Genomic DNA, 110,604 nt, shown 5'->3' with positions numbered 1-110,604 from the left:
CGTCTCCCGGTGCGTCTCCTGGCCCCGCCGGGTGCCGCGGGCGAGCTGTCGCATCGCCGACTCGAGGTCGTCGGTCTCCAGGATCGCGGCGAGCGTCTCCTCTGCTCCCGACGTGTGCACGGCCGTGGCCAGCAGCTCGCTGAGGATGTCCGCCTTGGTGCCCGCGCTCGCGTAGACCGTCTTCACCGCGATGTGGGCCCGGCCGGCGATGTCGGCCACGGTGACGCGGGCGTATCCGTGGGCGGCGAACAGCTCACGCGCTGCCACGAGGATGTCGCGACGGGTCGCGGCTGCCTCGGTCTCCCTTCGGACGGAGCGGTAGGGGCGCGTCGGCGGCATGTGCCCACTTTACGGTGAGGCGTACGGTATTCATTGCAGAAGTGTTCACCTCAATGTGGATGCCGCGCGCCGAACCGGGAGGGTTCCTTGATCAACGCGTCGCCTGAGCGTGCCGAAGGCCTGCGGTTGTATGACGAGCTGCTGGCCGTGCACACGATCCTGCGGCGGGGCTCGGCGCTGCTCGTGGAGTCCCTGGGAGCGTTGGCGGCAGGCCGGCCCGTCCACCTGGGCACCCTCGTCGCCGTGGCGCGCTGGCACACCGCCTTCCTGCACCATCACCACCACAGCGAGGACGAGCAGTTCTGGCCGCTGCTCCGGGAGCTGTTCCCCGCGTCCGCCGAGGACCTCAGCCACCTCACCGCCGAGCACGAGGAGCTCGACGCCGAGCTGAAGATCCTCGGCGAGGCCATCGACGCGATCGGCGCCCTCACGGGAAACGCCGCCGCCCGCCAGATCGCCGCCCGTCATGTCGCCGAGCTCACGGGCCACTCGTCCGCTGTGGTCTGTCACGAGGCGCTCGTCGCGCATCTCGACGACGAGGAGCCCGTGTTGCGCACGCTCTTCCCGCAGGTCTCCCCGGACCGGATTCGACGGCTGCGCGCCGCGATCGTGGCGGCCGCGCCCAAGTCGGGTCCTGACCTGGTCCTCGGGCTGCTCGCCGACCCGGAGCCCGCTCCGGGCTACGAGCACATGACCCACAACTTCCCGGCGCCCGTGCGCTGGCTGCGTCCGGTGCTGCTGGCGCGGTACCGCTCACGGCGACGGGCGCTCGGCGTGGGATAGTCCGAAACCGGGGCGGCGCGATCCGATCACTCGGCGTTACAGTGGGTATGTGCCCGATCCGCGAGGTTTGACCGATCCTTCAGCGCCCGAATCCTCTTCCCGTATGACGATCATGCCGTACGCTGAGCGGGTGACTGAAGCGGGAACCGGGCAGGTGGCAAGTCTCGCCGCGCAGATCGGCCGAGTGGCCGCGCCCCTGCGCAGCCAGGTGCTCGATGTCCTCCGTGAGGCCATCCTGACCTTCCGCTTCGCGCCCGGCCAGCGTCTGATCGAGCGCGAGCTGATCGACCTCACCGGGGTCTCCCGCACCACCATCCGGGAAGTGCTGCGCGAGCTGGCCGCCGAGGGGCTGGTCAAGACCATCCCGCAGAAGGGCGCCATCGTCGTCTCCCTCTCGCCGGAGGAGGCCGAGGAGCTCTACGAGCTCCGCGAGGTACTCGAAGGCCACCTCGCGAAGAAGTTCGTCGAACGCGCCACGGACGCCCAGGTGGTGGCCCTACGCCGGGCGTTCACCCAGCTCGAGAACGTGGTCGACCGGCAGGAGGGCACGCTGGCCGTGCTCAAGGCCAAGGACGTGCTCTACGAGCTGCTGCTCGCCGGGGCAGGCAACTCGGCGTTGCGGGCGAGCCTCTCGCAGCTGCACGCGCGGGTGAGCCTGCTGCGGGCCAGCTCGCTCTCGTCGGGTCCCGGCCGGCCGCCGGAGGCGGTGGTCGAGCTGCGCGCGCTGGTCGAGGCTGTCGAGGACAGGGACGCCCAGGCCGCCGCCGATGCCATGGTGTCGCACGTCCGTGCCGCCGCCCGCGCCGGGATAGAGGCCGTGCGCACGTCGTCGCACTCCCTGCTGGCCACCAGTCGCTGACGTCTTCCGTTCCCCCCGTCGCTGTTCGGCTCGAAGGAGAGTAGGCAATGGCACACGTCCACGGGAGCCACCACATCACCCTGTCGGTCGGATCGGCGCAGGAGGACGTCGACTTCCACGTCGGCACGCTGGGGATGCGGTTCATCAAACGCACCGTCCTGTTCGACGGCTCCCTGCCGATCTACCACCTCTACTACAGCAATGCGGCAGGCGACCCGAGCTCCGTGGTCACCACCTTCCCGTTCCGCCAGGCCGGGCTCATGGGCAGGCGGGGCACCAACCAGGCCCGGGAGGTGCACCTGGCGGTGCCGTCGGGTTCGCTCGACTACTGGCAGGAGCGGCTCTCCGGCCGTGGAGTCGAGGTGGCGAACGCCGAGGTGCTCGACCAGCGCCGGCTGCTCTTCCGGCACCCCACGGGCATCGAGTACGCACTGGTGGGTGTCGAGGGCGACAGCCGCGTCGGGTGGACCGAGGGCGGCGTTCCGCAGGAGTACGCGATCCACGGCATCTACGGCGTCGGCGTCCACGTGGCGAACCCCGAGAACATGGTGGAGTTCCTCTCCGACTCCTTCTACGGCAAGTCCCTGGTGGAGGAGGGCGACCGGGTCGTGCACCAGGTCGGGCAGCCGAGCCAGGGTGGCTCCGTCGAGCTGGTGGTCAACCGCACGGACGAGCCGGGTACCTGGCGCTACGGCGAGGGAACCATCCACCACTTCGCGTGGAACGCCCAGACCCTGGAGAACCAGGACGCCCTGAAGTTCGAGATCGAGGGCGTCGGCTACACCGACATCTCCGAACTCAAGGACCGCAAGTACTTCAAGTCCGTCTACGTGCGCACGCCCGGGGGAGCGCTCTTCGAGCTCGCGGTCACCCACGCCGAGGGCGGCTGGACGTGTGACGAGTCGCCCCAGGAGCTGGGGTCGAAGTTCCAGCTTCCCGATCAGTTCGAGGCCCGCCGCACCGAGCTCCTCGACCAGCTCGAGCCGATCCAGGTGGCGGCGAGCGACTGAGCCGGTCGGGCGCTCAGCCGCGGCGTCCGGCCCCTTCCCCGCGTGTCGAGGGACCCCGCGCTGTCGGTGCTCGTCTGATTGTCATACAGTCGGGTGAGCATTCGCGGTGAGGGGTGGGGTATGCCGGAGCAGTCCCTGAGGGGCCGGGTCGCCGTCGTCACGGGCGCTGCCGGCGGGATCGGCAGCGCCACTGCGGCGCGGCTGTCCCGCGCAGGCGCCTCCGTCGTCCTGGTCGATCTCGACGGTGAGGCCGCGGCGAAGTTCGCCGCCGGGCTCGACGGCGACGCGATCGGCGTGCAGGCGGACGTGTCGCGCGAGGAGGACGTCGAGCGCTACATGGACGCCGCGGTGGAGCGGTTCGGGCGGGTCGACCTCCATCACCTCAACGCCGGGATCCCCGGCTCGCCCACGGTGCTGCCCGACCTTGCCGTCGAGGAGTTCGACCGTGTGATCGCGGTGAACATGCGGGGGACGTTCCTCGGGCTGCGGGCAGCGTTCCGCCAGTACGTCCTGCAGGGTGGAGGCGGTGCGATCGCCGTCACGGGCTCCATCGCCAGCCTGCGGGGCAGCTCGGACCTGCTGCCCTACCACGCCTCGAAGCACGGGGTGCTCGGCCTGATGCGCAACGCCGCGGTCTACGGCGGTCCGCTGGGCGTGCGGGTCAACGCCGTGGCGCCCGGCATCGTGCCCACCGCGCTCTTCGGCTCCGGCAGCGGTCCCGGTGGTAGCGCCGACATGGTGCAGCGCGCCTCGACCACCCCGTTGCGCAGGGCGGGCACGCCCGACGAGATCGCGTCCGTGGTCGCGTTCCTGCTGAGCGACGACGCCGCCTACATCACCGGCGAGGTGGTCTCGATCGACGGTGGCGCCTCGATCGTCAACAGCGTGCGTCCTTCCGGGGGCGCAGGGGCGTGGGACACCGCCGAGCTGGACGCGCGAACCGCCCCTCGCGCTTAGTCGGGCACAGATCTTGCTCGGTCCGAGATTGTATGACAGTCTGGCGATCGAACAAGCCGACGGAGTGCTGACGAGGGAGTGTGCGATGGCGCACGGCGTGGGGGACACCGCCTCTGAGATGGACGTCGGCGCTCGCCGCGTCGTCGCCTTGGCCACAGCGGTCGGCAACTTCACGGAGTGGTTCGACTTCGCGATCTACGGATTCCTGGCCGCCATCCTCGGCCGCCTGTTCTTCCCCGGTGCGAGCCCGGCCGCGGCCCTGCTGGCCTCGCTGGCCGTCTTCGGCGTGGCGTTCTTCATGCGGCCGCTCGGCGGGCTCGTGGTCGGGGCCATCGGCGACCGCCACGGCCGCCGCGCGCTGCTCACGCTCTCGATCGGCATGATGGGACTGTCCACCACGCTGATCGGGGTGCTGCCCACCTACGCGGCAGCCGGTGTCGCCGCACCGATCCTGCTGGTGTTGCTGCGCTGCATCCAGGGCTTCTCCGCCGGCGCTGAATGGACCGGGTCGGCGGCGTTTCTCGTGGAGCACACGCCGGTGGACCGGCGAGGCAGGTACGCGAGCGTCGTCTCGGCCACCGCCGCGCTCGCCACCGCGTTCGGCGGCATGCTGGTGCTCGCGCTGGAACTGACGCTCACCTCCGACCAGATGCTCTCGTGGGGCTGGCGCATCCCGTTCCTGGTCGCGGTGCCGCTCACGCTGATCGGCACGTGGATCCGGCTGCGGATCGACGAGACGCCGGTGTTCCAGCGGCTGGTGAAGGCGGGCGCGGTGACCGACGCCCCCGTCCGGCGCGCCGGTCGTGACGTCAAGGCGATCGCGATCACCTTCGCGTTCTCCAGCGTTCAGGGCCTCGGGTTCTACTACCTCGCCACCTACGTCATCAGCTACCTCACCGCCACGGTCAAGCTGCCGGAGGCGCGGGCTCTCCCGCTCGTCGCGATCGGGCTGGTGGTCTACGCGGTGCTCTGCCCGTTCGCCGGAGCGCTGAGCGACCGCGTCGGCAGGCGCCGGGTGAACCTCATCGGTGGCACCGGGCTCGCGGTCGTCAGCGTTCCCGCGTTCGCGCTGATGGGCACGGGCACGCCCGCGGGAGTCGTCGGCGGGATGGTGCTCTTCGCGGTGTTCCAGTCGATGGTCAGCGTGACCACCGTCTGCATGCTCGTCGAGCTGTTCCCGGCCCAGACGCGCTCCACGTCCAGCGCCATCGGCTTCAACCTCGGGCTCGCGCTCATCGGCGGTCCCGGCCCCCTGATCGCGGCCGCCATCGCCGCGGCGACGGGGAGCAGCATCCTGCCCGCCCTGTACATGGTGGTCGTCGCCGCGCTGGGCACGCTCGCTCTGGTGCGCTGGCTCCCGGAGACCGCGGGCCGGGCGCTGGACGCCACCGCCGCCGTCCCCGCAGGATCGGCCCGATGAAGACGGGATACGAGGTACTCGCGGTGCGCTACGGCGCACGGACCGCGAGCAAGTCCGACAGCTATCTGAACTTCCACGTATACGGCGAACCCGACACCGAGTTCCCGATGGACTACTACTTCTGGGTCGTCCGCGACGGGGAGCGCACGATCCTCTTCGACTGCGGGTTCGGGGCCGAGGCCGGCAGGCGGCGCGGGCGCACCCTGCTCGTCGATCCGGTCACCGCACTCGCGGCACTCGGCATCGACCCGGCCACGGTCACCCAGCTCGTCGTCACGCACGCGCACTACGACCACATCGGCAACCTGCAGAGCTTCCCGGCCGCGGAGATCGTGATCGCCCGCCGCGAGTTCGAGTTCTGGACCGGCCCCTACGCCGGGCGCATCCAGTTCGCGCACTCGACCGAGCCCGACGAGCTCGACCGGCTGGCCGCGGCAGCCGCGCAGGGCAGGGTGCGGATGGTCGACGAGACGCTCGATCTCGCACCGGGGATCGAGCTGGTGGTGGTCGGTGGCCACACCCCGGGGCAGCTCGTGGCGCAGGTCGCCGTCCGCGACGAGGCCGGCGGGCCGGGGGCGGTGATCCTGGCCGCCGACGCGCTGCACTTCTACGAGGAGCTCGAGCGCGATCGCCCGTTCTTCGTGGTGGCCGACCTGCTGGACATGTACCGCGGCTTCGACACGCTGCGCGAGATGAGCGAGGACCCGGGGCGGCTGCTCGTCGCGGGCCATGACGCCGAGGTGCCCGACCGGTTCCCGGACCGGGTGCCCGGCATGTCCGGCGAGCTCGCCGACCTTGTCGTGCGGGTCGCCGGACGAACGGAGAAGTCGTGAGTGGAGGAGGTGGTGTGATGAGCGAGCTTGCGAGCGAATCAGTGTCACAGCGCCTTCGCGAAGCGCCGACCGAGCGCAGCGAGGGGGAGCGATGAGCAAGCCGGCAGTCGGGATGGTCGGACTGGGCAACATGGGCGGTCGCATGGCGCGACGCCTGGTCGACGCCGGGGTACCGGTCGTCGGGTTCGACGCGCAGCGCGCTCGGGTCGAGGCGGCCGGCGCGAAGCCGGTTGGTGACCCTGCCGAGGTGGCGAGGGCGGCCCAGGTGATCCTGATGTCACTGCCCGACAGCCACGTCGTCGAGCCGGTGGTGCGCGGTCCGGACGGGCTGCTCGCCGGAGCAGCGGCAGGCGCCACGATCGTCGACCTGTCGACGGCGGCGCCGTCCTCCACCGTGGCCCTGCACGCCGAGGCGGAGAAGGCGGGCGTCCGGTACCTGGACGCGGGTATCTCGGGGGGAGCGGCCGCCGCCGAGAAGGGCACGCTCACGATCATGGCGGGCGGCGACGCCGCGGTGCTCGACGAGATCCGGTGGGTGTTCGAGCCGCTCGCCGCTCACGTGCACCACATGGGGGCGTCCGGTGCGGGCCACACGGCCAAGCTGCTGAACAACTTCCTCAACGCGGTGAGTCTCGCGGCCTCGGCCGAGGTGATGGTCGCGGGGCGACGGGCCGGGCTGGACCTGGCCCAGCTGCTCGAGGTGATCAACAGCAGCAGCGGCGTGAACTTCGCGACGCTCAACCGGTTCCCGCACATCGTGCAGGGGGACTACCTCGAGGGCGGGCTCACAGGGCGCCTCATGACGAAGGACGTCGCGCTCTACGTCGACCTCATCGGAAAGCTGGGGGTGCCCAGCCTCAACGCTGCGGGGCCCCTGGCGAGCTTCGGGCTCGCCGAGAGCCTCGGCTACGGAGATCAGATCAGTAACCGCGTCGTGGATGCGATCGGTGATGTCGCGGGGGGCACCCGCGTCCACGACACCAAGGAAGGATGAGAGATGCAGATCGTCCGGGGACGAGCCCCCGACTCGACCCCCACGCAGGCCCGGAGCGACACGTTCACCGGCACCGTGTGGGGCGACCCCGTGCTGCCCACCACCGCGGAGGGCAACACGATCAACTCCGTGACCTTCACTCCCGGTGCGCGCACCTACTGGCACCACCACACGGGCGGCCAGATCCTGGTGGTCACCGCGGGCCGCGGCTGGGTGTGCTCGCACGGCGGGCCGCCTGAGGTGATCCGGGCCGGGGACGTCGTGTGGGTTCCGCCGGGAGAGCGCCACTGGCACGGCGGCACGCTCGACACGGTGATGACCCACCTGGCCGTCTCGCTCGGCCCGACGGTCTGGTCGGACGAGGTCGACGAGGACGAGTACCGCGCCCTGCTGGCGCCGGAAGGGCAGCGATGACGAACTCCGATGCGAGCAGCAACGACGGCGCCGCCGGCACCGATACGGCGGACGCCCGGTACGAGCGAGGCCTGGCGATCCGGCGCGAGGTGCTCGGAGAGGCTCACGTCAACCGGTCGCTGGCCGGGGTCAGCGACTTCTCCCGGCCCGTGCAGGAGTACGTCACGCGCACGGCCTGGGGCGACATCTGGAGCAGGCCCGGCCTGGACCGCCGTACCCGCAGCCTGCTCAACCTCGCGATGCTGACGGCGCTGAACCGCAACCACGAGTTGGGTGTGCACGTCCGGGGCGCGGTCACCAACGGATGCACCGAGGAGGAGATCCAGGAGGTGCTGCTGCAGGCCGCGGTCTACTGCGGCGCGCCGGGAGCGCTGGAGTCGTTCCGGGTGGCCGAGCGCGTGCTGGGCGAGCTCGCGGCGGAGCGGAACGGAGCCGGCCGTGCCTGAGCTACCGGTGCGGGCAGTCGGGTTCGTCGGGCTGGGCCGCATGGGAGACCCGATGGTCCGCCGGCTCGCCGCGGCAGGCGTGGACGTGCGCGGCCACGACGCCGCGCCCGGCCCGCGGGCTGCTTTCGCCGACCTCGTGACGATCGTCGACAAGCCGGCCGAGGTCGTCCCCGTGAGCGGGGACGGGCCGCCGGTCGTGATTCTGATGCTCCCCGACTCGAACGTGGTCGAGGCCGTGTTGGGCGAGGGGCTGCTCGACGGCCTGACCCCGGGCACGCTTCTGATCGACATGGGTTCCTCGGAACCGATGCGCACGACGGCGCTCGCCGAACGGGTGGCCGCCCGCGGTGCCGTCATGATCGACGCCCCCGTCTCCGGCGGTGTCTCCGGAGCCACCGCCGGCACGCTCACGATCATGGTCGGCGGACCGGACGCCGAGGTTGCCGTGATCACCCCGCTGCTTGCCGTCCTCGGCCGCGTGCGCCATGTCGGGCCGGTCGGCGCAGGTCACGCCCTCAAGGCGCTGAACAACCTGATGTCGGCCTCGCACCTGCTCGCGAGCTCGGAGGCGCTGCTCGCCGGGGAGCGCTTCGGGCTCGACCCGGCGGTGATGCTGGACGCGGTGAACGGGTCGAGCGGGCGCAGCGGCTCCACCGAGAACAAGTGGCCGAACTTCGTGCTGCCGGAGACCTACAACTCCGGCTTCGCCCTCGCGCTGATGGTGAAGGACATCCGCATCGCGCTGGGCCTGGCCGAGGCGACGGGAGCGCCTTCCGCGCTCGCCGCCCGCACCGTCGAGCTCTGGAGCGAGGCCGCCGCGGCGCTCGCTCCCGATGCCGACCACACCGAGATCGTGCGCTGGCTGCGCGCCGGCGAGTCGACGGACCCCGATCCGAGGAGCGACTGATGACGCTGACCGCAGAGCAGCAGGAGATCAAGGACGAGTTCGTCAAGGTGCGGGGCACCTGGGGCGACCCGTGGGAGCGGATGCTGGAGCTCGACCCCGCGTTCGTCCGGGCCTACCTGCACTTCTCCGCCGTCCCTTGGACCGGTGAGTCGCACCTCGAGCCCAAGATCAAGGAGTTCGTCTACATCGCCGCCGACGCCGCGGCGACGCACCTCTACGTGCCCGGGATCCGCCAGCACGTGGCCGCCGCGCTGGAGTTCGGGGCCACCGAGCAGGAGATCATGGAGGTCATCGAGCTCACCAGCACGCTCGGCATCCACGCCAGCAACATCGGCGTCCCGCTGTTGCTGGAGGTGCTCGAGGAGGAGGGCCTGCGCTCCGGTCCGGCCCCGCTCGACGAGCGGCGCGAGCGGCTCAAGGCCGAGTTCACGGCGAACCGCGGCTACTGGCACCAGTTCTGGGACGGGCTGCTCGAGCTCGACCCCGACCTGTTCGAGGCCTACATCGAGTTCTCCTCGGTGCCGTGGAAGACGGGGACGCTGCCGCCGAAGGTCAAGGAGCTCATCTACATCGCCTTCGACGCCTCGGCGACCCACCTCTACGTGCCCGGGCTCAAGCTGCACATGCAGAACGCGGTGCGGCTCGGAGCTACCGCGGGCGAGATCATGGAGGTGCTCGCGATCGTCAGCGTGATCGGTATCCACGCCGCCACGACCGCAGCCCCGATCCTCGCCGAGCTCACCCGAAACGTTCCCCGGTGACAGCCGGTCGGCTCGGCGCGGGGGACCGATTGCGCCGGCCGGCATTCCTTGTGCTGCGGGTGCGGCGCGAGCGGGATACGCGCCGCACCCGCAGCACGGGAGTTTTCTCGGCGTAGCTGAGCAGGGCCTACTGGTCGCCCCGCCACCAGCGCCGCTTCGGCGAGCGGATCTCCACGGAACCGGCGCGCACGGAGCCGGTGAGGCGGAACGTCGGGCCGGGGGTGCCGTCGGGCGCGATGCGCCTCTTGTCCTCGATGCTGCTGAGCACGGACTGCACCTCGTGGTGCTCGATGTGCGAGCCGTGCGGCATCCGCATCTCGACCGATCCTGCCACCACGTCCAGCTCGATCTCGACGACGTCGTGGGGGATTCGCGCAGCGGTGAAGTCGAGGTCCGTCGATCCCACCTTCGCCCGGATCACCAGCCGGGCCGGTACGTCCCACTCGCCGCGGCGGGTGATGGAGCCGAGCACGCTGCGCAGCTCGGTGGTGCCCTCGGAGTCCACTGTGGTCGTGGTCGACTGCGGGGTGCGTACCGGACTCCGTCGTGTTGCCGTGCCCGTGGGCTGCTCGGGGTGGGTCATTCCCGGCAGATCGAGCACCACGACGTTCAGCTCTCCGCGGGTGCGGGCGGCGAGCGCCACGTCGACCCGCCGCGTGAACTCGTCGAGGTCGAGCATCCCCGCGCCCGTGGCGCGCTGCAGCAATCCGATGATGTGCTCGCGCTCGGCATCGGAGACGCGCAGGGACTGGGCATCGGGTGCGTGATCGGACACGCGCTGACCGTAGCGAGCGACCACGGCATGGTCATCCACCGATCAGCGGGCTCGGGGGTGGACGGTCCCTGCGTTTGTGATGTCGGTTCGATTAGGTCAGAATCTTCGTAAGTGAGTGCTCGCGATGACAAGATCGAGCTTTCGCCGCGCACCGCTCGCGGTCGCAGGCGTGCCGTGGCGATCGGGGCTGCTGTGCTCGCCGGCGTCGGGTTGGCTGCTCAGGCGCGGTTGAACGGAGAGCTCGGCGCACGGCTGGGCGATGGGGTCGCAGCCTCGTTGGCCTCGACGACCGCCGGCATGGTGCTGTTGCTGGCACTCGTGCCCACCCTTCCGGCCGGGCGGCGTGGCCTTCGGTTCATCGGCGCCGCCTTGCGGTCCGGTGGGTTGCGGTGGTGGCACTGCTGCGGTGGGGTCGGCGGCGCGGTGTTCGTGGCAGGCCAGGGGGTGAGCGTCGGTGCGTTGGGGGTTGCCGCATTCACCGTGGCGATCGTCGGAGGCACGGCGACCGGCAGTCTCCTCGCGGACCGGTGGGGGCTCGGACCGGGCGGACGTCACGCAGTCACGCTCGCCCGGGTCGGCGGCGCGCTGGTCTGCGTCGCGGCCGTCGCCGTCGCCGTCCACGACCGGTCGGGCGGCGAGGGCGCGTTGCTACTGGTGGTGCTTCCCCTGCTTGCCGGCATCGCGGTCGCAGTCCAGTCCGCCCTCAACGGCCGGGTCGGAGCGGCCGCCGGATCGCCTTGGCCTGCCACGTTGGTCAGCTTCGTCGTCGCCGAGCTCACCCTCACCGTCGCGGTGCTGCTCGAGCCGGTTGTCCGCACTGCTCCGGCCGGGAGGCTCCCCACCGAGCCCTGGCTCTATGCCGCCGGCCTGATCGGCATCGGCGTGATCGCGACAGCCACGCTCGTCGTCGGTCAGGTCGGTGTGCTGGTCTTCAGCCTGGCCAGCGTTGCTGGCCAACTGTCGGGCGCGCTCGCCCTCGACACGATGACCCCGGGCCCCCGTCCCTCGGTTGCGACCTGGATCGCGACCGTCGTGACGTTCGGCGCGGTGGTGCTGGCGGCTCGACCCCCGCGTCGGCGTCGCTCGGTGGGGCCTGGGTGAGCTACGACGGGCCGATCCTGCTGGTGCACGTGAACGGCTCGTCGATCCAGTAGGTGTCGTGCTGCTCGTCGTGGACGATCGGGTACGTGGTGGCCGGATCGCAGAGCTTGTCGATCTGGGCCTGGTCCGCCGAACTGATGGTGAACCAGTACTTGTTGGTGTCCGGGCCGGCCACCTGGCATTCGTAGAAGAACCCCTTCATGCCGGGACCGAATACGTCATTGCGGAAGTCGGCGGCCAGCTTCTTGTTGAGGTTGATGTTGTCGCAGTCGGCCTTCATCCCCTCGACGCTGGTCGTCTCGGCCGTCTCGGTCGTATAGCCCTTGGCCGTGTGGGTGCCCGACGCCGTCCAGGTGCGTGCCGGCAGGCCGATCTGCTCGGCGACGTCGGCGAGCAACGGGCCGGTGGGCGCGGCTTCCTGGGTCTGTGCCGGGGTGCCGGAATCCGCGACGCGGCCGGGGTTCGCGCATCCGGCGACACCGATGGCGAGAGTCGCCAGCACAAGAGGCGCGATCCGGACCCTCGAGCGGGCCGGAGGCGAGGACGTCACGGTGGGCTCCCTTCCGGGCAGACCCGGCGTGCCGGCAGCCGCCCGGGTGCGGACGCTAGCCGTCCCGGCGAGTGGTCGGCGGGAACAGCGCCCGTTCGGGTTCCCTCCCGAGCCCTCGATGGGGATCGCCTCTCGTCACGAACGGAGGCGCTCCACCACCGGCTCGAACGCCTCCCGGAACGGCTCGTGCACGGTGACGTAGGAGAACCCGTAGCGCTCCCGGTTCGCCAGCAGCTGCTCGGCCATCTGCTCCGGGCTGCCGATGAGGAGGTAGGGCGACTCCAGGACCTCGTCCACGCTCATCTCGCTGCCGAACCTGCTGATCATGTCCGCCGCGGCGGCGCGCCTGTCGAGGGTGGGCACCACCGCCTGTACGAGCAGGTGCCACTCGATCCGGTCGCTGCGCTCCCCGGCCCGCTCGCGCACGAACCGCATTCGCTCGTCCGTCTCCGTCGCCGTGGCCAGCCGGAACGTCCCGGGCGGCTTGCCCGCCACCTGGTAGGCGCCCGCGACGCCGATGATGTCGGCGTGCCGTGCGGCGACCGTCAGCACCCGGTCGCCGGTGCCGCCGATGATCAGCGGTGGTCCGGATCCCTCGAACCCGATGCGTTGCACGGGCTGCGGTGACTTTCCGCCCGGCAGTTCGGCGAGATCGGTGGTGAAGAACCGGCCCAGCTCGGTGATCGTCTTCTCGAGGGTCTGAACACGCGAGCCGAAGGACGCCCAAGGGATGCCCGCGGCATCGAACTCCCACTTCATGTGCCCCGCGCCGAGGCCGACCTCGAGCCGGCCGCCGGTGAGGATGTCGGTGCTGGCCACCTCGCGAGCCAGCAGAGCCGGGTTCCAGAACGGAGCGTTGAGCACCAGGGTGCCCACCCGCATCTGATCGGTCGCGTCGGCGGCCGCGACCAGCACCGGGAAGGGTGCAGGTGCGCCGAGGTGGTCGGCGGCGAAGACGGTGTCGAACCCGGCGCTCTCGGCGCGCCGGCAGACCTCCTGCAGGGCCTCGCGGGACGGGATCCCGAAGATGTTGAAGGAGAACCGGAAGTCACGAACCATTCCGACACCCTGGCGGTGCCGCCGGGGACGCACAACGGGGTTCGCCCCGCGCGGACACGCCCGTTCACCCCCGGCACGACACGGGGCCCGCGACCATTCGCCCTTTCCGGACCGGGGGAATACGGAATGCGACTTTCCCGTCATCGCGTGGAAGACCAGGGAGTGATCGGCGACACCGAGCGGCATGGCTGCAACCGGCGCAATGGCACTGTGAATTCTGCTGCCGGATTCCGTCACCGGATCCCCGTCGCATTGCCGAGGGAGCGGATCGGCGCTGGGGAGGGTCGCGTGGCATTCGACTACGTCGTCGTCGGTGGTGGCACGGCCGGATGCGTGCTCGCGTCGCGGTTGTCCCAGGACCCTGACGTGCAGGTGCTGCTCCTCGAGGCGGGCGGAGCCACCAGACCCGCAGCGATGGCCGATCCCATGCGGTGGACGCTCCTCGTCGGCACCGAGGTCGACTGGGCGTACGAGACCGTTCCACAGCCAGGAGCCGGGGGCGCGATCTGTTCGTGGCCGCGCGGGAAGGTCCTCGGCGGGTCGAGCTCGATCAACGCCGTCATGCACACGCGGGGTCACCGCGACAGCTACGACGCCTGGGCGGATGCCGGTGCCACCGGCTGGGACTACCCGACGATGCTGCCGTTCCTCAAGCGCATCGAACGCGCGGTGGACGCCCCCGACTCCCGCTACCGGGGGATGAACGGCCCGATGATCGTGGCGCAGGGCGAGGTGGCGCACCCCTTGTGGGAGGGCGCGGTCGAGGCCGCGGTCGAGGTGGGCCACCCCGGCGCCACCGACCTCAACAACGGGCTGGAGGAGGGGGTCGGATGGAGCGAGTACAACGTCGTCGGCGGCGTGCGGCAGAGCGCGGCCGACGCCTATCTGGTCCCGGCGCTCGACCGGCCCAACCTCGCGGTGGCCACCGGGGCACAGGCGCGGCGGCTCATCCTCGACGGGGGACGCTGCAACGGCGTGGAGTACACGAAGGACGGTGAGCTGCGCACCGCCTCCGCTGCGCGGGAGGTCGTGCTGGCCGCCGGCGCGATCGGCTCGCCGCAGCTGCTCCTGCTCTCCGGGATCGGACCGGCTGCGCAGCTGCGCGATGCCGGTGTCGACGTCGCCGCCGACCTGGCGGGCGTGGGGGAGGGCCTGCACGACCATCCGATGACGACCGTGGGCTACCGAACGACCCGGCCCGTCCGTGCCGCGACCTTCGTCCGCAAGCCGCACGTCCGGCTCCGCAGCGATCCCGCCCTCCCGATCGACCTGCACCTGATCTTCAGCGACACGCCGGCCCCGTCGACGGGGACGCTCGGAGCGGGAGACGGCTACGCGATGAGGGTCGCGTTGATGACGCCGTTCAGCCGGGGGTCGGTGCGGTTGAACCCGGCGGATCCCGAGGGCGCCCCGCTCATCGACCCGAACTATCTGGCCGACGAGCGGGACGTCGAGCGCATGGTCGTCGGGGTGCGCCGGGCGCGGGAGGTGGGGGAGGCGAAGGCCTTCTCCCCGTGGCGGGACCGCGAGCTGCTCCCCGGCTCCGACGTCCGCGACGACGCCGCCTGCCGTGAATTCGTCCGCCGGAGCGTGACGACCTACTTCCATCCGGTGGGGACCTGCCGGATCGGCGTCGACGACGGCGCTGTCGTCGACCCGGAGCTGCGAGTTCGTGGCGTCGAGGGTCTGCGGGTCGCCGACGCCTCGGTGATGCCGGTGATCGTCTCGGCCAACACGAACGCCACGACCCTCGCGATCGCCGAACGGGCCGCGGTGCTGATGACCGGGAACCCCTGACCACCGGTCCCGAACCCCGCGAGTCGCACGGGTCCCGGGTACTGGTGGTCCTGCGGCTCAGGCCTGTATGCCGGCCCGCCGCCCGAACACGGCGCCCGCGGTGAGTCCGGTGCCGCCCGGGTAGTTGCCGCTGAACAGCCCGCCCAGCATCTCCCCGCAGACGAAGAGGCCGGGCACGGGTGCTCCGGCGTTGCCGAGCACCCGGCCGCAGGAGTCTGCGCGCAGGCCGCCGAACGTGAAGGTGATGCCGCAGGTCACGGGAAACGCGTAGTAGGGCGGGGTCTCCAGCGGGATCGCCCAGTTGGACTTGGGCGGCTGGACGCGCGACGCCCGGCCGTCCTTGATCGCGAGGTCGAGGGGGATGGTGCGGTCGATCCCGGCGTTGAACGCGTCGACGGTGCGGCGCAGCGCTGCCGGGTCGACGTCGATGCGCGCGGCGAGATCCTCGACGCTCTCGCCCACGACGACCGAGACGCCGGGCATGTCGTACTCCTCGGTCCGCAGCTGCGGCCGGGTGGTGGCGTCGAAGAGCTGGAACGCGAGCCCGTCGGGCTGGGCGAGGATGTGGGCGCCGTACTCGGCGTAGGTGTAGTTACGGAAGTCGGCGCCCTCGTCGACGAAGCGTTCGCCGTTGGTGTTCACCACGATGCCGAGCGGGTAGCCGCCGCGGGTGAGCTGGTTGGTCAGCTCGCGGTTGCCTTCGTTGCCGGGGAACCAGGCGTCCCAGGCCACGCTGTGGCAGGTCGTCCAGTCGCCGTGGGTGGCGGCGCCTGCGGTGATCGCCGCGGTGATCATGTCCCCGGTGTTGAGCGGGGTGCCCCGCACCCTGGCCCGTTGCCAGCCCTCGCCGAGGTGTTCGCGGCGTAGTTCGGGGTCGGCCTCGAAGCCGCCGGCGGCGAGCACGACCGAACGAGCGTGGACGGTGCCGGTGGCGCCCGCGGCATCGGTCCAGGTCACACCGGTGATCCGGGCGCCGTCGCGCACCAGGTCGCGGACCCGCACGCCGTAGCGGATCTCGACGCCGCTCTCCTGCGCGGCACGGGTGTGCTGCTGGATCAGGCCCTTGCCGCCCCCTGTGCTGCCGATGGCGAGCCCGCCCCAGAACACCTGGCGTCCCTGTGCGTCCGGATAGGCCTGTCGCTCGTACATCAGCCGGTAGCGCAGGCCCTTGTCGTGCAGCCAGCGCAGCGTTGACTGGCTCTCGGCGATCAGCACCTCGGTGAGCGCCGGGTCGTTGCGGCCACCGGTCACCTTCTTCATGTCCGCCGCGAACGCCGCGGCGGGGTAGGGCGGGAGCACGGTCACGGCGTGCCGGTCGTCCTCGTCGAGGAGGTCGGCGACGTCCGCGAGCCCGTCGTGCGCCACCCGGATGGCGCCTGCCGTGTAGTAGCTGTTGCCGCCGGCCTGCGCGGACTCGCCCTTCTCCAACAGCAGTACCCGCCTGCCCCGCTCGGCCGCTGCGTGCGCCGCACTGAACCCGGCGTTGCCTCCACCCACGATGACGACGTCGACAGCGTCTTCTGCTTCCCGCATTTCTGCCCCCCAGCACTTGTCCCCCGACGCCTGTCACTGTAAGCAACTGTCGACCATGCGTGACGACACCGGCGTGTCACGGCGCCGGCGCCGCCATGCCGGTGCGTGCACGACGGGGGACGGCGGATGGAGCAACGACGCTCGACGGTGGTGGCCGACGATCCTGGTGACCCTGCCGCCCGGCCCCGCCGTCGCTGGCACCGCTTCGCCCCTCTCGTGGCGGCCGTCGTCGCCACGGTCGCGGTGGTGGCGACGGCACCGGTGGACACCACGGGTGCCGGCGGATCCGCTCTGCGGGACGTGATCGGCGACCGGCAGTTGCGGATCATGGCCCCGGCTGCGCCCGGCGGGGGTTGGGACCAGACCTCCCGCGAGATGCAGGGCGCGCTGCGCGAGCTCGTCGGGCGTACCGAGGTCTACAACGTCGCGGGGGCCGGCGGCACGATCGGGCTCAGCCAGTTCGTCCGGCGCGCCGGCGACCCGACCGAGCTGATGACCACCGGTCTGATCATGATCGGCGCGGTGGAGGCCAACGACTCCCCGCACTCGCTGGCCGAGACCACGCCACTGGTCCGGCTGACCACCGACTACCAGGTGGTGGCGGTCGCGGCCGACTCCCCGATCTCCGACATGGCCGGTGTGGTCGCCGCGATGCGCAGCGACATCGCCGCCGTGTCGATCTCCGGCGGCTCCGCGGGCGGCGCGGAGCAGATCCTGGCGGGCCTGATCGCCAAGGCCGTGGGCGCCGATCCCGCGCGGATGAGCTACGTCGCGCACTCGGGCGGCGGCGAGGCACTCACCACCCTGCTGTCGGGCCGGTCGACGATCGGGATCTCCGGGATCTCCGAGCTGATGCCGCAGATCGAGGCGGGCACGGTGCGCGCGCTCGCGGTGTCGAGCCCGGAACGGCTGCCCGCGCTGCCCGACGTGCCGACGTTGCGTGAGACCGGCGTCGACGCCGAGCTGCAGAACTGGCGCGGTGTCGTCGCGACCGGCGACATCAGCCCCGAGCAGGAGCAGGCGTTGGAGGACCTCCTGGTGAACATGACCCGCACGGACGCGTGGCGAGAGGCGCTCGCCCGCCGCGGCTGGGGGGACGCGACGCTCGCCGGCCCGGAGTTCGAGGAGTTCGTCCGGTCCGAGCAGGACCGGGTGTCGCAGGTGCTCGACGAGATCGGACTGGGATGAGCGAGCCTGCGAGCGAATCGGTGTTACAGCGCCTGCGCGCAGCGCTGACCGAGCGCAGCGAGGGAGTGCGATGAGCGAGCGTGCGAGCGAATCGGTGTTACAGCGCCTGCGCGCAGCGCTGACCGAGCGCAGCGAGGGAGTGCGATGGACGGGCCGGGGATGAGTGGGCCGGGGATGAACGAGTCGGGGATGAGCGAGGGCATGACGAACCGGCAGACCGACGCGACGACCCCCGCACCCGGGGCCGTCCCCCGCACCACCGTGCTGGCATCCGGGGCGTTCGGCGCGCTGATGATGCTGACCTCCGTGCTCGTGATCGTGGACGCCGTGCAGTTGCCGGACACCACGGCGGTGGTGGGGCCCGCGGTCGTCCCGCTGCCGGTCGGGGTGCTCCTCGGCGGCGTCGGAGCGGGTCTGCTCGTCGACTCCGTCACCAAGCTCCGCGAGGCGGTTCCCGGACCGCCGTGGCAGTCGCGGGCCGGGCTGCGGGTGCTGGCGCTCGTCATCGCGCTGATCCTGTTCGCGGTCCTGCTGCCCCTGCTCGGCTACGTGGTGTCGGCGACTGCGTTGTTCGTCGCGGCGGCGCTGCTGCTGGGGGCCCCGCGGGGATGGCGGGTGGTGGCGTACGGGTGGGCGCTGGCCGCCACCGTTTTCCTGATCTTCGACCGGATGATCGGGCTCACGCTGCCCGCCGGTCCCTGGGGGTTCTGAGGTGGACCAGCTCGGGCTCCTCCTCGACGGTTTTGCGGGTGCGCTGACCCCGGCGAACCTGATGTGGGCGCTGATCGGCGTGACGATCGGCACGGCGGTCGGCGTGCTGCCCGGCATCGGCCCGGCGCTGACGGTCGCATTGCTGCTGCCCATCACGTTCCGGCTCGAGCCGTCCGCCGCGCTGATCCTGTTCGCCGGCATCTACTACGGCGGGATGTACGGCGGCTCGACCACGTCGATCCTGCTCAACACGCCCGGCGAGAGCGCCTCCATGATCTCCGCGCTGGAGGGCAACAAGATGGCGCGGGCCGGGCGGGCGGCCGCGGCACTGGCCACCGCCGCGCTCGGCAGCTTCGTCGCCGGCACCATCGGCACGGTGGCGCTGACGTTCCTGGCGCCGGTCGTCGCCGACTTCGCGCTGGGCTTCGGACCTCCCGAGTACGTGGCGCTGATGGCCGTCGCGTTCGTGACGGTGAGCGCGCTGCTCGGGCCGAACCTGCTCAAGGGCGTGGCGAGCCTGCTGGTCGGGATCACGATCGGCCTGATCGGCATCGACTCGCAGACCGGCCAGCCCCGTCTCACCTACGGTGTCGACGCGCTGCTCGACGGCATCGACGTCGTGATCGTGGTGGTGGCGCTCTTCGCACTGAGCGAGGCGTTCGGACACCTGCTCACCGGCACCGGGCACTCGACCGTGCAGCCGCTGCGGGAGCGCGTGGTGCTGTCGCGCTCGGACTTCCGTCGCTCCTGGCCTGCCTGGTTGCGCGGCACCGCGCTGGGATTCCCGATCGGGAGCCTGCCCGCGGGCGGGGCGGAGGTGCCCACGTTCCTCAGCTACAGCGTCGAGAAGAAGCTGACCAAGCACCCCGAGGAGTTCGGTCACGGCGCCATCGAGGGCGTCGCGGGGCCGGAGTCGGCGAACAACGCCGCCGCGGCCGGGGTGCTCGTGCCGTTGCTGACGATCGGGCTGCCCACGTCGGCCACGGCAGCGGTGATCCTCACCGCGTTCCAGTCCTACGGGCTGCAGCCTGGTCCGCAGCTGTTCACCGAGTCCGGACCGCTGGTCTGGACGCTGATCGCGAGCCTGTACGTCGGCAACGTCATGCTGCTGGTTCTCAACCTGCCGCTCGTGCGGGTGTGGGCGAAGCTGCTGCAGATCCCGGCTTACGGGATCTACGCCGGGGTGCTGGTATTCGCCACCCTCGGGGCGTTCGCAGCAGGTGGCACGACCGTCGACCTGGTGGTGCTGTGCGGGCTGGGCCTGCTCGGGTTGCTGATGCGGGAGGCGGGCATCCCCGTGGCGCCTGCGGTGGTGGGACTGATCCTCGGACCGATCGCCGAGCAGCAACTCCGGCGGGCGCTCACACTCTCGGAGGGCGATCCGGCGATCCTCGTGTCGTCGCCGATAACGGTGTTCCTGTGGGTGGTCGTGGTGCTATCGCTCCTCATTCCCGTGGTAGCGCCAGTGGTCAGGAGGCGCAGGCGGTCACTCGTCGCCGCCGGTCGTCCGGGCGAGGAGTGACATTCCGGCCGATCGATACGAGATGTCGAACGCGGAAAGCCACCGACAGCCATCAACTGAACAAGAATCAGTTCTCTCGCAGATATGCGTGATTCGGACATTACGCGAGATGCTCGGCGGACTGCACCGGGTGTTGTCGCCGGCGGCCGCGACGTTATCGCGTTGTTGTGGTGCTGAGTGTTGCTCGTGTGGTCCATGTCGATGTCCATGAATGTGGGCAACTCCGAGTAGGGGCGCGACCTTGCCCGGCATAATGATCGGGGTTCGTCGTGGCCCGTGTGTTGTCGACGACCGCGTCGATGCCGTAGGAAGTAAGTCGACCAGGTTGATGTGAGCCTGCGATGTATCGTCGCTACGGCTCGTCCGGAGATCGATGACGATGGGCTGCGAATCTTGACCGCCGTGACACCCGGGAACAGATCATTGACGACGCGATCGTCGAGGCGGGAATCGACGCCGGGTGCGTGGCCCTTCTCGGATCTTGCACAGTAGGCCCTGGCCAGCGGAGATCGAACCGATTCCTGCGGCGATCCGCATGGACGCCCCGCGGAGAGTGGTGTGGGAATGGAGTTTTCGCCCGACGGGGAGCGCGGTCGGCGACCCGGCGTGTTTCCGGAAAACGATTCACGGCGCGCGGTCGACGTGCTGGCGATGCACCAGCGGTGTCGCCGGGCCGACGGCGGTGCGGCGCTGGTGCGGTGGCTGGCGCAGCGCACAGGATGTTGGGTCGGGTTGTTGGACCGGACGGGCAGGGTGCTCATCGGTTCGCGGCGCGAGCTCGATCCCGGTGCCGCGGCGCAGGTCGCCACCGGGATCGACGACATGTTCTCCCGTGGACTGCGCACGTTCGTGATCGACGGGGAGGCTTACACCGCGGTGCTCCTCGTGGTCGATGCCTCCGCTGATGTGCCGGATCCGGTGCTGGCGTTCGTGGGCGCGGAAGCCGTGCCGCGGTCGCTGGCGGCCGACGCCGTCACGTTGCTCGGTACGTGCTGGTTGGCGGGGGAGACGCGGCGCCTGCGCAGGCAGGTGGAGGCTGCCGACGCCCGGTGCCGCGAGGCGGTGTTGCACCTGCTGATGTCGCAGCGGATCTCGACGGCCGGCCAGATCGCGTCGACGCTGTCGCCTGCGCTGCCGGATCCGGCGCGGGTCCACGTGGTCGAGTGCGGTGCCCACGAGCGTGACGACGTGATCCGCCGCTGCGCGGAGCTGACAGGCGGCACCGCCTGGATGGTGCGCTGCCCGGTCCACAAACGGGACATCCTGGTCCTGACGGAACCGCACAGCAGCACGTTGCGGCCGTTCGAGATCCTCGTGACGGAGGAGGTCGGTGGCGCCGTGGTCGGCGTGGGCGACGTCGTGACCTTGCATGACACCGCTGTCGGCTACGACCAAGCGTTCCATGCGCTGGCCGTCGCCCGGGGCCGGGCGCAGCGTTGGGCGCGGTTCGACACACATCTGGACCTGCCCACGATCGTCGGTCCGACGGGTGCGCGGTGGGCGGACGCGATGCTGGGTGCGCTGCTCACGTACGTCCCTCCGCGTGCCAGGGACCCGGATGCCCAGGAGCTGATGGCCACGGCGCGGTCGTGGCTGTCGTTCTCGATGGGCGCGGCCCAGCACCTGAAGATCCACCGGCATACCCTGTCGGGCCGGTTGCAGCGCATCGAGGAGCTGCTCGGGCTGGACCTCGCACGCATGGATCAGCAGGCGCTCCTCGACCTCGCCTTCCGGATCAGGGCGACGCCGCGCAGCATCGGCGTGTCCGGTTCGGCCGAGCAGCCCTCCCGTGTCGTCCTGGACGATCTGATGCGCGCGCCGGCCGTGCAGCAGTGGGCCCGTGCCACACTCCGTCCGATCCGTGAGGCGGCGGACGCCGCCACCCTCGAGTCCACGCTGCGGGTGTGGCTGGACAGCAACTCGCGGCTCAGCGCCACGGCCGACGCCCTCGGCATCTCGGTGTCCGGCGCCCGCAAGCGGGTCAGCAGGCTGGAGCAGGTGCTGCATCGATCCTTGCTGCACTTTCCCAGCGCACGCCACGATCTGTGGCTGGCCACGCGTGCGATGGACCTCGGCGCCGCCGCGGAGCGCGTACTCGACAGTTTGTCACCGGAGCAGGCGGTCGATATACAAACTGCTCCTCGCCAGTGCGGATGAGTCGGCCTTAACGTGGCCATGTAACACGGCCGGCGTGAGGAGGTCGCATGTCGGATGGGCTCCACGCGAGGGATCCCGTGACCGGACCTGCGGCCGGACATCTGTGACGATTATCTGTGCCGCAGTCGCACCGGTCGGGGATCCCGGTCCGTTGCGGGGTATGGCGGAAGGGGTGTACGAGTTCATGCTCGACCTCGACGGCGGCGACGTCTCGTACTGCTTCTCGTTCGGCCTCGCGATGTGCCTGTGATCTTCGCTCTCCGGTTACCTCGACGATGAGGAACTCGCTACCGATCGCCGTCCGGTATTCAGGAACTGTTCCAGAGGTGTGAGGGGTTCAACCCGGCACCACTTGTCGAACGGAAACACGGCCGGCCGCTGAACAATGCGCCCTGCGCGTGCCCGCACGAAAGGGACCCGCGGGCACGTCGGAGCTGTGTGAAGGAGCCACAGAGATCCCCACGGACCCGATGGCGCCGACGCCTTGGTGGGCCGCCGCGAGGATCTCGTCCGTGTTCGTGTGTTGCTGGAAGCGCCCGACCGGCAAGCGGTCCCTGCTGCCGGTGGGTGACGCGGAAGTCGGCAAGACCGCGCTCGTCGGTGCGGTGGCGGCGGCGGGGACGGCCGACCCGGGCCCCCGGGGGCGGGCCCGGGCCTGGGCCGTGACCCGTAGAAAGGAGCCGTAGCGCTGTCGAGAGGCCATCCCGGACAGCACTACGGCTCCGCAACGCTGGGTGAATTCGCTATAGCGGAACTTGGGCTTCGCGATATAGCCCCATGCGCGTCACCGATATACCTTTCGTGCCCAGATCGGTGGCCCCCCGTATGTCCACCGCGCAAGGAGGACATCAGTGCAGCCCACCACCGGCACCGCGCCCCCACCGGGTGGGGTGGCCGGGCACGCTGCGGCCCCTGCGACCGTCGCGCGGGGTTCGTCCACGGGGGACGGATCGCGGCTGCGCACCGTGGGCCTCGGGCTCAGCGGAATCGTCGGCGTGGTCGTTCTGCTCGAACTGGTGGTGCGCACCGGCCTGCTTCCGCACGCCTGGTTCCCGCCGCCGTCGGAGATCGTCCCGGCCTTCGTCGGGCTGGTCACCTCGGGTGAGCTGTTCGTCCCGCTCGGCCAGACGCTGCAGGGCTGGGTGCTCGGCATCGCCGCCGCCGTCGTCGTCGCCGTCCCGCTCGGTGTGCTGATCGGCTCCTTGGAGCTCGCGCATCGCCTGACGCGCTTCATGCTCGAGTTCCTCCGGCCGATCCCCCCGGTCGCACTGATCCCGGCGGCCGTCCTCATCTTCGGGTCCGATCTGGACATGAAGGTCTTCCTGATCGCGTTCGGTACCTTCTGGCCGGTGCTGTTGCAGACGGTCTACGGCGTTCACGACGTCGACCCGACGGCGCGGGACACGGCCCGGTCCTACGGGCTCACCCCGCGGGCCGTGCTGTTGCGGGTCACGCTGCCCAGCGCGCTGCCCTACATCGCCACCGGCCTGCGCATCGCCTCGGCGATCGGCCTGATCCTCGCCGTCACGAGCGAGATCGTGGTCGGCGTGCCGGGGATCGGGGGCCGGATCACCGACGCCCAGTCCGCGGGCGGCGCCGAGGCGCTGATGTACGCGTGGATCCTCGCCGCCGGTCTGCTCGGATGGGTGCTCAACAGCGTGCTGCAGGCAACGGAACGCCGGGTCCTGCACTGGCACCCGTCCTTCCGTGGAGGTAACCGGTGATCCGCGGTCGTGTCACGGACTGGGCGCTGGCGCTCGTCCTCCCCGTCCTGCTGCTCGTGGCCTACGACGCCTGGGCACGCACCGCGGGCGACTTCTTCTTCCCGCCGCTGTCGGAGATCGGCGCGACCTTCGCCGACGAGTGGCTCTTCACCCGCATCCCAACCGACCTGCTCCCCAGCCTCGGGCGGATGCTGGCGGGCTTCGCGCTCGCCGTCGGCGGCGGCGTCGCGCTGGGCGCGCTGCTCGGGTTCTCACGCATGCTCTCGACAGCGCTGGACCCCGTGCTGCAGTTCCTGCGCGCGCTGCCGCCGCCCGCGCTGATCCCCGTCTCCCTGCTGGTCTTCGGAGCCGGGGACGGCGCGAAGGTCTTCCTCATCGCGCTCGGTGCGGTGTGGCCCGTGCTGCTCAACACCGTCGACGGTGTGCGCGGTGTGGACCGCACGGCCCTGGACATGGCCCGCTCCTACCGCGTGCCGGCCCACGCGCGGCTCACGCGGCTGGTGTTGCCGGCCGCGCTGCCGCGGATCTTCGCCGGTGCCCGCACGGCACTGGGCATCGCGATCATCCTCATGGTGGTCAGCGAGCTGATCGGGGCGGACAACGGCGTCGGCTACGTCGTGCAGCTCGCGCAGCGCGGGTTCGACATCCCCGAGATGTGGGCAGGCACCCTGCTGCTCGGCCTGCTGGGCTTCGGGGCCAACGCGCTCTTCGTCGCGTTCGAGAAGCGCGTTCTGCACTGGCACATCGCGACCACCGGCCGGGCGAGCAGCGCACCGCGCCGTCGCTCCCGCCGCCCCACCCCGAAGCCGACGGAGGCTGCCGGTGCTCGACGTTCGTGACCTGACCAAGACCTACGACCCTGCAGGCGCGCCGGCCATGGCCGACCTGACGTTCACGGTGGGCGAGCGCGAGTTCGTCTGCATCGTCGGCTCGTCGGGCTGCGGCAAGACGACGATGCTGCGCTGCCTGTCCGGCCTGGTCGCCCCGACGTCCGGCACGGTGACGCTGGACGGGACGCCGGTGGACGGCCCGCCGAAGGACATGGCCTTCGTCTTCCAGGACTACAGCCGCTCGCTGCTGCCGTGGATGACGGTCGCGGGGAACGTGAGCTTCCCGCTGTCCTACAAGGGCCTGTCGAAGGCTCAGGCGGCCGCGGCCACCGCGGAGGCGCTGGCGGCGGTCGGCCTCGGCGACCGCGGTGACAGCTACCCGTGGCAGCTGTCCGGCGGCATGCAGCAGCGCGTCGCCATCGCGCGGGCGCTGGCCTACCAGCCCCGGATCCTGCTGATGGATGAGCCGTTCGCCTCCGTCGACGCGCAGACCCGCGCCGACCTCGAGGATCTGTTGCTCGACATCTGGCGCCGTTACGACATCACGGTCCTGTTCGTCACCCACGACATCGACGAGGCCGTGTACCTGGCGCAGCGCGTGCTGGTGCTGCGCAGGCCCGCCCACGTGCACGAGATCGTCGAGGTGGACCTGCCGGCCGAGCGCGACCAGCTGGCCACCAAGCAGCTTCCCCGGTTCGGTGAGCTGCGCTCGCAGGTGCTGTCGAGCCTGCGTTCGCCCCAGGCCGTCGACGCCCCGTCCGTCCTACCCGGCTGACACCGCCCCCAGCAGTCCGCTCCCCAGCAGTACGCCCCGAAGAAGAGGACACAGATGAGGACCTGGTTACGCCTCGGCGCCGCCGTCGCCGCCGCGGCTCTGCTCACCACCGCCTGCGGCGGCGGTTCCGGTTCGGCACCGCAGGCGGGTGAGGACGGCCTCACGCCGTTGCGCATCGCCGAGACCGCCGGAGCCCCGCTGAACTTCCTCACCTACGGCGACGAGCAGGGTCATTTCGCCAACGCCGGGATCGACCTCGACATCTCCTCGTCCACGGGCGGCGCCACCGTGATCCCGCAGCTGATGAGTGGTGACCTGGACGTCGCGGGGTCGAACATCGTCTCCGGGATCATCGCGATCAGCCAGGGGCTGCCGATCCAGATGGTCTCGGCCGGCTCCAGCACCTCGGAGGACCCGGCGCAGGACTTCTCGGCCCTCATGGTCGCGCCGATCAGCACTGTGACGGGGATCGGCCAGCTCGCGGGGCAGAAGGTCGCGGTCAACAGCCTGCGCAACATCAACGACATCGTGCTCGGCAACCAGCTGCAGCAGGCAGGGCTGAGCTACGACAGCGTGCAGTTCGTGGAGATCCCGTTCCCGGACATGGCCCCGGCGATCCAGCGTGGGGACGTGGCCGCCGGCATGCTCATCGAGCCGTTCGTCACTGTGGCGGAGGGGCAGGGCCTGAAGATCATCGGCCGTCCGTACTCGGATCTGCGCCCCGGCCTGCAGATCGGGACGTACCTGATGCGGCAGGACCTCGTGCGCTCCGACCCGGACCTGGTGCAGCGGTTCCAGCAGGCCGTGAAGGCTACTGCCGACTCCATCGCCTCCGACCCGCAGTCGTTCCGCAACGCGCTGCCCCGGATCAGCCAGACCGACCCGGGGCTGGCCGAGAAGGTGCGGATCAACCTGTGGCGCGGCGCCAGCGACCGCGAGTCGTTGCAGCTCGTGATGGATCTGATGGTCCAGTACAAGCTGATCGACGCGCCCGTCGACCTCGACCAGGCACTGGCCGGCTGAGGTCAGTGCGGGGAGCGGAGGCGCTCGTGCACCATCTCCGCTCCGCGCAGGACCTGCGTGGCGAAGTCCCGGATCGCCTCGATGTCGCCCATCCGGCTGCTCGGGGCGGCCACGCCGAGCCCGGCCAGCGGCTGCCCGACCGTGTCGCGCAACGCCGCGGCCACGGCGCACACCCCGTCCGCGCTCTCCTCCCAGTTGAGCGCGTAGCCCTGGTTGCGGATCTCCGCGAGCTCCGCCTTGAGGGCCGTGCGGGAGGTGAGCGCCGCGCCCGTCGTCGCGGCGGGAAGCTCCTCGTGGGGGTAGCGCCGGTCGATCTCGGCGGCCGACAGCCCGGCGAGGATCGCCTTGCCGACGGCGGAGGCGTGCGCGGCCCGGACCACGCCCGTGCGGTTGCCCACCCGGACCGACCGCGGGCTCTCGGCGCAGTCGACGAACCGGATCGTGGTGCCCTCGAGCACGGCGAGGCTCGCCGTCTCCTGGGTCTGCTCCCGTAGCTCCTCGAGGACGGGACGGGCGACGCGGCGGATGTCGATTCGGCTGACCGCGGCGAGGCCGATCTCCACCAGCGCGGGGCCGGGACGGTAGGCACCGTTGGGCCGGTCCTGCATGACGAAGCCGCGCCGGCGTAAGGCGGTGAGCAGCCGGTGTGCGGTTGATCGAGCCACGCCGAGAAGATCGGCGGCCTCGGCCACACGCAACGCCTGACGCTCGCCGATCAGCTCTAGCAACCACAGGGCGTTGTCCACCGACGTGGTCGGTGCGGCTTGCCCGAGCGAGCGGTGCTGCGGCGAGGCCATCGGCCTGCTGTTCGACATGAAGGAACAATAGCCAACATACTTCTTTCTGGGCGGAATGGATGTCTAGCCTCAGCGCCATGATCTGGGACCCCGCCACCGCCGCGCCGGTGAGCTTCGAGCGGCCGGTCGTTGTCGTCGGTGGTGGCCCGGTGGGTATGACCGCCGCCGCCGCGCTCGCCGCCGAGGGCCTGCCGGTCGTGCTGGTGGAACTCTCACCCGAACCGCGTCCCGACTGGCGGGCCAGCACGTTCCACGCCGCCACCCTCGAGCTCCTCCAGACGATCGACATCACCGATCGGATGCACGCCGAGGGCCTGGTCGTGCCCAAGTACCAGTTCCGCGACCGCCAGGACGGACTGGTCGCCGAGTTCGACTTCCGCCTGCTGGCCGACGAGACCCCGTTCCCCTACCGGCTGCAGCTGAACCAGCAGCACCTCGTGCGGATGCTGGCCGAGCGGCTACGGGGTGACGAGCGGGTGCGGCTGCGCTTCGGCACCCGGCTCACGGGCCTCGACATCACCGCCGACGGCGCGCGGCTGCACCTGTTCGGACCGGAGGGCGAGACCGAGCTCCTCGCGTCGTACGTGATCGGTGCGGACGGCCCGCGCAGCGCGGTGCGTGGCGCGATGGGCGTCGACTTCGAAGGCTTCACCTACCCCGAACGCTTCGCGATCACGAGCACGTCGGTGGATCTGCAGGAGCTGCTGCCCGACCTCGGGCACGTCAACTACGTCGCCGACCCGCAGGAATGGCTCTTCATCCTGCGCACGCCGGAGTCGTGGCGCGTGGTGTGGCCCGTGCCGGAACGACTATCCACCGAGGAGGCCAGCGACCCTGCACGCCTGGAGAGCCAGCTGCAACGCGTAGCCCCGTACGAAGCCGGCTACCCGGTGATCGACCACCAGCTCTACAACGTCCACCAGCGGGTGGCCTCGGCGTTCCGGATCGGCCCGGTGCTGCTGGCAGGGGACGCCGCCCACATCAACTCCCCACTCGGCGGGGTCGGGCTCAACTCCGGGATCCACGACGCGATGGACGCCGCACGGCGGCTCGGCCGGATCGGGCGGGCCGGCAGCTCGGACATCGACGTCGACATCGACGCCGAGCTCAGCGCGTACGACCACGTTCGCCGCACGGTGGCCGTCGAGTACGTCCAGGCCGACACCCAGCGCAACACCGATCGACTGCGCGAGACCGATGACACGGTTCGCCGGCAGAACCAGGACGATATGCGGGCAATTGCTGCTGATCCGCAGCGAGCACGCGCCTACATTCGTCGGGTGTCCCTCCTGGAGAGCGTGCAACGCTTCGGGATCGGCACGCCGCCTGCCGAGCTGGAACTGGAGGAAGCCAGATGACACTGGACCACGTCGGAACGGACGCGGACCTCGCTGAGTTCTACCGTGACCTTGCCGCAGTGGATCTCAGCCCGCTCTGGACGATCACCGAGCAGCTGCTCACCCCGACCCCGCGCCCCAGGTCGGTGCCCTGGCTGTGGTCGGCCGCCACGATGAAGCCGCTGGCGCGCCGGGCCATTCAGCTCGTGCCCGTGGAGCGCGGAGGCGAGCGGCGGGTGCTCAGCCTGCAGAACCCCGGGCTCGGCGGGTCGCCCTACGCCGCCGGCACGCTCTGGGGGGCACTGCAGTGCCTCGGCCCGCGCGAGGTGGCCCCCGCCCACCGCCACTCGCCGGGCGCGATCCGGTTCGTGCTGGAGGGCGACGGCGTTTTCACCACCGTCGACGGCGACGCCTGCGACATGCACCCCGGCGACCTCGTGCTGACCCCGTCGATGAACTGGCACGACCACGTCAACAGCGGCGACGGGGAGATGTTCTGGTTCGACGGGCTCGACCTGCCGATGGTGCAGGCCCTCGACAGCATCTTCTTCGAGCCCTACCCGGGGCCGGGGGAGAGCCAGCCGGAACCGGCCGAGCACAACGTGTCGGAGCGGCTCTATGCCGGCGGCACCCGCTACACCGACGGTGCTGTGGCCGACGTGCTCAGCCCCCGGCACTCGAAGCTCATGATCTACCGCTGGGCCGACACCCTGGCCGAGCTCGACCGCCTGACGGCAGCTTCCGGCGACGCGGTCGTCTCGGTGGAGTACACCGACCCGGAGTCCGGGGCGAGCGTCATGCCCACCATGGCCTGCGCGGCCTACCGGGTGCGGGCCGGCAGCCACAGCCTCCCGGTGCGCCGCACCGGCAACTCGGTGCACGTCGTCTTCAGCGGCCACGGTTCCAGCGTGATCGGCGGTCGCCGGTTCGACTGGGGGCCGGGCGACATGTTCGTTGTGCCGTCGTGGGCTGCTTGCGAGCACTTCGTCGATACCGAGCACGTCGCCGACGACGGCACCGAGCACGCCGAGGTGTTCGTCGTGTCCGACGCACCGGTGTTGCGGGCGCTGGGCCTCTACCGCGAGGAGACCCTCGCGGCCCCGCAACAGATCACCGACATCTTCTCCCCTCGCTGAAATTCTGGAGACTTCGTGAAGCTCGCGTTGTTCGACGACTACCGCCTCGGTGTCGTCCGCACCGCCCCCGAGGGTGACGTGATCGTCGACGTCACCGCCGCGCTGCCGGTCCCGCACGACCCGGACCCCGTCACGGCGGGCTGGTGGCGCGGCCTCGCCCGCGACTTCGACGAGCTCTCCGGCGCCCTGCGCGCGGCGGCGGCCGACGGCCCGGCCAGGCCGGTCTCCGACGTGGTGCTGCATGCACCCGTGCTGAACCCGTCCAAGGTGATCGCGGCGGCGAGCAACTACGGAGATCACGTCGCCGAGATGCACGAGGTACAGCAGCGCACCCTCGGCCGCGTCGAGGCCTGGATGATGAACTTCGACGTCTTCCTCAAGGCGCCGTCGTCCATCGTCGGGCCGGGCGGGCGGATCGTGCTGCCGCGCGACGTCGTGGCAGCGGGACACGAGGTGCACCACGAGTCCGAGCTGGTCGTGGTGATCGGCCGCGGCGGCAAGGACATCCCGGTGGAGAAGGCGATGGACGCCGTCCTCGGCTTCACCGCCGGGCTGGACATCACCGTGCGCAGCGCGGCCGACCGTTCCCGCCGCAAGAGCTACGACGGGTTCAGCCCGCTCGGCCCGTACCTCGTCACCACCGATGAGCTCGGCGACGGGTCGGACCTCGACATCCTGCTCACCTCGGGCGAGGCCGTGCGGCAGCAGGTGAACACTCGCGACATGATCACCCCGGTGCCGGCGATCGTCGCCTACGCCTCGTCGGTGATGACGCTGCAGCCCGGCGACGTGCTCTTCACCGGTGCACCTCCCGGCGTGGGGCCCATCGCCGCGGGCGAGCAGCTGGACATGTCGATCAGTGGGATCGGCTCGATGACGGTGACCGTCACGTCGGCAACGGCCTGAGCAGCCCTCCTCAGCTGCGTCCGGGAGCGTCCGGGCCGAGCCACATGTCAATCTGGTGCCTCGTCCCGTAGTCCGGGTGCGGATACGCGTCGTGGACGTACGGGGCGAGGATCGACGGGCTGTTGTACACGTAGAGCGGCACGGGGTTCGAGACGTTCTCCAGGATGTAGCGCTGGATGTCGACCAGCGCCTGCAGACGGGCTGACTGGTCGAGCATCCCGCGTTGCGCGGTGATCATCCGGTCCAGCTCGGGATCGTTGATCCCGTACCAGTTGCGCGCGCCGTCCGAGACCCACTCGGTGCTGAGGTACTCGTCGGCCGCGAGCATGGGGGTCTGCAGGCCGAAGCCCATGTCGTAGTTCTTCCCGGCGAAGCTCTCGGTGAAGTACGTGGCGTAGTCCTGCAGGTCCAGCTCGACCTGGATGCCCACCTCCGCGAGGTCCTGCTGGGCCCACTGTGCCTCGCGGACCACGGTCTCGCCGTAGCCGTCGGTGAGGATCATCCGCACGCTGAACCCGTTGGGGTAGCCGGCTTCGGCGAGCAGTCGCCGCGCCTGCTCGGGGTCGTGCGGCTGCAGGCGGGCGCTCTCCTCAGGGGCGAGGCCGCCGAACAGCGTGGGGGTCACCGGCCCGCTCAGGCTGCCACCGGCGCGGATCGTCGAGAGCATCCCCTCCCGGTCGATCGCCATCGCGACGGCCCGCCGCACGCGCACGTCGTCGAACGGTTCGCGCTCCTGGTTCATGTAGAGCCGCACCTGCGTCAACCCCTGTTCCTCGTTGAGCTGCAGCGAGGAGTCCTGCGACATGATCCGGTCCACCTGCGCCTTGTCCAGCGTCAGGGGGCTGAGGTAGTCGACCTGACCGGTGCGCAGCGCGGCGATGGCGGAGGCCTGGTCCGGGACGATCGAGACGTGCACGCCCGCCATGTGCGGGGTGCCCTCCCGGTAGTAGTTCGGGTTGGCCGACAGCACGCGCTCCCGGTCGCGCTCCCACTTGTCGAGCACGAACGGCCCGGTGCCGATGGCGGTGGTGTTGAGGTCGAACTCCCCGCGCGTCCCCTCGCACGGCAGGATCCACATGAAGTGGTTGGCCATGTTCTGGTCGAACTCCGCGTACGGCTCGGCGAGCCGGAAGACCACGGTGTACGGGTCGGGCGCCGAGATGTCCTGCACCATGCTGATCAGGTTGAGCTGGTGGCCGGGCAGCTCACGGATCCGCTGCATCGTGCACAGCACGTCGTCGGCGGTGAACTCGCGGCCGTTCACCGGGGGCTTGTCGTGGAAGCGCACGCCGTGGCGCAGGTTGAAGGTCCACGTCCGGCCTTCGTCGGACGGGCCCCACTTCTCGGCGAGGTCGCCCTCCAGCTGCGGGGAGCCGTAGGGGACGTCCGGCCCGGTGTCGAAGTCGACGAGCTTGCTGTAGGTGGAGCCGATGGCGACGTGGGTGTTGAAGGACGACTGGGCCTGCGGGTCGAGCGAGCGCGCGTCCGACGGCAGGGAGTAGCGGAAGATGCCGCCGTCCTGCGGTGGTCCGGCGGGCTGCGCCACGCCTCCTGCCGGGCTCCTGCCGCCCGGGGCGGAGAAGCAGCCGGTGCCGAGCAGGGCCACGGCGACGAGCGTGACGATGATCTGCAGCCGGCGTCGTTGCACGGCAGCCTCCCTCGGGGTCGGCGGGATCAACGGATCTGCTGCTTCGGGTCGAAGAAGTCGCGCAGCGCATCGCCGAGGAGGTTGAAGGCGAGGACGGCGACGGTGAGGATCCCGCCGGGGAAGACGACCATCCAGGGGGCGATCTCCATGTATCGCGAGCCCTCGCTGAGCATCGCGCCCCAGGACGGCGTCGGTGGCGGTGTGCCGATGCCCAGGAAGCTCAGCGCGGACTCGGCGATGATCACGATGGCGAACAGCAGGCTCGTCACCACGAGCAGCGGTGCGAGCAGGTTGGGCAGCCCGTGCCGGCGCAGGATCCGCCAGGTGCTGCACCCGCTGGCCCGTGCCGACTCGATGAAGAGTTCCTCGCGGATGCGCAGCATCTCCCCGCGGGCCACGCGGTTGAACGAGGGGATGACGAGCAGGCTCAGCGCGATCACCGTGTTGCGCACGCTCGGGCCGAGCAGGGCCGCGACGAACAGCAGCAGCACGATCCCGGGGATCGCCATCAGGGTGTCCATCACCCGCTGCAGCGCCGTGTCGAGCGCGCTGCCGCCGAAGTAGCCCGATGCCACCCCGATCGCGATCCCGATGATGCCGCCTGCGACCAGCGTTGCCACCGAGACCAGCAGGGAGGTGCGCGCGCCGAAGAGCACCCGGCTGAAGATGTCGCGGCCGAGGTCGTCGGTGCCCATCAGGAACTGCGCGCTCGGCGGCTGCTGGAAGGCTTCCCGGTGCTGTGCCACCGGGTCGAAGGGCGCGAGCACCGGGGCCAGTACCGCGGCGAGGACGAACAGCGCGATGAGCGCCAGTGCCACGACACCGAGGGGCTGCGTGCGGACCAGGTGGCGCAGACCCCGCCGTGCGGTGCGGCGTACGACCGGTACCCGGTCCGCCACGATCTCGGTCATCCGACTCGTCTCCCGTTCGTCACGCGTAGCGGATGCGCGGGTCGATCACTCCGTACAGCAGGTCGACCACGAGGTTGACCAGCACGAACACGGCGCCGTAGACGACGACGCAGCCCAGCACGACGGGGTAGTCACGCAGCTGGACGGACTCGAAGATCAGCATGCCCATGCCGGGGATTCCGAAGATCGACTCCAGGATCACGGTGCCGCCGAGTATCGATCCGACCTGTAGACCGACCAGCGTGAACACGGGGACGAGCGAGTTGCGCACGGCGTGGACGAACACCCGGGTCTCGGACGCGCCTTTCGCCCGGACCGTGCGGACGAAGGGGGAGCGCAGCACCTCCAGCAGCGACGAGCGCAGCATCCGCGCGATCGCCGCCATGCCCGCCACACCGAGCGCGAGTGCGGGCAGCGCCATGTGGACGAGGTTGCTCCCGAGATCTTCGCCGGGTGTCCGGTACACCAGCGGCGGCGACCAGCCGAACCACAGCGCGAGGTAGGTCACGAGCAGCAGGCCCAGCCAGAAGTTCGGCACGGAGATCCCCGCAACCGAGACGACCCGAAGGCCCTGGTCCAGCCAGCTGTTCTGCCGCGCGGCCGAGAGCAGCCCCAGCGGAATGCCGAGCAGGACGCTCACCAGCATCGCCATCACCCCCAGCTGCAGGGTGGTGGGCAGCCGGTCGGCGATCAGCGCGGTGACGGGCTCCTGGCTCTGGAACGACGTGCCGAAGTCGCCGCGGGCCGCGTCGGTGACGAAGGTGCCCAGCTGCGTCAGCAGTGGCTGGTCGAGGCCCAGCTGGGCGGCGAGGGCCGCGACCTGCTCCTCGCTCACGCCCGGGGCGTCGGCGAGTTGCAGCCGCACGGCGTCGCCGGGGATCAGCCGCAGTGTCAGGAACACGAAGACGGTGACGAGCGCGACGACGAGCAGGCCGTAGAGCGCGCGCCGGAGCACGTACTCAGCCACGGGCCGCCGCCTCTCCGGTCAGCAGGTGGCACGCCGCGATCCGGCCGGGTCCGGCCGCGACAGGTTCCGGTGGCGTGGTGCGGCACGGATCGAACGCCGACGGGCAACGGGTGTGGAACCGGCAGCCGGGCGGGGGAGCACTCGGGCTGGGTATCTCGCCGCGCACCACCCGGCGCCCGCGCAGGCGGGCGACGGCCGGGTCGGCCGTGGCGACCGCATCGGCGAGCGTGCGCGTGTAGGGGTGGCGCGGATTGGACAAGAGCTCGTCGGCCGGGCCCTGCTCGACGATCTCACCGAGGTACATCACGCAGATCCGGTCGGAGACGTACCGGACGACGTTGAGGTCGTGGGCGATGAACAGGTAGGACAGGCCGAGCTCGCTCTGGAGCGAGCGCAGCAGGTTGAGCACCTGGGCCTGCACCGACACGTCGAGCGCGCTCACGGCCTCGTCGCACACCAGTAGCCGGGGATCGGTGGCCAGTGCCCGCGCGATCCCGATGCGCTGCGCCTGGCCGCCGGAGAACTGGTGGGGGTACTTGTCCAGGTCGCTCGTGGACAGGCCGACGAGTTCGAGCAGCTCGCCCGCCCGCCGGCGGTTCGCCCGCGTGTCGGTGCCGCCCTGCGCCTCGAGGGGCTCGCTGATCACCGAGAACACGGTCATCCGCGGGTCGAAGGAGCTCACCGGGTCCTGGAAGACGATCTGCATGCGCCGGCGCAGCGGCCGCAGCTCGCGAGCGCGCATCCCGGTGAGCTCACGGCCCTCGAACCGGATGCTGCCGCTCGTCGGGTCGAGCAGGCGCAGCACCAGCCGGGCCACTGTCGACTTCCCCGACCCGGACTCCCCGACGAGGCCGACCGTCTCGCCCTGCCCGACCGAGAACGACACCCCGTCGACGGCCCGGACGTGCCCGACGGTGCGCCGCAGCAGCCCGCGCGTGATCGGGAAGTGCTTCACGAGGTCGCGGACGGCGAGCACGTCCTGCTCGGTGGCGGGCACGGGAGCGGCGGCGGGTTCGGCGACCGACGACATCACGCGCTCTCCCGTCCGACGGCCGCGACGGTGCCGTGCGGGGCCGCCCGGTGGAGCAGGCACCGGCTCGTCCGGCCGCCGCCCAATGAGTACAGGTCGGGCGCGGTGGTGGCGCACTCGTCCCAGGCCTGCGGGCAGCGCGGGTGGAACCGGCAGCCGGCCGGGGTGTCGTGCAGGCTCGGCACGGCGCCGGGAATGGCGGCGAGGGGGAGCGTCTTGTCGGTGGTGGGCGTGGGCACCGCGGCGAGCAGCGCCGTGCTGTAGGGGTGGCGCGGATCGCCGAGCACCTCCGCGGTGGGGCCCTGCTCCACCACCTGACCTGCGTAGAAGACCACGACCCAGTCGGCCGTCTCGGCGACGACGCCCATGTCGTGCGTGACGAGCAGCAGCGCGGTGCGGTACTCGCGCTGGACGGTGCGCAGCACCTCGAGCACCTGTGCCTCGATGGTGACGTCGAGGGCGGTGGTGGGCTCGTCGGCGATGAGCAGCCGGGGGGAGCAGGCCAACGCGATCGCGATCATCACGCGCTGGCGCTGACCGCCGGAGAGCTGGTGCGGGTAGGCGTCGATGCGGCTGCGTGGATCGGGGATGCCGACCTGGTCGAGCAGCTCGATCGCGCGTTCCCGCGCGGCCCGCTTCGAGACCCGCCGGTGCAGCCGGATGGCCTCGACGACCTGGTGGCCCACCGAGTACAGCGGGTCCAGCGAGGACATCGGGTCCTGGAAGATCATGGCGATCTCGTCGCCGCGGACCCTGCGCATCCCGCGGGTGTCCAGCTCGGCGAGGTCGCGCCCGTCCCAGAGCACCCGCCCTCCGCTGATCCGGCCGCCGTCGAGCAGGCGCAGCACGGCCAGTGCGGTGACGCTCTTGCCCGACCCGGACTCGCCGACCACGGCGACCGTCTGGTTCTCGGCCACGCTGAAGCTCACGCCGCTTACGGCCTCCACGGTGCCTGCTGCCGTGGTGAACTCGACCCGTAGGTCCTCGATCTGCAGGAGCGGTTCGGAGTCCAGGTCGGAGTTCACACAGCCTCCTCGTTGGGGCGCGGTGCTCTCGTCGGCCGCGGCTAGAACCGGGCTCTAGAACTGCATCTGAGGGTGATGCGTGCCACTCTATGTGTCAAGGTCCGTTTCATCCGGTCTGTGCGGAGCGCACAAACGCTGCCGTCGGCCGGGTCCGCGTCACAGTTCGCGCAGCCTTGTCATGAAAGTCCTGTTCGCAACTTTTGTCGGACCCGCTTCGTAGGCTGCGCGAATGCTTCCCAACCTCGTGGGCGAGGCGGCCGATCGCGCCGAGCATCGCCTCCACGACCAGACGGTCATCTGGCTGACGACGGTCAGCCCCGACGGGCAGCCGCAGACGTCGCCCGTGGGCTACGCGTGGGACGGCGAGACGTTCGTGATCCTCAGCCGGCCCGACGCCCCGAAGGTCCGCAACCTGCGGGCCAACCCCAGGGTTGCGCTGCATCTCGACCTCGATGGCGAGGCGGAGAAACACAGCATCCTCACCATCGAGGGCGTCGCCGAGCTGAGCTCCGCGTCACCGGGTGGGTCCGCTCCGCTGGATGCGGGCGAGGCCTCGGCCTACGTGGCGAAGCACCTGGAGTCGATGCGCTGGGCCGGCATCACACCCGAGTCGACCTTTGCCGACTTCTCCACGGTGATCCGGGTGACGCCCTCCCGGGCCCGCTGCTACTGAGCGGCCGGTCAGACGGGAGTGGACTCGGCCAGCAGGTCGGGTTCGATCACCGTGCGCATGCGCGTGAGGACGTCCATCATCGCCTCGACCATCTGGCGGGCCTCCTTGGCCGAACGAGCGGAGGCGATCTCGCGGCGCGCCTCCCCCGTGAAGCTCGTGAGGAGGGCCACCAGCACCCTGTTTACCGGCTGGTTGTCGGCCCGCAGCAGACGGAAGTTGCTCTTCACCCACTCCTTGCCGCTCTGGCGGAGCAGCCGCTGGAAGCCGGGAGGAGTGTCGCCGTCGTGGATGAGCTTGACGATGTCGCGGTTCGGCCAGGTGGCGTTGAGATAGGCGCGCGCACCGGCCTCGAACAACTCGAAGGGGTCGGTGACGCCGCTGTCCTTCGCGGCGGCGACAGCGGTGGCCGCCACGGCGTGCTGCTCGTCGCGGTACCGCTCCCACAGCGCGGTGAACAGCTCGCTCTTGCCCCCGAAGTGGTGGTACAGGCTGCCGACGCTCGACCCCGCCCGCTCGACGACATCCGAGACGCTGGCCTCGGCGAAGCCGCGCTGGGCGAAGACGACCCGCGCGGCGTCCAGCAGTTGGGTGCGGGTCTGCTCGGTGCTGCCCCACTGGCGACCGGCGCTGCGACCACGGCCCACGCTCCGCGTTGTCACGGCGCCTCCTCAGCCTTCCCCGGCCGTTCCGTTGCGGCCGCGGGGGACCGATAGTGCCAGCACACGCCGTGCACGGCGGTTCGACCCGCCCTACCTGGCCGGCCGGAAGACGGGGACGGCGGTGCCGTCGTGGTCCTCCCAGTCGAGCTGCACGCGCTGCCCGACGTGGAGGGTGCCGGGTTCGGCGATCACTTCGGTGAGGATGCGGAAGCCTTCGTCGAGGTCGACGTAGGCGACCGTGTAGGGCGCGTGGGCGCGGAAGAACGGGTGGCCGTGCTGGCGCACCACGGTGAAGGTGTAGACGGTGCCGCGGCCGGTGGAGTCGAGTGTCTCCAGGTCGGGGTCGTCGTGGCCGCGGGGGTAGAACACCACCTCGCCGGTGCTGCGGTGGCGCTGGTAGGTGAGCCGGTGCTCGCCGCAGGCTTGCCAGAACGGGCCGGTGTCGGCCTCGTCGAGCACCGGCAGGGGCCGCGCGGGTGCGGAGTCGGTGGTGGTGCTCACGGTGCTCAGTCCTTTCCGAGGATGACGGTGGCGGCGGAGTGGCGGGTGCCCAGCTGTCCGCCGTTGCCGTGTGCGACGGCGAGGCGGGCCCCGTCGACCTGGGAGGTTGACTCGCCGCGCAGCTGTCGGGCGGCCTCGATGAGCAGGAAGATCCCGCGCATGCCGGGGTGGTTGGACGACAGTCCGCCGCCGTCGGTGTTCAGCGCGGGTGCTCCGGGGTGGTCCCAGCGCAGCCGGCCGCCCTCGACGTAGGAGCCGCCTTCGCCTTTCTTGGCGAAGCCGAGGTCCTCCAGCAGTGTCAGCACGGTGATGGTGAACGAGTCGTAGATCATCGCGATGTCGATGTCCTCGGGCCGCACTCCCGCCTCGCCGTACGCGAGCGGCGCCGACCGTGCCCCGGCGCTGGTCGTGAGGTCGCGGGTGTTGCCCGGGTAGCCCACCGCCTCACCGCTGCCGAGGATCCAGACCGGAGGCTTGCGGATCCCCGCCGCGACATCGTCGCCGACGATCACCACCGCGCCGCCGCCGTCGGAGACGAGGCAGCACTCCAGCAGGTGCAGCGGGTCGGCGACCATCCGGGAGCCGAGCACGTCGTCGACGGTGAGCTCGCCGACGTTCTTGATCCCGATGTCACGCAGCCCGGCGACGGCCTCCGGGTTGCGCACCGCATGCGCACGCGTGGTCACCGCGATCTCGGCGAGTTGCGCGGGTGTGGTGCCGTACTCGTGCATGTGCCGCTGGGCCACCAGGGCGTAATTGCCGATCAGCGGCAGCCCGTAGGGGATCTCCATGTTCATCCCCGGCGCCGGGTCGGGCGTGCTGCGGGCTCCGGTGCCGATGGCCCTGGCCTCGCTCTTGGCCGTGGAGCCGTAGGTCAACAACGCGACGTTCGCCCGTCCGGCCGCGATGTCACGGGCGGCGTGGGCGGCGTGGAACTCGTAGGAGCTACCACCCAGCGACGTCGTATCGATCACCCGCGGCGCGATACCCAGGTGCTCGGCGACAGTGATGCCCGACATCGCGCCGGTCTCGCCGGCGTCGTAGAGCGCGTCGACGTCGGCGAACGTCAGCCCGGCGTCCTCCAGCGCCCGAGCCGCGGACTCGGCCTTGATCTGCATCTTGCTGCGGCCGGGCGCCCGGCGCAGAGGGTACTCGTGGATGCCGGCGATCGCCGCCCGTCGCGGTGCCATGTGCGTCTCCCCGTCTGGTGAATGCGGCCGGTACGTCAGCGCGGAAGGTCAGCGCGGTGGATCAGCGCGGAAGATCAGCGCGGAAGATCAGCGCGGAAGATCAGCGCAGCCGGAATCGGCCGCGGTCGATGACCACGCTGCCGTCCGCTGTGCTCGTCCGGAACAGAGCATCGTCGGGGCCGTCGGCCCCCGTCCACACCGACACGACGAGCTCTTGGCCGGGCAGGACCGGCCTGCTGAAGCGGCCCGACATCCCGCCGAACCGCTTCGGGTCGGAACCGCACACGGCGTGCAGCAGGGCGCGGCCGGTGAAGCCGTACGTGCAGAGCCCGTGCAGGATCGGGCGGTCGAAGCCGCCGCGTGCGGCGAACGCGGGGTCGGAGTGCAGCGGGTTGCGGTCGCCCGAGAGGCGGTACAGCAGCGCCTGGTCCGGACGGATGCGGTAGCGCACCTGCTCGTCGGGCTCGCGGTCGGGGAGCGTCCAGGTGTCGCTCTGACCCGGTTCGCGGCCGAAACCGCCCTCGCCGCGGATGAACACGCCGCTGCGCGTGGTGACGAGCGGCCGTCCGTCCAGCGTCGCGGTGTTCTCGGTGGTGACGAGCGCGCCGCTGCCCTTGTCCTGGATGCCGGTGACCCCCGAGGTGACCTGCACCGTTGCGGCGACGGGCAGTGTGGCGTGCAGTTCGAACGCCTGCTCGGCGTGCACGAGTTTCGCAGGGTCGAAGTCGCCGAGCCGGCGGCCCGTACGCGCCGCCGCGGCGAGCACGCCGAAGGTCGGGAGCACCTGCTGCTCAACACCGGCGGTGTTCTCGGTGGTGAACTGCAGTTCGGTGGTGGGGTCGTCGGCCCCGGCCCCGACGCCCAGTGCGTAGAGGATGGCATCGGTGGCGTTCCAGGACCGGTCGACCGGCTCCGACCGGATTCCGACGAGGCTGTGGTCGAGCGCCATGGCGCGCCTCCAGCGGAGTCGAGTGGAACTACATTCTAGGACAACCCTCAGCGTGGCTCGATGCCCTTGTCAAGCCGTTGACAGCCTCGTCACCGTGCGGTCTCATGGAAGAATCTGATTCTAAAACACGGATTTACCTCTGGCGTGCAGTGCGGAGCAGGTGGGGGACCGGGTATGACTCAGGCCGATCACGTCGCGGTGGTCGATGACGAGCACGGAGTCGGGCAGCGGGACCGGGGCCGCCGGTCGCTGGCCTCGCCACAGCGCCTCCGGTCGTTCTTCGCCCCACGGAGCATCGCCCTCGTCGGGGCGTCGGAAGGTTCCGGCTGGGCCCGTTTCATCCTCGACAGTCTCTCCACCTCCGGGTTCAGCGGCGAGCTTCGGCTCGTCCATCCCGTGCGTCCCCAGGCCTTCGGCCGGCCCACGGTGCCGAGCCTGCGAGACCTGGACGAGCCCGTCGACCTCGCGTTCGTGCTGGCCCCGACCCGCGCCGTCGAGGGCGTGCTGGAGGACGCCGCCGCGGCCGGGATCCACAACGTCGTGGTGCTGGCCTCGGGGTACGGCGACGGCGGGGGCGAGGAGGGCCGGGAGCGCGAACGCCGGCTGGTCGAGCGCGCGATAGATCTCGACCTCACCCTGCTCGGCCCCAACTGTCTCGGCTTCGTGAACGCGGCGGCCGGAGTGGCGCCGTTCGGGCTGCACATCGTGCCGCCGCTGCGCAGGGGAGGGCTGGGCGTCGTGCTGCAGAGCGGGGCGCTCACCAGCAACGTCCTCGCGTTCGCGCGGGCCCACGGCATCGGGATCAGCCTGCTCACGTCGATGGGCAACGAGGCAGTGATCACGGCGGCCGACGTGATCGAGCACCTCATCGACGACGACGACACGCGTGTGATCGGTCTGTTCCTCGAGTCGGTCCGGGACCCTCAGCGGTTCACGGCCCTCGCAGAGCGGGCGCTTCAGGTCGGCAAGCCGATCGTGGCGCTCAAGGTGGGGCGCAGCCCGGCGGGCCAGTTGGCCGCGCTGGCCCACACCGGCGCCGTGGCGGGCGACGACGCTGTCGTGGCCGCGGCGTTCCGCCAGTACGGCGTGACCAGGGTGGACAGCCTGGAGGAACTGCTGATCACGGCGGGGCTGCTCGGCTCGGGAACGGTGCCGACGGGCCGCCGGATGGGAGTGGTCACGGCGTCGGGTGGGGCGTGCGACATCATCGCCGACCGCAGCGCGGACGAGGGCGTGGAGATCCCGGAGTTCAGCGAGTCCACCGGTGCCCAGCTGCGCGAACTGCTCCCGTCGTTCGCCGCCGCGCGCAACCCGCTCGACGTCACCGGGGTGATCCTGGCCGACACCGCCACGGCGAGCGCCAACCTCGGCGGCACCGCCCTCAACGCCGTGGCCGCCGACCCGAAGCTCGACTTCGTGCTCAACCTGATCTCCGTGCCCGTCGCAGCGCCTCCCGACCCGGCGGTGCCCGAACGCCGCATGGCCGACATCGCGGCCACCGTGGCACGGTCGCCGATCCCGATCGTCAACTTCTCCGCCACCTGCAGCGACCTGTCCGAGTACGGCGCCGACCTCCTCGACCGGCACGGCCTGCACGTCGTCGGGGGCATCGAGTTCGGGCTGACCGCGGTGGGGCACGCGATCCGGTGGAACGAGATGCGCCAGGACCGCGCCGCCCGTCCGGCGGCCGCACCGGCGCCCGCTCCGCGCGTCGCACCGGACGACCTGCCCGACGGGGCGTGGTCCGAGGCGCGGGCCCGTGACCTCCTGGTCGCGGCGGGCGTGCCGGTGGTGCCGGCCGAGCTCGTGCAGGACCCCGATGCGGCGGTTGCCGCGGCCGAACGGCTCGGCCTCCCGGTGGCGGTGAAGGTCTGCTCGGCCGCCATCACGCACAAGTCCGACATCGGGGGCGTCGCCCTCGGCCTCGGCGAGCCCGACGCGGTGCACGCCGCGACGGAGAGCGTGCTCGCCGCGGGACGGGCGGTCACCGGCGACGTCGAGGGCGCCCTGGTGAGCCCGATGCGCACCGGCGGCACCGAACTGTTCGTCGGCGTCACGGTGGACCCGTCCTTCGGGCCGGTGCTCGCCGTCGGGCTGGGCGGAGTGTTCATCGAGGTGCTGCGCGACGTCAGCCTGCGGGTTCTGCCGGTCGATCCCGCAGAGGTGGTGCGCATGCTCGGTGAGCTGCGCGGTGCGCCGGTACTGGCAGGCGCGCGCGGGACGGTTCCCGTGGATCTGCAGGCCGTGGCCGAGGTGGTGACCAAGGTCGCCGAGTGCGCCCGGTCGCTGGGCCCGGCCCTGCAGGTGCTGGAGATCAACCCGCTCTGGGTGGACGGGTCGCACGTCGAAGCGCTCGACGTGCTCGTGGCGACCGGGCCCAGCTGATCGACCCCGTAGACCGACCCGCCTGATCGACCGCCTGAGGAGGCGACGACGTGGAACTCGACCTGGGACCGGAGGCGTCCAAGTTCCGGCAGGAGACCCGGGACTGGATCGCCGACAATGCGCCCGCCGGCCTGGCCGACCTGGTCGACTGGACCGTCCCACCGATGACGGCGGGCGACCATTCCGCCCACGCGCAAGCAGCGAAGAGCCCACTGCACGAGGAGTGGGAGCGCAGGCTGCTGGCCGAGCGGATGATCTGCCCGCAGTGGCCGGAGCGGTTCGGCGGCCGCGGTTGGACCGCGGTGCAGAACGCCATCTACAGCGAGGAGTGCGCCCGGGCCGGCGTGCCGCGGATCCGGCGTGGGTTCGGTGAGGGGATGGTGGGCCCCTCTGTCATGGTGCACGGCACGCCTGAGCAGCAGGAACACTTCCTGCCGCGGATCATCAGCGCGGAGGACGTGTACTGCCAGGGCTTCTCCGAGCCGGACCACGGCTCCGACCTGGGCGCCGTCTCCACACGCGGCGTGGTCGACGGCGACGAGATCGTGATCAGCGGGCAGAAGGTGTGGACGTCGGGCTTCGCCCGCGCGAACATGATCTTCGTCCTCTGCCGCACCGACACCGCGGCCCCCAAGCACCGGGGCATCTCCTACGTGCTGCTCCCGATGCGGGACAACAACATCGACGCGCGCCCACTGCGTCAGCTCACCGGTAACGCCGAGTTCGGTGAGGAGTTCTTCGACGGCGCGAGGGCACCGCTGTTCAACGTGATCGGCGGGCTGAACAACGGCTGGCGCGTCGCGATGACGACGCTGGGCCACGAGCGGGGCGGCAGCGCGACGATCGGCCACCTGAAGTACCAGCGGCAGCTCACCGCGCTGGTCGAGCTGGCCCGCGAGGTGGGCCGGGACAAGGACCCGATGGTGCGCCAGCAGCTCGCGTGGGCGCACACGCACGTCGAGATCATGCGGTACCAGGGCCTGCGACTGCTCGCCCAGCTGGCCGAGGGGCGCGAGCCAGGCCCGGAGGCGTCGATCTCGAAGCTCTTCTGGAGCGAGTACGAGCGCCGCATCGGGGAGATCGCGATGGAGCTGATGGGACCCGACGCGCTCGTGCGCCCCGACGGCGAGGGCTACCGGCTCTCGCACTGGCAGCAGGTCTTCCTCGCGAGCCGGGCCGGAACGATCTACTCCGGCACGAGCGAGATCCAGCGCAACATCATCGCCGAACGCGCGCTCGGGCTGCCGAGGGAGCCGCGCCCGGCCGAGCTGAAGGGAGCGGGGGCATGACGGCTGCCACGACGGGACTATCGGGGCGGGTCGCGATCGTCACCGGGGCCGGGCGCGGGATCGGCGCCGGGATCGCCCGGCTGCTCGCCGCGCAGGGCGCGTCGGTGGTGGTGAACGACCTCGGAGTGGAGCTGGACGGCTCGGGGGCGGACAAGGGGCCGGCCGCCGAGGTCGTCCGGGAGATCACGGAGGCCGGTGGCACCGCGATCGCCGACGGCGGCGACGTCTCCGACCCGGACCAGGCCGAAGGGCTCGTCCGCACGGCGATCGAGGAGTTCGGGAAGCTCGACGTGCTGGTGAACGTGGCCGGCATCCTGCGCGACCGGATGATCTTCAACCTCAGCGAGAAGGAGTGGGACGACGTCATCCGCGTCCACCTCAAGGGCCACTACAACACCACGAAGCCCGCTGCCGCGTACTGGCGTGACCAGCGCAACCCCGACGGCCACTATCGGCTGATCAACTTCACGTCGGTCTCCGGGCTGCACGGCGCCCCGGGACAGCCGAACTACGCCGCGGCGAAGATGGGCATCGTCGGGCTCACCTACTCCTGCGCCAACGCGCTGGGCCGCTACGGCGTCACCGCCAACGCGATCTCGCCGGGTGCCGCCACCAGGATGACGGCGTCGATCCCCAGCGAGCGGCAGTCCGGCGCCCTTCGCGACAGCGACGAGCGCTCGCCCGACAACATCGCGCCGATCGTCGCGTACATCGCGAGCGAGGCGTCTGACTGGCTCACCGGCCAGGTCGTCGGCGCGCGCGGGTACGAGGTGCACCTCTACAACAAGCCGGCGCCCGTCCGGCACATCGTCTCGGACGGCCCGTGGGAGCCCGACCGGTTGGCCGAGCTCGTCGAACGCACGTTCAAGCCCGCCGTCACCGGGAACGGGCGGTAACGGCCATGGACCTGGTGTTCACTCCCGAGCAGGAGCAGCTGCGGGCCTCGGTGCGGCGCTTCCTCTCCGAGAAGTCGCCGATCACGGCGGTGCGCACGTTGATGGACGGGCCGGTCGGCTACGACCCGGCCGTCTGGCGGCAGATGGCCGAGCAGCTCGGCCTGCAGGGCCTCGCCCTCCCGGAGAAGTTCGGGGGGAGCGGCTACGGGTTCGTCGAACTGGCCGTCGTGCAGGAGGAGCTGGGCCGCGCGCTGCTGCCCGGCCCGTTCTCCAGCACGGTGGTGCTGGCGGCGCACGCCGTTCTGGACGCCGCCGACCCGGCCGCGGCCGAGGAGCTGCTGCCGGGGATCGCCGACGGATCGACGATCGCCACACTCGCCGCCGCGGGCGAGGGCGGCCGGTGGGACCCCGAGGCGCCCGCGTTGTCGGCCGAGCCGGCGGGAGACGGTTGGGTGCTGCGCGGCAGCGTCGATCAGGTGCCGGACGGGCACCTGCCCGGCCTGGTTCTGGCGGCGGCCCGCACCGCCGCGGGCCCGTCGCTGTTCGCCGTCGACGCCGAGGCACCGGGCCTCACCCGCACGGCGCTGCCCACCCTCGACCAGACGTCCCGGCTGGCTCGGCTGGACTTCGCGGAGGTGCCGGCACGGCTGGTCGGTACCGACGGCGCCGCCGGTTCCACGCTGCGGCGCACGCTGGACCGGGCCGCGGTCGCGCTCGCCCTGGAGCAGGTCGGCGGGGCGCAGCGCGCGCTGGAGATGGCCGTGGAGTACGCGAAGGTCCGCAAGCAGTTCGACCGCCCGATCGGCAGCTTCCAGGCGCTCAAGCACAAGGCGGCCGACGTGCTCCTGCAGGTGGAGTCGGCGCGGGCGGCCGCCTACTACGCCACGTGGGCCGTGGCGCGGGACTCCGACGAGGTCCCGGCGGTGTCGAGCCTCGCCAAGGCCTACTGCTCCGACGCGTTCTTCGCCGCGGCAGCCGAGAACATCCAGATCCACGGCGGCATCGGGTTCACGTGGGAGCACGACGCCCACCTGTACTTCAAGCGCGCGGCGGCCACGAAGCTCTTCCTCGGCGACCCGGCGTTCCACCGTGAGCGGCTGGCGGTGTCGATCGGCCTGTGAACGGTTCCAGGGGGACCAGCGTCGACACCCCCGGCGAAACGGAGGAGACCACCGACGACCCCGCTCGCTCGCGCTATGCGTGGCGCGTGTTGTCGGTGGTCTGCCTCGCGTCGCTGATGAGTGGGCTCAACAACAGCTCGCTCACGATCGCGCTTCCGGCGATCGTGGGCAGCTTCGACGCCGGCGTGTTCGAGACGACGTGGATCCTGCTGGCCTACCAGCTCACGAACGTCTCCCTGATGGTGTTCTTCGGGCGGCTCGCCGACCTCTTCGGCAGGCGTCCGATGTACATGACGGGCGTCGGGCTGTTCACCGCTGCGAGCCTGCTCGCCGGGTTCGCCCCGTCGGTCGGGCTGCTCATCGCCTGCCGGGTGGTGCAGGGCATCGGCACGGCCATGCTCATCACGAACAGCGCCGCGCTGGTCACCGCGGCGTTCCCGCGCAGGCTGCTGGGGCAGGGCCTGGGCATCTACATGGCGTCGTTCTCGCTGGCTCAGCTGCTCGGACCGACGCTCGGCGGCCTGCTGGCCACCGAGGTCGGTTGGCAGTGGACGTTCTGGTCGAACGTGCCGGTCGGCGTGGTGTGCCTGCTCTGGGGGCTGCGGGTGATGGAGCGCGTCCCGCGCCGCCGTCAGCGACTGCGGATCGACCTGCTGGGCAACCTGCTCGTCCTGGTCGGGCTCGGAACGCTGCTGCTCGCGTTGTCCCAGGTCGGGACATCGGGTTGGGACGACCCGCTCGTCCTCGGTTGCCTCGCGGTCTTCGTGCTCGCCGTGCCGGCGTTCCTGCTCGTCGAGCGCAGGGTCGCCGAACCCGTCGTCGATCTGCGGACGTTCCGCGACCCGGTGGTCGGCATCGGCACGCTCGCGGGATTCCTCGCGACGGTGTCGCGGTTCGCCGTCGTGCTGCTGATGGGGCTGTACTTCCAGGCCGTCTCCGGTGACACCCCGGCCGAGGCGGGACTGAAGGTGCTGCCGGTTGCCGTCGCGTCGATCATCGCCGCGCCGCTGGCGGGGGCGCTGCTGCGCCACATCGCCCCGCGCACGGTGGCCGTGGCCGCGTGCGCGATCTCGCTGGTCGGCGTCACCCTGCTGCTGTTCACGATCTCCGTCGACACCCCGTACCCCGTGTTGATCGGCGCCGTGGTGGTGCTCGGGATCGGGTCGGGCGCGTTCATCCCCGCGAACAGCACGGCGATGCTGCAGGACGTGCCGCCCGACCGGCTCGGGATCACCAACGCGGTGCGTCTGATGGCGCAGAGCTCCGGGGTGGTGATCAGCACGGCCGTGGCGCTCACGCTGGTGGCCGCGCCGTTGCCGGTCGCCCTGCGCCCGCAGCTCTTCGACGGGTCGCTCTCGCAGGTCTCGCCGGAAGCACTGGAGGACCTCGTCACCGGCTACCGGTGGGCCTTCGGGCTGATGGCGGTGATGTCGGTGCTCTGCCTGGTCGCCTCCACGGTCGGGCGTCAGGTGCATGCGATCAGCCGGAGGGCCGCGACCACGGCCACGACCAGATGAGGAGTGGATGGACATGGGTGTGCTCGACGGCAGGATCGCCCTCGTCACGGGGGCGAGCCGGGGGATAGGCGCGGAGATCGCCAGGCGGTTCGCGGCCGAGGGCGCCACGGTGATCGCGACGGCGCGCACGCTCGAGCCCGGCAGCTCGCAGCTGACCGGGTCGCTCACCGACACGGTCGCTGACATCGAGGCGGCAGGCGGCACGGCTCGGGCCGTCGCGGCCGACGTGTCCCGTGCGGAGGACCGCGTGGCCCTCGTGGAACGGGTCACCGCCGAGCACGGACCGGTCGACATCCTCGTGAGCAACGCCGCCGTCACCTGGTTCACGCCGGTGGCCGACTTCACCGCCAAGCGCGTCGACCTCATGTTCGAGGTGCAGGTCAAGGCGCCGATGCACCTGGCGCAGCTGGTGCTGCCCGGCATGCGGGATCGCGGCTCAGGCACGATCCTCAACATCTCCTCGCGCGCCGCCATCCACCCGCAGCTCCCGCCGACCGGCCGGGCGTCCCGCGGCGGCACGGTGTACGGGATGTGCAAAGCCGCCCTGGAGCGGTTCTCCACCGGGCTCGCGGCCGAGCTGTACGCCGACGGCATCGCCGTGAACGCGCTGTCGCCGAACCGGGTGGTGCCCACACCCGGCACCGTCTTCCACCACCTGACCACCGAGGACGCGCCCGACGCCGAACCGCCGGCCGTGATGGCGGAGGCCGCGCTCGCGTTGTGCCGCCCGCCCGCGAACGGGAGCCGTGCACTCACCGGCCGGATCGCCTACTCCCAGGACCTCCTGAACGAGCTCGGCATCGCCGTCCCGAGCAGATGACGGCGGCGGGCTGGGTCCGCGTGGACTGCCACGTGCACACCGTCGCGTCCGGGGACGCGGTGCTGCGCGTCGAGCAGCTCGCGTGCCGGGCGGTCGAGCTGGGTCTCGACGTGGTGTTCGTGACCGACCACAACGAGACCTCGGCCGCGCTCGCCGCGCAGGGCCGCGACCTGGGCGTCCGGATCGAGGTCGGCGAGGAGGTGCGCACCGCCGACGGGGAGGTGCTCGGTTTGTTCCTCAGCGAGCGCATCCCGTACGTCCTCCCGATCCGCGAGGTGGTGCGCCGGATCCGGGCCCAGGGCGGGCTCGTGGGCCTTCCGCACCCCTTCGACCCGCTGCGCGCCGGGGCCGGCGCCGTGGCCGACGCCCTCTGCGCGGACGGCGCCGTCGACATGGTCGAGGCGTTCAACGCCAAGGTCCACGACCCCGCCCACAACGACGCCGCGGCCGCGCTCGCCGCCCGGCACGGCCTCCCGGCCACGGCCGGATCGGACGCCCACGACGTCCCCGGCCTGGGTGCCGCGTACGTCGAGATGCCGGACTTCGACGGCCCGCGCGAGTTCCTCGCCGCCCTCGCCCACGCACGACTGGTGGGCGAGCTACGCCCCCACGCCCCCCGCTTCCCACCTCGCCCTCGCGCCGGCTGACCGCCGGATGCTTCGCCCCACGGGACATATCTGGTGGCCACCGCACACACGTTGTGCCATGTGTGTGGTGGCCACGAGGTGTGTGCGGTCGGCCTCAGGGGCGGTCCGGTGGGCCTGTCTCCTGCAGTCTTCCGTCGGCTAGGCGCAGCCAGCGATTCACCTTGATCTCGGTGAGGAAGCGTTCGTCGTGGCTGACGACCACGAACGCGCCTTCGTAGGCAGCAAGCGCGCTCTCCAGCTGGCCGATGCTGACGAGGTCGAGGTTGTTGGTCGGTTCGTCGAGCAGCAGCAACTGGGGTGCCGGTTCGGCGTAGAGGACGCAGGCCAGGGTGGCGCGCAGCCGCTCGCCGCCGGACAGCACGCCGATCGGGAGGTCGATGCGGGAGCCGCGGAACAGGAAGCGGGCGAGCAGGTGCATCCGCTGCGCCTCCGGCATCGCAGGTGCGAACGCGGCGAGGTTCTGCGCCACCGTGCGGTCGAGGTCCAGCAGGTCGAGGCGCTGGGACAGGTAGGCGACCCGGCCGTCGGCCCGCCTGGTGCCGCCCTCCGGCTCCAGCTCGCCGTTGACCATGCGCAGCAGCGTGGACTTGCCTGCCCCGTTGGGGCCGGTCAGAGCGATCCGCTCGGGTCCGCGGATCACCAGGTCGGCGCCGTCGCCTGCGAAGAAGGCCCGGTCGCCGTAGCGGACCTGCATCCGCTCGCCGAGGAACACCGTGCGGCCTGCCGGGACGTTGGTGCCCGGCAGGATCAGCGTGATCTTCTGCTCGTCGCGAAGGGCGCGACCGGCCTCGTCGAGCCGGGCCTTCGCCTCGCTGACACGCGCGGCGTGCGTCTCGTTCGACTTCCCCGCGGACTCCTGGGCACGCCGCTGGAGCCCGCCTGCGACGATCTTCGGCAGACCGGCGTTCTTGATGTTGCGGGCGGCATTGCCGGACCGGCGCTCGGCCCGCTCGCGGGCCTGCTGCATCTCCCGTTTCTCGCGCTTGACCTCCTGCTCGGCGTTGCGGATGTTCTTCTCCGCCACCTCGCGGGCGGCCTGCACGGCCGTCTCGTACTCGGTGAAGTTTCCGCCGTAGGTCCGCAGCTCGCCCCGGTCGAGCTCGGAGATGCGGTCCATGCGGTCGAGAAGTGCCCGGTCGTGGCTGACCAGCAGCAGGCAGCCTTTCCACTCCTCGATCGCGCCGTAGAGCCGTTGCCGGGCGTCGAGGTCGAGGTTGTTCGTCGGTTCGTCGAGCAGCAGGACGTCGGGGCCCTTCAGCAGCTGTGCCGCCAGGCCGAGGGTGACGATCTGGCCGCCGCTCAGGGTGTGCAGGCGCCGGGTGAGCGAGAGGTCGCCGAGGCCGAGCCGGTCCAGTTGGGCGCGGGTGCGCTCCTCGATGTCCCAGTCGTTGCCGATCGTGGTGAAGTGCTCCTCGCTCGCGTCGCCCGACTCGATCGCCGCGAGCGCCGTGATCACCGGAGCGATTCCCAGCACCTCGGCCACGGTCAGGTCGCCGACCAGCGGCAGGGTCTGCGGGAGGTAGCCGAGCACGCCCGTGACGGACACGGAGCCCGCGCTGGGCCGGTGCTCGCCGGCGACCAGCTTGAGCAAGGTGCTCTTACCGGCCCCGTTCGGTGCGACGAGGCCCGTGCGGCCCCCGCCCACGGTGAAGGACAGATCCCGGAAGACGGGGGTGTCGTCAGGCCAGGAGAAGGAGAGATTCGAGCAGATGACGAACGCATCGGACATGCGAGCGAGCCCTCGTGTGTGATGCGGGCGCGCCAAAGGCCGCCCAGCGGGGAACAGGGAGAGGTGCAACGACGGCGGCACACACCGGCGGCGCTCCTGCGCTCATGCCGGCGGCCGACCATGTCCGGTCTCACCCGGAGATGTCGTCGTCACCCGCCATGTCTGGTCTCCCTCGGTCCCCAACGATCGCGATCGACCATAGCAGGAGCGATCTCCTTCCTCATCGGGGTCCGCTGCGGGGCTGCCGGTGGATCGGCGCCCGCGTTCGGGGGCTCGCAACTGCGCCGTTCGGCGGCTCCGGATTCCACCACCTTCCCGAAGGTTTACCGCCCGATCGGCGAGGTATCGTTTCGTCGAGCGACGACAGGATGGAGCCGGTGACGACGACGAGCGGTGGCGGTTCACGACGATCGCCGGAGAGTGGCGGCGATCGGATTCGTCGTGCCGCCTATGAGCTGTTCAGTCGCAACGGGGTGCGGGACGTCGGTGTCGACGCCGTGATCGCGCACGCAGGCACCGCGAAGATGACGTTGTATCGCACCTTCCCGTCGAAGGACGATCTCATTCTCGATTTCCTTCGCCGACGCGAGCGACTGTGGACCGAGGAATGGCTCCAGCGCGAGAGCAGACTGCGTGGCGAGCGCCCGCAGGATCAGTTACTTGCCATCTTCGACCTGTTCTCGGAATGGTTCGCCCGCTCCGATTTCGAGGGTTGCGCCTTCCTCACCACCATGATGACGGTGAACGACCCGGCGAGCCCCGTACGCCGGGCGAGTGTGGAGCACCTCGCGAACATCCGGGGATACCTGCGCCAACTCGCCGAGGAGGCGGGGGTGGCGGACGCGGATCACTTCGCGCGTCAGTGGCACGTTCTCATGAAGGGCTCGATCATGGCGGCCCACGAGGGCGACGCCGACGCGGCGTCGGCTGCGCGTGAGCTCGGCGTGTTGTTGCTGCGGTCGCACGGCATCGCCGCCGACTGAGTCTCGCTCGGCAGGCAGGGAACGGGCCGGCCCGGGGGTCGAATCGGGCCGGCCCGAGGTAGTGGCGTCCGAGAGTGAGCCGGGGCGTCAGAAGCCGAGCTTCTCCGCGGCCAGGCGGCTCCCTTCCACCCGGGACGTGATCTTGCGGAAAGCGACGTCACGGGCATAGTCGGGCGACCCGTGGTTGGGCTTCTCGTCGATGGAGAACGGCGAGAATCCGCAGTCGTCGGTGGATCCGATCTGCTCCTTGGGAATGAAGTTCGCAGCCCGGATCAGCTGGTCGGCGATCTCCTGCGGACTCTCCACCCGCGGGTTCTGCGGATTCGTGACGCCGATGTACGCCATCTGTGTCACGCCGCGGGCGTCGTCACGCAGGTTCTGGCCGATCGTCTCGTACACCGGGTCCTTGTCCCGCTCGGATGCGAGCTGGATCAGGAAGTATCCGGCGTCGATGTCGAACATCGTGCCGAGCAGGTTGTTGTAGGGCACGTCGGCCGAGTGCACCGAGTCGCGGTCCCCACCAGGGCAGGTGTGGATACCGATGTTGCGCCGCTCGTCGGGGGAGAACCGTGCCATCACACGGTTGTTCAGCTCGATGAAATGCGGCAACAGGCCCGCCCCCGTCCACGGGTTGCGCGGATCCTCCCGGGTGGCCAACCGGCCCTCGGTGAAGTCCACCGACACCCGCTCGGCTCCCGCGGCGAAGGCCTCGCGGATGTCCCTCTCGCACTCGTCGATGAGTGCGGCCTCGAACTCCTCGCGGCTGTAGCCCTCCACCGGGTCCTTCAGTGGGTAGAGGAGCGCGAGCATCGACGGCGCGATCACCGCCTGCTTCATCGGCTTGTTCGCGTAGGGGATCGACTTGCGCAGCGTGTCGGCGGCGTGCTGGTTGTAGCGGAACGGGCCACGTTCCAACTTCGGGAGCTGACGGCCGTGGCCGTCGGCGAAGATCGCGAAGAACTGACCGCCCGGACCGAGTCCCGGGGCGAGTCCGGTGCCGGCCAGGGTGTCGGCGATCGGATAGGTGGCGAACGACGACCATCGCTGCTCGCCGTCGGAGATGATCGGCGAACCGGTGGCCTCGAATCGTTCGATCGAATCCTTGACGGCCGCGTCCTGTAGCTTCTCGAGATCGTCTCGGCCGATCTCGCCTGCGTCGTACTTCGCGTAGGCGTCCTGCAGCTTGGCCGGTCGAGGGAGCGAACCCACCGGCTCGGTGGGGACTCCGGTGGCCGTGCGCGGGTCGTAACCCATGAATGGATCTCCTCCTTGAGAATCCAGGCCAGGGATCTCCCCGATCCCGAGGCCTCGTGCTCCTGCTCGCGAAATGCTCGATCACGCACGCCCGACCGGATCCTCGGCCGTGCCTCGGAATTATTGCGCCATACGAGAGAGACAGGTCTGTCTCAGACCTTCGCTCGAAAGGGTAGTCTTATTCGCATAGCTGGTCAACGAGTGTTTTGGTGCTACCTGAAGGTTCCACTGATCCCTGGTTGATTGTGCCGTTCCCGGAGGGTTTCCCCAGGGGTGTGATTGCGCGGACAGCGCGAACCACACCCCGCCACGGCGGGGTGCCCTCCGGGGTGAGACCGACCTGTCTTGTGGTTCCGGTCACACAGTGGGAACATCAGCCACATCAGGCGCCCACCACCGCCGATCCGGAGGGCACCGCCTACCATGGCCGAGCTCGAACCGCGCAACTTCCTCCAGCCCTGCCTGCTGCTGCTCCTGCGTGAGCAGCCCGACCACGGCTATGAGCTCGCCGCGCGCCTGCGCCCGATGCACGACGGGGACGGCGACGCCGGCGGCGTCTATCGCGCTCTGCGCAGCCTGGAACGGCACGGGCTGGTGCGTTCGGAGTGGCAGACGTCCGATGTCGGACCCGCCCGGCGCACCTACTACGTCACACCGGAGGGTGTGAACTGCCTCGACTCGCTGGCCGACAGCCTCGGTCAGACGCACGAAGCACTGCACATTTTCCTCGATCGCTACGCGCGGGTGGTCGCCGCAGCGAAGCGGGGCTGCCCCGAGGGGAGCCGCATTGACCGTCGAGCTGACAGCTACGGACGTACGAACGGCGTTCACGCGGCGCGAGGGGCCGATCGGCCTGCTGGCCACTGACGCCCCCGCGCTGGCCACCGCCTGCCATGCCATGGCGAGGCGGTTCCACCGGGGCGGACGGCTGATCGCGTTCGGTGCCGGCGGTGCTGCTGCCGACGCCGCGCACGTCGTGGTCGAGTTCGTGCATCCCGTGATCATCGGGAAACGGGCGTTGCCTGCACTGTCGCTGCGGGGCGGATCCGGTGGGTTCCGCGCCGAGCTGGAGCTGTTCGCGGAGCCCGAGGACATCGCGCTGGCCATCGCGCCCGACGGTGGTGACGCCGCTCTCGCCGACGCTCTGGCTGCGGCGCGCGACCGCGGCCTGTTGACCGTCGCCCTGGCCGGGGCGGCGGACGGGCCGCTCAACCGGTCGTCTCCGGACCATGTGCTCGTGGTGCATTCGGACGACCCGCGGATCGTGCGCGAAGGCCAGGTCACCACCTACCACGTGCTCTGGGAGCTCGTGCACGTCTTCCTGGACGCCCCGGAGGTGCTGGCATGAGCACCGGAACGGGCGCGCACGGGCTGCTGCCCGACCCGCATCCCGGCCATACCTGCATCACCTGCTCCGACGTCGCCGTGGCGGTCACGGTCGTCGAACTGCTCGGCGACGACATGGCCCTCGTGGACACCGACGCCGGCACGCAGGAGGAGGTGAGCGTCGCCCTCGTGGACGTCGAGGTCGGGGACACCGTACTCGTCCACGCGGGAGAGGCCATCGCAAGACTGGAGTCGTCATGAGCGAGTTACAGCGCCGTCGCGAAGGACCGCCCGAGTGCAGCGGGGGCGAGCGATGAGCGAGTGTGCGAGCGAATCAGTGTCACAGCGCCTATGCGAAGCGCCGCCCGGGAGCAGCGAGGGCGAGCGATGAGTATCGAGTCGCTCTATCCCTTCCTGCACGCCGGCGCCGCGGACCGGGACGTGCTCGTGGCCGACGTCGCGCGGTCGACGGCGGAGAAGGTCGGTGAGATCGGGCGGCTGCGCCACGACGTCGTGGCCGCCGACGCTGCCGAACTGGCGGCCTGTGCCACGGCGATGGCGCAGCGGTTCGACCGTGGCGGGAGGCTCCTGGCGTTCGGCAACGGCGGCTCGAGCACGGACGCGGCAGCGATGGCCGCGCTCTGCGTCGACCCCGGACCGGCATGGCGGCCGCTGCCCGCCCTCGCGCTCGCGGCGGACGTCGCCACGCTCACCGCTCTGGCCAACGACGTCGGCTTCGAGAACGTCTTCGCCCGTCCGGTGGCCGCCGCGGGGCGCCCCGACGACATCGCACTGGGCCTTTCGACGAGCGGAGGCTCGGCCAACGTGCTGCGCGGCCTGGCCGTGGCCCACGAGCGCGGCCTGCTCACCGTCGGCCTCGCCGGATACGCGGGCGGTGCGATGGCCGAGGCGGCCGAGCGCGGCGAGATCGACCACCTCTTCGTCATGCCGTCGGCGTCGGTGCACCGCATCCAGGAGGCGCAGACCACCACCTACCACGTGCTGTGGGAGCTGGTGCAGCGCGCGCTGGGTCGTCCGTGAGCGAACCGTCGGTGCGGGCCGAGCCGCAGGTCCGGGCCCGGATCCGCGTCAGCGGGATCGTGCAGGGCGTGGGGTTCCGGCCGTTCGTCCACGGCCTGGCCGGGGAGCTGGGCCTCGCCGGCTTCGTGAGCAACGACGAGTCCGGCGTGGTCATCGAAGCCGAGGGCAGCGCCCACGCGCTGGACGCCCTGCTCACCGCACTGCGCGCCCGGCCACCCGCACTTGCGCTGGTCACCGACGTCGCCGCCACGGGCATGCCGGTGCGCGGCGACACCGCCTTCGCCATTGCACCCAGCTCGGCCCGCGGCCCGCGGGCCACCCTCATCTCGCCCGACACGGCCACGTGCGCCGACTGCCTCGCCGAGATGCGTGACCCGTCCGACCGCCGCTATCGCCACCCCTTCATCACCTGCACGAACTGCGGGCCGCGGTTCACGATCGTCACCGGGGTGCCCTACGACCGGGTGGCCACCACGATGGCCGGCTTCCCGATGTGCACCGCCTGCGCCGGCGAGTACCACGACCCGGCCGACCGGCGGTTCCACGCGCAGCCGGTGTGCTGCCCGGACTGCGGGCCGACGCTGCGGCTGCTCGACGCCGACGGTCACCACCTTCTCGGCGACCCGATCACCACCGCTGCCCGGATGCTCGCCGACGGCGGGGTGCTGGCCGTGAAGGGGCTCGGTGGCTACCACCTGGCCGCGCTCGCGGGCCACGAGCAGGCGGTGGCCGAACTGCGCGCGCGCAAACATCGGGAGGACAAGCCCTTCGCCGTGCTCGCCCCCGGGCTCGACGCGGCCGCGAAGCTCGGGCAGGTAGGGCCCGGCGAGGCCGCCGAGCTCACCTCCCGCCGCGCCCCGATCGTGCTGCTGCGCCGGCGCCTCGGCGCGCCACTGGCCGCGGCCGTCGCCCCGGGCAACGACCACGTCGGCGTGATGCTGCCCTACACGCCCGTGCACCACCTGCTGCTCGACGAGCTCGCCGCTCCGATCGTGCTGACCAGCGGCAACCTCTCCGACGAGCCGATCGCCCACCTCGACGACGACGCCCTCACCCGGCTCGGTGGCATCGCCGACGCCTTCCTCACGCACGACCGGCCGATCCGCACGCGGGCCGACGACTCGGTGCTGCGGGTGGTCGCCGGGCGCACCTATCCGATCCGCCGCTCCCGCGGCTACACCCCCGAACCCCTGCGGATCGGCGTGACCGCCGCGGAGCCGGTGCTCGGGTGCGGCGCCGAGCTGAAGAACACGTTCTGCATCCTGCGGGGCGCGGAGGCCTTCCCGTCGCATCACGTCGGCGACCTGGAGAACGCCGAGACGCTGCGGGCCTACACCGACGGCATCGAGCACCTCGGGCGCCTGCTGGACGTCACGCCGGCAGTGCTCGCCCACGACCTGCACCCGGAGTACCTGTCCACGAAGTACGCGCTCGACCGCGCTGCCGCCGAACCCGGCCTGAGGCTGGTCGGGGTGCAGCACCACCACGCCCACCTGGCCGCCTGCCTGGCGGAGAACGGCGAGACCGGGCCGGCCATCGGGATCGCGTGCGACGGCCTGGGCTACGGACCGGACGGCGTGCTGTGGGGCGGTGAGGTGCTGAAGGTGTCCCTCACCGGGTTCCGGCGGCTCGCGCACCTGGAGCCCGTGCCGTTGCCGGGCGGCGTCACGGCCATCCGGCAGCCGTGGCGGATGGCGGCGGCCTGGCTGCACGCCACCGGCACCGACCCGGCCGGACTGGCCGTCGCGGCGCGGAACGCTCCACTGTGGACGCAGGTGGAGAAGCTGCTGGCGTCCAATGTGGAGGTCCCGGTCACGACGAGCGCCGGTCGCCTGTTCGACGCTGTCGCCGCGCTCGTGGGGATCCGCGACCGGGTCAACTACGAGGGGCAGGCGGCCGTCGAACTGGAGCAGTGCGCGTCGGCGGTGGGGGAGTGCGACGGCTATCCCGTCGGGTTCGACGGCGGGCTGATCCGGGCAGGCGATCTCGTGCGCGCCGTCGTCGCCGACCTCCGCTCCGGCACCGCGGCGCCGCTGATCGCCGCCCGCTTCCACGCAGGCCTGCACGACGCGCTGGCCGCCGCGGCCGTGCGGGCCGCCGCCGGCACCGGGCTCGACGTGGTGGCCCTGTCCGGAGGGGTGTTCCAGAACCTGCGGCTGCTCCACGGCGTGTCCCGGCGACTCACCGCGGCCGGGCTGCGGGTGCTCGTGCACTCCCGGATGCCGTGCAACGACGGCGGGATCAGCCTCGGTCAGGTGGCCGTGGCGGCGGCGACAACCGCTCGCACATGATCGGCAGGGCTGGGGTGGCTCCGCCCGCCGTCACCGTTCCCCGTCCCGATCCCGCGGGTCGGGGGAGTGCTCGTCGCCGAAGAGTTCGTCGGCCTCAGCGACATTGCGCGCCCACTGGGCGTGATCAGGTGCGGGTCCGGAGGCGGTCAGGAGCTCGTCGAGTTCGGCGGCAGGTACCAGGCGCCGCCGGGAGGTCGCCCGCCGATGCGGCACCAGATCGGCGACTGCACGTCCGTGGACCGTCACGGTGAAGGACTCGCCTTCGGCTACCCGTCGCATGATCTCGGCGTTGTTGTTGCGCAGCTCGGACTGCCTGATGTGCTCGCCACGCTCGCCACGCTAGCTACGGATGGCGATATCGCTATCGCGGCGTGCTGGGGGCTGACGGCCGTGCCACGACGCGACGAACACTCGATCGTGCAGTTAAGGCTCCCTTCGACGTGATTGGCCGCCGTGATCGTGCGTTACCTCCCCAGTACCGAGCGCGACGATCAAGGGGAAGTGGCTATGGACTTGCTGACGCCCGAACTGCTGGCGGAGATCAACGCCGTGTGGGACGCGAACCAGGCCGGCGAGATCACTGTTCAGGAGGCGTCGCGCCAGGCGAACGAGCTGCTCGGCACCCCGCCCGTCGACCCCCACCGGGAGCGCCGGGTTGCGGTGACCTGAGGCGATCAGGGGCGAGGACCGGCAGGGGCATCGGTCCCGGCGGCACGCGATGGCGCACGAGGTCTGGGCCGTGGTGTCGGGCCATCCCTCCGATGCGGCCGGTGGCGTGATCACAACGGGCTCGTTCAGCGCAGTGGTGACGCGGAGAACGGTGGTGCGGCGCACCCCGTCGGGTGCGCGGCGGTCGGCACGTGCGGAATCTGGCGGAACGTGCGGAATCGCAGCGCGCGACGTCAAATGGACATCTGTCGCGAACCGCCGGGTATGAGCTACGCCATATCTCCACTCTGAACGCAAAGATCGGCCCAACCGTGTGTGGCATGTCGGCCGGTGCAGAAGGTGGCGGCTCACAACGGAAGGACTGAAATGTCTCGTAGCTGGGTTCGGCGCGTCCTGGTCGCCGCTGCTGCCGGTGCCGTGGCTGTCGCCGCACTTAGTCTCGCTGGTGTCACCGGTGCGGCCTCCGCCGCGGTGCCCACTGCAGCCGCATCCGGAAATCTCGTCACGGTTCCCGTCGTCCTCGAGTCAGCTGCTCGGCCCGCTGCTCCGTCCGCCCCGATGCCGGGGGATCCCGGTGAGTTCGACGTCTTCAACAATGCGGAGTTCCAGGGTGGGTTCGCCAACCTCACCAACGCCATGATCCCCGATCTGGGCGCCAACAACCTGAACCTGAACGACCTGATCTCGTCCGCTGTCAACAACTCCGAGATAAAGATGTGCCTGTTCCCCGACGCGAACTTCATGGGTCAGCCGATCCAGTTCCCCCCGCACACGCAGCTCGGTCAGTTCGACCAGAACCAGAACGACACGATCTCGTCGGTGCGCCCCTGCAACTGACGTTCCGCGCAGTGCGTGCACCGCGCGACGGCTCGAATCCTGCACCGGCGATGGCCGGGCGAGTCGGCCCCTGACCAGCTGCTGCTGGCAGGGGCCGTTCTCGTTGTGCCCGGTGGTGTCCGGGTCATGACGCCGGGCGGCCTCGGAGATCGGGATCGGTCGCGGCCTTTTGCAGTGGACCACATGCCGGTACACGGTCGGGGTGAGAGCCGTGTTCACCGGAGCATGGGTAGCAAAACCACCAGTGCTCACGCCGCTCGAACCTTCGGCAATCTCCGGATGCGCGCTCATCGCTATCGCGCCGGTCGCCTTTACCGCAATCCCGCCGTAATGATCGAGCCCTGCCCGGTGTGAACCTCATCGCATCGGCCACCTGAACGGCAAGACGCGGTAATGCGTGTCAAGCCATGTCGGTCACCGCAATGGGCGGTGGCTCGGACGGGAGGACTCGGAATGTCTCGCAGTTGGATTCGGCGGAATGTGGTTGGCGCGGCCGCCGGGACCCTGGCGCTCGTAGCCCTGACGTTGGGCGGCGTGACCGTCGGTACGGCGGCTGCCGCACCTGCGGCGTCGACGGCCGGCGCCGTCGGAGCGCAGCCTGCCGCCGGTGCCGCCGCGCACGGCAACGACAACGAATTCGACCTCTTCGAGAATGCCCAGTTCGATGGCTTTTTCGCGAACTTCGACAGCACCAAGGTCCAGAGTCTCACGGCTTTCAAGGTGCAGGGCAATCCGAACCAGGATCAGAATGACTTCTTCTCGTCCATCGCCAACAACTCGCAGACGGCGATGTGCGTGTACTCCGACATCAACTTCAGGGGCAAGAGCCTGCTCATCAACCCGGGGGTGACCGTGTCCAACCTCGCGGCTGCCCAGCTCGGCGGCGGCCAGACCTTCGACCTGAACGACCAGATCAGCTCGCTTGCGCCTGCGATCCCGAACCCCGCAACGGGAGGGCTCGGCTGCCCCACGTCGTGATCTTCCGGGCAGACCTGGTCACGGCGAGTTCGGTGCTTTCCGGACCCGCTGACGATGAGGTCTGGTGCGCCGGCCGGTCTACTCCCCATGGGCACTCTCAGCTACACGATGAACATCTCCCTCGATGGCTACATCGAGGACCCGACCGGCGGCATCGCCTTCTCCGAACCGGACGAGGAGGTGCACCGCTTCGCCAACCAGCAGACCCGTGAGACGGCGGCGCTCCTGCTCGGCCGCGGCCTCTACGAGGTCATGGAGGAGTTCTGGACGGCGCCGGAGCGGGCCGACGGCCACGAGGTGGAGGCGGAGTTCGCCCGTGAGTACGCCGCGACGCCGCGGATCGTGTTCTCCGACTCGCTGGAGTCGGTCGCGCCCGGGTGCCGGCTGGTGCGCCGCGCCGACGCGATCGACGAGGTAGTCCGGCTCAAGAAGGAGACCGACGGTGACCTGTCCGTCGGCGGCGCCGGTCTGGCGGCATCGCTGCTGGACCTGATCGACGAGTTCCGCCCGAGCGTGGTGCCTGCCTTCAGCGGCGGCGGCAAGCCGTACTTCCCGCTCGGCGCCGACCTGCGGCTGCGGCTGGTCGAGCAGCGCACCTTCCGCTGCGGCACCGTGTACCTGCGTTACGAGAGGATCGGCTGATGGAACACGTGTGATCGGAGGACGGCTACCCGCCCACCTCGACCCGCCCGTCGTGCTCGTCGAGGACGTAGACCCGCGACGCCCGCGCCCGGTAGATCCGGAACTGCGCCGCCCCGGAGACGTCGCGCTCGCTCCACGACCGGATGCCCTGCTCCTGCGTGCGCCCGTTGTAGACGGCGAGCGCGGCGGCGCGGTCGTCGGGGCCGATCTCCTCGGCCTCGGCCTCGACGTAGACCGCCGCCGCCCCGCCCACCGCTACCGTGGAGTCGAAGACGACGATGCCGACAGCGGACCGGCCGGCGATGTTGGCGGAGTGGCGGGCCCCCGGGCGCGACACCCAGACGAAGTCCGCGCAGTCACGGGCCGCGAACCACACCGGGGTGGCCCACGGTCGCCCGTCGGCGTCGGCGGTGGCCAGCGTCATGTAGGTGTTGGCGGCCACCACCCGGCGCGCCTCCTCCGCCGCCGTGCCCGCGTCCACGCTCTCTCCGACCGCCATGGTCCCGTCTCCCCACGCCGAAGGTGTTGTCGCGGGTCGGACTCCCCGGTCGGGGGAAACTCATCGGTCAGCGCCGTCGGGCACCCCGACGACGCCACGGCCGCGGACCGACGCCGAGCGGAAAGGCTCAGTGCCCGGCGCGCCTGCGCAGCCAGCCGCACCAATCGTCGAGCCCGTCGCCGCGGGTCGCGGAGATCTCCAGCACCTCGACGGCGGGGTTGGCCCGGCGCGCGTAGGCGATGCAGGCGGCCACGTCGAAGTCGACGTGGGGGAGCAGGTCGATCTTGTTCACGAGCATCAGGTCGGCCGTGCGGAACATGTGGGGGTACTTGAGCGGCTTGTCGGCGCCCTCGGTCACCGACATGATCACGACCCGGCCGGCCTCGCCGAGATCGAACAGCGCAGGGCAGACGAGGTTGCCGACGTTCTCCACGAAGAGCAGGGAGCCCGGTTCGGGCGCGAGGGTGCTGAGCCCCGCGGCGACCATGTCGGCGTCGAGGTGGCAGCCCGCGCCGGTGTTGATCTGCACGACGGGCGCTCCGGTGGCGCCGATGCGTTCGGCGTCGAGCAGGGTCTCCTGGTCGCCTTCCAGCACCGCGCACGGCAACTCGTCGCCGAGGTCGCGGATCGTGCGGGTCAACAGCGTGGTCTTGCCCGAGCCCGGTGAGCTCATCAGGTTGAGCGCGATGACGTGCCGGTCGGCGAGCCACTGCCGGTTGAGTGCAGCGAGGTCGTCGTTCTTCGCCAGCAGGTCGACCTCGAGCGCCACGGTCCGCGTGTCCGGCTCGGAGTGGGTGTGGCCGTGACCGTGCGGGTGGTCGTGGGAGTGGTCGCGCGGGGTCGGGCCCGGCCTGCCCAGGTCGGTCAGCCGGACGCCTGCGTCGTCGGAGCAGCCGCACGTCGTGCACATCTCAGACCACCTCCACCTCTCGGATCCGCAGCTCTCGCCCGCCCTGCACCTCGATGTCCGCGCTGCCGCAGTCGCACAGCGGCAGCACCTCGCCGGTCTCGAACGCCGCTCCACAGGTGCGGCACACCGCCTTGCCCGGCGGCTCGTCGATCTCCAAGGTGGCGCCCTCGCACGTGGTGCCTGCCGCCACCATCTCGAAGCAGAACCGGACGGCGTCCGGCACCAGGCCGGAGAGCTGCCCGACCTCCAGCCGGATCCGGCACACGCGGGCGTCCCGCATCCGCTGGGTCACGGTGGTGACGACGGTCTGGGTGATCGACAGCTCGTGCATCGACGCCGACTGCCTAGCAGATCCGGGGCAGCGGGTCGCCCACCAGCAGATCCACGATCCGGGTGCCCCCGAACGCGGTGCGCAGCAGCACCAGCCCCGGCGGGTCGTCCTTGATCGTCCCGATCGCGGCGGCGCCCTCGCCGAGTGGGTGGGCACGCAGCGCGGTCAGCGCTGCATCCGCCCGGTCCGGAGCCACGACGGCGACGAGCCGCCCTTCGCAGGCGACGTAGAGCGGGTCGATGCCGAGCAGTTCCGACGCGCCGTTGACGACGGGCCGCACGGGCAGCGAAGCCTCGTCGAGGACCACCGCCACCTGAGCGGCCGTGGCCACCTCGTTGCAGATCGTGGCCACGCCGCCGCGGGTGGCGTCTCGCAGGAGCCGCACGCCGTCGCCCGCTGCGTCCAGCAGCCCGGCGCTGATCTCGTGCAGCGCTGCGGTGTCGGAGACGATGTCGGCGGAGATGTCGAGCTCACCGCGCGCCAGCATGACCGTGATGCCGTGATCGCCGATGGGGCCCGAGACGAGCACGACGTCACCGGGACGGGCCGCCGCGGCCGACAGCACCACGTCGCGCTCCAGCACTCCGACGCCCGCGGTGTTGATGTAGAGGCCGTCCGCCTTTCCCCGCTCGACGACCTTCGTGTCGCCGGTGACGATCTGCACGCCTGCTGCCTGCGCGGCAGCAGCCATCGAGGCCACGATGCGCTGCAGGTCGGCGACCGGGAAGCCCTCCTCGAGGATGAACCCGCAGGACAGGTAGAGAGGCCGAGCCCCGCACATCGCGAGGTCGTTGACCGTGCCGTTGACCGCGAGGTCGCCGATGTCGCCGCCGGGGAAGAACAGCGGGGACACCACGTAGGAGTCGGTGGTGAACGCGAGCCGGCCGGTCACCCCGTTCGTCCACGTCGGGGCGAGCTGGGCACCGTCCTCCAGCATCTCCAGCACCGGGTTGCGGAACGCGTCGAGGAACACCGCCTCGATCAGCGTCTGCGTCGCCTTGCCCCCGGCGCCGTGGGCGAGCGTGATCCGTTCCTCCTTGATCCGCGCCTTGCGGGCGCGGGCCTTGGCGATCCGGGCCAGCACCTGCTCCTCACGGGTGAGGTGCTCGGATCCCGCGTGCGGGTGCTGAGCTTCCGCGTGCGTGAGTTGGGCCTCCTCGGCTGCGGCAGCGGCGACGGCCTCCTCCGCCCAGTTGGCCCGCGTGGCGCCGGCTCGGTCGACGCCTGGGCCGAGATCCTGAGTCATGTCCGGGTCGCCTCCTTCACGCGCTCCCGGCTGAACCGCCCGAAGTTGTAGTAGGCGGCGCAGGCACCCTCGGACGACACCATGCAGGTGCCGATCGGGGTCTCGGGCGTGCACGCGGTGCCGAACACCTTGCACTCCCACGGCTTGAGCACGCCCTTGAGCACCTCGCCGCACTGACAGGCCTTGGGGTCGGCCACCCGCACGCCCGGCACGAGGAAGATCCGCTCCGCGTCGAACCGCGCGTAGCGCTTGCGCACCTGCAGCGCCGAATGCGAGATGAAGCCGAGCCCCCGCCACTCGAAGTGCGGACGCAGCTCCATCACCTCACCGATCACCTGCAGCGCCCTGGTGTTGCCGTCCCACGGCACCACGCGCGCGTACTGGTTCTCGATCTCGCAGCGGCCCTCCTTGAGCTGCAGCAACAGCTGGTAGACCGACTGCAGGATGTCCAGCGGCTCGAAACCGGCGACGACCAGGGGTTTGCCTGCGTCGCGTGCGATCCACTCGTAGGGCCGGCACCCGATCACCGTGGAGACGTGGCCCGGTCCGATGAACCCGTCGAGTCGCAGGTCGGGAGAGTCCAGGATGGCCTTGATCGCCGGGATGATCGTGACGTGGTTGCAGAAGATCGAGAAGTTGTCGAGCCCCTCGGCCTCCGCGCGCAGCACCGTCATCGCCGTGGACGGGGCGGTGGTCTCGAAGCCGATGGCCATGAAGACCACGCGCTTGTCAGGGTTGCTGCGCGCGATCTTGAGCGCGTCGAGCGGTGAGTAGACCATCCTGATGTCGGCGCCTGCCGCCTTGGAGTCGAAGAACGACCCCCGGCCTCCGGGAACCCGCAGCATGTCGCCGAACGTCGTCAGGATGACGTCGTCGTGCTCGGCGATGGCGATGGCGTCGTCCACGCGGCCCATCGGGATCACGCAGACCGGGCAGCCCGGCCCGTGCACGAGCGACACGGTGTCGGGCAGGTAGTCCTCGAGCCCGTGCTTGTAGATGGTGTGGGTGTGGCCGCCGCAGACCTCCATGAACTTGTACTGCCTGCCGGGCTCGCACAGCGCGGCGATCTGCGTCGCCAGCGTGCGGGCCATGCCCGCATCGCGGAACTCGTCGACGAACCTCATCGCCGTCCCCTTACCTCTGGTCGTGCCGCTAGGTGATGTCGCTGGCGGCGAGCGCCTGGAGCTCGTCGGTGTAGGCGTCGCCGAGACCGGTGAGGAAGTCGAGGGAGGCCTTCGCCTCCGCCTCGTCGATCTTCGACAGGGCGAAACCGACGTGGATGAGGATCCAGTCGCCCGGTTCCAGGTCCTCGTCGCGCAGCAGACCGATGTTCACGGCGCGCTTGACGCCCTCGACGCTGACCATCGCCAGGTCTTCGTGCTCGGCCAGCAGCTCGATGACCTCGCCGGGAATGCCCAGGCACATGCGGATCTCCTCCTACATCCGGCGCATGTCGCGGTACCGGGAGATCTCCCCCCGCGACTGCACGGCGAGTACGGTTCCGGTCGCCGCGACGGCCACCAGCACGAGAATCAGCAACTTGCGGATCATCTGCTCACTCCTTCGTCGATCATGAGTTCTGTGACGAGAGCGGTCACGGCGCGCACGCCGGGCTCCACCGCTGCGGCCACCGCCGGGCTCAGGCCGATGCCCTCGTCGAGGACGGCGGGCTCGCACCCGATGACGAACACGCGCTCCACCGGCCGCTCCAGGCGCATTGACGCGGCCAGCCCGTCGAGCAGCGTGAGCACCGCGACAGGGTCCATGCCGTGGCCGTCGAGCGCGGGGACCTCGGCGCCGGTCTCGTCCCGGGCGCCGTCGAGGTCGTGTTCGAGGGTGTAGAGGATGCCCGGCCGACCGCCGCGCTGCGTCGCGTCCACGATCACCAGCGCGTGGTACCCGTCGAGGAGCCGGTAGGCCAGGTGAACGCCCCGGATCCCGCTGTCGACGAGCTCGACACCGGCCGGCAGGCCGCCGCGGCGCTGCAACTGCTCGACCACGGCGACGCCGAAGCCGTCGTCGGAGAGGAACACGTTGCCGACGCCGGCGACGAGCACCCGGCCGGGCGTGCTGCCGTTGCCGGTCATCGGAGCGCCTCGAGCTCGTCGGGGTGGAAGTAGCGGAAGCGGCCGTGGGCGAGCTGCATCTCGGCGCCGGGGTCGCCGTCGACCGAGACCGCGACGTGCACGCGTCCGTCCACGTCGTGCACCACGGCCTGCACGGTGGCGCGCATGCCGTGGAGGAAGCGGTCCTGGATGTCGCCGCCGCGCCCGGGGCGCAGCACGACCCGGCTGCCCTTGGCCACCGGCACGTCACCGATCATCGTGGTGTCGGTATCGGGGTCGACGGCCGCGTCCTGGGCGGGGTCCCACCACGGCAGCAGTTCCGGGGGCCGGTCGGCAGGGCTGTCGGCGCCGAACGCCGCGCTGCCCGTGTCGATCGTCGGGATGTCGGATGCCGCTGCCGCGGGCCGCATCGAGCGGATCGCCCCGTGCAGCCGCTCCATGATCTCCGGTGGCATGGCGTCGACCGCGTCGATGATGCCCGCGGCGCGCGGGTCGGTGGCGCGCGCTTCGGCCTTCTCCTCGTCGGTGAGTACGAGCGTGCGGAGGGTGAGGATCTCGTCGTTCTCGAGGCCGTCGAAGAGGTTGATCGTGCTCTCGGGAGCCAGCTGCGGGTGGTCGGCCAGGATGATCGGCGAGGACAGCACGAGGTCGCTGCGGTCGGCCGGTCCGGCGAGCACCGGCCAGGTGTGCTCGTTGACGCACTCCTTGGTGGCCGGTTCCGCCCACTGTGGCGGGTCGGTGAGCGACAGGAACGTCCCGGGCCGGGCTGCGATCAGGGTGTGTGCCGCGATCAGCGACGTGCGCAGCACCTCCTCGCGGGGGGCGCCGGGCGCGCAGTCGCCGTCGTTGGCGATGTCGAGCCGCAGCCGGTGCACCAGGTACGGCCCCGGGATGTCGGTGGCCGAGACGACCAGCCGGGCGGTCACCGGCCAGCACTCGCGCCGGAGCAGGCCCGCGACGGCGCCTGCGGTGTCCCGGATCTCCTCGGTCTCCCGCGCCCCGGGCAGCACGATCGGGACGGTGACCTCCTCGCGCAGCACGGCGCGCAGGTCCAGCACCGCGTCGACGTGGCGGGGCACGCCCTCCTCGAACCGCAGGTGGCGCTGCCCGTCGACGACCAGTTCGGGCACGGGCGTGCCGTCCGGGGCGAGTGGCGTGCGGGCCTGCAGCTGCAGGCAGCGCAGCCGCAGGTGCAGCTGCGTGCCGCCGTCGCGGCCGGGTTCGAGCAGGCATTCCGTGCGGTTGCGGGTGGGCTCGCTGCCGTCGGTCTCGGGGGTGAGCACGCCGAACTGCCAGCGCAGCCGGTTCTTCTGCGCCGTCGCTCGGTAGGGGTAGAGCAGGTAGCCCTCGAACAGCACCGCGTCCGCGACGGCCGCGACCTCGTCGAACAGGGGATCGGGATCGGGCGACCCGCTCGGACTCACGCCCGGGGGAGGGGCGACCCGCGGGGGGTTGGTTGCCTGAGGATCGGTCACCGCTCGGCCTCCTTCAGGAGGTGCTCGAACGTCTCGTCCCAGTTCGGGATCGCCCGCTCGGAGCGGTAGGCCGACAGCGCGTCGAGGGTCCTCGTGCCGACCCGGATCCATCCCGAGCCGGGGAAGTGCGCGTCCATCGCCGCGCGCCACGTCGCGACGGGGAGCCGGAAGGTCGCCTCCTCGTGCCAGGAGACCAGCCCGACCTGAACTCCGGCGAGGCCCCCGTAGTACACGACGCCGGAGAACAGGAACACGAGCGGAACGGCCCTGGCCTCGGCCTTGTCCGCCCCGCTGTCCTCGGCACCGTCCTCGCCGTCGGCGGTGAGGCCGTGGAAGTACTTCGTGGACGCGACGTCGAGGTCGTAGGTCAGCGGCACCGAGATCGGCACGACCGTCGAGCCGCTGAAGCCGGTGACCGTCGTGCTGATCTGGGCGAACTGCAGGGGGTTGAGCGTCTCTCCCCACCGCGAGGGGGCGCCGAACAGATCCGCGAGCTTCCCGGTCTCCTCGGGGGTGTAGCTGCGGCCGCGCGGCTCGATCCGGATCTGGGTCCGCAGGGCCACCGAGTGCACGCGCTGCACACCGTCGTGGCTGATCTCCACGTCGAACACCAGTGACGGTCCGGCCGCGTAGGGCTCCGGCCGGGCTCCGATGCAGGCGAAGCTCAGCACGTCAGGCCTCCGGTCCGGTGGCGGGTGGAACGGGTCGCGCCTGCTCGCGCAGGGCCTCGAAGAAGCCGTCGATCTCGCGCCACGCCTCGGCGCCGCCGTCGAAGCCGCGCCAGTGCAGCTTCACCAGCCCGACGAGCCGGTAGCAGGCGTCGATCGGCACGAGAAGGCCCTCGGCCGATCCGGCAGCTCCCGACCCCGCCTTGTCCCGGCGGACGAGCAGCGCCTCGACGTCGGGCTCGAGCGCGGCGGCGAGGCGTCCGGCGCCCAGCCCGGCGGCCCAGGACTCGAGCCCCAGCTCGCTCTCCGTGGCACCGGCAGGGCTCGGATAGCAGGCGATGACCTTTCCCTGCGCGGAGTTGTGCAGGAAGAAGGCCATGCTGACGGGGATCTGCAGCTCGTCCCACTGGGCGTCGGTCAGGCGGAACTCAGGGTCGGACAGGTACCGGTCCGGCACACGGCGGTAGCCGCCCCCGCCCGCTCCCGGGTTGTCGAACAGGAAGCCGCACGGCCCGCAGGCGCAGAGCATCCGGCGCTCGGCGACCTGCACGAGGTGCGGGTGCTGCGGAGGGACCGGGGTGGCGCACAGCTCGCAGACCTCCTGCACCGGTTCCTGCTCCACGGAATCGACCAGGAACCGGCGTAGCGAGGAGATCCCGGGCATTCAGCCCACCCTCTTCGGGGACGCCGACGGGCGCACCCCGATCTGCAGGAGAGCCGGGCCCGCCGGGACGGCGTCGAAGACCACGCCCGCCACCTCCGGGGCCAGCTCCGTGATCGACGCGGCCACCACGTCCTTCACGGTGTCGGTCCCGCAGCCGCCGCCTTCGATCTGCACGTGCACCCGGCCCTCGTCGTCGAGCCCGGCGAGGGTGAGGCCGGAGCCGTGCGAACCGAGCCTGCGGGCCGCCGCGCCCATCGCGTGCGTGAGCCGCTGATCGAGCGGCACGGGGTGCAGGTCGTGCAGCGCGAGCAGGCCGGCGACCAGCGGATCTGCCGCCATCCGGTGCACGATCGTGTCCCCGGCACCTGCCCGGACGATGGAGACCATCTGCTCCAGGCCTGCGCCGTAGAAGCGCATCAGCACCCGCACCAGCTCTTCCGCCGCGTGCCCCACCGCGGGGCCGCCGTCCGCCGTGATGCCCTCGAGGAGTTCCTCGATGCGGCCGGCGAGCCCCTGCGGATCCAGGTCGGTCGACGCCACTGCTGCCGCTCAGATCGTGTTCAGCATCGACGGCGACGTCATGCGGTGCAGCGGTTTCCCGTCGCCCTTGTACATGTGCACGCCGCACGGCAGGCAGGGGTCGAAGCTGCGGACCGCCCGCATGATGTCGATGCCCTTGAAGTCCTCGTTGCGACTCTCCTCGAAGATCGGCGTGTTCTGTACGGCGTCCTCGTACGGGCCGGGCGTGCCGAACGTGTCGCGCACGCTGCCGTTCCACGGCGTCGGCGGGTACGGGTGGTAGTTCGCGATCTTGCCGCCGCGGATCACCATGTGGTGCGACAGCACGCCGCGCACCGCCTCGGTGAACCCGACGCTGATGGCCTCGTCCGGCACCACGAACTTCTCCCAGGTCTTGGTGTGCCCGCGCACCTCGTCGAGTGCCTTCTCGATGAAGTGCAGGGCGCAGGCGGCCGCGTAGGCCTGGAAGTAGGTGCGGGCGCGGTTGCGCTCGATCGCGTTCGACAGCGGCCTGCCCTGCTTGTCGTGCGGGATCCGCCACTCGAAGCCGACCTCCGGCTTGAGCGCGGTGCGCGGCAGGTTGATCTGCACGCTGTTGCCCGTGGCCTTGACGAACCCGATGTCGACCAGGCCGCCCAGGGCCGTGGTCCACAGCCGGGCGAGCGGGCCGCCGCCGGTGTCGAGGGCGAGGTGGTCCTTGCCGTCGAACCAGCGCGGCGACATCGTCCAGCTGTACTTGTCGTCGAAGTCGCGCTTCTGCGGCGCGGGGATCGTGTGCTGGTTCCACGGGTGCCTGCGATCGACCGGGTTGCCCAGCGGGTCCTGCGTCGCGAACATCTCCTGGTCCTCCCAGTCCCGGTAGAACGAGCTACCGAGCAGGATGCGGATTCCCAGGTTGATCTCGACCAGGTCGTTGGTGATGAGGTTGCCGTCGACGACGATGCCGGGCGTCACGAACATCTTGCGGCCCCAGCCGGTCATCGTCCGGTACTGGAAGTCGCAGTGCTCCGGGTCGTTGAACGCGCCCCAGCAGCCGAGCAGCACGCGCCGGCGCCCGACCTCCTCGTAGCCGGGCAGCGCCTCGTACATGAAGTCGAAGAGGTCGTCGTGCATCGGGACGACGCGCTTCATGAACTCCACGTACCGCATGAGCCGGGCGTAGTAGTCGGTGAACAGCTGGACTGTGGCCACCGTGCCGACGCCGCCCGGGTAGAGCGTGGAGGGGTGCACGTGGCGGCCCTCCATCAGGCAGAACATCTCCCGCGTGTACCGGCTGACCTGCAGCGCCTCGCGGTAGAAGTCACCGGTGAACGGGTTGAGCGCCCGCATGATGTCGCCGATGGTGCGGTAGCCGTGCGCGTCGGCGTGCGGCGCCTCGGTCCGGTTGGCCTGCTCGAGCACACCCGGGTTGGTCTCCGCGACCATCCGCTCGCAGTAGTCCACCCCGACCAGGTTCTCCTGGAAGATGTTGTGGTCGAACATGTACTCGGCGGCCTCGCCGAGGTTGATGATCCACTCGCCCAGATGCGGCGGGCGCACCCCGTAGGCCATGTTCTGGTTGTAGACGGAACAGGTCGCGTGGTTGTCGCCGCAGATGCCGCAGATCCGGCTGGTGATGAAGTGGGCGTCGCGCGGATCCTTGCCCTTCATGAAGATCGAGTAGCCGCGGAAGATCGACGAGGTGGAGTGGCACTCGGCGACTCGCTTCTGCGAGAAGTCGATCTTGGTGTAGATCCCGAGGCTGCCGACGATCCGGGTGATCGGATCCCAGGCCATCTCGGTGAGCCCGGTCTTGTCCGTACCGGTGCCCGACGGCTTTGCCTGTGTGGTGGTCATCGACGCGTTCCCCTTACCAGGACTTCGTGAAGCCGGTGGTCAGCTCGCGCCCGTTCTTGCGCCAGCTCGGTTCCTTGTCGAGCTTCCGTTCCGTGATCCCACGCAGGCGGCGGATGATCGCTCCGTACGCGCCGCTGGCGGCACCGGAGACCCTGCTTCCGGGAGGGGCGTCCATGAAGGGCATGAACTTGTCCGGGAAGCCGGGCATCGTGCAGCCGATGCAGATCCCGCCCACGTTCGGGCAGCCGCCCACGCCGTTGATCCAGCCCCGCTTGGGGACGTTGCACTTGACCACGGGGCCCCAGCAGCCCAGTTTCACCAGGCATTGCGGTGAGCCGTACTCGGTGGCGAACTGGCCCTGCTCGTAGTAGCCGCCGCGGTCGCAGCCCTCGTGCACCGTCTGGCCGAAGAGCCAGGTGGGGCGCCCTTCCTTGTCCAGCGGAATCATCGGCGCCGCGCCGGTGGCCTGGTAGAGCAGGTAGAGGATCGTCTCGGAGAGGTTGTCGGGCTGGATCGGGCAGCCCGGCACGTTGACGATCGGGATGCCGGCGGGGGTCGTGAAGTTCCAGCCGAGGTAGTCGCGCACGCCCATGGCGCCGGTCGGGTTGCCCGCCATCGCGTGGATACCGCCGTACGTGGCGCACGTGCCGACGGCGAGCACGACCAGTGCCTTGGGCGCGAGGCGGTCCAGCCATTCGCTGGTGGTCATCGGCTGGCCGGTCTCCGGGTTGTTGCCGAAGCCGCACCAGTAACCCTCTGGCTTGATCTTCTCGTTGGGAATCGAACCCTCGACCACCAGCACGAACGGGTCGAGCTCGCCCCGTTCGGCCTTGAAGAACCACTCGATGAAGTCGTTGTTGCCACCGACCGGGCCGTTGTCGAAGTCGATGAGCGGCCAGTGGACGGCGATCTTCGGGAGGCCCGGCAGAGCACCGAGGGCAATCTCCTCGATGCTGGGCTGGGTTGCCGCGGTCAGAGCGACCGAGTCGCCGTCGCAGCTCAGGCCGGCGTTGATCCACAGAACGTGGACGGTCGGTGCCTCGGCCTCCGTGGTGGACGCTTCCGTCGTGGACATGGCGGTCCCCTCGATGGCGCTGCCCCGTGGGGCGGCGCCTGTCCGACGTGGTGGGAAAGTCCGTTGTAACGGCCTGGGCCGGGCGCAGTAAGTGATCGCCGTCACTAGATGTTCCGGACACTGAGCGGGTCGGGTGTCCCCCCGAGCGTGGCTGTCGTCAACGACCCGATCGGCGCACCGGCCCTCAGGAACCGGTTCGGAATCGTGGTGGGCAAAGGAAGATCATTACTCGATTCCAGGAATTCCATTTAAGATAGGCGACTGTTGTTCGTCGAATCGGATCAGGAGTGCGTAGTGCCGTTGACGCGCAGATCGTTCATGAAGGGCCTCGGAGTCACCGGGGGCGCGGGGATGATGTATGGGGCAATGTCCGCTATCGGACTGGCCCCGGCTGCGGCACAAGAACCGTTCCGGGTGCCCGAACTCGGCGACCTCGTCGGGCAGGGCCCTGGCCACCACACGGTCACCGTTCTCGGGGCCGGGCCTGCGGGTCTCTGCACGGCATACGAGCTGGGCAAGGCGGGATACGACGTCACGGTGCTGGAGGCGCGTTTTCGCCCAGGAGGGCGAGTGTGGTCCATCAGAGGCGGTACGGAGGAAACAGATCTCGACGGAGAGACACAGCGCAGTACGTTCTCCGAGGGACATTTCCTCAATATGGGCGCCACCCGGATACCGCAAGGCCACGTCACGCTCGACTATTGCCGGGAGCTCGGTGTGGCGATCCAGGCATTCCCGAATCAGAACGCGAACGCATGGGTCAACTACACCAGTGACACACCCCTGACGAAGACGTCGGTGACCTACCGGGCCGCGCGGGCGGACACGTATGGCTACATCTCGGAGTTGCTGCAGAAGGCCGCCTCCCGGGGCGCCCTCGACGACGTGCTGAGCGCCGACGACAAGCAGGCTCTCGCGGAGTTCCTCAAGGACTTCGGCGACCTCAGCAGCGACGGGCGCTACGTCGGCTCCAGCAGGCGCGGATACACGTCCCAGCCGGGTGCCGGCACCGACGAGGGCACCCGGCTCCCGCCGCCGCCTGCCCTGTCCGACGTGGTCCGCAGCGGGATCGGGCGCAACTTCGGGTTCGAGCTCGAGAACGACCAGGCCATGATGATGTACACGGCCGTCGGCGGGATGGACCAGATCTACCATGCGTTCCACCGCAGGCTCGGCAACCGCGTCCGCTTCGGAGCCGTCGTCACGGCGATGCGCAACGTGCCGGAGGGCGTCACCGTCGAGTACACCCACGGCGGCGTCGACCGGTCGATCACCAGCGACTACGTGGTCTGCACGCTTCCGCCGCACCTCGTGGCGCGGTTGCGCACCAACCTCCCCCCGAACGTGCTCGCCGCCTTGCGCGCGCCCAAGGCGGTGGCGTCGGGCAAGCTCGGCATCGAGTACTCGAAGCGCTGGTGGGAGACCGAACAGCGGATCTACGGCGGCGTGAGCAACACCGACAAGGACATCCGCGAGATCATGTTCCCCTTCGACCACTTCCACGGTGACCGGGGCATCGTGGTCGCCTACTACAGCACGGGGAAGCGCCAGGAGGTCTTCGAGCCGCTCCGCCACCGTCAGCGGCTGACCAAGGCACTGGCGGAGGGGGCGGAGATCCACGGCGACAGCTACACGAAGAACGTGGGTCCGTCGTTCTCGGCCGCCTGGCGGCGCATCCGCTACTCGGAGTCCGCGTGGGCGTCGTGGAGCTCCAAGAGCCCCGAGTACAACGTGCTCCTGCAACCGGCCGACAAGATCTACTTCGCAGGCGACTACCTCTCGCACGCGCTGTCGTGGCAGCACGGTGCGCTGACCTCGGCCCGTGCCGCCGTCGCCGCCGTGCACGCCCACGCCGCCGGTCCGCGCTGACTGCGGGCCGACCGGCAGCGGCGCTACGCCATGATCTCCGCGACGATGCGATCGGCGTAGGTGCGCAGGAGCTGGGTCAGGTCCTCGTCGTCGCTCCGGACGCGCCCGGTCCTCCCGATCGCGGCGACGCACCCGATCACCGTCATCCGGTTGTCCCGCAGCGGCACGGCCAGCGCCGAGCGACCCACCTTGATCTCGTCCACCTCGTGGGCGACGCCGCACTCCCGGATCCTGCGGAGCTCGACGGCCAGCACGTCCGGCTCCACGATCGTGCGCCCGGTGAGCGGCCGCAGGGACGCGGGGAGCCCGAGCTCGGGTCGGTGGGAGAGCAGCAGCTTCCCGATCGCCGACGCGTGCAGGTGCGTGCGGATGACGTTCTCCCCGGCCAGTTCGTGGTCGGGGTCGCGGTCCACGAGCCGGATGCGGTCGCCGGCGTAGGACGCGACGAAGATGCCGAACCGCACGCGGGCCCGCAGTTGCTCCACCACCGCGTGGGCCGCCCGGAAGTCCTCCGATGCGTCACCGCCCACCGCACCGGCCAGCTCGCGGGTCCGCCGGCCGAGCGCGAAGCCGGAGAGGTCGGAGACCCGCACGAGGAAACCGTCGGCGACGAGGAGGTTCAGCAGCCGGTACGCCGTGGCCGGGGGGATCCCGCTGAGGCTCGAGATGTCCCTGGCCGTGGCACCCGAGCCGAGCTGTGCGACCGCCTCCAACAGCACCAGCGCCTTCTGCGCCGCCCGTGTCTCGTGGCCACCGGGTTCGTGCTGCCGGTGCGTGACCGCGGCCATCAGGAGGCGTCGGTCGGAGGGCCGCCGCGATGCCGGTGCCCGGGTGGTGCCCTGCCTGCGACGAGGACGGGGTTGCCGTGGGCGTCGGGGGCGAACACGCCGGCGCCGGGCAGCACGTCGTCGGACTCCGCGTGGTCGAACGCTCCTACGCGGTCGAGATCACCAGGGCGTCGCCGAAGCAGCCGGCGGTGCCAGAGCAGGCCTGCGGACAGCAGGGCGGCGATCACGGCGGGGCCGGCGATGTCCCCGTCGAGGATCCGCGCCACGAGCAGGTAGCCCAGGAGCGCGATCCCGGCGAGGCTCGCCGCGAACGCCGCGAGCAGGACCCCCCGCGTCTGCTCCCGGATCCGGCGCAGGAACCGGATCGAGGCCACCGCCACGAGGACGTAGGCGGCCACGACCATCGCCCGCACGACATCGCGCAGGGTGTCGAGCACCGGGGAGGGCGCGAGCAGGGCGCTCGCCGCGGCGACGAGCAGCACGATGGCCAGCAGAGCCGCGTAGGGAGTGCGGAACCGGCGGTGCACCGCGGTGAAGAACGGGGGCAGCAGCCGTTCGACGCCCATCGTGTAGACGAGCCGGGATGCCGCGTGCGACGACGCCGTTGCCGACGCGAGCCACGAGCAGGCCAGCCCGAGGTTCAGGGCGACCACGAGCAGGGTGGGCGCACCGGAGTCCGTGCCGTGCAGGTAGACGTCGACGATCGTGGTGCTGCGGCCCGTCCACGCGGCCCAGGCGGCGAAGACGAACAGGCCTCCGCAGATCATCGGGGTCAGCAGGACCGTGCGCGTGATCGTGATCAGCGGGCGCTTCGCCTCGGGACCGAAGAACGTGGCGCTCTCGAAACCGGCCAGCGCGAAGATCGCGCCGAGGGCGACGTAGAGCACGCCGTGCGGAGCCGTCACGGGTTCGGCGGGTGGCGGCACGGTCCCTGCGGCAGGCAGCAGGGTGAGGGCCACGATGAAGAGTAGGGATCCGGCCTCGACCGCGAGGATCGCGAGCGCGGCGAAACGCGCCCCACGGACCAGCACGGCCAAAGCGGCGGCCGCGACCACGGCGTGCACGGCGAGCGTTGCCACCGGACCGTCGACGTCGACCCCGACCTCGCGGAGCACGGCGGTGAGTGCCGCGCTGCCGCTGTACAGCGTGAGCGTGGCACTCCCCAGGTACTTGACCAGCACGGCGACGCCGGTGGTGAGAGCTGCGCGCGTGCCGAGGCCCTGGAACACGAAGCTGTACAGCCCGCCCGCCGCCGCTTGCCGCCGGGTGAACTGGGTGACGCACAGGGCGATCAGCGAGATCAGGATCGTCGCGCCCAGGATCGTCAGGAGTCCGACGAGCGGCGACGCGTTCCTGAGCATCGTCATCGGCAGGACCACCATCGACGCCGCGGGCGCGGTGGTGGCCACCGACTGGGCGAGCACCTCCACCCCGGAGAGCCGCCTGCGTCCGAGGGCACGCAGCGGCGACATCGCGGGTCGATCGAGCTCCTCGGCGGAGAACGACCGGGTGATGGCGTCCGACAGCGCCGACATCGTTCCCTCCGAGGTCATTTCGCCACTGATCGTGACGAAAATTAGGGCCGAGATGTTGCGCTGAGGTTGCCTGCCCGAGTCGAACGGAGCCCCCGGAGTGGGAACCACGCCGGGCGCTCCCACTCCGTGCACGCCGGATCGTTCGCGGCCGTTCCACCGATCGACTCACACGGCTCCCAGCCTTGGTGACCGTCACTCATCGGGTCGTCGAGAAGGAGCAGGAGCGTGCGGTGCCAGTAACGCGGAGATCGTTCATGAAGGGACTCGGCGTCACGGGAGGCGCGGGGGTGATGTACGGGGCGATGTCCGCGATCGGGCTGGCTCCGGCTGCGGCGGAGGTGCCGTTCCGGGCTCCCACGATGGGGGACCTCGTCGGCCAGGCCCCGGGGCACCACTCCGTTGCCGTGCTGGGTGCGGGGCCTGCCGGCATGTGCGCGGCCTACGAGCTCGGCAAGGCCGGCTACGACGTGACGGTCCTGGAGGCGCGGACGCGTCCCGGTGGGCGGGTGTGGTCGATCCGGGCCGGCACCGAGGAGACGGACCTGAACGGGGAGACGCAGCGCTCCACGTTCTCGGACGGCCATTTCTTCAACATGGGTGCCACCCGCATCCCGCAGAGCCACGTGACGCTCGACTACTGCAGGGAACTCGGCGTCCAGATCCAGCCGTTCGGCAACCAGAACGCGAACACCGTGGTCAACTACGCCAGCGACACACCGCTGTCGAAGACCTCGATGACCTACCGGGCGGCCAAGGCCGATACCTACGGCTACGTCTCCGAACTGCTGCAGAAGGCCGCCTCTCGCGGTGCCCTCGACGACGTGCTCTCGGCCGACGACAAGCACGCCCTCGCGGAGTTCCTGACCGACTTCGGCGACCTCAGCAGCGACGGGCGCTATCTCGGCTCGACCCGGCGCGGGTACACCTCGGAGCCGGGTGCCGGCACCGACTACGGCACGCGCTTGGCACCACCGCACAGCATGTCGGACGTCATCCGCAGCGGGATCGGGCGCAACTTCGCGTTCGACTTCGAGTACGACCAGGCCACGATGATGTTCACCCCGATCGGCGGGATGGACCGCATCTACTACGCATTCCAGGACCGCCTCGGCGACCGCGTGAAGTTCGGCTCCGTCGTCACGGCGATGCGCAACGTCCCCGAGGGCGTCACCGTCGAGTACACCGCGGGCGGCCGGGCGCAGTCGATCACCACCGACTACGTCGTGTGCACGATCCCGCCGCACCTCATCGGCCGGCTGGGCAACAACCTCCCCGCCGACGTGCTGGCGGCGCTCAAGGCAGCCAAGGTGACCTCGTCGGGAAAGCTCGGCATCGAGTACTCGAGGCGCTGGTGGGAGACCGACGAGCGCATCTACGGCGGCGCGAGCAACACCGACAAGGACATCGCGCAGATCATGTTCCCCTACGACCACTTCCATTCCGACCGGGGCGTGGTGGTCGGCTACTACAACACCGGCAAACGCCACCAGGCCTTCGAGTCGCTCACCCACCGCCAGCGTCTGGCCAAGGCACTGGCGGAAGGCGCCGAGATCCACGGCGACAAGTACAAGAAGGACGTCACCTCGTCGTTCTCCGGGAGCTGGCGGCGCACCCGGTACTCCGAGTCGGCGTGGGCGTCGTGGGACTCCACGAGTCCCGAGTACAAGCTGCTCCTGCAGCCCGTGGACAAGATCTACTTCGCCGGCGACCACCTCTCGAACGCGATCGCGTGGCAGCACGGGGCGTTCACCTCGGCCCGGTCCGTCGTCGCCGCTCTGCACAGCCGTGTCGCGGGACCGAGCTGATGAGCCTGCCGTCGATCACCCGGACAGCGATCACCCGGACAGCGATCACCCGGACAGCGATCACCCGGACAGCGACCACCGAGACCCCCACCACCCAGCCACCTCAGCACCGACTGGAGCACCCGATGCCGACACCGCCACACCAGGGAACGCCGCACCGGCGGGCACTAGCGACGGGAGCGGCCGTGCTGGCGCTCGCCGCGGCCGGATGCTCGACCGGTACGTCCGCGGCCGCGCCCGCCCCTCCCGCCGTCGTGTCCCAGGCGGTGCTGGAGCCAGGGCAGGACAACCCCATGATCGCCCAGGGCGTGGCGCTCGGTGCGGGCGCCGCGCTCTACAAGACCAGCGGGCTCGGGCCGAAGCAGATGAACGCCGCGGCCGCCGAGGGGACCCCCGAGTCGTTCATCGACACCGACCAGTTCGCCGGGGGCGTGCTCCCCACCGGGGTCACGATCACCGAGGCCCAGGGGATGAACGTGCTGCGCAACATCCGCGAGAACCTCGAGGCGCAGGGCCTGACCCTCGAGAACGTCACGACGATGCGCGTCTTCCTCGACAACGCCCCCGGCTCCGACCGTGCCGACTACGCCGGCTGGAACCGCGCCTACCGGCAGTTCTTCGCCAACACCAACCTCTCCAGCGGCGACACCGAGCTGGTGCCGCTGGGCAGCGCGGCCCCTGCCGCACCGCTGGTCCGCAACCAGGCGCGGCCGAGCCGTTTCGCGCTCGAAGTGCAGAGCCTTCCCGTGGCGGGCTGGCTGGTGGAGGTGGAGGTCGACGCCGTGTTCCCCGCGGGCAGCGGACCCCGCTGACGACCGGGACGGACGGCCGTCCTACGTACGGCGCCTACGTAGGACGGCCGGGGGATGGGGGAGAGTCCCGATGTGACGTGGTCCGATCCGGGCGATTGTTCACCGCATGACGACCCTGACTGCCCAGCAGGCGATCGAGGCGGCCCGCGCGGTCGCCGCCACCTTGGCGAAGGACGCCGTGGAGCGGGACAGGGCGAACGCCGAGCCGCACGCCGAGGTGCAACTCCTGCGTGACGCCGCCCTCCCCGCCATCCTGCTCCCGCGCGAGGTCGGCGGGTCGGGCCTCGGCTGGGACACCGCGCTGCGCGTGGTGCGCGAGATCTCCGCCGCGGACGGCTCGATCGGCCAGCTCATCGGCTATCACTACATGAACCAGGATCTGATGACCTGGTTGCACAACTCGGATGCGTTGGCCCTGTGGGGCGCGCGATCCGCGGAGCATCAGTGGGTGTGGGGCGACGCGGTCGACGTGTACGCACCGGCCATCACGCTCGTCGAGGACAGCCCCGGTTTCCGGATTTCCGGGCGGAAGAACTTCGCCACCGGCTTCTCGGTGGCGGACGTGTCCGTGGTGGCCGTCGCCGAATCCGGAACGGGATCGCCGTTGCTCGTCATCGTGGAGCGCACGGCAGACGGGGTCGCTCCGGGCGGCGACTGGGACAATCTGGGCCAGCGACTCTCGGCAAGTGGCAGCATCACGTTCACCGACGTCGCGATCACCCCCGAACAGGTGCTCGGCACGCTGGACCCGGCGCGCGCGACGCCGCAGGGCTCGCTGATCGCTCCCGTCAGCCAGGCCGTGCACAGCGAGATGTACCTGGGCATCGCTCAGGGGGCGTTGCGGACGGCGGGGGAGTACACGCGCACGGTGTCACGGCCCTTCCTGCTCTCGGGCGTCGAGTCGGCCACAGCGGATCCGTACGTGCTCGCCACGTACGGGCGGCTCGTGGCGGCGGTGCGGGCGGTCGAGGCGCTGGCCGACGACGTGGGTGCGCACGTGGCCCGGGTGAACGCCGCCGGGAGTGACCTCACCTGGGACGCGCGCGGCGAGCTGGCCGTGCACACCTCGGCGCTGAAGGTGGTGGCCATCGAGACCGTGCTGGAGGTGACGTCGAAGATCTTCGAGGTGACAGGTGCGCGGGCCACCAGCAACGCGGTGGGGCTCGACCGGTTCTGGCGCAACGCTCGCACCCACATGCTGCACGACCCCGTCGTCTACAAGCAGCGCGAGGTGGGCGCGCACTTCCTCACCGGCACCTACCCGCCGTTCACCGTCTACAGCTGATTTCCGGCCGGGTCGCTGTCATCGCGCCGCCCGGACCGGCGCGCCGTCGCCCGCCCGGCGAGCCGCGAGCGCGACGAGCTGGCCGCGCGCCCGCACGTCGAGCTTCCGGCACAGCGCTTCGACGTGCTTCTCCACCGTGCGAGGGGAGATCACCAGCTTGCTCGCCAGTTCACGCGTGGTGGTCAGCCCCGCGCCCAGCAGGTCGAGGACCTCGGCCTCGCGTGGGGTCACGCCGCGCTGTCGTAGCCAGACCGGGACCGGGGGGTTTCCGGCTCGCGGCGAGGCGGCGAGCGCGCGGCAGGCGTCGGCGATCGCCGAAGTGTCGAATCGGTCGAAGAACTCGCCGGCCTCGGCCGCCCAGCTCAGCGGGTCACCCCACCCGTCCGCCAGCGCGGCTTCCGCGACCAGCCGCCGCGCGAGATGGCGCAACCACGGCCAGGGCAGCTCCCGCGGGCCGAAGGAGCTGACGACGGCGGCGGCCTGCTCGCCGTGGCCGCGGCGACCGGCCAGCACCGCCTCGGCGAGGTCGGCGAACGCGGCGTTGTGCCGGTTCACCACGGCCGGGCTGGTGCGCAGCGCCTCGATCGCCGCTTCCGCGTCGCGGCCCTCGACGGCGCGCAGCAGCGCCCAGCACCCCCACCACATCAACGGCCGGACCTCCGCCGCATCGGCGGTGAGCGTGAACGCCGTCTCCAGCTCACGGACGGCCGCCGCCCGGTCCTCCGCGAGCAGCGAGCAGACCCCGCGGGCGAAGCCCCAGATCCCGGCCTCCGCGTCGGCGTCGGCATCCAGCGCTCCGGCCGGGATGGCGGCGATATCGCGTTCGACGCCGACCCGATCGGCCCGTAGCGCGGCGGCACAGGGCACCATCCCGAGCGCGATCACGTGGATCTGGTCGAGGCCGAGCGCGGCAGCACCGTCGCGGGCCGACGCTGCCGCGGCGCGGGCGGCGTCGGGATCACCGTTCATGAGGTGCGAGGCACCCAGATCCAGGTCGAGCACCACCACCAGCCGCGCGGCCCCGGCCGCGACCGCGGCGGCGCGGGCGGCCTCGAGCCGGTCACGCCGCCCGGTGCGGAAGAGATCGATCGTGCCCAGCTCGTGCAGCGCCGACAGCACGCCGAGCGGCAGGTCGTGTGCCACCGCGATCGCGTGGGCCTTCTCGAAGGCGGCCAGCGCCTCGTCCGGGTCGGCCGTGCGCTCGGCCCGGCCCACCACCTGGAGTGCCTCGCACGCGACGTCGGGCCTGCCCGCGGCAAGCGCCGGATCGACGACGCCGGACGCGAGGGCGGCCGCCGCGGCGCGGGCGTTGCGGCCGAGCAGCACGAGCGCGCGAACCAGGTCGGCCTCGGGGGCGTCGGACTCGTGCCGAACCGGGCCGTGCTCGGTCAGGCCGTGCTCGGTCGGGCAGTGCGGGGTGGGCACGGCGGCGGCCGCGAGCTGTACCTCGGCGAGCTCCCACCGGCCCGCCTCGGCCGCCGCCCGGGCCAGCCGGAGATGGGCGCGGCGGCGCACGGTCTCGTCGGGCGCCGAGCGCAGTTCCGCCATCAGTTCCGCGGTGGCGGCCGCGGCCGCGTCGGGGTCGCCGGCCCGGCACCGAACGTCGGCCAACGAGTCGGCGAGCGCGACGCGGGTGGCCGCCGGGCGGGCGAGGGCGAGGCCACGGGTCAGCAACCGGCCGGCGGAGTCCAGCGCTCCGTCGCGGGCGGCGCGGGCGCCGGCGCAGGCCAGGAGGTCGGCGGCGGACGGGTCGCCGGCCAGCTCGGCGAGATCGGCCGCCAGCAGAGCGGCCTCCCCGGGCAGCTCCGGGGAGCGACGGCGCAGCACACGGCCCAGCGCGGCGGCCATCTCTGCCTGCAGCGGGCCGGAGAGCCCGGCGAGCACCGCGTCCCGCGTGAGCGCGTGGCGGAAGCGGTACCCGGCGCCGTCGGGCTCCAGCAGCCCGGCACCGGTCGCCGAGGCCAGGGCCGCCGTCATCGTGGTCGCGTCGAGCTCCAGCGCCTCGGCGACGAGCCGCCAGTCGAACCGGCGGCCGAGCAGTGCCGCGGCGGCGAGCACGCTGCCGTCCACCTGGCCCAGGCCGGCCACCCGCCGCCGGACCGAATCGGCGAGCGAGCGGGGCACCGTCGTGCTGCCGCACGTAATCGTGGAGTCGTAGTCGCCGAGCAGTTCTTCGACCATCAGCGGCACGCCGTCGGCCTGGGCCGTGACCGGCGCGGCGGCCGCGGGGTCGAGACCGCAGGCCCGGACCATCTCGGCGACTCCGGCGTCGTCGAGTGCGGTGAGCGGCAGCGGCAGCGCGCTCCCGCGGGCCGCCAGCGCGTCGGACACGGCCCACGCCTGGTCGCCCTCGCCGCTGCGCAGCGTGGCGAGCAGCAGCACACCGGTGTCGGCGATGTGGTCGCCGAGGTACTCCAGCAGGGCGAGCGTCTCCGGGTCGGCCCAGTGCAGGTCCTCGAGGACGACCACGCAGCCCCGTGGCGCGACGAGCCGGAGCAGCCGCAACAGCCCTTCGGCGAGCACCGGCCCCGACGTCGTCGGCGCACCGGTGGCCCATTCGGGCACCAACGGCCCCAGCACGGCGGCGTACGGCCCGAGCTCGCTGCGGTCGGGTAGCCCGTGGCGGCGGGCGAGGGCCAGCGTGGCCTCGACCAACGGACGCAACGGCGCCGAGCTCGCCCCCGGCACAGCCCGTCCGACCACTGCCGGCAGCCCGGTCGTGCCGGCGAGCGCGAACACCTCACGAGCCATCCGGGACTTGCCGATTCCCGGGTCCCCGCTGAGGAACACGACGGTGCCGGCGCCGCGGCGTGCCGCGCCGAGCAGCTCGACGAGCACGGCGAGCTCCGCGTGCCGCCCGACGAGGGCCGGGCAACGAACGTGATGCACCAGCACCTCCCGTCGTGCGCAGCGGTGTCGGCCTCAACTGTCCACGGGCAGGGGGCGCCCTGGGCATCGTGTGTCGAGGCCCACGGACGCGAGCTCGATCGGAGAGCGTCATGGGATTTCGTTTCGGGATATTCGGAACAGATCGGATCGAATCCGTCGGCCCGGGGGAGAGTGACCGCAGCGGCGGGCGTCCGATTCGGAGCTGCTCGTTGGTACGAGGAGAGATGAGACATCCGCCGCACGACACGGCGCGCCGGGTAGCCGAGGGTCGGTCGCGGGGCGGTCGCCGGCCCGCCCGTTCGGGGTGAACCGCGACACGGGCCCCACCGTCGTACTGGCCGATCACGGCCACGGGTGGTACGACGAAAGGTGATCTCGCCGTCGCCCGGCCGTCACGGTGACAGCCGGCCGATGGGCCGGACGTCGAGGGAAATCGGGCACCGCGGCCGGTGGGGCAACGGAGCCGACTCGACGTGAGCACCTCCGGATGACGTGCGTGAGTCGATCGCAGAGGAGTCGCCATGTCCGTCGATGAGATGTCCGAACCCGTCCCCTCCGTCGAGGTGTCCCCGCAGGAGCTCCCGGGCGCTGTGCGGAGCCTCGGCTCGATGAGCTGGGTGCGCGAGCCGCTCGACGACGCGGTGGGCGGTCGCCGGCGGGTGATCGCCCCGCCGAGCGCCGCGACCATCGGCACTCCCGCGCACGGTGCCAAGGCGGCCCTGCGAGCCGAGCTCGGCAAGCCCAACACGGTGTTCATGATGGGCGACAACCCGGAGCTGCCGCGGATGCCGGAGCGGCCGACACTGCTCGACTACTACCGGCTGCGGTTCGACGGCTTCTCCGTCTCGCACATGCTGCAGAGCGCCAAGATCGCCAAGGAGCGCGGCCTCGACGAGAAGGTCGTGATGGCCTGTCTCCTGCACGACATCGCCATCGCCGGGCTGATCTCCAGCCACCACGGGCACTGGGGAGCGCAGTTGATCGCGCCGTACGTCGACGAGGAGGTGGCCTGGGCGGTCGAGAAGCACGAGGCGCTGCGCTACTTCGCGGACGAGTCCGTCGGCTACTCCTACCCCGAGGCGTACATCGCGTACTTCGGCGCCGACTACGACCCTCCGGCGTACATCCACCAGGAACACGAGGAAGCGCGCAAGCACCGCTGGTACATGACCTCCCGGCTGATCACGATCAACGACATCTATTCGTTCGATCCCGGGGCGCAGGTGCAGTTCGAGGAGTTCGAGGACATCATCGGCCGAAACTTCCGTCAGCCCGAGGAAGGGCTCGGTTTCGACGGGTCGCCGGTGGCGCACATGTGGCGCACGATGATCTGGCCGAACAACTTCCTGTGATCCCGTAGCTGCTTCTCCTCAGCCGTCCCGGGATTCGTCGCGCGGGGCGGTGGGCAGCATCGCCAGGTCCTCGAGGGGGATCTCGGCGCCGGTGTCGTCGACGACGGCGATGTGCACGGGGCGGCCGGTGCTGCGTGAACGCCGGATGGTGGACGGTCCGGCCGGGCGCGGCCGGTACTCGTCCCCCCATTGCTGCAGTGCGGCCAGGATCAGCCGCAGCTGCCTGCCGGAGTCGGTGAGGTGGTAGCCGACGCGGGTGCGGCTGCCGGGCTCCTGGTACTGCTGCGGCTCGAGGATGCCGGCGGCCACGAGGGTGCGGAGGCGGGCGCTCAGCAGGTTGGGCGCGATGCCGAGGGCGCTGCGGAAGTCGGCGAATCGGGTGGTGCCCAAGAAGGCGCTGCGCAGAATGAGGAACGTCCATCTCTCACCGAGGATCTCGAGACTGCGCTCGATCGAGCATGACGGCTCGTTCTCTTCGGCCTCCATTCAACAAGAGTAGGACGAAGGGTTCGATCGCGGTCAGCTGACTCCGGGATCGCAACGTAGCCCGTGCCCCACTGGGACAACGCCGGATCTCTCGACGGGAGAAGATCATGATCGACGATCGGTACGAGGTGTCCAGAACGGCCTTATTGCTCGTGGATCCCTACAACGACTTCCTTTCCGAGGGCGGGAAGCTGTGGGAGGCCCTGCGGTCGGTCGCCACCCAGGTGGGGCTGCTCGACAACCTCCGCGCTGTCACCGCGGCGGCGCGCGCCTCCGGTGTGGTGACGTTCGTCGTGCCGCACCGCAGGTGGGAGCCGGGTGACTACGACGACTGGGACCACCCGAACCCGACGCAGCAGGCGATCCGGAAACGGCACACCTTCGCCCGTGGTGAGTGGGGTGGTGAGTGGCACCCGGACCTCGCGCCTCAGCCGGGCGACGTGGTGATCAAGGAGCACTGGGCGCAGAGCGGGTTCGCCAACACGGATCTGGACTTCCAGCTCAAGCAGCACGGCATCACGCACGTGGTCGCGATCGGCGTACTCGCGAACACCTGCATCGAGTCGACCAGTCGTTTCGCGATGGAGCTGGGCTATCACGTCACGCTCGTGCGCGACGCGACCGCGGCGTTCAGCACGGAGATGATGCACGCCGCTCACGAGCTGAACGGACCGACCTTCGCGCATGCCATCGTGACGACCGACGAGCTGCTCGCGGCCCTGCCGCAGATGTCGTGACATCGGCCGTGGGCCTGCTCGCCACGCCGGAGCCACCTCCCGCTCGGGGGACGGGAGGTGGCCCGGCTTTGTCCCGGTTCATGAGGCCGGGTTCGGGGAGCGGACGGTGCGCGCCGGTCAGACTCCGGCGCCGACGAGTACCGGCTGGACGTGCGAGGCGGCCGGTGGTGGCTCGTGCCCGACGGGATGGGCGAGCAACCAGTCCCACACCTCGACCGGGCCCTCGGCGATGTGCACGGCGCCGCAGTGGCAGGTGCCCTGGAGCTGGTCGCTGCCCGGCAACCACACCACGCGCAGCACGCCGGGCCCGGTGAGCATGCGGGTGGGCTCGATCGTCATGCCGGGCTCACCTCGCCGCCGCCGTGGCCTGCTCCTGCCGCAGCATCGCCGCGAGCATCCGCCGCGCGGCGAGGCCGCCGGTGTCGATGTTGATGGACAGCTCCTGGTAGCCGGCCGGTTCGGTGGCGATCACCTGCTCCAGCACGTCGAGCGCCGCGACGTCCTGCAGCACGACCGTGCGGTTCTGCTCGGCGATGAAGTCCGAGACCGACGCGTCGTCGAGCGCGAAGTCGCGGGCGACCGCCCAGAAGTCGTGGGTGCTGTGCTCGGTCTCCGGGGTGATCGCGTAGACGACCTCGACGTGGAAGGCATCGGGGTCGGTGCCGTCCGGGTTCGGCAGGGACCCGACCGGTGCGATCCGGCTGTGCAGCTTGTAGAGGCACGGCGGGGTGTACTCGATGTCCTGCCAGCGCGCGATGCGTCCGGTCAGGCCGGTGGAGGTCGCGTAGAACGGCGGGCACTCGGCGTCGTCCATGTGCCGGCTGACGTAGACGATGCCCGCGGCCTCGTCGACCTCGGTGGTGATCGGGGTGCTGGCCACCTCGGGCGTGCCGATGTAGCCGCCGTGGAGGTAGGTCTCGTGGGAGAGGTCGAGGAGGTTGTCGACCAGCAGGCCGAAGCGGGCCGCGAGCGGCTCCATCCCCGACACCGTCGTGTAGTCGGGCGAGACCAGCCACGGCGCCCGCGGGATGCGCGTCACATCGGCCCGCGCCGGGTCGCCGATCCACACCCAGACGAACGAGTCCTGCTCCACGACCGGATAGCTGCGCAGCCGGGCGGTACGGGGCACCCGCGTCTGACCCGGTACCGCGACGCACGCACCGTCGGCGCCGTAGGTGAAGCCGTGGTAGCCGCACACCACCGAGTCGCCGACCAGCCGGCTCGGCGCCTGGGACAGCGGGAACCGGCGGTGCACGCACCGGTCGGACATGGCAGTCAGCTGCCCCGCCTCCGTGCGCCAGAACAGGATCGACTCGCCGCAGATCGTGCGGGAGAAAAGATCGTGCCCGATCTCGCGGCCGTAGGCCGCGACGTACCACTGGTCGCGGGGGATCGTCGTCATATCAACGAATGTTCCGACCGGAGCACTGGTCTCCGAACCCCCGTTACCACATGCCGGAAACCTGATCCGCGTCTCAACGGATCAGCCGGTCGATGTCGGCAAGACGCGAGGACGGCGGTGATCACGCCGATGTGATGTCTGGCTACTATCCGCGCGCACCGAGGACGGGAGAACAGTGACCGCAGCCGAGGCGAAGCACAACCAGTCCCCGCGTCCGGGGGGTGACAGGTTCGCGGAGCGCCGCCGGGAACTGGCCGACGCGGCGATCCAGACGCTGTCGGAGCTCGGCTACGCCCGCACCAGCCTCCGTGAGATCGCCCAGAACTCCGCGTTCTCCCACGGCGTGCTGCACTACTACTTCGCCGACAAGGTCGACCTGATCACCTACTGCGTGCGCCAGTACAAGGCGCAGTGCGTGCTGCGCTACGACCAGATCGTGTCCAGGGCGAAGACCCCGCAACGGCTCGCGGACGGGTTCGCCGACGCCCTGGTCGCCACCGTGCGCGACGAGGGCCGGATGCACCGCCTGTGGTACGACCTGCGCTCGCAGGCGTTGTTCGACGACTCCTTCCGTATCGATGTCCTCGAGATCGACGACAGCCTCGAGCGGATGATCTGGCGCATCGTCAGCCGGTACGCCGAACTGCTCGGCGTGGAGCCGACCACCACGCCCTCGATGGCCTACACGATGTTCGACGGCGCCTTCCAGATGGCGCTGCTGCGCCACCTCGCAGGTCAGCCGGAGGCGCTCGCCGAGCTGAGGGCCCACACCCAGATGCTCCTCGCGCACGTCACGTGCACGCCGGTAGGCATCGAACGCGTCAGCTGACCGTCGCCAGCGCCCGGGGCGCGATCTCGACGCAGACGGCGGTGCCGGCCTCGACGGCGAGCACCTCGCCGTCGAGCTGCAACGGCGTCGGCTTCAGCGTGGTGAAGCGGTAGCGGGCGGCGCTGGGCTGCGGCCCGAGTCCCGTGGTGGCCGCGCGGATGGCGACGCCCAGGATGCGCCACTTCGCGGTGTGCGGCAGCGTGATCACCTCGAACCGCCCGTCGTCGGGCCGGCCCGACTCGCTGAGGACGGCGTACTTGGCCATCTGACTGATGTTGGCGAACACCAGGCTGTCGATCCTGCGGCGGCTCCCGTCCTCCAGTTCGATGCTGAAGGGACGGAACCGGGCGAAGGTGCGCACCACGGAGACGATCTCCCGGAAGGAGCCCTTGCCGCCCTTCTCCAGGTCGACGGCGACGACCGGCGTGAGCCCGACCCCGATGTAGGAGTGGGCGTAGTGGACGCGGGCGTCCGGGCCGCTGCCGACGGTGAGGCGGAGCAGGTCGATGCGGTGCACATCGCCTGCCACCACCGCCTCGATCAGCGGGCGTTGCCGGATGGTCCGCCGGTGGTCGTTGGCGTTGCCCGCCGCCATCACCGCACACACGGCGTCGTCGTTGCCGGCCTGCATGACGCCGTCGACCACCTCGTTGTATCCGCCGTCGCCACTGACCGAGACGATCAGCGGGCGGCCGCCACCGGCGGCCGCCTCCCGTGCCAGGTCACGGCCGTGCCCGGCCCGCTGCGTCGGGCTCATCGTCACGGGCAGCCCGGGCAGCCGCTCGCCCAGGCCGGCCCGCAGTTCGTCGGCGAGCTCGGGTGCCTTGCCGGTGCTGTTCGGGTTGAAGATCACGACGACGCGGTCGAACGCGGGGAGCAAGGACCGCTGGGCAGGCCCGTATCGATTCACACGGGCATGTACCCCGGTGCGGTCCGATTCATCCGGTACGAGCGCCCGTCACTCACCCGCCGGTGCGTTCAGCTTCCCGATCCGGATCGCGTTGCCGAACGGGTCGCGGATCCCGAAGTCGATGCCGTAGGGCTTCTCCGTGGGCTCGTCGGTGATCTCCACCCCACGCGCCTTGAGCGTCTCGTACGACTTCTGCGCGTCGTCGGTGCTGATGCACAGCCAGCCGCCCATCGCGCCCTTCGTGACCAGCTCGCGCACCTGCGCCGCGGTCGCCTCGTCCATCGCGGGGGGACCGGGCTTCTCCAGCAGGATCTGCCGGCTGGGGTCGCCGGGGACGTTCACGGTGAGCCAGCGCATGAAACCGAGGTCCTGGTCGGTGTTCAGCTCCAGCCCGAGCTTGTTGACGTAGAAGTCGAGTGCCTCGTCCTGGTCGAGCACGACGATCGAGGACTGCGTGATGTTCTTCAGCATGCGGATGACGCTAGGGCCTGGGATCCGTGTCCTGCTTATCCGAAACTGCTCCGTCCGGCGGCGCCGTGGCCGCGGGGCGCAGCCACGCCTTCGCGAAGCAGGTCGGCACGGCATCGATCGGGCCGCCGCCGCGCCTGCGGTACTCCGACGGCGACTCCCCGACGATCTCGCGGAACGTCCGGCTGAACGTGCCGAGGCTCGAGAAGCCGACGTCCACGCAGATCTCGGTGACGCTGCGGCCGGACGTGCGGAGCAGGAACATCGCGCGCTCGACGCGGCGGCGCTGCAGGTAGCGGTGCGGTGTCTCGCCGAACGTCGCCCGGAACGTGCGGATGAAGTGGGCGGGGGACACCAGCGCGATGCGGGCGAGTGCGGCGACGTCGAGCGGTTCGGCGTAGGTGCGGTCCATCGCGTCCCGCGCGCGGAGCATCCGCCGGTTCGAGTCCTCCACGGCGCTGCGCTCACCAGGCCGCGTCACGGGTGCAGGGTAACCGGCACACACCTCGCAGCACCTAGCGCTTCCTCGCAGCGTGCCGGCGTGCTGCGAGCACGTACCACCTGCTGCGACGTCTCAACGGGCCGGTTCCAGCTGGAGCTCTCGCTCCTGCCCTGGTGCCAGCTCCACCGCCTGGCCCTGCACCAGGAGGTTGACCGGTGTGGTGCCACCCGGTCGCACGCTGAGGTGGATGCGGGTCTCGCCCAGGTCGACGTCCACGCGCTGGCCCCGGTAGTGGACGCTGAAGCGCAGCTGCTTCACCTCCGGTGGCAGCGCCGGGTCGAAGCGGAGCACCGGCCCGAGGGCTCGCATGCCGGTGAGGCAGCGCAACACGATGTCGACCGTGCCCGCCATCGCCCCCAGGTGGATGCCTTCGGCGGTGGTGCCGCCCTGGACGTCGGCCACGTCGCTCTCCAATGCGTGTTGCAGGAACCGCCAGGCCTCCTGCGGGTGGTAGCGGGCCATCACCCAGGCGCTGACCACGCCGCTGAGCGTGGAGCCGTGCGAGGTCCGCTCGAGGTGGTACTCGACGGTGCGGGCGAGCTGTTCCTGGCTCACCTCGTACCCGAGGTTGTGCAGTAGCCCGCGCAGCTCGTCGCGGGAGAGCAGGAACAGCAACATCAGCACGTCGGCCTGCTTGGCGAGCTTGTACCGGTTGGTGCTGTCGCCCTCGGCCTCGAGCAGCCGGTCCAGCCGCTGGATGTTGCCGTAGCGCTCCCGGTAGCCCTCCCAGTCGAACTCGGGCAACGCCTCGTAGCCCTCGAACTGCGTAAGGACGCCGTCGGCGTGGAAGACGACCTTCATCTTCGTGGTGATGTCGCGCCAGCGGTCCGGCTCCTCGTCCCGGATGCTGAGCTCCTGGACGAGCTCCTCGCGGTAGTGCGGCGGCATGACCTCGAGCGTCTCCAGCGCCCGCTGCAGCACCCACACGGCCATGACGTTGGTGTAGGTGTTGTTCCGCAGTCCGGGCTCGTCGGAGTCCGGGTACGCCTCGTGGTACTCGTCCGGGCCCACCACGCCGTGGATCTCGTAGCGGTCCTCGGCCTCGTTGTAGGTGGCGACGCTCGCCCAGAACCGGGCGATCTCGATCAGCAGCTCGGCGCCGGTGAAGCGCAGGAACCCGATGCTGCCCGTCACCATGTAGTGCTGCCACACGTTGTAGGCGATCGCGATGTTGACGTGGCGCTGGTTGTGCGAATGGTCGGGCAGCCAGCGCCCCGACTTCGGGTTGAGGTGGACCTTCTGGGTCTCCTCACGGCCCGTTGCCCCGCTCTGCCAGGGGAACATGGCGCCCTCGTACCCCTCGGCGCGCGCGGCGGCGCGGGCCGTGTCGAGCCGTTCGTAGCGGTACTGGAGCAGAGCTTCGGCCAGGCTCGGGCGTTCGAAGTTGAAGAACGGGAAGATGAACATCTCGTCCCAAAAGACGTGACCGCGGTAGGCCTCCCCGGTCCAGCCCCGCGCCGGGACGCCGACGTCCAGGTGCTGTGTGTGCGGCGAGATGGTCTGCAGCAGGTGGAAGATGTGCAGGTGCAGGACCGTCTCGGTCCACTCGTTGGCGCTGTCGAGCTCGATGTCGAAGCGGTTCCACAGGCTGTTCCACGCGCCCTCGTGCCGGGCCAGCAGCGGGGAGAAGTCCTCCGCGGTCGCGGCGGCGAGCCTGGCATCGTCGCGGCTCTCGGAGATCCCGCGGTCTCGCGACGTGAACAGCGCCACGACCTTCTCGACGCTCACGGCTCGGCCTTCTTCGAGGTCGAGGCTCAGCTCGTGGGCGATGTACCCGCGCTCCTCGACGAGCCGCCGGTAGGCGTTCTGCCGCTGCCCGTCGCGCATCACCCGCGTGCGTGCCGCGACGGCGACCCGCACGTGCGACTGCAGCGTCTCGACCTGCAGATCGACGGTCTCCGCGTCGATCTCGCCCAGGCCCAGCACCCGGAGGTGGCGGCTGTTGAGGTCGTGGTAGCGCTTGACGCCCGTGTTCTCGACCCGGCCGTCCAGCCCGGAGACGACCTCGATACGGCCCGACCAGTTCTGCGCCGTGAACGTGGTCTCCAGGCCGGCGAAGTGTTCGTCCTTCATGCTCACGAACCGGCGCTGGACCATGCTGGTCCGCCGGCCGTCGGCGTCCTGCCAGGTCATGTGCCGGGTCAGCACCCCGCGGTGGATGTCCAGCTCGAAGCGGTGCTCGATCACGTCCGCGCGGCGGGCGTCGAACCAGTCGCCGCCCTCGATGCGGAAGCGAAGCGGCAGCCAGTTCGGGACGTTGACCAGGTCCTCGTTCTCGACCATGCGCCCGGCGACCTCGGTCTCGGCGCGGTCGTAGAGCCCGGCGACGTACGTGCCGGGATAGTTCACGTCGTCGGCATCCGCCTCGGGCAGGGCGCCGCGGGTGACCATGTACCCGTTGCCGAGGGAGAGCAGCGCCTCCCGCAGCCCCTGCCGGGCGGGGTCGAAGCTCTCGTACACGAGCGTCCAGACGCTCGGCGGCTGCTGCGTGTGGCGCTGCCTCATCTCGCCCGCCGCCCGGCGCTCCTCCAGATATCCCTGGAGGACAGCACGTCGGGAGACATCGTCCAACGTGGACACGACGAGATCCGCGCCCGCGTCGAGCAGCAGGTCGCGGTCGTTCAGCCGGGCCACGCCGAGCCCGGCCATGCCACCGGCCTTCGCGGCCTGGATACCGCTGGTGGCGTCCTCGGTGACGAAACAGTCGGCCGGATCGACACCCAGCTCCTGGGCGGCGGTCAGGAAGATCGTCGGATCCGGCTTGCCCTTGGGGAAGTCACGGCCGGAGATGTCGGCGTCGAAGACCTGCGCGAGCGTCATGCCCGGGGTGATGAACTCGTGGTCGATCCGCTGCTCGGCGGCGAACAGGTCCAGGCGGATCCGTTCCAGGAACAGCTTGGCGTTCTTCGACGAGGACGCCGCCGCGACCGGGATGCCCATCGCCTTGACGTCCAGCACGAACCGCAGCGCGTCCGGGAACGCCATGAAGCGGCCCTCGTCGATGAGCCGGATCACGTGCTCCTGCTTCGCGTCCGCGTACTGCTGGATCCGTGAGTCGATGTCGGGCACCCCGAAGTGCTCCATCGCCGCCCGGGCTCCGGCCATGCGTGGCATCCCGGCCATCACCTGCTGGTAGACGGCGGGCGTGAAGCGTTCGGGGGTCCAGCTCGTCCGGTCCCGGATGTCGCTCCACTCGGTCTCCATCAACGACCGGAAGGCCTCACGCCAGGCCAGCTCGTGGGGGGAGTCGACGAGCACCCCGTCCACGTCGAAGATGGCGCCACCGAAGCCTGAGGACCGATTCATCGCTGACTCCCTTGTTCGGGTGCGACCCCCGGTGACGCTGCGAGCTCCTGGTCTCCCAGCGGCGGTGAGATCCCGCGTGAGGTGCCGAGCGGCGCCGTCATGGTCGTGGACGTCCGCGTGGGGTGGGTGGCGTCGACCTCGGCTCGCGTCGGCGGGTCGGCGCCCGGACGTGAGCAGGTGATCGCCGCGACGAGAGCGGCCGAATCCAGGACGCTGATGAGCGTCGACTCGTCGATCGACGCCAGCGCGGCACGGCGCGGGCCGCCGATCAGGTCGGCCCGGCGGAGCCCGTCGAGCAGACCGGAGGTGAAGGAGTCGCCCGCGCCGACCGTGTCCACCAGATCGATCGGCAGAGCGGGTCGGCGGAGCTCCAGGTCGGCCGTGGTTGCGTAGACGCCCTGACCGCCGCGGGTCACGACGACGACGGCGGGGCCTCGCCCGAGCCACTCCCGGGCGACCTCTTCGTCCCGGCGATCGGGGTAGAGCCAGTACAGATCCTCATCGCTGACCTTCACGACGTCGCACAGGCCGACGATGCGCTCGATGGCGGGGCGGGCCCGCGTGGGCGAACCGAGCAGTCCGGGGCGCACGTTGGGGTCGTAGGAGATGGTGACCCGGCCCCGCCCGTGCTCCCGGCTCATGAGGTCCTCGACGTTCGTGGCGCCAGGGGCGAGTGCGGTCGCCAGCGATCCGGTGTGCAGGCAACGGGCCTCGATCGGAAGGGGCGCGAGCTCACCGACGTCCCACTCGATGCGGAAGTCGTAGGTCGCGAGCCCCGCCGCGAGGGTGGCGATCGCGAGGCTGGTGGAGGTGCCCTGGCCGGGGCCACCTTCCACCCGCACGCCGTTCGACCTCAGATGCCCCGAGACCATCTCGCCTAGGGCGTCCCGGCCCAGCCGCGTCACGAGCGTCACCCGGTTGCCGAGCCGGGCGAGCCCGAGCGCGACATTGGCCGGGCTCCCACCGGGATGTGCCACGAGCGTGCGGCTGCCGCGCTGCCCGACCAGGTCCACGAGCGCTTCCCCGACGACGACGAACATCCGTCCACTCCTCTCGAGGAGAATCGACGTACCGGGTGCCCGATCCGGCCCGGGTCACGCGCTCACGGTGCCGCGCCCTCGCTCACGGCTGCACCCCCGTGGCGGGTGGTTCGGAGGTCGAACAGCGCGTAGCAGGCCACCAGCCCGAGGCAGACGGCCGGCACGATGAAGGCCGGTGCGGCGCCTGCGGTGTCCATGATCCGGCCCTGGACCAGTGGGAGAAGAGCTCCACCGAGGATGGCCATGACCAGGCCTGCCGCGCCGAACTTGGTGTCCTTGCCCAGACCTTGGAGGGCGACGCCGTAGATCGTCGGGAACATCAGGGACAACGAGAGCGAAATCGCGACGACGGCGATCAACCCCAGCATGTTCGGTGAGAGCACGGCGACGAGGGCGAACACCACTCCGAGCGCACCCATGGCGAAGAGCAGCTTCGTCGGCCGGAAGATGCCGAGCAGATAGGTCATCACGAACCGGGAGACGAGGAACAGGATCAGGCTGGCCTGCAGGTACCAGCCGGAGATCCCCGTGGGGACCCCCACCACGTCCTGCGCGTACTGGATCGTGAACGTCCAGGTGCAGACCTGGGCGCCGACGTTGAGGAACTGCGCGGCCACGCCGTACCGATAGTGCCGGTTGTGCCAGAGGCGGCCCAGGGCCCCGGACTTTCCCCCCGCGTCCAGCCCGAACGCTGAATGCTCTTCCGGCACGTTGATCTTGCGGAACGCGATCAATAACCAGATCAGCAGGAGCACAAAAGCGATGCCGGTGTAGGGCCCCAGCACCAACGACAGATCCCGCTCCTGGACGTCCCTCAGCTGGTCGGGCGTCATCGACGTCTTCGCCGATTCCGGAGTGATCTGGGGAAGGATCAGCACCGCGCCGAGCAGGACCCCGATGTTCGCCCCGACGGGATTGAACGACTGTGCCAGGTTCAGTCGCTGGGTCGCACTCGACTCGGGACCCATCGCGATCACGAACGGGTTCGCCGACGTTTCCAGTATCGAGAGCCCGGAGGCCAGCACGAACAGGGCGAGTAGGAAGAACCCGTAGGTGAGCAGCATGCTCGCCGGAATGAACAGGAGCCCGCCGACCGTCGCGCAGGCCAGGCCGGTGAGCACGCCGGCCTTGTAACCGAAGCGTTTGTTGATCAGGGCGGCCGGGATGGCGAGCGAGAAGTACGCGCCGTAGTACGCGAACTGCACCAGCGCCGACTCGAAGTTCGACATCGAGAAGATGTGGCGGAACACGCCGACGAGGACGTCCGTGAGGTTGGCGGCCGACCCCCACGCGGCGAAGCAGAGCACGACCAGGATGAACGGGATGGTGAGGCCCGGGTAGACCAGGCCCGGTTTACGCGCGCCTTCCTCGTGTGGCTGTACCCGGGTGACCGAGCCGCGGGCCATGGGATCACCCCTCCCGGACACTGATCGAATTCATATGTGATGTGGGACACAGGTCGGTTGGAACGCTAGACCGCACCTCTGCGGGATTCCAGAGAAGCGGCCATAAACTACGTTCCGTGCTCAGTCGGGTGGGCCGGGTGACACGATGGACCGACGGTCCGGTCGGGAATCCCCCAGGCGCCTTGAGTGGCTACTTCTCGTCGAGTAGTCGGAGGTCCGACGGCTCCCGGAGAAGATCCTGAAGAATGATGTTTCCCTCCACGTTGTAGGGCTGCCGCATGTGCTCGTCCCACGCAGCCCGCGACCGGAACATTTCCAACATCACCCAGGTGTCCGGGTCGTCCTGCGGCTGCGCGAGGTGCATGAAGACGCACCCCGGCTCGGTGAGAGAGTTGCGGCGCATCGACTGCAGCTGTGCCTCCGCCTCCTTCATCCGATCCGATCTCGGTTTGATCGTGACAACGAGGAAGAGTGGGCGGTCGGGTTCGCTCATGTGGGCATTCCTACCCTCTGCCGCTGCTTCTTCGGGTTCGTTCTCACCCCCTGCGATGAGCGGTACTGTTCCCCGCGTCGGCGTTGTGCCGGAAACCGCTCATCCGCGGAGGGGCCACGCCCGATACCGAGGAGGCGTCATGCACCGTTACCTCGTGGTTGCGAACCAGACGCTCGACAGTGACGACCTCATGGAACTCGCCCGGGAACGGATCGCCGAAGGCCCTGCCGAGTTCTGGCTCGTCGTGCCGGCCACCCCCGTGAAGGACCTCGTATCGAGCGCGATGGCGATCCCGATGCCGGTCATGGGTGGGGTGCCCACGATCTCGGGACCGCCGGCCGAGGCGCGCAGGCTGGCGCAGGCCAAGCTCGACGCCGCGCTGAAGAAGCTCACCGCCGCCGGCGCCACGGCGGGTGGCGAGGTGTGCGACCCCGACCCCATGCGCGCGGTCGAGGCGGCCATGTCCGGCCGGGAGTTCGACGAGATCATCGTGTCGACGCTCCCGAAACGTCTCTCCCGCTGGTTGCGTCAGGACCTGCCCGACCGCCTCGTGCACAAGTTCCACCTGCCGGTCACGCACGTCGCCGCGAAGGACGTCTGAACCGCGAACGTCCTGCGGATCCGCCGCAGCGGGATCGATGAGGCGCTGCCGGGCCGCGGCCGGTCGTCGGTGCACGACCCCTGCCCCGAGGACCTCATCGTCCCGCCGGACTTCACACCGCTGCCCCGGAAGCAGGGGTTCGATGGGAGCCCGGAACAAGCTGCAGGGTCACGCCGAACCGGTTCCAGGCATTGATCGTCGCGATCGCGGTGACGAGCGCGGCGAGCGTCGGCGGGTCGTAGTGCGCGGACGCCTCGGCCCACACCTCGTCGCTCACGCCGTGCTTGCCGAGCTCCGTGGCCTCCTCCGCGAGGGCGAGCGCCGCGCGCTCTGCGGGTGTGAAGAACGGCGCCTCCCGCCACGTGACGACGGAGAAGAGGCGCTCGTCCGGTTCGCCGAGCGACTTGAGATCGTGGCTGTGCATGTCGACGCAGTAGGCGCAGCCGTTCATCTGGCTGACGCGCAGCTTCACCAGGTCCAGAGTGATCTTCGGCAGCGGGCTCGCCGCCAGGAACTTCTCGAGCGCGAACATCGCCTTGTAGGCCTCGGGCGCAAGCTGACTGACGTCCATGCGCGGTTGCATGTGCTCTCCTCTGTCGCTGGATCTTCCGCATGATCGTGTGCAGCACGAGGACGAGATTCCGATCGCGGATGTGACGGCGTGGACACCCGGTCCTCATGTGACGTGAAACGCATTCGGGATGTGTCGGGCGATGTCGATCTCTCCGTGCGTCGATGCGGGTGTCGAGGCCGGATCGGCGGCTAAGCTCGGTCAACTCGTCGGGAAGGAACGACCAGCGTGATGCAGATCGGCGAGGTCGCCGAACGGGTGGGCCTGTCACTGCGGACGATCCGGCACTGGGACGAGGTCGGCCTGGTGGTGCCCTCGAAGCGATCGGCGGGGGGCTTTCGTCTTTATGGCGAGGCCGACATCGACCGTCTGGTCCTGGTGAAGACCCTCCGACCGCTCGACCTCAGCCTGGAGCAGATGCGCGAGCTCCTCGCCACCATCGACGGCCTGGAGGACGACGAAGGCGACGACCCTGAGCGCACAGCCGAGCTGGCAGGGCGGCTCACCGTGTTCCGGGCCGCGGTCGACAGCCGCGTGGAGGCCCTGCGTTCCCAGGTGCAGAGCCTGGAGATGCTCTCGCGGGACCTGCGCCGCCTGGCCGGGGAGCGTCGGCGCCCGGCGCCCGGCTGACCTTCCCGTTGAGCGGGCCATCGAGCGGGTGGGGAACCGGAAGGCGGGGGTCGGCGCCCGATCGCCGCGCGAGCCTGCCGGGTCGCCGACCACATCGCGGAGCCACTCGCGGCCGGCAGGTGGCACGAGGCTCGGCCGAGCGTCACGGGCCGTGATCACCAGCACGTCGGTGGGGCACTTCCCGAGACGTAGGGTCGGCGGGGGCGACGCGAGAAGGGTCCGTTGATCGTGGGTCTGCGGTTCGGGATGTTCGTGCCACAAGGGTGGAGTCACGACCTGGCGGGCATCGACCCGGCAGCGCACTGGGACGTGATGAAGAGCCTGGCTCAGCACGCCGACGCCGGTCCGTGGGAGTCGATCTGGGTCAACGACCACCTGCACGCGCTCCCCACGCCCCCTCCTGTCGAGACGGGCACGCACGAGGCGTGGAGTCTCGTCGCGGCGCTGGGTGCGGTGACCGAACGCGTGCGGCTGGGCCAGGTGTGCACCTGCGTGGGCTTCCGCAATCCTGCTTACCTCGCGAAGGTGGCCGCGACCTGCGACATCGTCTCCGGCGGGCGGGTCGAGATGTGCGTGGGCGCAGGCTGGGACGAAGGGGAGTGGACCGCCTACGGCTATGGCTTCCCGCCCGCCGGTGAGCGGCTCGGCATGCTCGAGGAGGGCGCCGAGATCATGCGGCAGGCCTGGACCACGGGCGTCGCGACGCTGCACGGCAGGCACTACCAGGTCCAGGACGCGATCGTGCGTCCGCTGCCTCTGCAGGACGGCGGCATCCCGCTGTGGATCGCGGGCGGCGGTGAGAAGGTCACCCTCAGGATCGCCGCGAAGTACGCCCGATACAGCAACTTCGACGGCTCGCCCGAGGGTTTTGCGCGCAAGTCGGCGGTGCTCGCCGAGCACTGCCGGGACGTCGGCACCGACTTCGACGCGATCGTGCGCTCTTCCGTCTACTACGTGATGGTCGGTACCTCCGAGGCCGAGGTCGAGGAGCGGATCGCGGCGCACGAGGCACGGCTCGTGCCGATCCTCGGTGACGACGGCGCGGCGGAACTGATCCGGCGGTTCCTGCGCCAGGACGGGCTCACCCTCCGGGGGACGCCGGAGCAGGTCGTGGAGCGGCTCGAGGAGATGCAGGCCAGGGGCTTGGCCTACGGGGTCTTCGTGTTCCCCGGCGCGGCCCATGACCGCTCGAGCCTCGAGCTCTTCGAGCGCGAGGTCATCCCGGCGCTGCGCTGATCCCGGCGCCGGGTCGTTTGTGACGACCGGCGCGGCAGTGCGGAACTGGCGGACGGGCGTGCCGCTCGTCCGGGTGGCTGCCCTGCGTGGGCGGTCCGCGCCGCCGCGTAAAGTCGTTGGTCTGATGTCTGGAGCTGTGGTGGAGAAGTCTGCGGGGGAATCGGCGCGGGTACCGGGCGACGCCCGGGTCGAGATCGAAGCGGGGCGGCGGCGCACGTTCGCCGTGATCAGCCATCCGGACGCGGGCAAGTCCACGCTGACGGAGGCGCTGGCGCTCTACGCCGAGGTGATCGACGAGGCCGGTGCGGTGCACGGCAAGGCGGGCAGGCGCGGCGTCACCTCCGACTGGATGGAGATGGAGCGCAAGCGCGGCATCTCCATCACGTCGGCCGTGCTGCAGTTCGCCTACCACGACTGTGTGATCAACCTGCTCGACACTCCCGGCCACGGTGACTTCTCCGAGGACACCTATCGGGTGCTCGCCGCCGTCGACGCAGCGGTGATGCTGCTCGACGCGGCCAAGGGCCTGGAGCCGCAGACGCTCAAGCTGTTCGACGTCTGCCGCACCCGCGGCATCCCGGTGCTGACGTTCGTCAACAAATGGGACCGGCCGGGCCGCGAGGCGCTCGAACTGCTCGACGAGGTGGAGCAGACGATCGGGCTGCGGCCCATGCCGGTCACCTGGCCGGTGGGCGTGGCCGGGGAGCTGCGCGGGCTGGTCGAGGTGGCCACGGGAGAGTTCCGCCGCTACTCGCGCACGGCGGGCGGGGCCACGCGCGCCACCGTGGAGCTGGTGCCGTCCGAGGTGATCGCCGCCGAGGAGCCGCAGTACTGGGCCACCGCCCAGGACGAGCTCGCGCTGCTCGAGGAGATCGGCGCCGGGTTCGACGAGAAGGACTTCCTCGCCGGGCAGGCCACCCCGGTGCTCTTCGGGGCGGCGCTGAACGGCGTGGGTGTCGCCCGGCTCCTCGACGCGCTGGTGGAGCTCGCGCCGGCGCCCGAAGCCCGCGACGACGCCGACGGCAAGCCACGCCCCCTCGACGCGCCGACGTCCGGGTTGGTGTTCAAGGTGCAGGCCGGTATGGACCGTGCCCACCGCGACCGGATGGCGTTCGTGCGGATCTGCTCCGGGCGGTTCGAGCGCGGCATGGTGCTCACCCACGCCGGCACCGGGCGCCCGTTCGCCACGAAGTACGCACAAGCGGTGTTCGGTCAGCAGCGCACCACCGTGGAGGAGGCGTTCCCGGGCGACATCGTCGGTCTGGTCAACGCGGGCGCGTTGCGGCCGGGTGACACGCTCTACGCCGAGTCGCCGGTGCATTTCCCGGCCATCCCGAGCTTCGCGCCCGAGCATTTCGCCGTGGTGCGCGGTGCCGACGCCGGTTCGTTCAAGCAGTTCCGGCGGGGGATCGAACAGCTCGACAGCGAGGGCGTGATCCAGGTCCTCACCTCCGACCTGCGTGGCGACCAGGCACCGGTGCTCGCCGCGGTGGGCCCGCTGCAGTTCGAGGTGGTCACTGCCCGGCTCGAGTCGGAGTTCCGGGCGCCCGTCACGCTGGAGCACCTCGGGTACTCGGTCACCCGCCGCACCGACGCCGCAGGCGCCGCGCTGCTCGCCGGGCAGAGCGAGGTGGAGGTGCTCACGCGCCGGGCCGACCACGCCATGCTGGCGGTGTTCAGCAACAAGTGGCGGCTCGAGACGATCCGGCGGAAGTTCGAGGGCATCATGCTCGAGGCGTTGCCCGCGGGCTCCACCGCGCACTGACCTACTGCACGAAGTGGCCCGGGCCGTTGATCCGGTAGGCCGTCGGGGCAGGTTCCTTGATCGACGCGTAGTCGACGGTGAAGGCGAAGACCTGCGACGTCGACCGCTTGATGGCCCAGAGCGTCGGCTTCCTGCTGCTGGTGCGGTCCCAGGCGATGGCCTGGCCCTCGACTCCGGGGAGATGGACCGTGGCGATCCACTTGAGGTCCGAGCCGGCGTCGGGCATCTCCATGACGTAGGCCTCGTCCAGGTCGTGGCCGATGATCCAGAGGCGGTTGTCGGGGCCCCAGGAGCCGCCGGAGTTGCTCATCGGCCTGAACCGGTCGAGGATCTCGCGCGGCACCCCCCAGGCCTGCTGGACCTGGAAGTCGTCGTTCATCGTGACGATCTCGGTGTTGTCGGTGCCGCCGTAGGGCTGGGTCTGCCCGTCCGGGACCTCGTCGTAGTTGGCGAAGCCTGCCCACCAGCGTCCGTCGTGGCGGTCCAGCCAGGTCAGCGAGCCGATGAACCGGCCGAAGCTGTGGGTGCCGACGTGTTTCATGGTCCTGGTGTCGAAGATCTCGATCGAGCTCTCCTCCGGCGCGTTGTCGTAGTCGGAGGTGGCCACGTACAGCCGGTGGCCGACCACGGTGCCGCTGTCCATGTGGATGATCGGACCACCCTCGGGCGACACGAACTGGAGCACGGGCATACCACTGTTGCGGTCGTACTTCGTGATGATCCGGTTGTCCAACGCATAGAAGTACTTCGCGTCCACTGCCACACCCTGGTTGGCGTGAAAGGCGTTGAACGTCTTGTTCAGGGTGGCGGTGGACGTCGGGGGAACGGCAGCCGGCGCATTCACCGCCGGTGGCGGGACGGGCGCCTGCGCCGTCGCGAGTGCCGCATTCCACACGAGTGCGCCCGCGACCGCTATGGCGGCGCCGGCACCGATGACCGTGTTCTTGCTCTTCATCCCCATCGCTTTCCGGCCGCCGTTCGTTGATTCCCGCATCGGTACGACACTGGCGTGCCGAGGACTCCGCGGCGCGAATGCGAGCCGACGCAGCGGTGAATGCCCGTGGTGAGGAATGACATGAGCCGGCACGGGAACGAGTTGCCGTGAGAGAGCAACCAGGTGGAAGGATCTGCGTACGGAGCACGCACCGGAGCCGGAGGACGCGGGTGGATCTGCAGCGGTTCAATGCCCTGCCATCGCAGGAGGCCGAGCGGGAGTTGCTCTCCTGCTGCTCGGCGCCGCGGTGGGTGCGAAAGGTGGCGGCGGGCCGCCCGTACGCGTCGCTCACCGCGCTGCAGGCCGCCGCCCGCAGCGCACTGGACGACGCCGATCTCGACGCCGCGCTGGACGGGCACCCGCGCATCGGTGACCGCGGGGCCACCGGGGCGTCCCGCCGTGAGCAGAGCGGTGTCGCCGCGGCCGGGGCCGGCGTGCTGTCCGCGCTGGAGGAGGGCAACCGGGCCTACGAGCAGCGGTTCGGGCACGTCTACCTGGTGTGCGCCACCGGCCGCAGCGCCGAGGACCTGCTGGCCACCCTGCAGGCGCGGCTCGGCAACGACCCGGCCACGGAACGGGGCGTCGCGCTCGCGGAGCTGGCCGCGATCAACGAGATCCGGCTCGATCGGCTCCTGACGCCGGACTCGCCGGCATGACGCTGTCCACGCACGTGCTCGACGCGGCGCTCGGGCGTCCGGCCGCCGCTGTCGGTGTCCGACTGGAGGCAATGCCCGGCGGTGAGCTGCTCGCCGAGACGACCACCGACCACGACGGCCGCGTCCGCGAGCTCGCCCTCGACCTGGCAGCGGGCCCCTACCGGATCACGTTCGACACCGGCGGCTACTTCGCCGCCACCGGTCAGCAGGGGTTCTACCCCGAGGTGGCCGTCACGTTCGTCGTCACCGACCCGGGGGAGCACCACCACGTGCCGCTGCTGCTCTCCCCGTTCGCCTACTCGACCTACCGCGGGAGCTGAGACTGATGGGGATCGTGCTCGGAGGCCACCAGTACGGGAAGGCGGAGAACCGACTCGTCCGGATCTACCGGGAGACCGACCGCCACGAGATCCGCGACGTCACCGTGACGACGACGCTGCGCGGCGACTTCGCCGAGGCGTACCTGCACGGCGACCAGGCCTTGGTCCTGCCGACGGACTCGCAGAAGAACACCGTCTACGCGTTCGCGAAGGAGAAGGGCCTGCGGGAGATCGAGGACTTCGCGCTCGCTCTCGCTCACCACTTCGTCGACTCCGTGGAGCCGGTGCGCGGCGCCCGGATCGCGGTGGACGAGTTCGCCTGGGAGCGGGTGCCGGTGGGCGAGGAGGGCCACGCTCACACATGGGTGCGCCGCGGGCCGGAGGTCCGCACGGCGGTTGTCGACGTGGAGGGCGGCCGGGCCGAGGTGGTCTCGGGGCTCCGTGACCTCGTGCTGCTCAAGTCGACCGGCTCGGAGTTCGCCGGGTTCCTCAAGGACGGCTACACCACCCTCCCCGAGACCGACGACCGGATCATGGCCACCGCGCTCGTGGCGCAGTGGCGCCATGCCGACGGTGGCTACGAGGCCATGGACTGGGCGAAGAACTGGGCCGACGTCCGGCGGATCATGCTCGAGCAGTACGCCACGGTGCACTCGCGCGCTCTGCAGCAGACGCTGTGGGAGATGGGCCGGGCCGTGCTCGAGGCCCACCCCGGGCTCGCGGAGATCAGCCTGCAAGCGCCCAACAAGCACCACTTCGCCGTCGACCTGTCGCCGTTCGGGCTCGAGAACCACAACGAGGTCTTCTACGCGGCCGACCGCCCCTACGGTCTGATCGAGGCGACGGTCACCCGCAGCTGACGGCGCTCACCGTGCCGTCAGCCCGGCGATCAGGTCCTCGTCCGTGATCGTCCACGCCGCAGGACCGAGCCGGATAGCGAGCTGCACCACGTCGCCGTCGTAGTGCGCGCGGACCCACGGGAAGATCCTGCGGACGAGTCCGAGCATCGCGACGTTCTCCGGGAGCACGGCGCCGGAGAGGGCGGTGTAGCCGAGGCTCTCGGCCAGCTCGGCGATGGCGGTCACGAGGCGGCTGCCGATCCCGCGCCGCTGCCAGACGTCTGCCACGGCCACGGCGATCTCGACCGACTCCGGCCCGCTCCGGGCGAGGCGCGCGATACCCACCGGGCTCGGTCCGTCCGGTCCCCCGACCACGGCCACGACCGCGGCGCGGCATCGGCCGTCGAGGTCGACGAGACCGGCCCGCACCGGGCCGGTGAGCCGGTGGACGGGGGAGTGGAAGCGGAGGTAGCGGCTGCGTGGCGAGAGCTGGGCGAAGACGGCGTCGACGGCGTGTCCGGCGTCTTCTGGGGCCAGCGGGTGCACGTCGACGGCGGGACACCCTGGACTGGCACGAACGATCGTACTTTTCGGGGTGGAGTGAGGCATCTGCGGGCTCCAGGTCTGCTCGAGGCGGTCGAGGTCAGGCGGGGTGAGCGTGCGGAGTCATCGGACGGCCGCGGCGGCCAGCAGGGTCTCGAGTCCTCGGTGGGCTCTCGCGGCGGCGTCGGGGTCGGCCAGGAGTCGGCTGGCGACGTGGAAGGCGAGCATCACGCCTTCGACGTCCTGAGCGAACTGGCGTGGATCGATGTCGGACCGGAAATGGCCTTCGGCAACGCAGATCGTGGCCATCGTGGCGAGTGTGTCGAACCAGGCGTGCTGGTCGCGTACCAGGCGCTCCCGTACGGGTCCCGGCTGATCGTCCAGTTCGAAGGCGGCGGCGACGAGCGGGCATCCTCCTTCGGCGGAGTCCCAGGCGAGCCAGCGATCGAACAGGGCGCGCACACGAGGCTCGCCCCGCGGCGCCGTGAGTGCCGGGCGCACCACCTCGGTGGTGAACCGCTCGGTGGCGTGGTCGAGCACGTCGAGCTGCAACGACTCCTTCGAGCCGAAGTGGGCGAACAGGCCGCTCTTGGACATCCCGGTGCGGGTGGCGAGTGACCCGATCGTCAGTCCGGCGAGGCCGACCTGCCGCGCGAGGTGGCCCGCTTCATCGAGGATGGCCTCTCGCGTCGCGTCGCCCTTGCCCATGCCACCCGTTTTAGCACGATCGTTCGTGCCTGCCCAGGTTCAGAGGGACCGGAGCGCCAGAAAGACGTCCACGCGGTCCGGAAGCGCACCGAGGTCGCGGCCGGTGAGCTCCTCGACCCGGCTGATCCGATAGCGAACGGTGTTGACGTGCAGGTGCAGCCGCTCGGCGGTGCGTGTCCAGGAGCCGGAGCAGGCGAGGAACGCCTCGAGCGTGACACGCAGACCGGCACCCGTGCGGGCGTCGTGGTCGAGCACCGGGCCGAGCACGCGTACGGCGAAGGCGCGGCGCACGTCGTCGGGCACGGCGGCGAGCAGCGCGATGTGCGAGGCGGTCTCCGCGTCGGTGACGATCTGCAGCGCTCCCGAGCGCAGAGCCGCGACGTCGTGGGCATGGCGGGCCTCGTGCAGCGCTCCGGTGAGCGCCTCGGTCCGCGAGGACCTGCTGACGCCGACCGCCAGCCGCTCGCCCGCCAGCCCGGGGACCAGCCGCTCCAATGCCCGCCGCAGCACCGAACCGGCCCGCTCCCCGCCCGGGCCGGGATCGTCGTCGGGCAGCAGCGCGACGGCCGTACCGTCGTGCACCCCGACCATCGGCGGACCGAGGTGCGCTGCGGCGTCCACGAGCACCGCGTACGCGATCTCCGCCCGCTCGGGCTGTCCCACGAATCCGGCCACCACCACGACCAGCGGTTCCGTCGGGTCGAGGCCGGCATGCCGTAGCCGCACCGACGTCTCTGGCACGTTCGCCGCTCCGGCCGCGATCATCGTGACCGCTTCGTCGGCGATCGCCCGGGCCACCCGCACCCCCTCGCCTCGACGGGCGCGGTCCAGCGCGGCGATCGCGGCCAGTTCGTTGACCAGGTCGACCGTGTCGGCGTCCCAGCCGGCCGGATCGCCCTCCACCACCACCAACCAGGACGACAACCGCTCCGCGGCCGGCCCCACGGGAAACACGGTGCAGCGGTCGCGGCGGAGGGTCGCGGGCAGCTGGTCCGCCCTGAGGAAGGTCGACACGAGGCGGTCGATCACGTCGGATCGGAGCGGTTGCGGCCCCGGGACGATCTCGCGTCCGGTCGTGCTGATCACCCGGCACACCGTTCCGGTGGCCTGCGACACCTGCGTGGCCAGCTCGTCGAGGCCGAGCCCCTCGGCCACGGCCGAGAGAAGCCGCCGCTGGCGACCGACGGTGTGCGCCAACCGGGCTCCCCGCGCCGCGGTGAGCTCGGTGATCACCAGCTCGGTGATCGTGGCGAACGACACGTCCTCCGGTACCTCGACGAGCGGCACGTCGTGGCGCCGGCAGGCCTCGACGACGTCGTCGGGCACGCCGTGGAACACCGCGGCACCAGCGGCGAGCGCAGCGGTGCCGGAGCGGGCCAGCGTGGCGACGAAACGATCGCTGTCGGACGGCTCGCGGCGCCACACCAGGCCGCTCACCACCAGCTCTCCGCCCGACAGGTAACGGCCGGGATCGATCAGGTCGGTGGTGTAGACCCAGCGCAGCGGCCGGTCCAGCGCGGCGTCGTCGCCGTGCAGCAGTCGCAGCCCGAGCCCGTGACGGGCGACGAGATCCCGCAACAGCATTGGAGGAACCTACAACGGGTCGGCAAGCCACCATCGACTATTCATCGACGCGGTGACTTTTCGCGGAAACAACCCAGCGCTCTACTTCTGTCATGGACTTCCTCGCCCCGGCGACCTGGGCCGACGCCCTCGCGGCCAAGGCGGAGCATCCGGACGCGGTGCCTCTGGCCGGTGGCACCGACGTCATGGTCGAGCTGAACTTCGACCACCGCCGACCCCCTGCGCTGCTCGATCTCACCAGGGTTCCAGAGCTGCGCGAGTGGTCTCCGGATGCGGACGGGACGATCCGGCTCGGCGCCGGCGTCACCTACGCCCGCGTGATCGACGAGCTCGGCGACGTCCTCCCCGGCCTGGCGATGGCGTCCAGGACGGTCGGGTCGCCCCAGATCCGCAACCGGGGCACGGTGGGCGGCAACCTCGGAGCCGCCTCCCCGGCCGGAGACAGCCACCCGCCACTGCTCGCGGCCGACGCCGTGGTCGAGGTGGCATCGGCGGCGCGCGGCACCCGTCTCGTACCGGTGGCCGAGTTCTACACCGGGGTGAAGCGCAACGCCCTCGCCGCCGACGAGCTCATCGCGGCGATGCTCGTCCCCTCGGCGTCCGGGCCTCAGCAGTTCTGCAAGATCGGCACCCGCAACGCCATGGTGATCGCCGTGTCGGCGTTCGGGTTCGCCCTGCACCCGGACCGCAAGGCCGTGGGCACCGGCATCGGCTCGGCGGCGCCCACCCCGCGGCGGGCAGGTGAGGCGGCGGCGTTCCTCGCGGGTGAGCTCGAGGCGGCCGGGCTGTGGGAGTCGCGCGGTGAGCTGCCCGAGAGCCTGGCCCGGGAGTTCGGCCGCCGCGTGCGCGACGCGGCCGCTCCCATCGACGACGTGCGGGGCAGCGCCGCCTACCGCCTGCACTCGCTCTCGGTGATGGCGCGCCGCGCCGCCACGTGGGCGTGGGACGACTACCGGAGGGCGGCCTGAGATGCGCATCGAGCTGACCGTGAACGGCGCGACCCACGAGGTCGACGACGTGTGGGAGGGCGAGAGCCTGCTCTACGCGCTACGCGAACGGATGGGGCTCCCCGGCTCGAAGAACGCCTGTGAACAGGGCGAATGCGGCTCGTGCACCGTGTACCTCGACGGGCTGCCGGTGTGCTCCTGCCTCGTCGCGGCCGGCCAGGCGGTGGGGCGTGAGGTGACCACCGTCGAGGGCCTCTCCGCGCAGGGGGAGCTGCATCGCGTGCAGCAGGCCTTCGTCGAGGCGGGAGCCGTGCAGTGCGGCTTCTGCACGCCCGGGCTGATCGTCACCACCCACGACCTGCTGGAGCGCAACCCGCAGCCGTCCGACCCGGAGATCCGCGAGGCGCTCGCCGGGAACCTCTGCCGCTGCACCGGCTACGAGAAGATCATGGACGCCGTGCGGCTCGCCGCCCGTACCGAGGAGGGGCCGCGATGACGATCACGGGGTCGACCACGGTGATCGACGGCGCTCACGTCGTCACGGTCTCCGGTGCCGAACACGCGGGTGGCCATGTGGTCGTCGAGGGCAACCGGATCACGGCGGTCGGTGCCGGGCCCGCGCCCCGCGTCGAGGGCGCCAGGGTCGTCGACGGCAGGGGCTGCCTGCTCACGCCCGGCTTCGTCAACACCCACAACCACCTCTACCAGTGGGTCACCCGCGGCCTGGCCGTCGACGCGACGTTGTTCGAGTGGCTCACCACGCTCTACCCCGTATGGGCGGGCATCGACGAGCACGCCGTGCACGTCTCCGCGAGCGCGGCCCTGGCGCAGCTCGCGCTCACCGGCTGCACCACCAGCACCGACCACCACTACGTCTTCCCGCGCGAAGGCGGGGACGTCCTCGCCGCGGAGATCCGGGCCGCGCAGGACGTCGGGCTGCGGTTCCACCCGTGCCGCGGCTCGATGGACCTCGGCCGCAGCGACGGCGGCCTACCTCCGGACGACGTCGTCGAGGACCGCGACACCGTGCTCGCCGCCTCCGAGGCCGCCATCGACCGTTGGCACGACCCGTCGCCGGGATCGATGGTGCGTGTCGCACTCGCACCGTGCTCGCCGTTCAGCGTCACGGGCGAGCTCATGCGTGAGTCGGCTGAGCTGGCGCGGCGGCGCGGCGTGCTGCTGCACACCCATCTGGCCGAGACCGTGGACGAGGTGGACTTCTGCCGCGAGCGCTTCGGCCGCACGCCGCTGGAGTACGTCGAGCAACTCGGGTGGATCGGTGAGGACGTGTGGTTCGCCCACACGGTGCACCTCGACGACGACGGCGTGAAGAAGATCGGTGCGACGGCCACCGGCGTGGCGCACTGCCCGTCGTCGAACGCGCGGCTCGGGGCGGGGATCGCCCCCGTCCGCAGCCTGCGCGAAGCCGGCGCCCGCGTTGCGCTCGGTGTCGACGGTGCGGCCAGCAACGAGGCGGGGAGCCTGCTGGAGGAGGTGCGGCACGCGCTGCTGTTCGCCCGCGCCGTGGGTGGCCCGCAGGCGCTCAGCGTCCGCGAGGCCCTGGAGCTGGCCACCCTCGGTGGTGCTGCCGTGGTCGGACGGAGCGACGAGATCGGGTCTCTGGAGGTCGGGAAGCTCGCCGACCTCGCATTGTGGCGCATCGACGGCCTCGCCCACGCCGACGTCGACGACCCGGTCGCCGCGCTCGTGCTGGGCACGCCGCCGCCGCTGGAGCTGCTGCTCGTGAACGGGCGTCCGGTCGTCGAACGCGACCGCGTCCGCACCGTCGACGTGGACGCACTGGCGCGCGAGTGCGAGGCCGTCCATCGCACTCTCCTGGACAAGGCCGGCCGATGAGTACGAGCACGAGTACGACCACGACTGCGGTGACGACCGCTACCACGGTTCCGGGGCGTATCGGCGACAGCCCGCTGCGTCCGGACGCGGCACTGAAGGTCACGGGCGAGTTCGCCTACGCGAGCGACCTGTGGCACGACGACATGGTCTGGGGTGTGACGCTGCGCAGCCCGCACCCGCACGCCCGCATCGCCCGCATCGACATCGGAGAGGCGCTCGCGGTGCCCGGCGTGACCGCGGTGCTCACCGCCGACGACGTGCCCGGCAGCAACGCGGTCGGCCTCGAACACCTCGACACACCTGCACTGGCCACCGGGGTGGTCCGCTACGAGGGCGAGCCGGTGGCGCTCGTCGCGGCCGACCATCCCGAGACCGCGCGGCGGGCGGCGAAGAAGATCGTCGTCGACTACGAGGTGCTGCCCGCGCTCACCGACGCGCGCCGCGCGCTCGACGCCGACGCGCCTCTCGTGCACGAGAGCAGGCGCGACGAGGGCGGCAACCTGGTGCGCCGGGCGCAGATGCGCCGTGGCGACCCGGCCCCGACGGCGCCGGTGGTGGTGGCGCTCGACTTCGAGGTCGGTATGCAGGACCAGGCCTTCCTCGGTCCCGAGTCCGGGCTCGCCGTCCCGGACGACGAGGGTGGCGTCGATCTCTACGTCGCCACCCAGTGGCTGCACGTCGACCAGAAGCAGGTCTGTCGCGTGCTCGGGCTGCCGCCGGAGAAGGCGCGCCTGCACCTGGCCGGGGTCGGCGGCGCCTTCGGCGGGCGCGAGGACCTCTCGATGCACGTCCACGCCTGCCTGCTCGCCCTGCACACCGGCAAGCCGGTGAAGATGAGCTACTCCCGCGAGGAGTCGTTCTTCGGGCACGTGCACCGGCACCCGGCGTGGATGCGCTACGAGTTCGGCGCCGAGCCGGACGGCAGCCTCGTCTACGCGAAGGCCGACATCCTCTTCGACGGCGGCGCCTACGCCTCCTCCACCAGCGCCGTGGTCGGCAACGGCGCCTCGATGGGGCTGGGGCCGTACCGGATCCCGAGCATCAGCGTCGACTGCACCGGCGTCTACACCAACAACCCGCCCTGCGGCGCGATGCGCGGTTTCGGGTGCGTACAGGCCGCGTTCGCGCACGAGGCGCTGATGGACTCGCTCGCCGACGCCGTGGGCGTCGACCGGGTGGAGATCCGCGCCCGCAACGGCATGCGGGAAGGCGACCGGAACATCACCGGGCAGCTGATCGACTCGGCGGCGCCCGTCGAGGAGCTCATCCGCATCGTCGCCGACATGCCGTTGCCCGCCGAGCACCCCGACGGCGAGTTCGACATCAGGAACCTGCCAGGGGGCGTCTCGAACACCACCCACGGCGAGGGTGTGGTGCGCGGGATCGGCTACGCCGTCACCTACAAGAACGTCGGGTTCTCCGAGGGCTTCGACGACTACGCGACGGCCCGGGTGCGGCTGCAGATCACCGGCGGCGAGCCCGTGGCGACGGTGCACACCGCCGCGGCCGAGGTGGGGCAGGGCCTGAT

109 protein-coding genes (2 of these 109 running past the window's edge) are annotated in these 110,604 nt (G+C 70.7%); 60 read left to right on the top strand and 49 right to left on the bottom strand.

Annotation, left to right across the window (positions count from 1 at the left end; genetic code table 11):
- Positions 1-339: the 5' portion of a TetR/AcrR family transcriptional regulator gene (locus tag ACQPZQ_RS27070; RefSeq protein ID WP_433285210.1), read on the bottom strand. 291 nt of this gene lie to the left of the window's left edge; the window shows 339 of its 630 coding nt (coding positions 1-339); its start codon is at positions 337-339; its stop codon lies off the left edge, out of view.
- 87 nt (positions 340-426) lie between these two features.
- Between ACQPZQ_RS27070 and ACQPZQ_RS27065 the strand changes: the two genes are divergently transcribed.
- The 11 genes from ACQPZQ_RS27065 (at position 427) to ACQPZQ_RS27015 (ending at position 9,723) form a co-directional block, all read left to right on the top strand.
- Entirely contained in the window at positions 427-1,122 is a 696-nt protein-coding gene (locus tag ACQPZQ_RS27065) for a hemerythrin domain-containing protein (protein WP_433285208.1), read from the top strand.
- Positions 1,123-1,252: 130 nt separating this feature from the next.
- Positions 1,253-1,981, top strand: a complete 729-nt coding sequence (locus ACQPZQ_RS27060; protein WP_241034333.1) for a GntR family transcriptional regulator — start codon at positions 1,253-1,255, stop codon at positions 1,979-1,981.
- 47 nt (positions 1,982-2,028) lie between these two features.
- Positions 2,029-2,991, top strand: coding sequence for a VOC family protein (locus ACQPZQ_RS27055; protein WP_433285206.1), 963 nt, complete (start codon positions 2,029-2,031; stop codon positions 2,989-2,991).
- 120 nt (positions 2,992-3,111) lie between these two features.
- A complete protein-coding gene (locus ACQPZQ_RS27050) occupies positions 3,112-3,948 on the top strand; it encodes an SDR family NAD(P)-dependent oxidoreductase (protein WP_433285204.1) in 837 nt (278 codons plus the stop codon).
- Positions 3,949-4,033: 85 nt separating this feature from the next.
- Positions 4,034-5,368: an MFS transporter gene (locus ACQPZQ_RS27045; protein ID WP_433285203.1), complete on the top strand. Its 1,335-nt coding sequence runs from the start codon at positions 4,034-4,036 to the stop codon at positions 5,366-5,368.
- Complete coding sequence (locus ACQPZQ_RS27040; RefSeq protein ID WP_433285201.1) at positions 5,365-6,201, top strand: N-acyl homoserine lactonase family protein; 837 nt, start codon at positions 5,365-5,367, stop codon at positions 6,199-6,201. Before ACQPZQ_RS27045 ends, ACQPZQ_RS27040 begins: the two co-directional genes overlap by 4 nt.
- Positions 6,098-7,195 (top strand): NAD(P)-dependent oxidoreductase, encoded by a 1,098-nt coding sequence (locus ACQPZQ_RS27035; protein WP_433285198.1) that lies wholly within the window; start codon positions 6,098-6,100, stop codon positions 7,193-7,195. Before ACQPZQ_RS27040 ends, ACQPZQ_RS27035 begins: the two co-directional genes overlap by 104 nt.
- A gap of 3 nt (positions 7,196-7,198) precedes the next feature.
- Positions 7,199-7,609: a cupin domain-containing protein gene (locus ACQPZQ_RS27030; RefSeq protein ID WP_241034339.1), complete on the top strand. Its 411-nt coding sequence runs from the start codon at positions 7,199-7,201 to the stop codon at positions 7,607-7,609.
- Positions 7,606-8,055, top strand: a complete 450-nt coding sequence (gene pcaC, locus ACQPZQ_RS27025; protein ID WP_433285196.1) for a 4-carboxymuconolactone decarboxylase — start codon at positions 7,606-7,608, stop codon at positions 8,053-8,055. The genes ACQPZQ_RS27030 and pcaC overlap by 4 nt, the downstream gene beginning before the upstream one ends.
- Complete coding sequence (locus tag ACQPZQ_RS27020; protein ID WP_433285194.1) at positions 8,048-8,962, top strand: NAD(P)-dependent oxidoreductase; 915 nt, start codon at positions 8,048-8,050, stop codon at positions 8,960-8,962. Before pcaC ends, ACQPZQ_RS27020 begins: the two co-directional genes overlap by 8 nt.
- The gene (locus tag ACQPZQ_RS27015) at positions 8,962-9,723 is read left to right on the top strand and encodes a carboxymuconolactone decarboxylase family protein (RefSeq protein ID WP_241034342.1); all 762 of its coding nucleotides are present in this window, start codon (positions 8,962-8,964) and stop codon (positions 9,721-9,723) included. The genes ACQPZQ_RS27020 and ACQPZQ_RS27015 overlap by 1 nt, the downstream gene beginning before the upstream one ends.
- Before the next feature lie 127 nt (positions 9,724-9,850).
- Here ACQPZQ_RS27015 and ACQPZQ_RS27010 read toward each other — a convergent pair whose 3' ends face one another.
- A complete protein-coding gene (locus tag ACQPZQ_RS27010; protein ID WP_433285193.1) occupies positions 9,851-10,498 on the bottom strand; it encodes a DUF1707 SHOCT-like domain-containing protein in 648 nt (215 codons plus the stop codon).
- Positions 10,499-10,609: 111 nt separating this feature from the next.
- On the opposite strand from ACQPZQ_RS27010, the gene ACQPZQ_RS27005 reads away from it, so the two are divergent.
- The gene (locus tag ACQPZQ_RS27005) at positions 10,610-11,599 is read left to right on the top strand and encodes a DMT family transporter (protein ID WP_433285191.1); all 990 of its coding nucleotides are present in this window, start codon (positions 10,610-10,612) and stop codon (positions 11,597-11,599) included.
- 1 nt (position 11,600) lies between these two features.
- On the opposite strand, the gene ACQPZQ_RS27000 is transcribed toward ACQPZQ_RS27005, so the two are convergent.
- Together ACQPZQ_RS27000 and ACQPZQ_RS26995 are read right to left on the bottom strand one after the other, a co-directional pair.
- Positions 11,601-12,149, bottom strand: coding sequence for a hypothetical protein (locus tag ACQPZQ_RS27000; RefSeq protein WP_433285188.1), 549 nt, complete (start codon positions 12,147-12,149; stop codon positions 11,601-11,603).
- A gap of 135 nt (positions 12,150-12,284) precedes the next feature.
- The gene (locus ACQPZQ_RS26995) at positions 12,285-13,208 is read right to left on the bottom strand and encodes an LLM class F420-dependent oxidoreductase (RefSeq protein WP_433285186.1); all 924 of its coding nucleotides are present in this window, start codon (positions 13,206-13,208) and stop codon (positions 12,285-12,287) included.
- Between the two features lie 288 nt (positions 13,209-13,496).
- On the opposite strand from ACQPZQ_RS26995, the gene ACQPZQ_RS26990 reads away from it, so the two are divergent.
- Complete coding sequence (locus ACQPZQ_RS26990; protein WP_433285185.1) at positions 13,497-15,005, top strand: GMC family oxidoreductase; 1,509 nt, start codon at positions 13,497-13,499, stop codon at positions 15,003-15,005.
- Positions 15,006-15,062: 57 nt separating this feature from the next.
- Here ACQPZQ_RS26990 and tcuA read toward each other — a convergent pair whose 3' ends face one another.
- Entirely contained in the window at positions 15,063-16,538 is a 1,476-nt protein-coding gene (tcuA, locus tag ACQPZQ_RS26985) for an FAD-dependent tricarballylate dehydrogenase TcuA (protein ID WP_433285183.1), read from the bottom strand.
- Between the two features lie 126 nt (positions 16,539-16,664).
- On the opposite strand from tcuA, the gene ACQPZQ_RS26980 reads away from it, so the two are divergent.
- The 8 genes from ACQPZQ_RS26980 (at position 16,665) to ACQPZQ_RS26945 (ending at position 26,468) form a co-directional block, all read left to right on the top strand.
- Positions 16,665-17,726 carry a Bug family tripartite tricarboxylate transporter substrate binding protein gene (locus ACQPZQ_RS26980; protein ID WP_433285181.1) on the top strand — a complete coding sequence of 354 codons (1,062 nt, stop codon included), beginning with the start codon at positions 16,665-16,667 and terminating at the stop codon, positions 17,724-17,726.
- A 189-nt stretch (positions 17,727-17,915) separates the two neighbouring features.
- The gene (locus ACQPZQ_RS26975; protein WP_433285179.1) at positions 17,916-18,437 is read left to right on the top strand and encodes a tripartite tricarboxylate transporter TctB family protein; all 522 of its coding nucleotides are present in this window, start codon (positions 17,916-17,918) and stop codon (positions 18,435-18,437) included.
- 1 nt (position 18,438) lies between these two features.
- Positions 18,439-19,959 carry a tripartite tricarboxylate transporter permease gene (locus tag ACQPZQ_RS26970; protein ID WP_433285177.1) on the top strand — a complete coding sequence of 507 codons (1,521 nt, stop codon included), beginning with the start codon at positions 18,439-18,441 and terminating at the stop codon, positions 19,957-19,959.
- Positions 19,960-20,610: 651 nt separating this feature from the next.
- A complete protein-coding gene (locus tag ACQPZQ_RS26965) occupies positions 20,611-22,116 on the top strand; it encodes a helix-turn-helix domain-containing protein (RefSeq protein ID WP_433285175.1) in 1,506 nt (501 codons plus the stop codon).
- 851 nt (positions 22,117-22,967) lie between these two features.
- Positions 22,968-23,840 (top strand): ABC transporter permease, encoded by an 873-nt coding sequence (locus tag ACQPZQ_RS26960; protein ID WP_433285173.1) that lies wholly within the window; start codon positions 22,968-22,970, stop codon positions 23,838-23,840.
- The gene (locus ACQPZQ_RS26955) at positions 23,837-24,679 is read left to right on the top strand and encodes an ABC transporter permease (protein ID WP_433285171.1); all 843 of its coding nucleotides are present in this window, start codon (positions 23,837-23,839) and stop codon (positions 24,677-24,679) included. Before ACQPZQ_RS26960 ends, ACQPZQ_RS26955 begins: the two co-directional genes overlap by 4 nt.
- Positions 24,663-25,445 carry an ABC transporter ATP-binding protein gene (locus ACQPZQ_RS26950; RefSeq protein ID WP_433285169.1) on the top strand — a complete coding sequence of 261 codons (783 nt, stop codon included), beginning with the start codon at positions 24,663-24,665 and terminating at the stop codon, positions 25,443-25,445. The genes ACQPZQ_RS26955 and ACQPZQ_RS26950 overlap by 17 nt, the downstream gene beginning before the upstream one ends.
- Before the next feature lie 54 nt (positions 25,446-25,499).
- Positions 25,500-26,468 (top strand): ABC transporter substrate-binding protein, encoded by a 969-nt coding sequence (locus ACQPZQ_RS26945; protein WP_433285167.1) that lies wholly within the window; start codon positions 25,500-25,502, stop codon positions 26,466-26,468.
- A 2-nt stretch (positions 26,469-26,470) separates the two neighbouring features.
- Here ACQPZQ_RS26945 and ACQPZQ_RS26940 read toward each other — a convergent pair whose 3' ends face one another.
- Positions 26,471-27,283, bottom strand: coding sequence for an IclR family transcriptional regulator (locus ACQPZQ_RS26940; protein ID WP_433285165.1), 813 nt, complete (start codon positions 27,281-27,283; stop codon positions 26,471-26,473).
- A gap of 59 nt (positions 27,284-27,342) precedes the next feature.
- Between ACQPZQ_RS26940 and ACQPZQ_RS26935 the strand changes: the two genes are divergently transcribed.
- The 3 genes from ACQPZQ_RS26935 to ACQPZQ_RS26925 are packed head-to-tail and all read left to right on the top strand — an operon-like array spanning position 27,343 to position 30,644.
- Entirely contained in the window at positions 27,343-28,623 is a 1,281-nt protein-coding gene (locus ACQPZQ_RS26935) for an FAD-dependent oxidoreductase (protein WP_433285163.1), read from the top strand.
- Positions 28,620-29,738, top strand: coding sequence for a cupin domain-containing protein (locus tag ACQPZQ_RS26930; RefSeq protein ID WP_433285161.1), 1,119 nt, complete (start codon positions 28,620-28,622; stop codon positions 29,736-29,738). The genes ACQPZQ_RS26935 and ACQPZQ_RS26930 overlap by 4 nt, the downstream gene beginning before the upstream one ends.
- Positions 29,739-29,753: 15 nt before the next feature.
- Positions 29,754-30,644 carry a fumarylacetoacetate hydrolase family protein gene (locus tag ACQPZQ_RS26925; protein ID WP_433285159.1) on the top strand — a complete coding sequence of 297 codons (891 nt, stop codon included), beginning with the start codon at positions 29,754-29,756 and terminating at the stop codon, positions 30,642-30,644.
- 10 nt (positions 30,645-30,654) lie between these two features.
- Here the strand turns inward: ACQPZQ_RS26925 and ACQPZQ_RS26920 are convergent, their stop codons facing one another.
- The 5 genes from ACQPZQ_RS26920 to ACQPZQ_RS26900 are packed head-to-tail and all read right to left on the bottom strand — an operon-like array spanning position 30,655 to position 36,225.
- Positions 30,655-32,292 (bottom strand): ABC transporter substrate-binding protein, encoded by a 1,638-nt coding sequence (locus ACQPZQ_RS26920; protein WP_433285157.1) that lies wholly within the window; start codon positions 32,290-32,292, stop codon positions 30,655-30,657.
- A 26-nt stretch (positions 32,293-32,318) separates the two neighbouring features.
- On the bottom strand, positions 32,319-33,203 hold the full coding sequence (locus ACQPZQ_RS26915) for an ABC transporter permease (RefSeq protein WP_433285156.1): 885 nt from the start codon (positions 33,201-33,203) through the stop codon (positions 32,319-32,321).
- Positions 33,204-33,222: 19 nt separating this feature from the next.
- Positions 33,223-34,170 carry an ABC transporter permease gene (locus tag ACQPZQ_RS26910; RefSeq protein WP_433285154.1) on the bottom strand — a complete coding sequence of 316 codons (948 nt, stop codon included), beginning with the start codon at positions 34,168-34,170 and terminating at the stop codon, positions 33,223-33,225.
- Positions 34,163-35,200 carry an ABC transporter ATP-binding protein gene (locus ACQPZQ_RS26905; protein WP_433299386.1) on the bottom strand — a complete coding sequence of 346 codons (1,038 nt, stop codon included), beginning with the start codon at positions 35,198-35,200 and terminating at the stop codon, positions 34,163-34,165. The genes ACQPZQ_RS26910 and ACQPZQ_RS26905 overlap by 8 nt, the downstream gene beginning before the upstream one ends.
- Positions 35,200-36,225 (bottom strand): ABC transporter ATP-binding protein, encoded by a 1,026-nt coding sequence (locus ACQPZQ_RS26900; protein ID WP_433285152.1) that lies wholly within the window; start codon positions 36,223-36,225, stop codon positions 35,200-35,202. Before ACQPZQ_RS26900 ends, ACQPZQ_RS26905 begins: the two co-directional genes overlap by 1 nt.
- A 229-nt stretch (positions 36,226-36,454) precedes the next feature.
- Here ACQPZQ_RS26900 and ACQPZQ_RS26895 point away from each other — a divergent pair, with 229 nt between their 5' ends.
- On the top strand, positions 36,455-36,898 hold the full coding sequence (locus ACQPZQ_RS26895) for a nitroreductase/quinone reductase family protein (RefSeq protein ID WP_433285150.1): 444 nt from the start codon (positions 36,455-36,457) through the stop codon (positions 36,896-36,898).
- 8 nt (positions 36,899-36,906) lie between these two features.
- On the opposite strand, the gene ACQPZQ_RS26890 is transcribed toward ACQPZQ_RS26895, so the two are convergent.
- The 4 genes from ACQPZQ_RS26890 to ACQPZQ_RS26875 form a co-directional block, all read right to left on the bottom strand.
- Complete coding sequence (locus ACQPZQ_RS26890; RefSeq protein ID WP_433285148.1) at positions 36,907-37,557, bottom strand: TetR/AcrR family transcriptional regulator; 651 nt, start codon at positions 37,555-37,557, stop codon at positions 36,907-36,909.
- Positions 37,558-37,647: 90 nt separating this feature from the next.
- A complete protein-coding gene (locus ACQPZQ_RS26885; protein ID WP_433285146.1) occupies positions 37,648-38,058 on the bottom strand; it encodes a Zn-ribbon domain-containing OB-fold protein in 411 nt (136 codons plus the stop codon).
- A 5-nt stretch (positions 38,059-38,063) separates the two neighbouring features.
- Positions 38,064-39,248 carry a thiolase C-terminal domain-containing protein gene (locus ACQPZQ_RS26880; protein WP_433285145.1) on the bottom strand — a complete coding sequence of 395 codons (1,185 nt, stop codon included), beginning with the start codon at positions 39,246-39,248 and terminating at the stop codon, positions 38,064-38,066.
- Positions 39,249-39,348: 100 nt separating this feature from the next.
- Positions 39,349-40,197 (bottom strand): MaoC/PaaZ C-terminal domain-containing protein, encoded by an 849-nt coding sequence (locus ACQPZQ_RS26875; RefSeq protein ID WP_433285143.1) that lies wholly within the window; start codon positions 40,195-40,197, stop codon positions 39,349-39,351.
- A 174-nt stretch (positions 40,198-40,371) separates the two neighbouring features.
- Here ACQPZQ_RS26875 and ACQPZQ_RS26870 point away from each other — a divergent pair, with 174 nt between their 5' ends.
- From ACQPZQ_RS26870 to ACQPZQ_RS26840, 7 genes are read left to right on the top strand one after another with little or no spacing between them, the layout of a single operon-like run.
- On the top strand, positions 40,372-42,582 hold the full coding sequence (locus tag ACQPZQ_RS26870) for an acetate--CoA ligase family protein (protein ID WP_433285142.1): 2,211 nt from the start codon (positions 40,372-40,374) through the stop codon (positions 42,580-42,582).
- Between the two features lie 50 nt (positions 42,583-42,632).
- Positions 42,633-43,871 (top strand): acyl-CoA dehydrogenase family protein, encoded by a 1,239-nt coding sequence (locus ACQPZQ_RS26865; protein ID WP_433285140.1) that lies wholly within the window; start codon positions 42,633-42,635, stop codon positions 43,869-43,871.
- Positions 43,868-44,767 carry an SDR family NAD(P)-dependent oxidoreductase gene (locus tag ACQPZQ_RS26860; protein ID WP_433285138.1) on the top strand — a complete coding sequence of 300 codons (900 nt, stop codon included), beginning with the start codon at positions 43,868-43,870 and terminating at the stop codon, positions 44,765-44,767. Before ACQPZQ_RS26865 ends, ACQPZQ_RS26860 begins: the two co-directional genes overlap by 4 nt.
- A gap of 5 nt (positions 44,768-44,772) precedes the next feature.
- Positions 44,773-45,888, top strand: coding sequence for an acyl-CoA dehydrogenase family protein (locus tag ACQPZQ_RS26855; RefSeq protein ID WP_433285136.1), 1,116 nt, complete (start codon positions 44,773-44,775; stop codon positions 45,886-45,888).
- Positions 45,885-47,405, top strand: coding sequence for an MFS transporter (locus ACQPZQ_RS26850; protein ID WP_433285134.1), 1,521 nt, complete (start codon positions 45,885-45,887; stop codon positions 47,403-47,405). The genes ACQPZQ_RS26855 and ACQPZQ_RS26850 overlap by 4 nt, the downstream gene beginning before the upstream one ends.
- A 13-nt stretch (positions 47,406-47,418) precedes the next feature.
- Complete coding sequence (locus ACQPZQ_RS26845) at positions 47,419-48,225, top strand: SDR family NAD(P)-dependent oxidoreductase (protein ID WP_433285132.1); 807 nt, start codon at positions 47,419-47,421, stop codon at positions 48,223-48,225.
- On the top strand, positions 48,222-48,872 hold the full coding sequence (locus ACQPZQ_RS26840; protein WP_433285130.1) for a PHP domain-containing protein: 651 nt from the start codon (positions 48,222-48,224) through the stop codon (positions 48,870-48,872). Before ACQPZQ_RS26845 ends, ACQPZQ_RS26840 begins: the two co-directional genes overlap by 4 nt.
- A gap of 94 nt (positions 48,873-48,966) precedes the next feature.
- Here ACQPZQ_RS26840 and ACQPZQ_RS26835 read toward each other — a convergent pair whose 3' ends face one another.
- Positions 48,967-50,601, bottom strand: coding sequence for an ABC-F family ATP-binding cassette domain-containing protein (locus ACQPZQ_RS26835; protein ID WP_433285129.1), 1,635 nt, complete (start codon positions 50,599-50,601; stop codon positions 48,967-48,969).
- Positions 50,602-50,978: 377 nt separating this feature from the next.
- Here ACQPZQ_RS26835 and ACQPZQ_RS26830 point away from each other — a divergent pair, with 377 nt between their 5' ends.
- The gene (locus tag ACQPZQ_RS26830) at positions 50,979-51,584 is read left to right on the top strand and encodes a TetR/AcrR family transcriptional regulator (RefSeq protein ID WP_433285127.1); all 606 of its coding nucleotides are present in this window, start codon (positions 50,979-50,981) and stop codon (positions 51,582-51,584) included.
- A gap of 87 nt (positions 51,585-51,671) precedes the next feature.
- On the opposite strand, the gene ACQPZQ_RS26825 is transcribed toward ACQPZQ_RS26830, so the two are convergent.
- Complete coding sequence (locus tag ACQPZQ_RS26825; RefSeq protein WP_433285125.1) at positions 51,672-52,838, bottom strand: 5-methyltetrahydropteroyltriglutamate--homocysteine methyltransferase; 1,167 nt, start codon at positions 52,836-52,838, stop codon at positions 51,672-51,674.
- Positions 52,839-53,261: 423 nt separating this feature from the next.
- On the opposite strand from ACQPZQ_RS26825, the gene ACQPZQ_RS26820 reads away from it, so the two are divergent.
- The 5 genes from ACQPZQ_RS26820 to hypF all read left to right on the top strand — a co-directional run bounded on the left by ACQPZQ_RS26820 (position 53,262) and on the right by hypF (position 57,496).
- A complete protein-coding gene (locus ACQPZQ_RS26820; RefSeq protein ID WP_433285123.1) occupies positions 53,262-53,705 on the top strand; it encodes a helix-turn-helix transcriptional regulator in 444 nt (147 codons plus the stop codon).
- Positions 53,626-54,186: an SIS domain-containing protein gene (locus ACQPZQ_RS26815; RefSeq protein ID WP_433285121.1), complete on the top strand. Its 561-nt coding sequence runs from the start codon at positions 53,626-53,628 to the stop codon at positions 54,184-54,186. Before ACQPZQ_RS26820 ends, ACQPZQ_RS26815 begins: the two co-directional genes overlap by 80 nt.
- Positions 54,183-54,425 (top strand): HypC/HybG/HupF family hydrogenase formation chaperone, encoded by a 243-nt coding sequence (locus ACQPZQ_RS26810; RefSeq protein WP_433285120.1) that lies wholly within the window; start codon positions 54,183-54,185, stop codon positions 54,423-54,425. Before ACQPZQ_RS26815 ends, ACQPZQ_RS26810 begins: the two co-directional genes overlap by 4 nt.
- 126 nt (positions 54,426-54,551) lie before the next feature.
- The gene (locus tag ACQPZQ_RS26805; RefSeq protein ID WP_433285118.1) at positions 54,552-55,205 is read left to right on the top strand and encodes a D-sedoheptulose-7-phosphate isomerase; all 654 of its coding nucleotides are present in this window, start codon (positions 54,552-54,554) and stop codon (positions 55,203-55,205) included.
- Positions 55,202-57,496: a carbamoyltransferase HypF gene (hypF, locus tag ACQPZQ_RS26800; RefSeq protein ID WP_433285116.1), complete on the top strand. Its 2,295-nt coding sequence runs from the start codon at positions 55,202-55,204 to the stop codon at positions 57,494-57,496. The genes ACQPZQ_RS26805 and hypF overlap by 4 nt, the downstream gene beginning before the upstream one ends.
- A gap of 30 nt (positions 57,497-57,526) precedes the next feature.
- Here the strand turns inward: hypF and ACQPZQ_RS26795 are convergent, their stop codons facing one another.
- Complete coding sequence (locus ACQPZQ_RS26795) at positions 57,527-57,775, bottom strand: type II toxin-antitoxin system Phd/YefM family antitoxin (RefSeq protein ID WP_433285114.1); 249 nt, start codon at positions 57,773-57,775, stop codon at positions 57,527-57,529.
- A gap of 228 nt (positions 57,776-58,003) precedes the next feature.
- On the opposite strand from ACQPZQ_RS26795, the gene ACQPZQ_RS26790 reads away from it, so the two are divergent.
- From ACQPZQ_RS26790 to ACQPZQ_RS26775, 4 genes are all read left to right on the top strand, one after another.
- Entirely contained in the window at positions 58,004-58,165 is a 162-nt protein-coding gene (locus ACQPZQ_RS26790; RefSeq protein ID WP_433285111.1) for a hypothetical protein, read from the top strand.
- 330 nt (positions 58,166-58,495) lie between these two features.
- Positions 58,496-59,002, top strand: a complete 507-nt coding sequence (locus tag ACQPZQ_RS26785; RefSeq protein WP_433285109.1) for a hypothetical protein — start codon at positions 58,496-58,498, stop codon at positions 59,000-59,002.
- Positions 59,003-59,536: 534 nt separating this feature from the next.
- On the top strand, positions 59,537-59,980 hold the full coding sequence (locus ACQPZQ_RS26780; protein ID WP_433285108.1) for a peptidase inhibitor family I36 protein: 444 nt from the start codon (positions 59,537-59,539) through the stop codon (positions 59,978-59,980).
- 87 nt (positions 59,981-60,067) lie between these two features.
- On the top strand, positions 60,068-60,622 hold the full coding sequence (locus ACQPZQ_RS26775; RefSeq protein WP_433285106.1) for a dihydrofolate reductase family protein: 555 nt from the start codon (positions 60,068-60,070) through the stop codon (positions 60,620-60,622).
- A gap of 25 nt (positions 60,623-60,647) precedes the next feature.
- Here the strand turns inward: ACQPZQ_RS26775 and ACQPZQ_RS26770 are convergent, their stop codons facing one another.
- The 13 genes from ACQPZQ_RS26770 to ACQPZQ_RS26710 form a co-directional block, all read right to left on the bottom strand.
- A complete protein-coding gene (locus ACQPZQ_RS26770; protein ID WP_433285104.1) occupies positions 60,648-61,121 on the bottom strand; it encodes a pyridoxamine 5'-phosphate oxidase family protein in 474 nt (157 codons plus the stop codon).
- 127 nt (positions 61,122-61,248) lie between these two features.
- A complete protein-coding gene (gene hypB, locus ACQPZQ_RS26765) occupies positions 61,249-62,031 on the bottom strand; it encodes a hydrogenase nickel incorporation protein HypB (protein WP_433285102.1) in 783 nt (260 codons plus the stop codon).
- A 1-nt stretch (position 62,032) separates the two neighbouring features.
- Positions 62,033-62,362 (bottom strand): hydrogenase maturation nickel metallochaperone HypA, encoded by a 330-nt coding sequence (locus ACQPZQ_RS26760; RefSeq protein ID WP_241034389.1) that lies wholly within the window; start codon positions 62,360-62,362, stop codon positions 62,033-62,035.
- A gap of 13 nt (positions 62,363-62,375) precedes the next feature.
- The gene (gene hypE, locus ACQPZQ_RS26755) at positions 62,376-63,608 is read right to left on the bottom strand and encodes a hydrogenase expression/formation protein HypE (RefSeq protein ID WP_433285100.1); all 1,233 of its coding nucleotides are present in this window, start codon (positions 63,606-63,608) and stop codon (positions 62,376-62,378) included.
- Positions 63,605-64,732, bottom strand: coding sequence for a hydrogenase formation protein HypD (gene hypD, locus ACQPZQ_RS26750; protein ID WP_433285097.1), 1,128 nt, complete (start codon positions 64,730-64,732; stop codon positions 63,605-63,607). Before hypD ends, hypE begins: the two co-directional genes overlap by 4 nt.
- A gap of 28 nt (positions 64,733-64,760) precedes the next feature.
- Positions 64,761-65,033 (bottom strand): HypC/HybG/HupF family hydrogenase formation chaperone, encoded by a 273-nt coding sequence (locus ACQPZQ_RS26745; protein ID WP_241034392.1) that lies wholly within the window; start codon positions 65,031-65,033, stop codon positions 64,761-64,763.
- A gap of 122 nt (positions 65,034-65,155) precedes the next feature.
- Entirely contained in the window at positions 65,156-65,695 is a 540-nt protein-coding gene (locus ACQPZQ_RS26740) for a hydrogenase maturation protease (protein WP_433285095.1), read from the bottom strand.
- Positions 65,692-67,149 carry a hypothetical protein gene (locus ACQPZQ_RS26735; protein ID WP_433285092.1) on the bottom strand — a complete coding sequence of 486 codons (1,458 nt, stop codon included), beginning with the start codon at positions 67,147-67,149 and terminating at the stop codon, positions 65,692-65,694. Before ACQPZQ_RS26735 ends, ACQPZQ_RS26740 begins: the two co-directional genes overlap by 4 nt.
- Entirely contained in the window at positions 67,146-67,820 is a 675-nt protein-coding gene (locus ACQPZQ_RS26730; RefSeq protein WP_433285090.1) for a DUF6084 family protein, read from the bottom strand. Before ACQPZQ_RS26730 ends, ACQPZQ_RS26735 begins: the two co-directional genes overlap by 4 nt.
- Before the next feature lies 1 nt (position 67,821).
- Complete coding sequence (locus ACQPZQ_RS26725; RefSeq protein WP_433285088.1) at positions 67,822-68,481, bottom strand: DUF5947 family protein; 660 nt, start codon at positions 68,479-68,481, stop codon at positions 67,822-67,824.
- Positions 68,482-69,021, bottom strand: a complete 540-nt coding sequence (locus ACQPZQ_RS26720; RefSeq protein WP_433285087.1) for a hypothetical protein — start codon at positions 69,019-69,021, stop codon at positions 68,482-68,484.
- 9 nt (positions 69,022-69,030) lie between these two features.
- Positions 69,031-70,836, bottom strand: a complete 1,806-nt coding sequence (locus tag ACQPZQ_RS26715) for a nickel-dependent hydrogenase large subunit (protein WP_433285085.1) — start codon at positions 70,834-70,836, stop codon at positions 69,031-69,033.
- Between the two features lie 13 nt (positions 70,837-70,849).
- Positions 70,850-71,911, bottom strand: coding sequence for a hydrogenase expression protein HypE (locus ACQPZQ_RS26710; protein WP_241034399.1), 1,062 nt, complete (start codon positions 71,909-71,911; stop codon positions 70,850-70,852).
- Positions 71,912-72,277: 366 nt separating this feature from the next.
- Between ACQPZQ_RS26710 and ACQPZQ_RS26705 the strand changes: the two genes are divergently transcribed.
- Positions 72,278-73,780, top strand: a complete 1,503-nt coding sequence (locus tag ACQPZQ_RS26705; protein ID WP_433285080.1) for a flavin monoamine oxidase family protein — start codon at positions 72,278-72,280, stop codon at positions 73,778-73,780.
- A gap of 23 nt (positions 73,781-73,803) precedes the next feature.
- On the opposite strand, the gene ACQPZQ_RS26700 is transcribed toward ACQPZQ_RS26705, so the two are convergent.
- Together ACQPZQ_RS26700 and ACQPZQ_RS26695 are read right to left on the bottom strand one after the other, a co-directional pair.
- A complete protein-coding gene (locus tag ACQPZQ_RS26700; RefSeq protein WP_433285078.1) occupies positions 73,804-74,568 on the bottom strand; it encodes an IclR family transcriptional regulator in 765 nt (254 codons plus the stop codon).
- On the bottom strand, positions 74,568-76,121 hold the full coding sequence (locus tag ACQPZQ_RS26695; RefSeq protein WP_433285077.1) for an APC family permease: 1,554 nt from the start codon (positions 76,119-76,121) through the stop codon (positions 74,568-74,570). The genes ACQPZQ_RS26700 and ACQPZQ_RS26695 overlap by 1 nt, the downstream gene beginning before the upstream one ends.
- Positions 76,122-76,288: 167 nt before the next feature.
- On the opposite strand from ACQPZQ_RS26695, the gene ACQPZQ_RS26690 reads away from it, so the two are divergent.
- From ACQPZQ_RS26690 to ACQPZQ_RS26680, 3 genes are all read left to right on the top strand, one after another.
- Positions 76,289-77,908: an FAD-dependent oxidoreductase gene (locus ACQPZQ_RS26690; protein WP_433285075.1), complete on the top strand. Its 1,620-nt coding sequence runs from the start codon at positions 76,289-76,291 to the stop codon at positions 77,906-77,908.
- Positions 77,909-78,033: 125 nt separating this feature from the next.
- The gene (locus ACQPZQ_RS26685; RefSeq protein WP_433285073.1) at positions 78,034-78,720 is read left to right on the top strand and encodes a Rid family hydrolase; all 687 of its coding nucleotides are present in this window, start codon (positions 78,034-78,036) and stop codon (positions 78,718-78,720) included.
- A 106-nt stretch (positions 78,721-78,826) separates the two neighbouring features.
- Positions 78,827-80,005, top strand: coding sequence for an acyl-CoA dehydrogenase family protein (locus tag ACQPZQ_RS26680; protein WP_433285071.1), 1,179 nt, complete (start codon positions 78,827-78,829; stop codon positions 80,003-80,005).
- A gap of 18 nt (positions 80,006-80,023) precedes the next feature.
- Here the strand turns inward: ACQPZQ_RS26680 and ACQPZQ_RS26675 are convergent, their stop codons facing one another.
- The gene (locus ACQPZQ_RS26675; RefSeq protein WP_433285069.1) at positions 80,024-82,894 is read right to left on the bottom strand and encodes an AAA family ATPase; all 2,871 of its coding nucleotides are present in this window, start codon (positions 82,892-82,894) and stop codon (positions 80,024-80,026) included.
- A gap of 521 nt (positions 82,895-83,415) precedes the next feature.
- On the opposite strand from ACQPZQ_RS26675, the gene ACQPZQ_RS26670 reads away from it, so the two are divergent.
- Positions 83,416-84,246, top strand: coding sequence for an HD domain-containing protein (locus ACQPZQ_RS26670; protein ID WP_433285068.1), 831 nt, complete (start codon positions 83,416-83,418; stop codon positions 84,244-84,246).
- Positions 84,247-84,264: 18 nt separating this feature from the next.
- Here the strand turns inward: ACQPZQ_RS26670 and ACQPZQ_RS26665 are convergent, their stop codons facing one another.
- Positions 84,265-84,732, bottom strand: coding sequence for a winged helix-turn-helix transcriptional regulator (locus tag ACQPZQ_RS26665; protein WP_433285066.1), 468 nt, complete (start codon positions 84,730-84,732; stop codon positions 84,265-84,267).
- A gap of 107 nt (positions 84,733-84,839) precedes the next feature.
- Here ACQPZQ_RS26665 and ACQPZQ_RS26660 point away from each other — a divergent pair, with 107 nt between their 5' ends.
- Positions 84,840-85,469 (top strand): isochorismatase family cysteine hydrolase, encoded by a 630-nt coding sequence (locus ACQPZQ_RS26660; protein WP_433285064.1) that lies wholly within the window; start codon positions 84,840-84,842, stop codon positions 85,467-85,469.
- Between the two features lie 117 nt (positions 85,470-85,586).
- On the opposite strand, the gene ACQPZQ_RS26655 is transcribed toward ACQPZQ_RS26660, so the two are convergent.
- Together ACQPZQ_RS26655 and ACQPZQ_RS26650 are read right to left on the bottom strand one after the other, a co-directional pair.
- On the bottom strand, positions 85,587-85,808 hold the full coding sequence (locus ACQPZQ_RS26655) for a hypothetical protein (RefSeq protein WP_433285062.1): 222 nt from the start codon (positions 85,806-85,808) through the stop codon (positions 85,587-85,589).
- Positions 85,809-85,815: 7 nt separating this feature from the next.
- Positions 85,816-86,871, bottom strand: a complete 1,056-nt coding sequence (locus ACQPZQ_RS26650; RefSeq protein ID WP_433285061.1) for a Rieske 2Fe-2S domain-containing protein — start codon at positions 86,869-86,871, stop codon at positions 85,816-85,818.
- Positions 86,872-87,046: 175 nt separating this feature from the next.
- On the opposite strand from ACQPZQ_RS26650, the gene ACQPZQ_RS26645 reads away from it, so the two are divergent.
- The gene (locus tag ACQPZQ_RS26645) at positions 87,047-87,700 is read left to right on the top strand and encodes a TetR/AcrR family transcriptional regulator (protein ID WP_433285059.1); all 654 of its coding nucleotides are present in this window, start codon (positions 87,047-87,049) and stop codon (positions 87,698-87,700) included.
- Here ACQPZQ_RS26645 and ACQPZQ_RS26640 read toward each other — a convergent pair.
- The 7 genes from ACQPZQ_RS26640 to ACQPZQ_RS26610 all read right to left on the bottom strand — a co-directional run bounded on the left by ACQPZQ_RS26640 (position 87,693) and on the right by ACQPZQ_RS26610 (position 95,825).
- Positions 87,693-88,610 carry a diacylglycerol/lipid kinase family protein gene (locus tag ACQPZQ_RS26640; protein WP_433285057.1) on the bottom strand — a complete coding sequence of 306 codons (918 nt, stop codon included), beginning with the start codon at positions 88,608-88,610 and terminating at the stop codon, positions 87,693-87,695. The two genes, ACQPZQ_RS26645 and ACQPZQ_RS26640, sit on opposite strands and share 8 nt — an antisense overlap.
- Positions 88,611-88,658: 48 nt before the next feature.
- A complete protein-coding gene (locus ACQPZQ_RS26635) occupies positions 88,659-89,081 on the bottom strand; it encodes a VOC family protein (protein ID WP_433285055.1) in 423 nt (140 codons plus the stop codon).
- Positions 89,082-89,091: 10 nt separating this feature from the next.
- Positions 89,092-89,511 carry a helix-turn-helix domain-containing protein gene (locus tag ACQPZQ_RS26630; protein WP_433299384.1) on the bottom strand — a complete coding sequence of 140 codons (420 nt, stop codon included), beginning with the start codon at positions 89,509-89,511 and terminating at the stop codon, positions 89,092-89,094.
- A gap of 141 nt (positions 89,512-89,652) precedes the next feature.
- Positions 89,653-92,886, bottom strand: a complete 3,234-nt coding sequence (locus ACQPZQ_RS26625) for an HAD-IA family hydrolase (RefSeq protein ID WP_433285053.1) — start codon at positions 92,884-92,886, stop codon at positions 89,653-89,655.
- On the bottom strand, positions 92,883-93,926 hold the full coding sequence (locus ACQPZQ_RS26620) for a carbohydrate kinase family protein (protein ID WP_433285051.1): 1,044 nt from the start codon (positions 93,924-93,926) through the stop codon (positions 92,883-92,885). Before ACQPZQ_RS26620 ends, ACQPZQ_RS26625 begins: the two co-directional genes overlap by 4 nt.
- A gap of 62 nt (positions 93,927-93,988) precedes the next feature.
- Positions 93,989-95,332: an L-fucose:H+ symporter permease gene (gene fucP / locus ACQPZQ_RS26615; RefSeq protein WP_433285049.1), complete on the bottom strand. Its 1,344-nt coding sequence runs from the start codon at positions 95,330-95,332 to the stop codon at positions 93,989-93,991.
- Positions 95,333-95,522: 190 nt separating this feature from the next.
- Entirely contained in the window at positions 95,523-95,825 is a 303-nt protein-coding gene (locus ACQPZQ_RS26610) for a putative quinol monooxygenase (protein WP_433285047.1), read from the bottom strand.
- A 139-nt stretch (positions 95,826-95,964) separates the two neighbouring features.
- On the opposite strand from ACQPZQ_RS26610, the gene ACQPZQ_RS26605 reads away from it, so the two are divergent.
- Complete coding sequence (locus tag ACQPZQ_RS26605) at positions 95,965-96,426, top strand: hypothetical protein (protein WP_433285045.1); 462 nt, start codon at positions 95,965-95,967, stop codon at positions 96,424-96,426.
- A gap of 112 nt (positions 96,427-96,538) precedes the next feature.
- Here the strand turns inward: ACQPZQ_RS26605 and ACQPZQ_RS26600 are convergent, their stop codons facing one another.
- Positions 96,539-97,009: a carboxymuconolactone decarboxylase family protein gene (locus tag ACQPZQ_RS26600; protein ID WP_433285043.1), complete on the bottom strand. Its 471-nt coding sequence runs from the start codon at positions 97,007-97,009 to the stop codon at positions 96,539-96,541.
- A gap of 219 nt (positions 97,010-97,228) precedes the next feature.
- On the opposite strand from ACQPZQ_RS26600, the gene ACQPZQ_RS26595 reads away from it, so the two are divergent.
- The 3 genes from ACQPZQ_RS26595 to ACQPZQ_RS26585 all read left to right on the top strand — a co-directional run bounded on the left by ACQPZQ_RS26595 (position 97,229) and on the right by ACQPZQ_RS26585 (position 100,628).
- Positions 97,229-97,627 carry a MerR family transcriptional regulator gene (locus ACQPZQ_RS26595; protein WP_241034646.1) on the top strand — a complete coding sequence of 133 codons (399 nt, stop codon included), beginning with the start codon at positions 97,229-97,231 and terminating at the stop codon, positions 97,625-97,627.
- 234 nt (positions 97,628-97,861) lie between these two features.
- Positions 97,862-98,863 carry a TIGR03560 family F420-dependent LLM class oxidoreductase gene (locus ACQPZQ_RS26590; protein ID WP_433299382.1) on the top strand — a complete coding sequence of 334 codons (1,002 nt, stop codon included), beginning with the start codon at positions 97,862-97,864 and terminating at the stop codon, positions 98,861-98,863.
- Positions 98,864-98,987: 124 nt separating this feature from the next.
- On the top strand, positions 98,988-100,628 hold the full coding sequence (locus ACQPZQ_RS26585; protein WP_433285042.1) for a peptide chain release factor 3: 1,641 nt from the start codon (positions 98,988-98,990) through the stop codon (positions 100,626-100,628).
- Position 100,629: 1 nt separating this feature from the next.
- On the opposite strand, the gene ACQPZQ_RS26580 is transcribed toward ACQPZQ_RS26585, so the two are convergent.
- Complete coding sequence (locus ACQPZQ_RS26580; protein ID WP_433285040.1) at positions 100,630-101,622, bottom strand: hypothetical protein; 993 nt, start codon at positions 101,620-101,622, stop codon at positions 100,630-100,632.
- A gap of 170 nt (positions 101,623-101,792) precedes the next feature.
- Here ACQPZQ_RS26580 and uraD point away from each other — a divergent pair, with 170 nt between their 5' ends.
- From uraD to pucL, 3 genes are read left to right on the top strand one after another with little or no spacing between them, the layout of a single operon-like run.
- Positions 101,793-102,278 (top strand): 2-oxo-4-hydroxy-4-carboxy-5-ureidoimidazoline decarboxylase, encoded by a 486-nt coding sequence (gene uraD, locus ACQPZQ_RS26575; protein ID WP_433285038.1) that lies wholly within the window; start codon positions 101,793-101,795, stop codon positions 102,276-102,278.
- Complete coding sequence (gene uraH / locus ACQPZQ_RS26570) at positions 102,275-102,598, top strand: hydroxyisourate hydrolase (RefSeq protein WP_433285037.1); 324 nt, start codon at positions 102,275-102,277, stop codon at positions 102,596-102,598. The genes uraD and uraH overlap by 4 nt, the downstream gene beginning before the upstream one ends.
- 5 nt (positions 102,599-102,603) lie before the next feature.
- Positions 102,604-103,458, top strand: a complete 855-nt coding sequence (gene pucL, locus ACQPZQ_RS26565) for a factor-independent urate hydroxylase (protein WP_433285035.1) — start codon at positions 102,604-102,606, stop codon at positions 103,456-103,458.
- 6 nt (positions 103,459-103,464) lie between these two features.
- On the opposite strand, the gene ACQPZQ_RS26560 is transcribed toward pucL, so the two are convergent.
- The 3 genes from ACQPZQ_RS26560 to ACQPZQ_RS26550 form a co-directional block, all read right to left on the bottom strand.
- Positions 103,465-103,983, bottom strand: a complete 519-nt coding sequence (locus tag ACQPZQ_RS26560; RefSeq protein WP_433285034.1) for an N-acetyltransferase family protein — start codon at positions 103,981-103,983, stop codon at positions 103,465-103,467.
- Between the two features lie 120 nt (positions 103,984-104,103).
- Positions 104,104-104,688, bottom strand: a complete 585-nt coding sequence (locus ACQPZQ_RS26555; RefSeq protein ID WP_433285032.1) for a TetR/AcrR family transcriptional regulator — start codon at positions 104,686-104,688, stop codon at positions 104,104-104,106.
- A gap of 39 nt (positions 104,689-104,727) precedes the next feature.
- Entirely contained in the window at positions 104,728-106,272 is a 1,545-nt protein-coding gene (locus ACQPZQ_RS26550; protein ID WP_433285030.1) for a PucR family transcriptional regulator, read from the bottom strand.
- A 92-nt stretch (positions 106,273-106,364) separates the two neighbouring features.
- Between ACQPZQ_RS26550 and ACQPZQ_RS26545 the strand changes: the two genes are divergently transcribed.
- The 4 genes in view from ACQPZQ_RS26545 to pucD are tightly spaced (at most 1 nt apart) and all read left to right on the top strand, a layout consistent with a single transcriptional unit that may run on beyond the window.
- Positions 106,365-107,240: an FAD binding domain-containing protein gene (locus ACQPZQ_RS26545; RefSeq protein WP_433285028.1), complete on the top strand. Its 876-nt coding sequence runs from the start codon at positions 106,365-106,367 to the stop codon at positions 107,238-107,240.
- 1 nt (position 107,241) lies between these two features.
- Complete coding sequence (locus tag ACQPZQ_RS26540) at positions 107,242-107,715, top strand: (2Fe-2S)-binding protein (protein WP_433285026.1); 474 nt, start codon at positions 107,242-107,244, stop codon at positions 107,713-107,715.
- Positions 107,712-109,076 (top strand): 8-oxoguanine deaminase, encoded by a 1,365-nt coding sequence (locus tag ACQPZQ_RS26535; RefSeq protein WP_433285024.1) that lies wholly within the window; start codon positions 107,712-107,714, stop codon positions 109,074-109,076. Before ACQPZQ_RS26540 ends, ACQPZQ_RS26535 begins: the two co-directional genes overlap by 4 nt.
- Positions 109,073-110,604: the 5' portion of a xanthine dehydrogenase subunit D gene (gene pucD, locus ACQPZQ_RS26530; protein ID WP_433285022.1), read on the top strand. 796 nt of this gene lie beyond the right edge of the window; 1,532 of the gene's 2,328 nt are visible here — the first part of the coding sequence; the start codon lies at positions 109,073-109,075; its stop codon lies off the right edge, out of view. Before ACQPZQ_RS26535 ends, pucD begins: the two co-directional genes overlap by 4 nt.

It is taken from the genome of Pseudonocardia sp. CA-142604 (genome assembly GCF_050948475.1).
GTDB classification, from domain to species: domain Bacteria; phylum Actinomycetota; class Actinomycetes; order Mycobacteriales; family Pseudonocardiaceae; genus Pseudonocardia; species Pseudonocardia alaniniphila.
This window is presented reverse-complemented; position numbering and strand designations above follow the sequence as displayed.

Bases quoted from the DNA above. Each gene is read 5' to 3' on its own strand.
- ACQPZQ_RS26585 (WP_433285042.1), top strand. From the start codon at position 98,988: ATGTCTGGAGCTGTGGTGGAGAAGTCTGCGGGGGAATCGGCGCGGGTA.
- ACQPZQ_RS26595 (WP_241034646.1), top strand. From the start codon at position 97,229: ATGCAGATCGGCGAGGTCGCCGAACGGGTGGGCCTGTCACTGCGGACG.
- ACQPZQ_RS26600 (WP_433285043.1), bottom strand. From the start codon at position 97,009: ATGCAACCGCGCATGGACGTCAGTCAGCTTGCGCCCGAGGCCTACAAG.
- ACQPZQ_RS26820 (WP_433285123.1), top strand. From the start codon at position 53,262: ATGGCCGAGCTCGAACCGCGCAACTTCCTCCAGCCCTGCCTGCTGCTG.
- ACQPZQ_RS26630 (WP_433299384.1), bottom strand. From the start codon at position 89,511: ATGCTCCGCGCGCGGGACGCGATGGACCGCACCTACGCCGAACCGCTC.
- ACQPZQ_RS26810 (WP_433285120.1), top strand. From the start codon at position 54,183: ATGAGCACCGGAACGGGCGCGCACGGGCTGCTGCCCGACCCGCATCCC.
- ACQPZQ_RS26870 (WP_433285142.1), top strand. From the start codon at position 40,372: ATGACTCAGGCCGATCACGTCGCGGTGGTCGATGACGAGCACGGAGTC.
- ACQPZQ_RS26845 (WP_433285132.1), top strand. From the start codon at position 47,419: ATGGGTGTGCTCGACGGCAGGATCGCCCTCGTCACGGGGGCGAGCCGG.
- ACQPZQ_RS26625 (WP_433285053.1), bottom strand. From the start codon at position 92,886: ATGAATCGGTCCTCAGGCTTCGGTGGCGCCATCTTCGACGTGGACGGG.
- ACQPZQ_RS26770 (WP_433285104.1), bottom strand. From the start codon at position 61,121: ATGGCGGTCGGAGAGAGCGTGGACGCGGGCACGGCGGCGGAGGAGGCG.
- ACQPZQ_RS26610 (WP_433285047.1), bottom strand. From the start codon at position 95,825: ATGAGCGAACCCGACCGCCCACTCTTCCTCGTTGTCACGATCAAACCG.
- ACQPZQ_RS26745 (WP_241034392.1), bottom strand. From the start codon at position 65,033: ATGTGCCTGGGCATTCCCGGCGAGGTCATCGAGCTGCTGGCCGAGCAC.
- ACQPZQ_RS26705 (WP_433285080.1), top strand. From the start codon at position 72,278: ATGTCCGCTATCGGACTGGCCCCGGCTGCGGCACAAGAACCGTTCCGG.
- ACQPZQ_RS26775 (WP_433285106.1), top strand. From the start codon at position 60,068: ATGGGCACTCTCAGCTACACGATGAACATCTCCCTCGATGGCTACATC.
- ACQPZQ_RS26635 (WP_433285055.1), bottom strand. From the start codon at position 89,081: ATGCTGAAGAACATCACGCAGTCCTCGATCGTCGTGCTCGACCAGGAC.
- ACQPZQ_RS26825 (WP_433285125.1), bottom strand. From the start codon at position 52,838: ATGGGTTACGACCCGCGCACGGCCACCGGAGTCCCCACCGAGCCGGTG.
- ACQPZQ_RS27050 (WP_433285204.1), top strand. From the start codon at position 3,112: ATGCCGGAGCAGTCCCTGAGGGGCCGGGTCGCCGTCGTCACGGGCGCT.
- ACQPZQ_RS26670 (WP_433285068.1), top strand. From the start codon at position 83,416: ATGTCCGTCGATGAGATGTCCGAACCCGTCCCCTCCGTCGAGGTGTCC.
- ACQPZQ_RS26835 (WP_433285129.1), bottom strand. From the start codon at position 50,601: ATGTCCGATGCGTTCGTCATCTGCTCGAATCTCTCCTTCTCCTGGCCT.
- ACQPZQ_RS26555 (WP_433285032.1), bottom strand. From the start codon at position 104,688: ATGGGCAAGGGCGACGCGACGCGAGAGGCCATCCTCGATGAAGCGGGC.
- ACQPZQ_RS27035 (WP_433285198.1), top strand. From the start codon at position 6,098: ATGACGCCGAGGTGCCCGACCGGTTCCCGGACCGGGTGCCCGGCATGT.
- ACQPZQ_RS26975 (WP_433285179.1), top strand. From the start codon at position 17,916: ATGAGCGAGGGCATGACGAACCGGCAGACCGACGCGACGACCCCCGCA.
- ACQPZQ_RS27055 (WP_433285206.1), top strand. From the start codon at position 2,029: ATGGCACACGTCCACGGGAGCCACCACATCACCCTGTCGGTCGGATCG.
- ACQPZQ_RS26935 (WP_433285163.1), top strand. From the start codon at position 27,343: ATGATCTGGGACCCCGCCACCGCCGCGCCGGTGAGCTTCGAGCGGCCG.
- ACQPZQ_RS26710 (WP_241034399.1), bottom strand. From the start codon at position 71,911: ATGTCCACGACGGAAGCGTCCACCACGGAGGCCGAGGCACCGACCGTC.
- ACQPZQ_RS26905 (WP_433299386.1), bottom strand. From the start codon at position 35,200: ATGTCGTCGGTCGCCGAACCCGCCGCCGCTCCCGTGCCCGCCACCGAG.
- ACQPZQ_RS26715 (WP_433285085.1), bottom strand. From the start codon at position 70,836: ATGACCACCACACAGGCAAAGCCGTCGGGCACCGGTACGGACAAGACC.
- ACQPZQ_RS26620 (WP_433285051.1), bottom strand. From the start codon at position 93,926: ATGTTCGTCGTCGTCGGGGAAGCGCTCGTGGACCTGGTCGGGCAGCGC.
- ACQPZQ_RS26605 (WP_433285045.1), top strand. From the start codon at position 95,965: ATGCACCGTTACCTCGTGGTTGCGAACCAGACGCTCGACAGTGACGAC.
- ACQPZQ_RS26965 (WP_433285175.1), top strand. From the start codon at position 20,611: ATGCACCAGCGGTGTCGCCGGGCCGACGGCGGTGCGGCGCTGGTGCGG.
- ACQPZQ_RS26995 (WP_433285186.1), bottom strand. From the start codon at position 13,208: ATGGTTCGTGACTTCCGGTTCTCCTTCAACATCTTCGGGATCCCGTCC.
- ACQPZQ_RS26685 (WP_433285073.1), top strand. From the start codon at position 78,034: ATGCCGACACCGCCACACCAGGGAACGCCGCACCGGCGGGCACTAGCG.
- hypB (WP_433285102.1), bottom strand. From the start codon at position 62,031: ATGTGCACGACGTGCGGCTGCTCCGACGACGCAGGCGTCCGGCTGACC.
- ACQPZQ_RS26650 (WP_433285061.1), bottom strand. From the start codon at position 86,871: ATGACGACGATCCCCCGCGACCAGTGGTACGTCGCGGCCTACGGCCGC.
- ACQPZQ_RS26895 (WP_433285150.1), top strand. From the start codon at position 36,455: ATGCTTCCCAACCTCGTGGGCGAGGCGGCCGATCGCGCCGAGCATCGC.
- ACQPZQ_RS26860 (WP_433285138.1), top strand. From the start codon at position 43,868: ATGACGGCTGCCACGACGGGACTATCGGGGCGGGTCGCGATCGTCACC.
- ACQPZQ_RS26930 (WP_433285161.1), top strand. From the start codon at position 28,620: ATGACACTGGACCACGTCGGAACGGACGCGGACCTCGCTGAGTTCTAC.
- ACQPZQ_RS26805 (WP_433285118.1), top strand. From the start codon at position 54,552: ATGAGTATCGAGTCGCTCTATCCCTTCCTGCACGCCGGCGCCGCGGAC.
- ACQPZQ_RS27045 (WP_433285203.1), top strand. From the start codon at position 4,034: ATGGCGCACGGCGTGGGGGACACCGCCTCTGAGATGGACGTCGGCGCT.
- fucP (WP_433285049.1), bottom strand. From the start codon at position 95,332: ATGGCCCGCGGCTCGGTCACCCGGGTACAGCCACACGAGGAAGGCGCG.
- uraH (WP_433285037.1), top strand. From the start codon at position 102,275: ATGACGCTGTCCACGCACGTGCTCGACGCGGCGCTCGGGCGTCCGGCC.
- ACQPZQ_RS26875 (WP_433285143.1), bottom strand. From the start codon at position 40,197: ATGGCGCTCGACCACAGCCTCGTCGGAATCCGGTCGGAGCCGGTCGAC.
- ACQPZQ_RS26795 (WP_433285114.1), bottom strand. From the start codon at position 57,775: ATGCGACGGGTAGCCGAAGGCGAGTCCTTCACCGTGACGGTCCACGGA.
- ACQPZQ_RS26880 (WP_433285145.1), bottom strand. From the start codon at position 39,248: ATGGCACCGCGACGGGCGGCGATCGCCGGCATCCACGAGTACCCTCTG.
- ACQPZQ_RS27030 (WP_241034339.1), top strand. From the start codon at position 7,199: ATGCAGATCGTCCGGGGACGAGCCCCCGACTCGACCCCCACGCAGGCC.
- hypE (WP_433285100.1), bottom strand. From the start codon at position 63,608: ATGACTCAGGATCTCGGCCCAGGCGTCGACCGAGCCGGCGCCACGCGG.
- pucL (WP_433285035.1), top strand. From the start codon at position 102,604: ATGGGGATCGTGCTCGGAGGCCACCAGTACGGGAAGGCGGAGAACCGA.
- ACQPZQ_RS26680 (WP_433285071.1), top strand. From the start codon at position 78,827: ATGACGACCCTGACTGCCCAGCAGGCGATCGAGGCGGCCCGCGCGGTC.
- hypD (WP_433285097.1), bottom strand. From the start codon at position 64,732: ATGAGGTTCGTCGACGAGTTCCGCGATGCGGGCATGGCCCGCACGCTG.
- ACQPZQ_RS26665 (WP_433285066.1), bottom strand. From the start codon at position 84,732: ATGGAGGCCGAAGAGAACGAGCCGTCATGCTCGATCGAGCGCAGTCTC.
- ACQPZQ_RS26980 (WP_433285181.1), top strand. From the start codon at position 16,665: ATGGAGCAACGACGCTCGACGGTGGTGGCCGACGATCCTGGTGACCCT.
- ACQPZQ_RS26725 (WP_433285088.1), bottom strand. From the start codon at position 68,481: ATGCCCGGGATCTCCTCGCTACGCCGGTTCCTGGTCGATTCCGTGGAG.
- ACQPZQ_RS27015 (WP_241034342.1), top strand. From the start codon at position 8,962: ATGACGCTGACCGCAGAGCAGCAGGAGATCAAGGACGAGTTCGTCAAG.
- ACQPZQ_RS26535 (WP_433285024.1), top strand. From the start codon at position 107,712: ATGACGATCACGGGGTCGACCACGGTGATCGACGGCGCTCACGTCGTC.
- ACQPZQ_RS26940 (WP_433285165.1), bottom strand. From the start codon at position 27,283: ATGTCGAACAGCAGGCCGATGGCCTCGCCGCAGCACCGCTCGCTCGGG.
- ACQPZQ_RS26915 (WP_433285156.1), bottom strand. From the start codon at position 33,203: ATGACCGAGATCGTGGCGGACCGGGTACCGGTCGTACGCCGCACCGCA.
- ACQPZQ_RS26655 (WP_433285062.1), bottom strand. From the start codon at position 85,808: ATGACGATCGAGCCCACCCGCATGCTCACCGGGCCCGGCGTGCTGCGC.
- ACQPZQ_RS26545 (WP_433285028.1), top strand. From the start codon at position 106,365: ATGGACTTCCTCGCCCCGGCGACCTGGGCCGACGCCCTCGCGGCCAAG.
- ACQPZQ_RS26580 (WP_433285040.1), bottom strand. From the start codon at position 101,622: ATGCGGGAATCAACGAACGGCGGCCGGAAAGCGATGGGGATGAAGAGC.
- ACQPZQ_RS26660 (WP_433285064.1), top strand. From the start codon at position 84,840: ATGATCGACGATCGGTACGAGGTGTCCAGAACGGCCTTATTGCTCGTG.
- ACQPZQ_RS26550 (WP_433285030.1), bottom strand. From the start codon at position 106,272: ATGCTGTTGCGGGATCTCGTCGCCCGTCACGGGCTCGGGCTGCGACTG.
- ACQPZQ_RS26855 (WP_433285136.1), top strand. From the start codon at position 44,773: ATGGACCTGGTGTTCACTCCCGAGCAGGAGCAGCTGCGGGCCTCGGTG.
- ACQPZQ_RS26700 (WP_433285078.1), bottom strand. From the start codon at position 74,568: ATGGCCGCGGTCACGCACCGGCAGCACGAACCCGGTGGCCACGAGACA.
- ACQPZQ_RS26540 (WP_433285026.1), top strand. From the start codon at position 107,242: ATGCGCATCGAGCTGACCGTGAACGGCGCGACCCACGAGGTCGACGAC.
- ACQPZQ_RS26790 (WP_433285111.1), top strand. From the start codon at position 58,004: ATGGACTTGCTGACGCCCGAACTGCTGGCGGAGATCAACGCCGTGTGG.
- ACQPZQ_RS26840 (WP_433285130.1), top strand. From the start codon at position 48,222: ATGACGGCGGCGGGCTGGGTCCGCGTGGACTGCCACGTGCACACCGTC.
- ACQPZQ_RS26760 (WP_241034389.1), bottom strand. From the start codon at position 62,362: ATGCACGAGCTGTCGATCACCCAGACCGTCGTCACCACCGTGACCCAG.
- pcaC (WP_433285196.1), top strand. From the start codon at position 7,606: ATGACGAACTCCGATGCGAGCAGCAACGACGGCGCCGCCGGCACCGAT.
- ACQPZQ_RS26740 (WP_433285095.1), bottom strand. From the start codon at position 65,695: ATGACCGGCAACGGCAGCACGCCCGGCCGGGTGCTCGTCGCCGGCGTC.
- ACQPZQ_RS27040 (WP_433285201.1), top strand. From the start codon at position 5,365: ATGAAGACGGGATACGAGGTACTCGCGGTGCGCTACGGCGCACGGACC.
- ACQPZQ_RS26945 (WP_433285167.1), top strand. From the start codon at position 25,500: ATGAGGACCTGGTTACGCCTCGGCGCCGCCGTCGCCGCCGCGGCTCTG.
- tcuA (WP_433285183.1), bottom strand. From the start codon at position 16,538: ATGCGGGAAGCAGAAGACGCTGTCGACGTCGTCATCGTGGGTGGAGGC.
- ACQPZQ_RS26695 (WP_433285077.1), bottom strand. From the start codon at position 76,121: ATGACCTCGGAGGGAACGATGTCGGCGCTGTCGGACGCCATCACCCGG.